Annotated in this window: 87 protein-coding genes, 1 other RNA gene and 1 other annotated feature; of the genes, 11 read left to right on the top strand and 77 right to left on the bottom strand. The window is 45.9% G+C overall.

Annotated elements, in window-relative coordinates:
- Positions 1 to 179: 179 nt before the first annotated feature.
- From gntK to glgB, 6 genes are all read right to left on the bottom strand, one after another.
- Positions 180 to 1,718 (bottom strand): gluconokinase, encoded by a 1,539-nt coding sequence (gene gntK, locus AC1DPK_RS19610; RefSeq protein ID WP_477511386.1) that lies wholly within the window; start codon positions 1,716 to 1,718, stop codon positions 180 to 182.
- A gap of 257 nt (positions 1,719 to 1,975) precedes the next feature.
- Positions 1,976 to 3,961, bottom strand: coding sequence for a glycoside hydrolase family 15 protein (locus tag AC1DPK_RS19605; RefSeq protein ID WP_339203406.1), 1,986 nt, complete (start codon positions 3,959 to 3,961; stop codon positions 1,976 to 1,978).
- Positions 3,943 to 5,409 (bottom strand): glycogen synthase GlgA, encoded by a 1,467-nt coding sequence (gene glgA / locus AC1DPK_RS19600; protein ID WP_477511385.1) that lies wholly within the window; start codon positions 5,407 to 5,409, stop codon positions 3,943 to 3,945. Before glgA ends, AC1DPK_RS19605 begins: the two co-directional genes overlap by 19 nt.
- A 140-nt stretch (positions 5,410 to 5,549) precedes the next feature.
- The gene (gene glgD / locus AC1DPK_RS19595; protein WP_076266918.1) at positions 5,550 to 6,662 is read right to left on the bottom strand and encodes a glucose-1-phosphate adenylyltransferase subunit GlgD; all 1,113 of its coding nucleotides are present in this window, start codon (positions 6,660 to 6,662) and stop codon (positions 5,550 to 5,552) included.
- On the bottom strand, positions 6,659 to 7,825 hold the full coding sequence (locus AC1DPK_RS19590) for a glucose-1-phosphate adenylyltransferase (RefSeq protein WP_477511384.1): 1,167 nt from the start codon (positions 7,823 to 7,825) through the stop codon (positions 6,659 to 6,661). Before AC1DPK_RS19590 ends, glgD begins: the two co-directional genes overlap by 4 nt.
- Positions 7,826 to 7,841: 16 nt before the next feature.
- A complete protein-coding gene (glgB, locus tag AC1DPK_RS19585; protein ID WP_477511383.1) occupies positions 7,842 to 9,749 on the bottom strand; it encodes a 1,4-alpha-glucan branching protein GlgB in 1,908 nt (635 codons plus the stop codon).
- A gap of 698 nt (positions 9,750 to 10,447) precedes the next feature.
- Here glgB and AC1DPK_RS19580 point away from each other — a divergent pair.
- A complete protein-coding gene (locus tag AC1DPK_RS19580) occupies positions 10,448 to 11,341 on the top strand; it encodes a PAS domain-containing protein (protein ID WP_441886082.1) in 894 nt (297 codons plus the stop codon).
- 2 nt (positions 11,342 to 11,343) lie between these two features.
- Here AC1DPK_RS19580 and helD read toward each other — a convergent pair whose 3' ends face one another.
- On the bottom strand, positions 11,344 to 13,671 hold the full coding sequence (gene helD / locus AC1DPK_RS19575; RefSeq protein ID WP_477511382.1) for an RNA polymerase recycling motor HelD: 2,328 nt from the start codon (positions 13,669 to 13,671) through the stop codon (positions 11,344 to 11,346).
- 240 nt (positions 13,672 to 13,911) lie between these two features.
- On the opposite strand from helD, the gene AC1DPK_RS19570 reads away from it, so the two are divergent.
- A complete protein-coding gene (locus AC1DPK_RS19570; RefSeq protein WP_339203415.1) occupies positions 13,912 to 14,637 on the top strand; it encodes a queuosine precursor transporter in 726 nt (241 codons plus the stop codon).
- Positions 14,638 to 14,728: 91 nt separating this feature from the next.
- On the opposite strand, the gene AC1DPK_RS19565 is transcribed toward AC1DPK_RS19570, so the two are convergent.
- Both AC1DPK_RS19565 and AC1DPK_RS19560 read right to left on the bottom strand, forming a co-directional pair.
- A complete protein-coding gene (locus AC1DPK_RS19565; protein ID WP_477511381.1) occupies positions 14,729 to 17,053 on the bottom strand; it encodes an alpha/beta hydrolase in 2,325 nt (774 codons plus the stop codon).
- Positions 17,044 to 17,832 carry an ABC transporter ATP-binding protein gene (locus AC1DPK_RS19560; protein WP_477511380.1) on the bottom strand — a complete coding sequence of 263 codons (789 nt, stop codon included), beginning with the start codon at positions 17,830 to 17,832 and terminating at the stop codon, positions 17,044 to 17,046. Before AC1DPK_RS19560 ends, AC1DPK_RS19565 begins: the two co-directional genes overlap by 10 nt.
- A gap of 157 nt (positions 17,833 to 17,989) precedes the next feature.
- On the opposite strand from AC1DPK_RS19560, the gene AC1DPK_RS19555 reads away from it, so the two are divergent.
- Positions 17,990 to 18,619 (top strand): GTP pyrophosphokinase, encoded by a 630-nt coding sequence (locus AC1DPK_RS19555; protein ID WP_076266910.1) that lies wholly within the window; start codon positions 17,990 to 17,992, stop codon positions 18,617 to 18,619.
- A 47-nt stretch (positions 18,620 to 18,666) separates the two neighbouring features.
- Here the strand turns inward: AC1DPK_RS19555 and AC1DPK_RS19550 are convergent, their stop codons facing one another.
- The 3 genes from AC1DPK_RS19550 to AC1DPK_RS19540 are packed head-to-tail and all read right to left on the bottom strand — an operon-like array spanning position 18,667 to position 19,857.
- Complete coding sequence (locus AC1DPK_RS19550) at positions 18,667 to 19,083, bottom strand: DUF4190 domain-containing protein (protein ID WP_477511379.1); 417 nt, start codon at positions 19,081 to 19,083, stop codon at positions 18,667 to 18,669.
- 6 nt (positions 19,084 to 19,089) lie between these two features.
- Positions 19,090 to 19,302, bottom strand: coding sequence for a DUF1540 domain-containing protein (locus AC1DPK_RS19545; RefSeq protein ID WP_076266909.1), 213 nt, complete (start codon positions 19,300 to 19,302; stop codon positions 19,090 to 19,092).
- 54 nt (positions 19,303 to 19,356) lie between these two features.
- A complete protein-coding gene (locus AC1DPK_RS19540) occupies positions 19,357 to 19,857 on the bottom strand; it encodes a YpuI family protein (RefSeq protein WP_076266908.1) in 501 nt (166 codons plus the stop codon).
- A 184-nt stretch (positions 19,858 to 20,041) separates the two neighbouring features.
- Here AC1DPK_RS19540 and AC1DPK_RS19535 point away from each other — a divergent pair, with 184 nt between their 5' ends.
- Positions 20,042 to 21,889 carry a S8 family peptidase gene (locus tag AC1DPK_RS19535; protein WP_477511378.1) on the top strand — a complete coding sequence of 616 codons (1,848 nt, stop codon included), beginning with the start codon at positions 20,042 to 20,044 and terminating at the stop codon, positions 21,887 to 21,889.
- Positions 21,890 to 21,956: 67 nt separating this feature from the next.
- On the opposite strand, the gene rnpB is transcribed toward AC1DPK_RS19535, so the two are convergent.
- From rnpB to AC1DPK_RS19380, 31 genes are all read right to left on the bottom strand, one after another.
- An RNA gene (gene rnpB, locus AC1DPK_RS19530) (RNase P RNA component class A) lies at positions 21,957 to 22,363 on the bottom strand.
- Between the two features lie 77 nt (positions 22,364 to 22,440).
- The gene (locus AC1DPK_RS19525; protein WP_477511377.1) at positions 22,441 to 23,562 is read right to left on the bottom strand and encodes a Nif3-like dinuclear metal center hexameric protein; all 1,122 of its coding nucleotides are present in this window, start codon (positions 23,560 to 23,562) and stop codon (positions 22,441 to 22,443) included.
- Positions 23,538 to 24,311, bottom strand: a complete 774-nt coding sequence (locus AC1DPK_RS19520; protein ID WP_477511376.1) for a tRNA (adenine(22)-N(1))-methyltransferase — start codon at positions 24,309 to 24,311, stop codon at positions 23,538 to 23,540. Before AC1DPK_RS19520 ends, AC1DPK_RS19525 begins: the two co-directional genes overlap by 25 nt.
- Entirely contained in the window at positions 24,311 to 25,147 is an 837-nt protein-coding gene (locus AC1DPK_RS19515; RefSeq protein ID WP_339203430.1) for a hypothetical protein, read from the bottom strand. Before AC1DPK_RS19515 ends, AC1DPK_RS19520 begins: the two co-directional genes overlap by 1 nt.
- Before the next feature lie 126 nt (positions 25,148 to 25,273).
- Positions 25,274 to 26,404 (bottom strand): RNA polymerase sigma factor RpoD, encoded by a 1,131-nt coding sequence (gene rpoD / locus AC1DPK_RS19510; protein WP_053376806.1) that lies wholly within the window; start codon positions 26,402 to 26,404, stop codon positions 25,274 to 25,276.
- Positions 26,405 to 26,422: 18 nt separating this feature from the next.
- Complete coding sequence (gene dnaG / locus AC1DPK_RS19505) at positions 26,423 to 28,276, bottom strand: DNA primase (RefSeq protein WP_477511375.1); 1,854 nt, start codon at positions 28,274 to 28,276, stop codon at positions 26,423 to 26,425.
- Between the two features lie 41 nt (positions 28,277 to 28,317).
- Positions 28,318 to 28,767: a YaiI/YqxD family protein gene (locus AC1DPK_RS19500; protein WP_339209682.1), complete on the bottom strand. Its 450-nt coding sequence runs from the start codon at positions 28,765 to 28,767 to the stop codon at positions 28,318 to 28,320.
- 101 nt (positions 28,768 to 28,868) lie between these two features.
- Positions 28,869 to 29,684, bottom strand: coding sequence for a pyruvate, water dikinase regulatory protein (locus AC1DPK_RS19495; RefSeq protein ID WP_076266901.1), 816 nt, complete (start codon positions 29,682 to 29,684; stop codon positions 28,869 to 28,871).
- 27 nt (positions 29,685 to 29,711) lie between these two features.
- Positions 29,712 to 31,793 (bottom strand): glycine--tRNA ligase subunit beta, encoded by a 2,082-nt coding sequence (glyS, locus tag AC1DPK_RS19490; RefSeq protein WP_477511374.1) that lies wholly within the window; start codon positions 31,791 to 31,793, stop codon positions 29,712 to 29,714.
- The gene (gene glyQ / locus AC1DPK_RS19485; protein ID WP_076266899.1) at positions 31,786 to 32,673 is read right to left on the bottom strand and encodes a glycine--tRNA ligase subunit alpha; all 888 of its coding nucleotides are present in this window, start codon (positions 32,671 to 32,673) and stop codon (positions 31,786 to 31,788) included. The genes glyS and glyQ overlap by 8 nt, the downstream gene beginning before the upstream one ends.
- Before the next feature lie 358 nt (positions 32,674 to 33,031).
- Positions 33,032 to 34,573: an MDR family MFS transporter gene (locus tag AC1DPK_RS19480; RefSeq protein ID WP_477511373.1), complete on the bottom strand. Its 1,542-nt coding sequence runs from the start codon at positions 34,571 to 34,573 to the stop codon at positions 33,032 to 33,034.
- Between the two features lie 153 nt (positions 34,574 to 34,726).
- Positions 34,727 to 35,470: a DNA repair protein RecO gene (gene recO / locus AC1DPK_RS19475; protein WP_477511372.1), complete on the bottom strand. Its 744-nt coding sequence runs from the start codon at positions 35,468 to 35,470 to the stop codon at positions 34,727 to 34,729.
- A 127-nt stretch (positions 35,471 to 35,597) separates the two neighbouring features.
- Positions 35,598 to 35,759: a YqzL family protein gene (locus tag AC1DPK_RS19470; protein WP_076266896.1), complete on the bottom strand. Its 162-nt coding sequence runs from the start codon at positions 35,757 to 35,759 to the stop codon at positions 35,598 to 35,600.
- Positions 35,760 to 35,859: 100 nt separating this feature from the next.
- Complete coding sequence (era, locus tag AC1DPK_RS19465) at positions 35,860 to 36,783, bottom strand: GTPase Era (protein ID WP_477511371.1); 924 nt, start codon at positions 36,781 to 36,783, stop codon at positions 35,860 to 35,862.
- An 8-nt stretch (positions 36,784 to 36,791) separates the two neighbouring features.
- Positions 36,792 to 37,229: a cytidine deaminase gene (gene cdd / locus AC1DPK_RS19460; protein WP_477511370.1), complete on the bottom strand. Its 438-nt coding sequence runs from the start codon at positions 37,227 to 37,229 to the stop codon at positions 36,792 to 36,794.
- 24 nt (positions 37,230 to 37,253) lie between these two features.
- Positions 37,254 to 37,616: a diacylglycerol kinase family protein gene (locus tag AC1DPK_RS19455; protein ID WP_477511369.1), complete on the bottom strand. Its 363-nt coding sequence runs from the start codon at positions 37,614 to 37,616 to the stop codon at positions 37,254 to 37,256.
- Positions 37,616 to 38,113 (bottom strand): rRNA maturation RNase YbeY, encoded by a 498-nt coding sequence (gene ybeY, locus AC1DPK_RS19450; RefSeq protein ID WP_477511368.1) that lies wholly within the window; start codon positions 38,111 to 38,113, stop codon positions 37,616 to 37,618. The genes AC1DPK_RS19455 and ybeY overlap by 1 nt, the downstream gene beginning before the upstream one ends.
- Entirely contained in the window at positions 38,110 to 40,356 is a 2,247-nt protein-coding gene (locus AC1DPK_RS19445) for an HD family phosphohydrolase (RefSeq protein ID WP_477511367.1), read from the bottom strand. The genes ybeY and AC1DPK_RS19445 overlap by 4 nt, the downstream gene beginning before the upstream one ends.
- A 17-nt stretch (positions 40,357 to 40,373) precedes the next feature.
- Positions 40,374 to 41,345 (bottom strand): PhoH family protein, encoded by a 972-nt coding sequence (locus AC1DPK_RS19440; RefSeq protein ID WP_054026960.1) that lies wholly within the window; start codon positions 41,343 to 41,345, stop codon positions 40,374 to 40,376.
- Positions 41,346 to 41,351: 6 nt separating this feature from the next.
- Positions 41,352 to 42,551: a sporulation protein YqfD gene (gene yqfD / locus AC1DPK_RS19435; RefSeq protein WP_076266891.1), complete on the bottom strand. Its 1,200-nt coding sequence runs from the start codon at positions 42,549 to 42,551 to the stop codon at positions 41,352 to 41,354.
- A gap of 48 nt (positions 42,552 to 42,599) precedes the next feature.
- Positions 42,600 to 42,878, bottom strand: a complete 279-nt coding sequence (yqfC, locus tag AC1DPK_RS19430; RefSeq protein WP_076266890.1) for a sporulation protein YqfC — start codon at positions 42,876 to 42,878, stop codon at positions 42,600 to 42,602.
- A 149-nt stretch (positions 42,879 to 43,027) separates the two neighbouring features.
- Entirely contained in the window at positions 43,028 to 43,522 is a 495-nt protein-coding gene (locus AC1DPK_RS19425; protein ID WP_477511366.1) for a hypothetical protein, read from the bottom strand.
- Between the two features lie 70 nt (positions 43,523 to 43,592).
- Positions 43,593 to 44,582, bottom strand: a complete 990-nt coding sequence (gene floA / locus AC1DPK_RS19420) for a flotillin-like protein FloA (protein ID WP_477511365.1) — start codon at positions 44,580 to 44,582, stop codon at positions 43,593 to 43,595.
- Positions 44,583 to 44,615: 33 nt separating this feature from the next.
- Positions 44,616 to 45,989: an NfeD family protein gene (locus AC1DPK_RS19415; RefSeq protein WP_477511390.1), complete on the bottom strand. Its 1,374-nt coding sequence runs from the start codon at positions 45,987 to 45,989 to the stop codon at positions 44,616 to 44,618.
- Positions 45,990 to 46,145: 156 nt separating this feature from the next.
- A complete protein-coding gene (locus tag AC1DPK_RS19410) occupies positions 46,146 to 46,589 on the bottom strand; it encodes a GatB/YqeY domain-containing protein (RefSeq protein WP_076266886.1) in 444 nt (147 codons plus the stop codon).
- A gap of 15 nt (positions 46,590 to 46,604) precedes the next feature.
- Positions 46,605 to 46,778 carry a 30S ribosomal protein S21 gene (gene rpsU, locus AC1DPK_RS19405; RefSeq protein ID WP_005547957.1) on the bottom strand — a complete coding sequence of 58 codons (174 nt, stop codon included), beginning with the start codon at positions 46,776 to 46,778 and terminating at the stop codon, positions 46,605 to 46,607.
- A 91-nt stretch (positions 46,779 to 46,869) separates the two neighbouring features.
- Positions 46,870 to 47,217, bottom strand: a complete 348-nt coding sequence (locus AC1DPK_RS19400) for a histidine triad nucleotide-binding protein (RefSeq protein ID WP_477511364.1) — start codon at positions 47,215 to 47,217, stop codon at positions 46,870 to 46,872.
- 127 nt (positions 47,218 to 47,344) lie between these two features.
- Positions 47,345 to 47,959: a hypothetical protein gene (locus AC1DPK_RS19395; protein ID WP_477511363.1), complete on the bottom strand. Its 615-nt coding sequence runs from the start codon at positions 47,957 to 47,959 to the stop codon at positions 47,345 to 47,347.
- 15 nt (positions 47,960 to 47,974) lie between these two features.
- On the bottom strand, positions 47,975 to 51,829 hold the full coding sequence (gene addA / locus AC1DPK_RS19390; RefSeq protein ID WP_477511362.1) for a helicase-exonuclease AddAB subunit AddA: 3,855 nt from the start codon (positions 51,827 to 51,829) through the stop codon (positions 47,975 to 47,977).
- A gap of 3 nt (positions 51,830 to 51,832) precedes the next feature.
- Positions 51,833 to 55,348 carry a helicase-exonuclease AddAB subunit AddB gene (gene addB, locus AC1DPK_RS19385; protein WP_477511361.1) on the bottom strand — a complete coding sequence of 1,172 codons (3,516 nt, stop codon included), beginning with the start codon at positions 55,346 to 55,348 and terminating at the stop codon, positions 51,833 to 51,835.
- 32 nt (positions 55,349 to 55,380) lie between these two features.
- On the bottom strand, positions 55,381 to 56,790 hold the full coding sequence (locus tag AC1DPK_RS19380; protein WP_477511360.1) for a class I SAM-dependent rRNA methyltransferase: 1,410 nt from the start codon (positions 56,788 to 56,790) through the stop codon (positions 55,381 to 55,383).
- Positions 56,791 to 56,897: 107 nt separating this feature from the next.
- On the opposite strand from AC1DPK_RS19380, the gene AC1DPK_RS19375 reads away from it, so the two are divergent.
- Complete coding sequence (locus tag AC1DPK_RS19375; RefSeq protein WP_477511359.1) at positions 56,898 to 57,872, top strand: Na/Pi cotransporter family protein; 975 nt, start codon at positions 56,898 to 56,900, stop codon at positions 57,870 to 57,872.
- 2 nt (positions 57,873 to 57,874) lie between these two features.
- On the opposite strand, the gene AC1DPK_RS19370 is transcribed toward AC1DPK_RS19375, so the two are convergent.
- From AC1DPK_RS19370 to prmA, 5 genes are all read right to left on the bottom strand, one after another.
- Positions 57,875 to 58,306, bottom strand: coding sequence for an NUDIX hydrolase (locus AC1DPK_RS19370; protein WP_076266880.1), 432 nt, complete (start codon positions 58,304 to 58,306; stop codon positions 57,875 to 57,877).
- 115 nt (positions 58,307 to 58,421) lie between these two features.
- Positions 58,422 to 59,813 carry a tRNA (N(6)-L-threonylcarbamoyladenosine(37)-C(2))-methylthiotransferase MtaB gene (mtaB, locus tag AC1DPK_RS19365; RefSeq protein WP_477511358.1) on the bottom strand — a complete coding sequence of 464 codons (1,392 nt, stop codon included), beginning with the start codon at positions 59,811 to 59,813 and terminating at the stop codon, positions 58,422 to 58,424.
- A gap of 5 nt (positions 59,814 to 59,818) precedes the next feature.
- Entirely contained in the window at positions 59,819 to 60,595 is a 777-nt protein-coding gene (locus AC1DPK_RS19360) for an RsmE family RNA methyltransferase (protein ID WP_339203463.1), read from the bottom strand.
- Between the two features lie 111 nt (positions 60,596 to 60,706).
- Positions 60,707 to 61,381, bottom strand: coding sequence for a site-2 protease family protein (locus tag AC1DPK_RS19355; RefSeq protein WP_076266879.1), 675 nt, complete (start codon positions 61,379 to 61,381; stop codon positions 60,707 to 60,709).
- The gene (gene prmA, locus AC1DPK_RS19350) at positions 61,381 to 62,379 is read right to left on the bottom strand and encodes a 50S ribosomal protein L11 methyltransferase (protein WP_477511357.1); all 999 of its coding nucleotides are present in this window, start codon (positions 62,377 to 62,379) and stop codon (positions 61,381 to 61,383) included. The genes AC1DPK_RS19355 and prmA overlap by 1 nt, the downstream gene beginning before the upstream one ends.
- 230 nt (positions 62,380 to 62,609) lie before the next feature.
- Between prmA and AC1DPK_RS19345 the strand changes: the two genes are divergently transcribed.
- A complete protein-coding gene (locus tag AC1DPK_RS19345) occupies positions 62,610 to 62,891 on the top strand; it encodes a TetR/AcrR family transcriptional regulator (protein WP_477511356.1) in 282 nt (93 codons plus the stop codon).
- A 140-nt stretch (positions 62,892 to 63,031) separates the two neighbouring features.
- On the opposite strand, the gene AC1DPK_RS19340 is transcribed toward AC1DPK_RS19345, so the two are convergent.
- The 13 genes from AC1DPK_RS19340 to gpr form a co-directional block, all read right to left on the bottom strand.
- Positions 63,032 to 63,238 carry a hypothetical protein gene (locus tag AC1DPK_RS19340; RefSeq protein WP_076266876.1) on the bottom strand — a complete coding sequence of 69 codons (207 nt, stop codon included), beginning with the start codon at positions 63,236 to 63,238 and terminating at the stop codon, positions 63,032 to 63,034.
- Positions 63,238 to 63,405 (bottom strand): YfhD family protein, encoded by a 168-nt coding sequence (locus AC1DPK_RS19335; RefSeq protein WP_076266875.1) that lies wholly within the window; start codon positions 63,403 to 63,405, stop codon positions 63,238 to 63,240. The genes AC1DPK_RS19340 and AC1DPK_RS19335 overlap by 1 nt, the downstream gene beginning before the upstream one ends.
- A 110-nt stretch (positions 63,406 to 63,515) precedes the next feature.
- Positions 63,516 to 64,646 (bottom strand): molecular chaperone DnaJ, encoded by a 1,131-nt coding sequence (dnaJ, locus tag AC1DPK_RS19330; RefSeq protein WP_076266874.1) that lies wholly within the window; start codon positions 64,644 to 64,646, stop codon positions 63,516 to 63,518.
- 99 nt (positions 64,647 to 64,745) lie between these two features.
- Positions 64,746 to 66,578 (bottom strand): molecular chaperone DnaK, encoded by a 1,833-nt coding sequence (gene dnaK / locus AC1DPK_RS19325; protein ID WP_339203473.1) that lies wholly within the window; start codon positions 66,576 to 66,578, stop codon positions 64,746 to 64,748.
- Between the two features lie 83 nt (positions 66,579 to 66,661).
- The gene (gene grpE, locus AC1DPK_RS19320) at positions 66,662 to 67,222 is read right to left on the bottom strand and encodes a nucleotide exchange factor GrpE (RefSeq protein ID WP_477511355.1); all 561 of its coding nucleotides are present in this window, start codon (positions 67,220 to 67,222) and stop codon (positions 66,662 to 66,664) included.
- 52 nt (positions 67,223 to 67,274) lie between these two features.
- Positions 67,275 to 68,300, bottom strand: a complete 1,026-nt coding sequence (hrcA, locus tag AC1DPK_RS19315) for a heat-inducible transcriptional repressor HrcA (protein ID WP_076266871.1) — start codon at positions 68,298 to 68,300, stop codon at positions 67,275 to 67,277.
- 261 nt (positions 68,301 to 68,561) lie between these two features.
- Positions 68,562 to 68,837, bottom strand: coding sequence for a hypothetical protein (locus tag AC1DPK_RS19310; protein WP_076266870.1), 276 nt, complete (start codon positions 68,835 to 68,837; stop codon positions 68,562 to 68,564).
- 199 nt (positions 68,838 to 69,036) lie between these two features.
- Positions 69,037 to 69,507 carry an N-acetyltransferase gene (locus AC1DPK_RS19305; RefSeq protein ID WP_076266869.1) on the bottom strand — a complete coding sequence of 157 codons (471 nt, stop codon included), beginning with the start codon at positions 69,505 to 69,507 and terminating at the stop codon, positions 69,037 to 69,039.
- 83 nt (positions 69,508 to 69,590) lie between these two features.
- Positions 69,591 to 70,760, bottom strand: a complete 1,170-nt coding sequence (hemW, locus tag AC1DPK_RS19300) for a radical SAM family heme chaperone HemW (RefSeq protein ID WP_477511354.1) — start codon at positions 70,758 to 70,760, stop codon at positions 69,591 to 69,593.
- A gap of 145 nt (positions 70,761 to 70,905) precedes the next feature.
- Complete coding sequence (gene lepA, locus AC1DPK_RS19295; RefSeq protein WP_441881053.1) at positions 70,906 to 72,723, bottom strand: translation elongation factor 4; 1,818 nt, start codon at positions 72,721 to 72,723, stop codon at positions 70,906 to 70,908.
- Positions 72,724 to 72,803: 80 nt separating this feature from the next.
- A complete protein-coding gene (locus AC1DPK_RS19290; protein ID WP_441881052.1) occupies positions 72,804 to 73,241 on the bottom strand; it encodes a hypothetical protein in 438 nt (145 codons plus the stop codon).
- 17 nt (positions 73,242 to 73,258) lie between these two features.
- Positions 73,259 to 74,512 (bottom strand): stage II sporulation protein P, encoded by a 1,254-nt coding sequence (gene spoIIP, locus AC1DPK_RS19285; RefSeq protein WP_441881051.1) that lies wholly within the window; start codon positions 74,510 to 74,512, stop codon positions 73,259 to 73,261.
- Positions 74,513 to 74,715: 203 nt separating this feature from the next.
- A complete protein-coding gene (gpr, locus tag AC1DPK_RS19280; protein ID WP_339203486.1) occupies positions 74,716 to 75,723 on the bottom strand; it encodes a GPR endopeptidase in 1,008 nt (335 codons plus the stop codon).
- Between the two features lie 217 nt (positions 75,724 to 75,940).
- On the opposite strand from gpr, the gene rpsT reads away from it, so the two are divergent.
- Positions 75,941 to 76,213, top strand: a complete 273-nt coding sequence (rpsT, locus tag AC1DPK_RS19275) for a 30S ribosomal protein S20 (RefSeq protein WP_053376847.1) — start codon at positions 75,941 to 75,943, stop codon at positions 76,211 to 76,213.
- A gap of 162 nt (positions 76,214 to 76,375) precedes the next feature.
- Here the strand turns inward: rpsT and holA are convergent, their stop codons facing one another.
- The 7 genes from holA to AC1DPK_RS19240 all read right to left on the bottom strand — a co-directional run bounded on the left by holA (position 76,376) and on the right by AC1DPK_RS19240 (position 84,867).
- The gene (holA, locus tag AC1DPK_RS19270; RefSeq protein WP_076266863.1) at positions 76,376 to 77,410 is read right to left on the bottom strand and encodes a DNA polymerase III subunit delta; all 1,035 of its coding nucleotides are present in this window, start codon (positions 77,408 to 77,410) and stop codon (positions 76,376 to 76,378) included.
- 259 nt (positions 77,411 to 77,669) lie between these two features.
- The gene (locus AC1DPK_RS19265; protein WP_477511389.1) at positions 77,670 to 78,617 is read right to left on the bottom strand and encodes an anti-sigma factor; all 948 of its coding nucleotides are present in this window, start codon (positions 78,615 to 78,617) and stop codon (positions 77,670 to 77,672) included.
- A 14-nt stretch (positions 78,618 to 78,631) separates the two neighbouring features.
- Positions 78,632 to 79,180 carry an RNA polymerase sigma factor gene (locus AC1DPK_RS19260; protein WP_053376850.1) on the bottom strand — a complete coding sequence of 183 codons (549 nt, stop codon included), beginning with the start codon at positions 79,178 to 79,180 and terminating at the stop codon, positions 78,632 to 78,634.
- 380 nt (positions 79,181 to 79,560) lie between these two features.
- Positions 79,561 to 82,146 carry a DNA internalization-related competence protein ComEC/Rec2 gene (locus tag AC1DPK_RS19255; protein ID WP_477511353.1) on the bottom strand — a complete coding sequence of 862 codons (2,586 nt, stop codon included), beginning with the start codon at positions 82,144 to 82,146 and terminating at the stop codon, positions 79,561 to 79,563.
- Between the two features lie 110 nt (positions 82,147 to 82,256).
- Positions 82,257 to 82,787: a deoxycytidylate deaminase gene (locus tag AC1DPK_RS19250; RefSeq protein ID WP_076266860.1), complete on the bottom strand. Its 531-nt coding sequence runs from the start codon at positions 82,785 to 82,787 to the stop codon at positions 82,257 to 82,259.
- A 146-nt stretch (positions 82,788 to 82,933) separates the two neighbouring features.
- Entirely contained in the window at positions 82,934 to 84,226 is a 1,293-nt protein-coding gene (locus tag AC1DPK_RS19245; protein WP_076266859.1) for a homocysteine synthase, read from the bottom strand.
- A gap of 80 nt (positions 84,227 to 84,306) precedes the next feature.
- Entirely contained in the window at positions 84,307 to 84,867 is a 561-nt protein-coding gene (locus tag AC1DPK_RS19240) for a ComEA family DNA-binding protein (protein WP_477511352.1), read from the bottom strand.
- Between the two features lie 195 nt (positions 84,868 to 85,062).
- Between AC1DPK_RS19240 and comER the strand changes: the two genes are divergently transcribed.
- Positions 85,063 to 85,902, top strand: a complete 840-nt coding sequence (gene comER, locus AC1DPK_RS19235) for a late competence protein ComER (protein WP_477511388.1) — start codon at positions 85,063 to 85,065, stop codon at positions 85,900 to 85,902.
- Positions 85,903 to 85,942: 40 nt separating this feature from the next.
- Here the strand turns inward: comER and leuS are convergent, their stop codons facing one another.
- The 5 genes from leuS to AC1DPK_RS19210 form a co-directional block, all read right to left on the bottom strand.
- Complete coding sequence (gene leuS / locus AC1DPK_RS19230) at positions 85,943 to 88,381, bottom strand: leucine--tRNA ligase (protein WP_430058016.1); 2,439 nt, start codon at positions 88,379 to 88,381, stop codon at positions 85,943 to 85,945.
- 82 nt (positions 88,382 to 88,463) lie between these two features.
- Positions 88,464 to 88,717: a binding site (T-box leader), on the bottom strand.
- Between the two features lie 100 nt (positions 88,718 to 88,817).
- Entirely contained in the window at positions 88,818 to 90,008 is a 1,191-nt protein-coding gene (locus tag AC1DPK_RS19225) for a CynX/NimT family MFS transporter (protein WP_477511387.1), read from the bottom strand.
- Between the two features lie 167 nt (positions 90,009 to 90,175).
- Complete coding sequence (locus tag AC1DPK_RS19220; protein ID WP_477511351.1) at positions 90,176 to 91,369, bottom strand: GNAT family N-acetyltransferase; 1,194 nt, start codon at positions 91,367 to 91,369, stop codon at positions 90,176 to 90,178.
- A gap of 143 nt (positions 91,370 to 91,512) precedes the next feature.
- Entirely contained in the window at positions 91,513 to 91,815 is a 303-nt protein-coding gene (locus AC1DPK_RS19215) for a hypothetical protein (RefSeq protein WP_477511350.1), read from the bottom strand.
- Positions 91,816 to 91,868: 53 nt separating this feature from the next.
- Complete coding sequence (locus AC1DPK_RS19210) at positions 91,869 to 92,063, bottom strand: YwbE family protein (RefSeq protein WP_076266853.1); 195 nt, start codon at positions 92,061 to 92,063, stop codon at positions 91,869 to 91,871.
- Between the two features lie 127 nt (positions 92,064 to 92,190).
- On the opposite strand from AC1DPK_RS19210, the gene AC1DPK_RS19205 reads away from it, so the two are divergent.
- Complete coding sequence (locus AC1DPK_RS19205; RefSeq protein ID WP_477511349.1) at positions 92,191 to 94,023, top strand: DEAD/DEAH box helicase; 1,833 nt, start codon at positions 92,191 to 92,193, stop codon at positions 94,021 to 94,023.
- Positions 94,024 to 94,102: 79 nt separating this feature from the next.
- On the opposite strand, the gene AC1DPK_RS19200 is transcribed toward AC1DPK_RS19205, so the two are convergent.
- The 4 genes from AC1DPK_RS19200 to AC1DPK_RS19185 form a co-directional block, all read right to left on the bottom strand.
- Positions 94,103 to 94,480 (bottom strand): hypothetical protein, encoded by a 378-nt coding sequence (locus AC1DPK_RS19200; RefSeq protein WP_477511348.1) that lies wholly within the window; start codon positions 94,478 to 94,480, stop codon positions 94,103 to 94,105.
- Complete coding sequence (locus AC1DPK_RS19195) at positions 94,471 to 95,268, bottom strand: Cof-type HAD-IIB family hydrolase (protein WP_441881042.1); 798 nt, start codon at positions 95,266 to 95,268, stop codon at positions 94,471 to 94,473. Before AC1DPK_RS19195 ends, AC1DPK_RS19200 begins: the two co-directional genes overlap by 10 nt.
- A 73-nt stretch (positions 95,269 to 95,341) precedes the next feature.
- Positions 95,342 to 96,094, bottom strand: coding sequence for a 16S rRNA pseudouridine(516) synthase (locus AC1DPK_RS19190; protein ID WP_477511347.1), 753 nt, complete (start codon positions 96,092 to 96,094; stop codon positions 95,342 to 95,344).
- Between the two features lies 1 nt (position 96,095).
- A complete protein-coding gene (locus AC1DPK_RS19185) occupies positions 96,096 to 97,751 on the bottom strand; it encodes an RsmB/NOP family class I SAM-dependent RNA methyltransferase (RefSeq protein ID WP_477511346.1) in 1,656 nt (551 codons plus the stop codon).
- Between the two features lie 308 nt (positions 97,752 to 98,059).
- Between AC1DPK_RS19185 and AC1DPK_RS19180 the strand changes: the two genes are divergently transcribed.
- Positions 98,060 to 98,794: a Gmad2 immunoglobulin-like domain-containing protein gene (locus AC1DPK_RS19180; protein WP_477511345.1), complete on the top strand. Its 735-nt coding sequence runs from the start codon at positions 98,060 to 98,062 to the stop codon at positions 98,792 to 98,794.
- A partial coding sequence (locus tag AC1DPK_RS19175; protein WP_477511344.1) for a sigma-70 family RNA polymerase sigma factor occupies positions 98,718 to 99,296 on the top strand: 579 nt, incomplete at its 3' end. The genes AC1DPK_RS19180 and AC1DPK_RS19175, both read left to right, overlap by 77 nt.

Raw genomic sequence — 99,296 nt, 5'->3', positions numbered from 1 at the left:
ACGGACTAAGTGCAAATGAGAGTTGAGGCTGGAACATGATATTCACCCTTCCGACGTGATACTGAAAGTATACAAGAAAAAAGGCACAGCGCCCTCAAAATATTGAGGGTCTGTGCCTTTATATCTAACGGACTTTTTCAGTGGCCTCCATAGCTGCTCGGCTGTTTTTGCGATATGAATTAAACATATTTTTGTTGAAAAGCTGCAATATTTGCGTATTCCTCTGTTAATAAACGAGAAACTCGGATGTAGATCCGCATGAGCTCGGCATAAATTTCGGCATTTTGTTTATTGGGCAAATGAAAATGCGAACCTCCTACCATATCCGCAACGACGTCCAGTGAATCCACCTCGCCCAAGCTGTATAACCCCAGAATAACCGCGCCAAGACAAGAGCTTTCAATACTCTCAGGCACATGCAATTCTTGATCAAATATGTCAGCCATCATCTGGCGCCAAAGCTCTGACCTCGCAAACCCTCCTGTTGCTTGAATTTGAGTAGGTTTGCCTGTCAATTCTTCAAGTGCCATGAGTACGCTATATAAATTATAAATGACTCCTTCTAACGCTGCGCGAACTAAATGCTCTTTCTTATGATGAAGTCCCAGCCCAAAATATGAACCACGCGCATTCGCATCCCAAAGCGGAGCACGTTCGCCTGACAAATAAGGATGGAAAATAAGACCCTCAGAACCCGGTTTCGCCTTCGCAGCGAGCTCCGTTAGCAGCTCATAGGGATCGATACCTCTTTCTTTAGCCGTAATAACTTCTTCCGTACCGATCTGATCGCGAACCCAGCGAAAAATCATTCCTCCGTTATTCACTGGTCCCCCGATAACCCAGTGCTTCTCAGTTAAAGCATAGCAAAAAATACGGCCCTTCGGATCAGTTACAGGCTTGTCCGTTACCGCTCGTATAGCACCGCTCGTACCGATTGTAACGGCAACTACGCCAGGCTTAATCGCATTGACACCCAAATTGGAGAGTACGCCATCACTAGCGCCTACTATAAATGGTGTGTTTGGCTGCAAATTCATCAGCTTCGCAAACTGCTCTTCCAACCCCTCCAGCTTATACGTTGTCGGCACAAGCTCCGAAAGCCGATCTGCCGTAACGCCAGCAACACGAAGCGCTTCCTCATCCCATTGCAAATTGTTCAAATGGAACAGGCCTGTTGCTGATGCAATCGAATAATCGATGACATAACGTCCGAACAGCTTGAAGAAAACGTACTCTTTTATCGAAATAAATTTGTATGTACGATCGAATAACTCCTTATGATCATGACGCAGCCAGGTAAGCTTGGATAACGGAGACATCGGATGAATGGGAGTGCCTGTACGCAAATAGATTTCATGGCCATTCCATTCATTTTTAATTTTATTCGTCCATTCGATACTCCGATTGTCTGCCCAAGTTATGCACCTTGATATTGGCGTCCCTTGTTGATCCACAGCGATCACGCTATGCATTGCCGAACTGAATGAAACACATAAAATATCTTCTTGCTGCACGTTGCTTTTCGCAACAGCTTGACCAATAGTGCCTAACACAGCATTAAAAATTTCATCCGGGTCCTGCTCCGCAATAGCTGGCGAAGGAGAATGCAGCGGATATTCAATACCATGGCTTGCGACTATGACACCTTTGGCCGTAAAGAGTACTGCCTTCGTGCTTGTCGTTCCTATATCAACACCGATAACATATTTTGTACTCATCCTTGTACCTCCGCATACAATTGCCAAAACAACATCTGGCTTTATAATCGTTTACCCTGTAATTGCTACAATATCGTTATTACAGCAATTATTCAACCCGTTTCTATACGAATGAACTGCATGTGATCGATAGATTGAGAAGTAATAATTGTTTTATTCAGCGATTCTCTCTCGTAAAAATAGAACAAAAAAGAACCTGAATGCGAGATTACTGCACTCAGGTTCTTCTTTTCATTTCGCTTCCAGTTATGAAAACTTTAAAGTAAACCGTTAGCCTCCGCTTCCAGACGAAGACGTTTATATTTCTCTGCATATTTGCTCACGCTGTGTACGACGGTTGCATGCGACCAAGTTAGCGGCGCTACTGATAGCGGCGTTCCGTCGTAAGGATTAAGCTGCTCCGGCAGCAATCCGCTTTGCAGTGCATGATCAGATACCCATTGCAGCGTACTGCGCGGGCTTTCCAGCTCTTGAAGCGTTTTGGCGGAATCAATCTCAAAGTTAGCTACCCATAGCGTACAAATAATCCAAGGGTTTCCTGGAACCTTGTCAATTTCACCTGTTTGCTGGAAATAATAATCGTTCGTGTAACGGGCGATGCCTCCGATATGGGTTTTGACCTGCAGCCCTTCCTTAATCGCATGCATCGTCTGCACGACACGATAATCATCAACAGGAAGCACGCCAAATTCCAGAACGCCGAACAAGCTGCTCTCGAGCGTCATATCCTTCACCCAGCGATTATCCTTCTGAATAAGTCCTCTGGCGAATCGACCGGTTTCTTCATCCCACAAATTAGTTACAATGCCATGTTTAATTGTTTCTGCTGTGCTTTTGTAAAGATCGCTGCGCTCATAATCGCCAAATAGATCTGTGAAAAACGATGCAGCCATTAAACCGCCATATACAGATGCGGCGGTATACGTCCAGATGCCGTAGCGCTCCTCCCACAAGTCATAGCTCGGTTTCGGCAGTGACAAGGAAGGCTCCATGTACGAGGTCAAAAAAGTAGCAGCCTTGCGAATCAGGTTGCTATATAAGGACTGCGGCAGCTCAATCACTTGATTCCGCGAGTAATCCTTCCACAATGCGAATAACACGAGTGCGGTTTCATCCTCTTGTATAGGCAATCTTCTGCTGCCCTGTACGATATACGGATGCCAGCTTGAGCCTACTGTTCCATCTGGATTGTATTTGTGATACAAATACCCTTCAGGGGACAAAGCCTGTGCACAAAAATGGAAAAAAGGAGCTATTACACTCTGATACCCTGCCATAGACATCGCATCTGCAATAAGAGCGCCGTCACGCGGCCACATATAGCTGTAATGGTCTCGATTGTATTGCAGGATATCCGTATCGTTGGCAGCTAATATAGCGCCTCTTTCATCCACCTGTGTTCTTACGAGAAGCAAGCTTTGTTTGAACATCTTCACCACATCATGCGGCAGATCACCAAGATCTGATTCTGCTCGGCGAAGCCAGTGCTTCCAGTAAATAACCATCCGGCTAAGCAGCTTCTCCGGATGATTCTCCTGAACATACTGGTTTAGCTCTTTGACTTCCTCAAGATTTTGGCCGATTGACATCCAATAATAAATGGTTTTTTCGCTGTTTGGAGCAACGACTGTTCGGAAGCTGATCGTGCTGTCAACGGAACCCTGGGCAATCGAATTGCCCATAAGCACGCCGTCCTCCGCGTCACGCCATGTTCCTTCAGCGGACTGGAACCTCTTGATTCCTGTAGAATACTGCGTCATGCCGCCTTCATCTGAGAAACCGTTGAACATAAAGTAATTATTGCGTTTGTAGTGATACAGCGTGTGATTTTCAGGATAATAAACAGCGGTATCTCCAACCTCTGTCCCGTCGATCATCAAGTCCTGATGGAAAAACAAGCGTACTTCTTTTGTATCATTCGTTTTATTACGAATGACTACCCGTTTGATATAAATGCATTCCCGCTGATGAATCCCGTCGTTCATATAAAGCTCGATGCCTAAACCATCGTGCTTAGCCGTAATATTCGTAACCAAAGAATCCTCAATATAATCTAGATCAAACTTCCATCCCGGCTCATCCAGCCAGCTAAAGGCACCTTCTACCCATACGCCTAAGCGGCAATATTGTCCGCCTACGTGATTTAACTGCCCAACGAATGGATAATAAATATCCCGAATAAAACAATGTTGATCCAAATTAAGGAGCATCTTACCGTTGCCGATTACAAGATGACGGGCCATGATTCTTCGTTCTCCTTTCGATGCGCTAAAAGTTGTGAGTAAACGGATATATAGGCTTTGGCAGACCGATTCCAGCTGTAATCCTCGTTGCTGCCATTACTCACGATTTGCTTCCAGACTTCCTGATTACGATAAAGAGCCAGCGCTCTGCGCACGGTATTCATATAGTCGTGCGCATTGTAATTCGTAAAGCTGAAGCCGTTACCTTCGCCAGTATATTCGTTATAGGCTTGTACCGTGTCCTTTAGTCCTCCTGTCTCGCGGACAATCGGGACGGAACGATAGCGCAGCGCAAGAAGTTGACTCAAGCCGCATGGCTCGAATTGCGAAGGCATGGCGAACATGTCCGAGCCTGCATAAATTCGGCGCGCTAGTCTATCATCATAACCGATCCATACAGCAACCTTACCCGGATGACGAGAAGCGGCATCATTGAAAAATTGCTCATATTGCCAATCACCCGCACCTAATATTACAAATTGCACGTCTTCTTGGAGCAGTTCTTCAAATGTTGCCGTGATTAAATCAAAGCCCTTTTGCTCCACCAATCTTGAAACGATTCCGATAAGCGGTATATCTTCGGACTGATGGAGCCCTAGCTCACGCTGGAGCTCCACTTTATTTTTTCTTTTGCGATTCAAGGCATTTCGGAAAGGAATGGCAATAGCTTCGTCATTCATCGGATCAAACAGCTCATCATCAATGCCATTCACAATCCCGATTAAATCGCCTGAACGATACCGGAGCAGAGAATCCAGCCTCTCGCCGAAATAATCGGTTTGAATTTCTTGAGCATACGTACCGCTCACAGTCGTCAGCTTGTCGGCATACACGAGGCCGCCTTTCATACAGCTGCCTGCTCCATGAAATTCCAAGCTGTCCTCCAGAAACATATCATCACCGGCTCCAAGCAAATCCTTCAGGAGATCAATTCCAAATAAACCTTGATATTTTAAATTGTGAATCGTAAATACGGATTTGGTATACGCCCAAGCCGGATCATAATAATATCTTGTCTTTAGGAGAAACGGAATGAGTCCCGTTTGCCAATCGTGGCAATGAACGATATCTGGATGGAATTCCATATACCGTACCGCTTCCATCACAGCAAAGCAGAAGAATACAAACCTTTCCGCATCATCCCCGTAACCATAAAGCCCATCTCTTTTAAAATAAAACTCGTTATCGATTAAATAATAAGTAATGCCGTCAAACTCCGCTCTAAGCAAACCGCAATATTGATTGCGCCAGCCAAACGACACGTTAAAATGAGTAACAAGCTCAAACTGCCCGATAAGTGCAGCAGGAATTTGTGCATATTTCGGCAATACGACTCTGGTATCAACGCCCCGCTTATTCAGCGCCTTGGGGAGCGCCCCTGCAACGTCGGCGAGACCGCCAGTCTTCGCAAGCGGTACAGCTTCTGAGGTTGCGAACAAAATGTTCATAGGATTCTCCTTTCTCATGGACGCCGCATCAGCAATGCATGAACCCAACTGGAATCTGATTTTATTTTCCGATCGTGGTAAATTGCATTTTTTCGCGGCAAATAAAAGCTTGAATTGGATGACCGTAATGATTGCTTATATTAAATAATTTTCCGTTTTCCTGCTAAGAATGGCGAGCTTGCCGCTCCCCTAATATCACGATCCGCTTCAACGCGAACGTCTTTGTCCAAAATACTGTGCTGTAAAAAGCTATTTTCTCCGATAACGCCATTTTGCATAACGATGCTATTGCTTACGATAGCGCCCTTCTGTACATGTACGCCGCGGAAAATTATGCTGTTCACTACGGTACCCTCAATACGGCAGCCGTTTGCAATTAACGAATTCGTAACTTTGGAATTACCCAAATACCGGGCAGGAGGCTCATCCTTAACCTTCGTAAATATGGAACCCGGCTGATAAAATAGTTCCTTCCAAACATCCGGATCTAATAAATTCATATTATTGCGATAATAGCTGCTAAGCGTATTAACTACACCCAAATATCCCTCATACATATACCCATATACATTAAGCTGATTCAGCCTAGAGAATATCGCGTGGCGAACCAGATGATCCTGGCCTTGAGCAAGCGAGGTCTCTACTAGTTCCATCAGCAGCTCTTTGCGCATAACGTACATTTCCATAGAATTGATGTCACTAGACATCCGGCCATAGTGATCCTGAATGGCGGTGATTCTGCCTTCGTCATTCAACTTCACTTTACGAGCTTTGCCCATTAATATATCAGCCTGCTGCTTACACACAACGGTGATGTCAGCTTCCCGCTCCAAATGAAAATCGATAACCTTCTCGAAATCGATATTGCAAACCATGTGGCTGCGTGTAATGACAACATAGTCGAGTGATGACCGATTAAAATAATCACGCTGTTGATAGAAATGGTACAAATCTCCACGGCTAATTTCTTGAATGTCGTCAGTTGCTGGCGGGAGCACAAATAATCCGCTTTGACGATGCTGCAAATCCCAATGTTTTCCTGAACCCAAATGATCCATAAGTGAGCGGTATTTCGTATGCGCAAAAACGGCAACCTTGGAGATTCCGGAGTTAACCATGCTCGACAGTACAAAATCAATCAATCGATATCTCGCGCCAAAGGGGACAGTTGCAAGGCAGCGGCTTTGTGTTAAATGTTCCAGCTCGTCAGTTTCATGAATTAAATTGATGACGCCCATGACTTTATGCTTCATGAGTGCTCCACCTCCTGCAGCAAATGTTCGTTCGTCACATATTGATCCACTGCTATAACGGTAATGGCATCATCATCTGGGCTTCCAATCGTTACACCCGCTTGAATGACGGCTCCTTCGCCAATAATCGCTCTATAAATGCGTGCGCCTTCACCTATTCTTACATTAGGCATGACGACTGATTCCGTAATGACTGTGTTTTGGGCTGCTTTAACGCCGTAGAACAATACCGAGCGATCAACAACCCCTTCAATCATGCACCCTTCTGTTATTAAAGAAGAAGAAACCTGTGCACTTGCGCCAATATGTTGTGCTGGCTGATTTGGATTTACCGAATAAATGCGCCAATCGGCATCGGCAAGCTCAAGCGGTGGCTCATCAGCAAGTAAATCCATATTCGCTTCCCATAAACTCTCGATTGTACCAACATCTTTCCAATAGCCCTTAAACGGATATGAATGCAGCCGTTTCCCGTCTCTCATCATGGCTGGAATAAGATCCTTGCCAAAATCGTGACTGGAGCTGCGGCTTGCTTCATCATAAATCAAATACTTTTGGAGCTCAGACCATGTGAAAATATATACGCCCATGGAAGCGATGTTGCTAGTCGGGTTTTTCGGTTTTTCCTCAAAAGCCGTAATTCGATCCTCATCATCGATGTGCATAACACCAAAACGGCTTGCTTCTTTCCAATCTACCTCTATCCCGGCAATCGTCACGTCTGCTCCTGAACGCTTATGATGCTGGAGCATTAAATCATAATCCATTTTGTAAATGTGGTCTCCTGAAATGATAAGTACATACTCAGGATTGTAAGGTTCAATAAAGGACATATTTTGATAAATTGCATTTGCCGTGCCTTTATACCATACGCCGCCTTTTTGTTTCATAAATGGCGGCAAAATGGTCATGCCGCCATCACGGCGGTCAAGTCCCCATGGACTGCCAATGCCAAGATAACGATTGAGCTCCAGCGGTTGATATTGCGTTAGTACGCCCACAGTGTCAATTCCCGAGTGTGCGCAATTGCTTAACGTAAAATCAATTATTCTGTATTTACCGCCAAAATAGACTGCAGGCTTAGCTAAATCCTTTGTTAGCACGCCCAGCCTTTTCCCTTCGCCTCCTGCAAGCAGCATAGCGATCATTTCTTTTCGGCCCATGGACACCAACTCCCTCTCAAATTGTGTTCCCCGGATCTAAGCTGAAGATCTGGAATGTCAGGGGGGGTAAGTGAAGCGTAATGCTTTGATTGTGACCGTGCCAAGCGACGTTTTCACTGGTGTAGCCTTGTTGTGCCTGTGTTACCGTTCCGCCATATGGCTTCTCATTGCTATTTATTAAAGAGCTGTAGAAACCTGGCTCTGGAACACCAATACGGAACTGTTTATAATCGTTCCTAGAAAAATTAGCAATAACAACGGAGAAATCAGTATTTCCACGGCGGATAAAGGATATGACAGATTGTGCTGCATTATGAACATCAATCCATTCGAAGCAATCCGCCTGGCTGTCTCTCTCCCATAATGAAGGCTGATCAGTATAGATATGATTAAGAGCTTTCACATAATGGTGCATGCTGCGATGCAGATCATATTCGAGCAGCATCCAATCCAGCATATCGGCGTCCTTCCATTCATCGAACTGCCCCCATTCACTGCCCATAAACAACAGCTTTTTACCAGGATGCGTAATCCAATAGCCGTAGAACAAACGTAATTGTGCGAATTTCTCTTCGTAGCTTCCAGGCATTTTGTTTAGCAGAGAACGTTTGCCGTGAACAACTTCGTCGTGCGATAGAGGCAATACATAGTTTTCCGAAAAAGCATAAAGGAGTGAAAATGTAATGAGATGGTGATGATGCGAACGTTCAGCCGGATCCAGTGCCATATAACGCAGCATATCGTTCATCCAGCCCATATTCCATTTAAAATTAAATCCGAGGCCGCCTTTGTAGGTTGGTGATGTAACAGCTGGCCATGCGGAAGAATCTTCTGCGAGCATCAAAGTATCGGGGTAATAATGAAACACAGTTTCATTAAGCTTCTTAAGGAAGCGGAGAGCATCTAGGTTGTCTGGGCCGCCTAGGTAGTTGTATGTATGCATTTCCGGCGGTTTGTCCATGTGTAAATTGATCATGCTAGCGACAGCATCAACACGCAACCCATCAATGTGAAATAAGTCCATCCAGTAAATGGCATTTGAAATAAGAAAGCTGACAACTTCTTTTTTCTCGAAATCGAAGGCAAGCGTCCCCCAGAGCGGCTTCTCCGCTCGATTGGGATCTGCTCCTTCAAAAATAGGTGTACCGTCAAAAAGTCGCAACCCATGATCATCTTTGCAGAAATGACCGGGAACCCAATCCAAAATAACACCGAGTCCATGTTGATGGCATTTATCTACAAATCGCATCAGCTGCTTCGGAGATCCGTATCGACTCGTCGCTGCATAAAAGCCCGTAATCTGATAGCCCCAAGATTGATCTAGAGGATGCTCAGACAGCGGCATAAGCTCGATATGCGTATAACCCATTTCAGCTGTATACGGGATCAAGTCATCTGCTAATTCCTCGTACGTGTAATAATCCTCTTTGCCTTTAATTTTCCACGAACCTGCATGCACCTCATAAATGAGCAGCGGATTCGTGTATGGAGGAAGCTCGCGCTTCTTCTCCTGCCACTTTGCATCATCCCATTTGTAGCCGTCTAAATCCGATACAATGGATGCCGTTCCTGGCCGCCGCTCTGCAAAAAAAGCGTACGGATCAGCTTTTCTAATGATTTTGCCTTCTATGGTTACAATCTCATACTTGTATAATTCGCCTTCACCAATGCCAGGGACAAACAAGCTGTAAACGCCAGTCGTTCCGATTCTTACCATTGCATGACGATTGCCAATCCATTTATTGAATTTGCCAATAACCCGAACCTCAGCTGCGTTTGGTGCCCAAACCGTAAATCGAACACCTTTTTTACCATCCAATTGAACACGGTGCGCACCCATAAAACGGTAGCTGTGATAAGAACTTCCTTCGTTGAATAAATAGAGATCCTTCATGGATAATCCGATAGGCGCCGTTTGAACCATTCTTGGTTTCACCCCCTGTTGGATGATTAATTACAAGTACTTTAATCATCTAAACACGAATCACTTTATCCACATTATACATGGTTTTGAAAAAAAACACAGTCGTTTTCATAGATTTCGACAATAATAATTAATCTGTGTTAGATTACGTAACATCAATCTTTTTCAGGACTCAGCGTTCGCTGTATGTAATAATGTTTAGCACAAAAACCTTTCGTTTTTGAGAGTTGAGTACATTTAATCCATTTGCAATTTGTAACTTGTTTCACTCTGCGCGGTCTTACAATGGAAGGATCACCGTGACGCAGCAAACGTTGATGGTGCATTGCACATAAATCTTTGGCTTTGATCGGCTTTGTACAGTTTTCTATGATGCAATGGTTCATATTCTGTCTCCCCTGTGTGTTAGCCTGCTGCTCTTTTTTTCCACTTGAGGCTGTCTGCTTTCATATTATCGGGAAACCGAATGAGAATAAAGCCTGCTGGCGGAGTGTTACAGGTGATTTTGATTCAACTTATGACTATTTGCACCATAAAGGTATCGTTTCAGCGATCAAGTTTAATTAATTAAACTTATGAAACACTTTTGAAACATAATACGAAATGCCAAATTCATTGACTTGTTTGTTTAGAACGACTATTTTATACTTTTATTTGATTATAGGGTCGTGGAATGGGTTTAAGAGGAGTGTTTCGTATTGTCGGTTTACAATCATATTTTTCAAATCATGAATCAGCCTATGCTGCTAATGAGTCAAAATGAAATAGAGGTGCGCATAGAGGACGCGAACCAAGCTTTCCTTAGGTTATGCGGTTATACGCTAAAAGAGCTGCAATCCAAAAAAAGCAGCTATTTGCTTCATAAATACAAGATCAACATTTCAAGGCAAGTGATGAGAAGCGAAGTTAATATTTACACCAAATCGAAACGAAAAATCTCTGTACGCATTGACCTGCAGCCTTTGCCAAGGAGCATTGATAATAAACTTCTTTATGCCTTCATTATATTCGAAGATCTATCACCATACAATTGGATTGAACAGCAAGCAGAAAGAAATAAAGTGTTGATCAGCGGAATTATTGATAGACATCATCATGTGCGTTTTCTAAGAGACAGGCTTGCTCCCTTTCAAATTGAGCCTAACCAGCAAATGCAGGACGAAACCCTGCTGCAATTTATTGCGGAAACGGATCATGGTAAAATTTTAAAAATAATACAAGAGGCTCACCTGCAAAAAAAAGAGCGGAGTATTACGATTAAGACAAGCAAGCTAAGCGGGATCGAGTTTGAGTTGTCCGTTTCGTTTACACCTATTATTGACGGATTTGGCGACGTGCTTGAGTTTGCATTCGTCATCTGGGATCTGCGTCCTGTCGATGATTGTATCGAAGCTTCGATGAAACTGCGCATATGGATGGCCAAAAGAGATATAACCGTCGGTTATCTATCCTCATCAACCGGTATTTCCATTCAAACCATTTCCAAGCTCCGCAACGGGAAAATATTGAAGCCCCAAAGACTTACAGCAGAGCTGATAGCTTCGGAGCTTCAAGTGGATGTTCATGATATTTGGTCAGAGATTAGAAAATAAGGTTATCTGATGAACGGCGTGAGCTCTCCCGTATGGAAAATATGGAGCTCATGCATCGCTCTCGTACACGCCGTGTAAAACAGCTTTCTTTCGCTTTCGCGTGAATAGATCTCATTGCTAGCATTGCTAATGACAACTGCATCAAACTCGACGCCCTTGGCTAAATAAGTAGGAATCACAATAATTCCTTTTTCAAACGTAACGGTTTCCTTTTCTACAAGGCGGAGCTTAGGAAAGTATGGCTGCAAAGACGCATGCATGCGTTTGCTTTCTTCCGCCGTTTTACATATGACCGCAATCGATTGATAACCGCCCAGCAGCAGCTGATTCATTCGTTCCTGCATTCCCTCTATGAGCTGCATTTCGCTATCTGCTTTAGTGATTGTTGGTTCAGCGCCATCTCGGTTGAAGGCCTCAATTTGATCACCGCCTTCAATCATCCGACTCGTGAATGACACAATCGGCTTCGTCGAGCGATAGCTTCTTGTTAAAATGATCTTCTCTGTCTCCTCCTCGCTATACAGCTCTGATAACGGCTCGAAGCCATTACCTGTTACAGCGTGAGCAAATATGGACTGATTGAGATCACCCAGCACGGTCATTTTGCAGTTGGGAAAAATACGTTTTAAATAGTGATATTGAAAAGGTGAATAGTCCTGCGCTTCATCAATAAATAAATGTTTAACCAATGTATTCGTTTGAAATCCTTCAAGCTTTTCTTTTAAATATAAATACGGAGTAGCATCCTCATAATAAATCTCTTTCTGATTGAGCTTTGCAATCGTTTGCTCACTAATTTCATTCCATTTTTCAGGCAATTGATGATCGCTGTTTTTAAATCGCTCCAACATATTCGCATTATCCTCGAATAGTCTCTTATAAATCGCCGGCACATCCAAAAACAATAATTGCTTCACTCGTCTGCGCAGCTTCTTGAATTTTTTCTGCACAACCATCGCGGCTAAATAATCACGTTCAGCGTCAAAATCGTCAAATGTGTTTCCTGCAAAATGTTTTTTCCGTTCCAGATCTTCAAACGCCTTCGCATACGCCTCTTGATCCAGAAGCTCGATCTGTTCCTGAACCCAGTCCTGATCCCGTTCCTCGCGGCTTAACCGCGTCAGCTCTTTCAGTATCCATTCCGCCGTAAGGCGTATCCGGTTTCCAATGGAAGACGAACGCTCCAAACTGTAAAATTGCTCCGAAATTGCTGCTGCAGAAATCAATTTTCGTCCCATAAACGTAATTGCTTTAAAAGCTAGCCCCTCTTGACCAAGCTCGGCTGCATAGTGATCAATCAAATGCATGAACGAATTGCTTGATTTATAAGTAATTCCAGCTATTCTCGCATCATAGCCTTGTTCATTAACCGCTGCGAGCGTATATTCCATTTGTGAGAATGGGTCCTCTAGGRCAAACGTTTGTCCTAGCCTGTGCTCGAGATATTGCTGATAGGTCGTTTGCTGCATATTTTGCTCGCCAAGCTCGGGCAATACGGTCGCCACATAACTGTTGAACATTGGGTTTGGTGAGAATAAAACGATTTGGTTCGCATTTAACCAGCCGCGATACCGATAAAGCAAATAGGCCACTCGTTGAAGCGCGGCTGACGTTTTTCCGCTGCCCGCAGCTCCTTGAACGATAAGAAGCCTTGCGCGCTCGTTGCGAATGATGCGATTTTGCTCGCGTTGAATCGTTGCTACAATGCTTTTCATTTGGGCATCTGACTGCTTGCCTAACACTTCCTGAAGCAGCTCATCCCCGATTGTGACACCTGTGTCGAACATACTGCGAATTTCAGCATCACGTATAATAAATTGACGCTTAAGCGACATTTCGCCCTCAATCGAGCCGCTTGGCGTTTCGTACTGCACAGGACCCGGGCCATAATCGTAATAAAGACTCGACACGGGAGCACGCCAGTCATAGATAAGGTATTCATATCCGCTTTCATCCAGCAAGGAGCCTACACCTAAATAAATCGGCTCTGATTTGGACTGCCCCTCCTCCTGAAGATCAATTCGACCGAAGTATGGAGAATGCTCAAGCTTATAAAGTGTTTTAAGCTGTTCCTCAGCATGGCGATGGCTTCTTTCACGCTCTGAGAGTACCTCTGCTTGCTGCTTCATGCTGGCATGCGACTCTGCTGATTCCGCCGCATCTTCAAAATTTAGTGTTACATCATCCCAAAAATTACGTCGAAAATCAACGATATCCTCGCGTATGCCGCCAAGCTGATTGTTGAATTGTTCTATCCGAGTGCGGATGAGATCCGTCACGTCAATGACACGCTGCTGCTCTTGTTCCAATTGTTCGTTAGAATTAGTCACTTTACCACTCCTTAACTATTAGTAAGGTTAACCAAGTCTTTGGCATACCATGTTTTAAAACGTAACATCCATTTTACCATCTTCTGCCGCCTAAATGAAACAACAATCAAAAGTTATTGCTCCGCTCCTAAGAAGCGTTTATAATGACAAAGGCAGAAAAACAACTCAGAAGTCTTATCAGTCAAGCAATTCGCGGTTCGAAAACTCCCGCGTTATCAAAACTAGGAGGTAACAAGCAACATGTTTAATTTATGGTTTGGCGCGATCTTCATGCTCGTGCATTTTTCGTTATTTCTTCTTTCGTATCGTTTTTTTGGCCGGGTAGGCATTTACGCTTGGATAGGAATGGCTACCGTGTTAGCCAACATTCAAGTCGTCAAAACAATCGATATCCATGCCTTCGGCATGATTATTGCTATAACGCTTGGCAATACGATGTACGGAACTATCTACTTGGCGTCAGATCTTCTTAATGAAAAGTATGGCGAAAAAGCGGCCAAAAGAGCCGTTTGGTTCGGATTCTTCACGCTTATTACTTCGACCATTATTATGCAGATGGCGCTTCTTTTTAATCCGTTAAATGAAGAATTTCCTCTGCAGGTTCAAGGTGCTATGGAAACGTTATTCGGACTAATGCCAAGAATTGCACTAGCAAGCTTATGCGCATATTTTGTGAGCCAATTTTTGGACGTCAAAATTTACTCCACTTTAAAACGTTTATGTCCGGCTCCAAATCAGCTCTGGATTCGTAATAATGGGAGTACTATGGTAAGTCAGCTAGTCGATACGTTCATATTTTGCACCATTGCTTTTGCAGGCGCACCAGGCTATAGCAGCAAGCTTTGGCTCTCTATTTTCTTATCGACTTATGTCATCAAATTTATCGTATCCCTTTGTTCGACACCATTCTTATATGCTGCAAGAAACTTTACCTTTAAAGAAGAAAAGGAAAGTCTTCCGGGCTGATGCCATCTGGACAAGCTCGTAACTTATGATTCATATAAGGTTGTAAAAGCGGGATGCCAACTGCCAGGCATCCCGCTTTCCTATTTGCTCACTATGATGTAAACCCAATATCGTCAATCATTACTTTTCCTGGTCCACTTACAAAACGAAACGTAATTCGGCTAATCTCATCCGCTTTTATCGCTAATTCGTCTGAGCTGAACAGCTCAAGCGGCAGCGTGTAGGTTTGAAATATGGGCTCCGAAGATTCTTTATATTTCTCATCCTTAATTCGCTCCTCCAGCCAAGGAAAAGCCATAAAGGCAGTATACGTTGGCGGCGCCACAGGCATCACTTTATCTAAGCCTAGCTCTATACTCTCGCCTTCAGTCGTCGTAAGCTCAATCTCTATGACCGGCAGCGGCGGCGGTTCAGAGAGTTCTAATTCGTTATGAGCAGCATCCGCTTTGTCTTTATCCTCTACAGCGATCAAATCACGTTCAAGATTTGCCATCGAAAATACAAGATTGCCCTCCGTTATTTCTGCGGCTTGATCAATCGTTTTTGGCGATAATTCCAAAGCATATTCCGCCCCAGGCTCCGACCATTCCAGCTCGATTCCTTTTGTACCTTTGTTTTTGCCATCGCGGTCTTCAGCTGATGCGATGCTCCAATCGATCATTCCAGCAACACTCGCCTTGCCGCCATTCTTCAGCGCTGTTTTTTGCTTGCCATCATCATACCTAGCAATCTCTGTAAAATCGGACGATTCAAACCGATTGGTATACGCTGTATTTGGGAGCCAATCAAGTCCAGACCGATAATCTTCAAAAAGCTGCTTATAGCTGTTTTCTCCTAGCAAAGTAGCTTGCAAAAATGCGGATACATACACTTTGGAAACTTGACGCTGGTCCTCAGCCGCAAGCAGCTCCTTACGACTCAAAAACAGGCCTCCCGGCGGACGCTCATCCATTCTCCCCCAGTCAGAATTAAATTGACTGTGATTAGCATCCGCGATATAAAGAGCTGCCTTAAACTTATCTGTTGACTCTTGGAACTTCGTTCTGCTGTACTGTCGATCACCGTAAAAATTGTTTACATCCGCATCTCGCGCCCCTTGAAGCGTCAAGTAATTTACATCGGTCAGCTGAGCCGATTTATTATCGACTTGCTTATCTGTTGGTGCAATTGCCACAACAGACTCGATTACAACATCATTTAAGCTCTCTAATGTTTTGTCGTCTTTAAACCAGCGATCCGCATCAGAAGCCATAGCTACTGCTTGGCCCCCGCGGGAATGACCAATTAATGCAACCCTGCTTATGTCAACTTTTCCGGTAAAAGGATTGCCGACTTCTTCGTTCAACTGTTTAATTTGCTGCAAATGCTTAAGAAGTACCCAAGCGCGTACTTTCATATCATTATTAGGTATACCAGACCAAACGGAATAGTTTAAAAAATTCTCATCTACTGAAATGGCTATTATGCCTTGGCTAGCAAGCAGCTCCCCCAAATAGCCATAACCCCCATCAGAGAAATCCTCCATCAAATGATTGCCATGTACGATAAGTGCAATTGGATATGGTCCTTCACCCTCCGGCATCCAGACACGCCCATTTAAAGGCAGAGCATGCTCGTCAAATCCCCAAAATTTTGTTTTCAGTTTTGACCATTCTGTAATATAAGCTGAAGCATCAACTGCCGTAGATCGAACATCAACCTCTTTGCCAAAAATGACTCTATGCTTATCCAGCCCGCTTCCATAAGTGAAAGCCTGAAATACAAACTTCCCATTCTCAGCTGGATCAGGCGCATTTATTGTATTGCGAATGGAATCGCTGTCCAGCGCGACGTCAGCCGTTTGAGACATAGCTGCAGTTCCTGGCCAATAAACAAACAGATAGCTGATCGCTGCAACAGAAGCTGCTCCCACCATAATCAAAAATTTGCTCCGTCGCTTTATTTTTAACTTTAAGAGGATACCGAGCAAACAGCCCGCAGCAGCCCCTAGTATGGTAAAAGCTAACGCAATGATAATCGACATGAGTATGCCAAGCTCTGCATAATACAAAATCAGATAAGCCTCTATCGAAGCGTATGTCCATACAGCCGCAAGTCTGCGTGGTATTGGTAAATACAACATTGAATATATAAATGATAGCAAGTTCGCTGCTAGACTCATAGCAACGATATTCAAAATTAAAAAAAGTAAAATATCAATAGCCGTACCAAGTCCAGTCGGCATGCCAAGCGCGGCTGCCGTCATCGCTAGTGACGCAAATAGAGCTGAGCTTCCTGTAGCAATTCTCGCTATATAATGATCTCGTTCATTTCTAAGCTCGAATCGATTTTTTAACCAAGCCATTATTTTTTTCCATCTTTTTGGCTCAGGAGGCTGCTGCAGCTGAAACTGCGGCTCTTGCAATACTAATTCCATAAATCCCCCTCAACAGTAATCCAGTTTCGGCTATTACGCTTCTCGATATGGACAGGCACTCCAAAAAAATCACTCATAAGTGCGGATGTCAGCACCTCAGAAGTGTCATTTGCTGCAAACACCTTCCCCTTCTTAATTAAAAGCGTTTTTGCAAAGCAAGGCAATATCTCTTCCACGTGATGGGTCACGTAAATAATGGTAGGAGCATTCTGCTCGCCTGCCACAGCAGCTATCATTTGGAGCAGCTGCTCGCGTGCAAATACATCAAGGCCTGTACACGGCTCATCCAGTATTAACAGCTTCGGAGAAGCCATCAGCGCTCTTGCGATCAACACTCGCTGCTTCTCTCCTTGTGACAGCGTGTTGTATGTTCGCTCCATTAAAGCTGTACAGCCAAGTGTTCTCATTAATTCTTCTGCTTGGATCATGTCAGCAGAATCGGTTTGATCATATAGTCCAATGGTTGCAAATTTGCCGCTAAGAACAATTTTCAGAGCAGTCTCAGAGCCATATAGCTTTTGCTGCAATGAAGTACTAACCCAACCAATGCTTTTTCTCAGCTCGCGTAAATCAAATTCACCGAATTTTTTCCCAAGTACAGCCATACTGCCCTCAGATGGCCAAATGTAGCCGTTAATCATATTCAGCAATGTTGTTTTGCCAGAACCGTTCAGTCCAAGCAAACACCAATGCTCACCTTCGTTTACTTTCCAGCTTATTTGTTCCAAAATTTTATTGTTATCTTGTTCCCACGAAACGTTATGAATGTCTATGATCATGATTAACTCTCCCATCTGTTGACTTTTAAGTATGCTATAAATTTGACTTGGCATATAATATCGACCATTATAATAATACAACGATTCTCGCTTATGTCGAAACCGTTCCAGCTAATAATCACATATATATAATTGTTATATCAGGAGTGATCTGCGTATGAAAACGAATCAACTAAAGCAATGGGCTCATTTTTTTCTGACTTATAAATTTGCGCTCGATGCTGTAGAAACAAAACTTAACATTCTAAATGAAGAATTTCAATTTATTCATGATTACAATCCGATCGAGCATATGAAGACCAGAATCAAAGCGCCAGAGAGCGTCATGCAGAAGCTTCAGCGCAAAGGGCTCCCTATCACTCTTGAGGATGCCAAAGAGCATATTCGGGATATTGCTGGTGTGCGCGTAATCTGTTCCTTCTCTACCGATATTTATCAAATCGTCGACATGATTAGCAAGCAAAGCGACGTGCGCGTCGTTGAGCTCAAGGATTATGTCATCAACCCGAAGCCAAATGGTTATCAGAGCATTCATTTGCTTATTGAGATACCGGTCTTCCTTACCGATCGAACTGAAAATGTGCTTGTAGAAATTCAAATTCGAACGATTGCCATGGATTTCTGGGCAAGTCTCGAGCATAAGATCTATTATAAATTCAATGAGCAAATTCCGCTACATATACAACAGCAGCTCAAAGGCTCTGCCGATATGATTCATCTCCTGGATCGGGAGATGCTTGCTTTGAATGTGGAAGTACAAAAGCACCGTGAGCAAGCTCTAAAATAAAAAAAGCTCCATCCCGATTTACCGGGAAGGAGCTTTTTTTTATTCGGTTAGGTGATCGCGTAATAAAAAGGCATGATAATTAAATTTAACATTAATGCAATTGCTCCGATCGCCATAGACCAACCGCCTAGTCCGCGTGCGCCTTGTCGGTATGCTATAAAGCCAAGTACGACTGATGTTGCACCAATGAGTACAGGCCATAGAAACCAAGACGCAATTGCAAACACAAGTGATACCCATCCAAGAGCATTACCTCCGGACTCGGCATCTGCCCGCTCTTCTCTCTCCACATAACGGTCTTCTCTGCGCTCTGTATGAACCGCTGGATTGGTGATTGCAAAATCAGCAGCCATTTCTTCATTTACATCAATCAAGCGATCCGTCCCCACAACTGGATGGCTTGTTCGTTCCGATCGATCTCGATCATCCAACAATTGTTTATAATCGTCTTCATATTTACCCATCGACCTTCACTCCTTTGGTTTAAAGGTAAGGCAGCATGTTGACTTTGATTGTTCAGCTTGATCTTGATGAAATAGTCCGAGGTCATCCGCAGCAAATTCTTCTTTAAAATTGGCGCCTGCATGTTGATCGATTTCGATGTTGATTTCACTAGCTCCACAATTATTGCCTTCTTTCCAGAAGTTGCAGTTAGCGACACTACAAGACACGCCTTTTGGCATAAAAAAATCACCTCCACTATCAAGTTTCCCTGACCGGAGGTGATTCATTCTGCCTTATTTTTGTCCTTGCATACGACGCTGAGTCATGTAATCATTTTCGTAATACGCTAATTCATCACGCAGTTCTTCAAAAACCTTGGAAACACTAAGTACGATACCACGAGAATCACGATTCGGTTTAAAGCGGAAACGAATCGCATCTTGGCCAGTATAAGCATAACGGCCATCTTCAGAATAACATTCGTTCTTCGGATAGAAAAACGCGCTTACGCATTGATGGTAAACCTCATACAGCACGCGTTCCGCATAATCTGTATCAAAATTGGGCCGTCTGAGCAATACTCCCAGCTTTTCAACCGAGACTTCAGAAAAGACCAATAAATGTCTCAAATCGGATAAAAGGCCTTTGTAAAAAGTATGTGCTTCTTCTCCATCATCTTCGCCGGTTAATTGGGGCAAGGAATTGTTATTCAGAAACGGTTCCAGTTGGCTTAACGCATCCTTTAGCTTTGTGCGAGTTGATTCCGTTAGTGCTTTGACGTTGGCAGTTGGCATATAGGTAGTTCCCCTTTCATAATCCAAACACACGTAAAAACTACAATCATCACTATCGTACCACAAATTACATTTAAGTGGTACTGGCGATTCACGCTTTCGTTCGCATATTTTAAGCCTTGGAATCCGAACCTATAGATTAGACTTAGCTCTAATTTAGAACGATCAATGGAGGGTTTCAGGCATGCATAGAAAATGGATTGGTGGCCTTACAATTTTAGCCTTAGCTGCTCTGCTTATACCAATGACGCCGATATTTGCCCCTAAAGACGTCAAAAAACCGCCGCAAACGTCTAGTTTTTCTGCAAAACGCGAGCATACGCTCAAAATTGCTGCGTTGCAATCCGATATGAAAGCGACAGCGATGCTTTGCTCCACGGAGTGCTCCAAAGATTTTCAGAAGCTGATGAGCTCCAGTATGGGATCAAAAAACGAAGCTGATCAACAAATCAAGCATATGATGCATGAGCATGCGCACATGGCTTATATTAGCTGGATTTCGGGCAATCGCAGCGTTGATCGAGGAGCCCTCCCACAAACAGAAGATCAGAAAGTCAAATCTTATGTTTCTGAAGCAAAATCACAAGTTAGCAAAGGGGCCAAGTTTGAATCCCCTTCTTTCACAGCCAAAAATGGCAGCCGTTATATGGTGCTGGGTGTGCCAGACTCCAAGCATAGTGGAATCGGTGTGGTCGGTGTCATCAAACAAGATATTTTGAAATCCGTAGAACATCATCAAATGCGCAACCTTAGACTTGTACCTTACCCGGCTGAAGGAAATTACAAAATCGAATCCGTGAAACCAAACTCAACGATCGATACGACTGTTCGTACTGGCGAGGATAACGGTAATGCCAGTCATTATCATGTTCGTGACGTCGTTGTACATTTCGTTAAGCCTCTTTCGGGCAGCGAGCTTGAACAGGTAAAACGTGATATAAATGCGGAGTGGGTTAAACAAGTCGGAGATACTTTTATTTTCCGCTCAAGAAATATTGAAACGGATCAGCTAGTCCGTTATTTCAAGCAAACGTGGAATACCGAATATACAGAACCACATTATTTGTATATGACAAATGAGAGCTCAGCCGCAATCGTTCCAAACGACGCTTTGTACTCAGAGTACCAATGGAATTTGCCATCAATTGAGACGGAAAAGGGCTGGAGTTTATCTAAAGGCAGTGACAAGGTTATTATTGCTGTGCTTGATACCGGCGTGCAAAGCAATCACCCGGATTTGAAGGGAAAGCTTGCTGAAGGCAAAAATATTGTAGACGAAAATGCGGCTCCCGATGATGATGTTGGCCACGGAACCCATGTATCTGGCATCATTGGCGCTACCGTTAACAATAATGAAGGTGTTGCCGGTTTATCATGGTATAACAAAATTATGCCTGTTAAAGTATTGGACAGCAGCGGTGCAGGCTCCACTTATTCCGTTGCTCAAGGTATTATTTGGGCCGTCGATCATGGAGCCAAGGTCATTAATATGAGCTTAGGCAACTATGCGCAGGCAGATTTTCTTCATGACGCGATTAAATACGCTTATGACCATGACGTCATCATGATTGCAGCCAGCGGTAACGATAATACGGATCGACCGGGTTATCCTGCCGCATATCCGGAAGTATTCGCTGTTGCGGCTACCAACAGTAGCAAAGAAAAAGCTTCATTTTCCAACTATGGCGATTATATAGACGTTGCAGCACCTGGCGACAGCATTGCGAGCACCTATCCTGGCAGTCAATATGCAGCATTGTCCGGCACATCTATGGCAAGTCCCCATGTCGCGGCATTGGCAGGATTGATTCGGTCCATTAATCCTGAGCTATCCAACGTTGAGGTTATGGAAATTATGAGAAAATCAGCTATAGATTTAGGCGCCAAAGGAAAAGACGATTATTTTGGCTATGGAGAAATCGATGTTGATAAAGCACTGCAAGCTGCTTCAAAATACGGTGGAGCGCTGCAAACTTATCCCGATCAGGTAAAAAGAAGGCTTGATCGGATTATGAATAAGTACGGGAAGTAATTCAGCAAACACAATAAAGCACCCATCGCATGCGATGGGTGCTCTTTGTTTGTAAGTGTAAGGTCGTGCGGAAAGTTTGTCGTAAGCCGGGTTCTGTACTTCTGGTGGTCCAAACGGGAACGACCCTCCCACGATGAAGCGACAATCATCTATCTAGGCCGTACATTGCTATACGGCTCCAGCAACCAACCCGGACGCGCCTCAGGCTAAGGCTGCAGCTTAGGGGCTGCGGCGTCCTCTCGGTCTTGCTCCAGATGGGGTTTACCAGGAACGTAGTCACCTATGCTCCTCGTGGTCTCTTACACCACGGTTCCACCCTTACCTGTTCCGGCTAAAAGCCGGCCATCGGCGGTCCATTTCTGTGGCACTATCCTTCAGCTCGCGCTGACTGGACGTTATCCAGCATCCTGCCCTGCGGAGCCCGGACTTTCCTCTCGCGGCAACAAGGCCGCCAGCGATTGTCTGTCAAACTTTCCGTGGCATCGTTAAGTATACAAGGTATTTCACAAAAGCTCAACCCTCAATGCCATTCCAATCTAACAATAATTTAACTATATAAAAGTAAACGGTTCTGTGTTCAAGGAARAAGCAACCGCTTTCGTTTCATATTTACTGCTCACAAGCTGTTCATTCAACCAATTTGCAACTTTCTGCTTCATCACTTTTTCAATGTTATGACCTGGGTCGATGATCGTCATTCCTGCAGCTAGCGCATCATGTGCCGTGTGATAATCAATATCTCCAGTGACAAGCACATCAGCGCCGGAAAATACAGCATGGCGTACATATTTCCCGCCTGCTCCTCCGAGTACAGCGGCTTTGCGAATGACTCGGTCGAGTGCTCCAACGACTCTCACCGCTGGAACATCAAATAATTGCTTCGCTTGCTCTGCAAGCTCACCCAGTGTCTTCGGCTCGGTTAGCTTGCCAACTCTGCCCAGTCCAAACGATCTGCCCTTTAAATCGACTGAATATAAATCATAAGCAACCTCTTCATACGGATGTGCTTTAAGCATAGCTTGGACCGTTTTGCGGTGGACACTGTGAGGCACGATCGTTTCAATCCGAATCTCATCGGCACGCTCCAGCTTTCCTTCCTCACCAATGAACGGGTTCGTTCCTGGTCCAGGAATAAATGTTCCTGTCCCTTTTATATTGAAGCTGCAGTTGCTGTAGCTGCCAATTTTACCTGCTCCTGCACGCCACATAGCCTCAAGTACTTGCTCGTGATGGCTCTCTGGTACAAATACAACAAGCTTGTACAGCTTATCCGTATGCACTTCCTCCAAACACTGGCGGTTATCCGGCACGATACCGATTAAATCAGCGAGCCAATCATTTATTCCGCCATCTGCCACATCAAGATTGGTATGTGAAATATAAACGGCAATGTCGTTTTTGATTAGCTTCTCGTATAGGCGCCCTGCCGCAGTTGATGTATCCAGCTTGGCAAGCGGCCGATATATGATCGCATGATGAGCGATAATAAGCTCAGCACCTTGCTCGATCGCTTCATCAACAACAGCATCCGTCACATCCAATGCAACGAGGATCTTCTTAATCGGTTTATTTAATGTGCCAAGCTGCAGGCCGATTTTGTCATTCTCTACCGCATAATGCTTAGGCGCAAGCTGCTCCATTAACTGGATCACGGTTTGTCCATTGGCAAGCATTGTAAAACCTCCTCAATCACGTTCATCTCCGCCTGAAACTGCTCGCGTTTACTCGCTGATTCAGCAAGATCTGATCCACCCAGCTGATCACAAATACGCTCAAGCTTATTCAGCTCATGACGCCATTTTTTAAGCAATACAGGTTGCGGCTCACGGAGCAAATACGGACCCATTTGCTTCAAAACACCAAATAGCTTGTCAGCCGCAAGCTTAACCTTCAAGAAGCTGCCATCATAAAGCTCGCTATTGCGCGCTTTAGCATCCAATACACGTATGGCGTGCATCACTTCATAAATTTTTCCGTCTTCTTCGAGAATGCTTTCTGCAGCCAAATACCAATTATGCTTCAATAGCCATTCGCGTACGACTTCTTCACCTACATTAGGCTGCAGCACAAGCTCTACAACCCCTTCTAGCTTGCCCGCCGCATGGCCTGCCTCCAATATATCGCTCATAAGGCTGCCGCCCATACCGGCGATTGTGACCGTGTCAGCCTCACCAGGCTGAAGCACGTTCAGGCCATCGCCTTGCCGCACTGTCAAACGAGCAGTCATTCCAGCAGCAGCACCTTGCTTCTTCGCTGCCTCATAGGGACCGAGGTTCAGCTCTCCTGCGATCGCTGTAGGGCACTTATCGATTTGCAGCAAATATACGGGGAGCATCGCATGATCCGAGCCTATATCAGCTACACGCGAGCCCGTGGTTACGTAATCTGCAATCTTCTGCAGACGCCTTGATAGTTTTAACATTATACAACCCACACCATCCATTGTTTTCGCATTGAAAATAATATTATGCCGCCTATCGCTATTTTGACAATAAGCTGCAGCTGCAACAGAATCGCGTCATTTACGAACATGACCGAGTATAGCTCAGGCATAAACCACACGAGCGCGCAGGTTGCAAACAAAACAGCAGATACCGGCTTCGACCAGCGATGTACAAACCAACTGCTCCAGCCAAATAAACAAGCGATAGGCAGCCAGTACAGCTGCACCTCATACCATTTCGAATCCAGCATAAATTGTGACAGCAGCCACGCATAAACAAGTATAGCCGCCAACCATCCACTTAAATGAAGGGCAGGAATGCGAGCCTTTATTCCGTAAACAACCCAAAAGATCGAACAAAAGGCTAATAAGCCTGTTTTCCAGCCCCAATGATCAAAAGCATGCAGATTCAACATATACAATCCCCCGCCTAGAAGGAGGAGCATTCCCGTACTTGTTATTGCCAATCCAGCCGACTCGTTGCGGCTGCGAAGTCGCTGTCCCGTAAGTAAAAAAACAGCCACCGCGCCGACCACAACAGCCATTTGCAATAACGGATGAAATTCGTTAAAATAAAGCACAACAAAGGAAATTAAGGTAAAAGTTCCAAATGTAAGTAGCCATTGCATACCTGTAGCTCGTTGTACTGCGGCGATTGCTTTTCCAACTGTATGATGCTGTTCTTTAGTTGTTTGGATCGTATCTTGATCAGCATACAAATTCAGCAGAAAGTCACAATATTGATCTGGCAGCAGCTTGCTTCGGCGCCAATGATCAATTTCTTTCACGATAATTTGCCGACGATCCTGATTCATAAAATCCCGCTATCCTTTCGGTCGACTTGTCTTGCCTGCACAAGTCCGTATGTATGAGGTTGGCATTTTAGAAAAAAGACCTCGCTGYACGAGCAGAAAGGTCAATATACTAAACATCAAGTTTTTTTATTCGAGGAAATCTTTCAAACGTTTGCTGCGGCTTGGATGACGCAGTTTGCGAAGTGCTTTGGCTTCAATTTGACGAATACGCTCACGCGTAACACCAAATACTTTGCCAACTTCCTCAAGCGTTCTCGTGCGTCCATCATCAAGTCCGAAGCGAAGACGAAGTACATTTTCTTCTCTTTCAGTCAATGTATCGAGCACATCTTCCAGTTGCTCTTTAAGCAGCTCATACGCAGCAGCATCTGCTGGAGCAAGAGCTTCTTGGTCTTCAATGAAATCACCTAGGTGAGAATCATCTTCTTCCCCGATTGGAGTTTCGAGCGATACCGGTTCTTGTGCGATCTTCATAATCTCACGAACCTTCTCGGTGCTTAGCTCCATCTCCGCAGCAATTTCCTCCGGTGTCGGTTCGCGTCCAAGTTCTTGGAGCAATTGACGTGATACTCTAATGAGCTTGTTAATCGTTTCCACCATATGAACAGGGATACGAATAGTTCGTGCTTGGTCAGCAATGGCGCGAGTGATCGCTTGACGAATCCACCATGTTGCATACGTACTGAATTTGAAGCCCTTCTGATGGTCAAACTTCTCAACTGCTTTAATAAGTCCCATATTGCCCTCTTGAATCAAATCAAGGAACAACATACCTCTACCTACATAACGTTTCGCAATACTGACAACAAGCCGCAGGTTCGCTTCCGCAAGTCTACGTTTTGCTTCCTCGTCACCATTCTCGATACGTTGTGCAAGTTCAACCTCATCATCTGCAGAAAGAAGTGGAACCCGACCGATTTCTTTCAAATACATACGTACCGGGTCATTAATTTTTATACCCGGCGGCAAAGCTAGATCATCATCAAAGTTAAAGTCGTCCTGTTCGCGCTCTTGCTCTTCCCCTTGGGCAGCGAGTGGATTTTCTTCGTCATTTTCGTTCAGTACCTCAATCCCAAAATCATCGAGCTGTTCGAAAAATTCATCAATTTGTTCAGGGTCTTGATCGAACGGAGCCAACTTATCCATAATTTCTTTATACGTCAAAGATGACCTCTTTTTGCCTTGCTCAATCAATTGATCCTTCACATGATCCAGTTTTTGTTCGGTATCTAGTTCAGTATGTTGATCATTCGCCATATTCCGACTCCCTCCCCCCTAGAAACGATCTTCCTGTCGTCCTTTGAGCTGTCTCTCTAGGGTTATAATCTCACTTGCTATTTGTGCTGCTGCCAAAAAATCTCCGGTACGCTCAGCACGCACCATTTCTTCTTTCTTGCGTTCAATATCACGATACTGCGGTACTTTAATAATGTCTTGGATATATGCGTCCATCGTCGTATCATCGAACGGAAAGTCACCGTCCATCATCAAAATCGATGCAGCTGTACGTTCTAATCGGTCATCATGCAGCGTTGCAATAAAGCGGCTGACATCCGGATCATAGCCTTGAGCAAAATAAGCGTATAAATAAGCAGCAAGAGCTGCGTGATCCTCTACATTAAACGCATCGCCGAGTCGTTCATGAACCGATTGCGCTACCTCTCGATCCCGCATCATAACGTGCAGCAACCTTCGTTCTGCATGTGTGTAAGCAGGCAAAAGAGTAGGTGGTCCAGACTTTCGGGGCTTTTCATTCCTACCATTATTCCACGAATTGTCGTTATTATCCCCTTGCGGTTTCTTTTTTTGCAGCTCCTGTCTAATTTGATGACAGTCCTGTTTCAAAGCATCCAGTGAGATTTCGAACTCTCGTGAAATTTCCTTCAGGTAGACTTCGCGTTCCGTTGAAGAATCAAGCTCTGCAACAATTTGTACCGCCTCAAGCAGATAGTTCTTTCTACCTTCTTCTTTTAGCAGTATATGGTTTTTCCTTGAATATATAAGCTTAAATTTTGTCACCGATACCGGCTGATCCATTATCTCTCGCAAGAAATACTCCGGACCATATTCGCTTATATAATCATCGGGATCCTTTCCTTTCGGAAGCATCGCCACCGATACTTTGAGGCCTGCGCTTTCAAGCATCGGAATTGATTTGAATGCTGCTGCTTGTCCTGCATCATCACCGTCATAACATACAATGACTTCTTCGGCTTGTCGTTTTAGAATAGCGCAATGTTCTTCGGTCAAAGCCGTTCCCATCGTGGCAATTCCATTTTTTACGCCAGCGCTCCATGATTTAATGACATCCATGTAACCTTCAAACAATACAACTTGCTTACTCTTTCGAATAGATGGCCGCGCATAGTGCAGATTGTAAAGTGTTCTGCTTTTCGTAAACAGCATCGTTTCCGAGGTATTCAAGTATTTCGGCTGTCCTTCGCCTATAATGCGACCCGCAAACGCGGTAGCTTTGCCGTCTCGATCCCATATCGGAAACATAATGCGATTTCGAAACCGATCCACATATCCACTCCCGTCAGATTTAGCCGAAAGCAATCCGCCTTTTTCCATCAATGCAAGATCAAATCCACGATTCGTTAAAAACCGGGCCAGCAAGTCCCATTCCTCAGGAGCGTAACCAATCATAAAATGATCAATCAGCTTATCACTAAGTCCGCGATCCCGCAAATATTGCTTTGCCGCTTGTCCTTGCTTCGTGTTATTCAGCACATGATGATATAACTTAATTGTCAGCTCATGCGCCTCAATGATCTTGGCTCGGTCTGCATCATGCGGCGTGGATTTCACTCCATCTGGTGATGCCCAGGTTACAGGCATTCCCGCATCCATCGCCAGCACTCGAACAGCTTCAGGAAACGAATAACCTTCCATTTCCTCAAAAAAACGAATAACGTTGCCGCCCTTACCGCAGCCGTAGCAATGGTAAATTTGGAGCTCCGGCGTCACTGTAAATGAGGGAGTCTTCTCCGAATGGAACGGACATAACCCCTTCATATATTTGCCGTGCTTCGTGAGATGAACATATTTCCCGACCGTCTCTACGATGTCATAATGCTTGCGAACCGCATCAATGACCTCTTCCGGTATTTTATTACCGTATGTCATCGTTCATCACCTTCATCCTAGTAACACGTAAATAATATTCGCTATACGTCATGGTTCTCCTGCTCATTTCGTAAAACTTTTGTCAACTTTTGTTGAAACCGTGCACGATCGTCGTTGTTCATCGCTTTTGGCCCTCTTGTTTTGCCTCCGGTACGGCGACGTTTCGCAAGTTCGTGTCTACGTTCCATCAAATAATCAATGTTCTCATCGGTATATTGTTCTCCGCGAGGAGACAATACGACAGCGCCTTTGCCGATTGCTATGCATGCCAGTCCAAAATCTTGTGTAACGACAATATCTCCACGCACAATATGGTTCACAATGTATAGATCGACAGATTGATTGCTTCGGTCCACCTGTACAATATCTACTCCTGGCTGAGGCTCCAGCCGATGGTCGTGAGAAGCAACCATAAGTACTGCTACAGAAAAGAGTCTTGCCGTTTCACCTATTTCCGTTTTTACCGGACATGCATCCGCATCGACCACAATGGTAGGTTTTTGTTGACGAATAGAAAATCACCGCTCGGTTTCAAATTCTTTTCCTATACTATTATATACGGCATAACTCTAAAAAATCCTTCCGCTTGACATTATGGCAAACGTACATATTCCATAATCAAACTTGCTGTCTCTTCAACGGCTCGATGTGATACGTCAATCACAACGCAGCCTAGCTGCTTCATAATAGTATCGGCATAAAGCAGTTCCTTTTCAATACGATCAGGAGTCGCATAAGATGCATTATTCGGTAAGCCAAGTGCTTTAAGGCGTTCTTTGCGTATTGTATTTAAGTAAGGAACACCTATTGTAAGCCCGATTATTTTGCGTTTTGGCAGCTTAAACAATTCGTCCGGCGGCTTTAGCTCAGGGACTAGCGGCACATTAGCAACTTTGAACTTCTGATGCGCGAGGTACATCGATAAAGGCGTTTTTGACGTTCGTGATACGCCAACGAGTACAATATCTGCTTTTAGTACGCCGGATGTATCTCTCGCGTCATCATATTTTACCGCAAATTCTACAGCATCTACCTTTTTGAAATAATTGGCATCAAGCACATGATTAAGACCAGGCTCTTGTCGTGATTTCCGCCCAGTCCGCTTCTCCAGCGTCTCGATAAAAGATCCCAAAAGATCGATCGCGGTAACGCTGTATGCCTCTGCAAACTTTTTCATGCTGTCGCGAAGATGCGGAATAACAAGTGTATAGATCACTATTGCATCAACTTGCTGCGCCTGCTCAATAATTCGCAGCAAGCCTGCCTCTTCCGTTACAAAAGGGGCTCTGCGGATATCGGTATGAAGTGGATGAAATTGCGCGATTGCTGCGCGTACAACAAGCTCCCCTGTATCACCAGCTGCATCGGAGACGACATATACGATTACTTCGGGATTAGAACGAGACATGATCTATCATCCTCCTTACGGACTCAATTACCAAACGAGCTTCGAGAAATCTGCGATAATCGCAATATCTTCTGCGATACCAGCAAGCGTTKACAATCGATTCGCACGAACAGCCTCATCAGGTGCCATGACCATAACATTCTCAAAATAGTTATGAATAAACGGCTTCAACGATGATAAAGATTGTACCGCTCTTGAAATATCTCCCTCATCAATCGCTTGTTTAAACGTTGGACGCTGCGCTAGCCATGTTTGATACAGCTCTGTTTCCACCTGTTCTGCGAACAAAGCTGGATCAACCGCTGCACCAGCAGCTTTGGAACCCAGATTGCTGACACGGTTAAACTGCTCGACAGTTAGCTTAAATTCAGTACGATCGCTGCTTGCAGCAAGCGCTTGAACGACGCTCGCACGCTCGATGGTCGATTTCAGATCTGCAAAACCAGAAGCCATAACGGCATCTACAACATCATAACGAACACCTTGCTCAGACAATACGTTCTTAACGCGAAGCGCAAAGAAATCAGAAAGATCTTTGCGGATTTCAGCACCGTCGCGTTTAAGGCTGCGGTTCTCATGTACGGATAGCGCCGCATCATACAAATCGTTTAGCTCCAGCTTCAAGCCGTGCGCCAAAATAATTTGAACGATACCTGCTGCTTGCCTGCGAAGGGCATAAGGATCTTGAGAGCCTGTCGGAATGATGCCGATCGAGAAACAACCAACGATTGTATCGATTTTGTCCGCTAAGCTTACGATGGCTCCTGTTAATTCAGATGGAGCTAGATCTCCGGCAAAACGCGGCTGATAATGTTCATTAATGGCTTTCGCCACTGAAGCTCGCTCTCCTGCTTTAAGAGCATAATCTTCCCCCATAATGCCTTGCAGTTCAGGAAATTCATAAACCATTTGGGATACGAGATCGAATTTGCAAATATCAGCGGAGCGGCTAATGTCGCTGGACGTTTGCTCATCGATCAGCAAATGCTTACTCAGAAGATCAGCTGTTGCACGAATGCGTCTTACTTTGTCAGCTACTGAGCCTAGCTCTTCGTGATATACGATATTCTCAAGCTTCGAAAGAGCATGCTCTATCGTCAGCTTATGATCTTCTTCATAAAAGAATTTGGCATCCGAAAGTCTTGCGCGCAGTACTTTCTCATTGCCTTTCGATACTAGCTCGATCGACTTAAGATCGCCGTTGCGAACCGTAACGAAAAACGGAAGAAGCTCACCTTCGCTGTTGAATACCGGGAAATACCGTTGATGCTCACGCATCGATGTAATAAGCACTTCCTGCGGAATGTGTAGAAAAGCTGGGTCGAAGCCGCCAAACAATACGTTTGGATATTCAACTAGAAAAACAACCTCTTCAAGCAAATCTTCCTTGATTGCAATCTCCCAGCCTTTTTCTTTGGCTAGACGATCGATCTGAGCTACAATCAGCTCTTCACGTTCACTGACATCAGCAAGAACATGCTGTTCACGCAGGCGCTCAACGTATTGCGCAGGTTCTTGCACAGTAGTATCATTGCCGAGGAAACGATGTCCGCGTGTTGTATTTCCAGTTTGTACCCCAGTAATTTCAAAAGGAATCACATCTTGACCAAATAGTGCAACCAACCAGCGGATCGGTCTAACAAACTTTAGCTCGTGATTGCCCCAACGCATATTTTTCGGGAAAGACATCGAAGTAATCAAGCTGAGCAAGCCATCTGGCAGTACCGCTGCTGTGTCTGTACCGATGCTGCTTTTGGTAGCATAAACATATTCAACGCCAGCTAGTTCTTGGAAATACAGCTGTTCAGGCTCAACGCCTTGGCTTCTAGCAAATCCAAGAGCAGCTTTGCTCCAATTGCCTTGGTCGTCTTGAGCAATTTTACGAGAAGGGCCTTTAGCTTCTTCATTCATATCCGTTTGCTTCTCAGCTACGTCGTTGATTAGAACAGCAATTCGCCGTGGTGTAGCATACACATTTACTGCGCCGTGTTCAATTCTTGAGTCCGAAAGCCACTTCACCATTTTATCTTTTAGCTGGTTCATCGCACCACGCACGAAACGAGCAGGCACTTCCTCAAGTCCGATTTCAAGCAACAAATCTCTAGTCATGCTGCTCCACTCCTTTCTTCAGCAAAGGGAATCCAAGACGTTCTCTTTCCTCGTAGTATGTCGATGCGCAAGCACGCGCTAAATTTCTTACCCGTGTAATATAGCCCGTTCTCTCCGTTACGCTGATTGCGCCGCGCGCATCGAGCAGGTTAAAGGTGTGCGAGCATTTTAATACGTAATCGTACGCTGGAAACACAAGATGATGCTCCATCGTTTTTTGAGCTTCCTGCTCATACATGTTAAATAAAGAGAACAGCATTGCTGTATCCGATGTCTCGAATGTATATTTGGAATGCTCATACTCTGGTTGTTTGAAGACGTCACCGTATGTTACTCCTTCAACCCATTCCAAATCAAAAACATTCTCTTTTTGTTGAATATAAGAAGCCAAACGCTCCATACCATATGTGATCTCTACAGCGACAGGATTAGCATCAATGCCGCCAACCTGTTGGAAATAAGTGAATTGCGTAATTTCCATGCCATCCAGCCATACTTCCCAGCCTAAACCCCAAGCGCCTAGAGTAGGTGATTCCCAGTTATCCTCAACGAAACGGATATCATGCTCAAGTGCATCAATGCCTAGCTGCTTCAAGCTTTCCAAATAAAGCTCCTGAATATTGTCAGGCGATGGCTTCAAAATAACTTGGAATTGATGATGCTGGTATAAACGGTTTGGGTTCTCACCGTATCGACCGTCCGCTGGACGTCTTGATGGTTCCACATAGGCAACATTCCAAGGCTCAGGACCAATCGAGCGTAGAAACGTCATAGGGTTCATCGTTCCTGCACCCTTCTCAACGTCATAAGGCTGTACGAGAATACAATTTTGTTCAGCCCAGAACTGCTGCAAAGTCAAAATCATTTTTTGAAAATTCATATCTGACCCTCTCCTTCTTCCTCTGTTTTGTGTCCGTAAAAGCGAAGCAGGCAAAGGTGTTTATACGCAAAAAACTCCCGTCTCTACGCCTGCTCCCAGACGTAGGGACGAGAGTTGTAATCCCGCGGTTCCACCCTACTTGGTCAGCTCCTTAAGAGCAAACCCTCTTTGCTTGTATACGACTCCGGAGTGCCTTTTCATCGTTTTGACCGTCTGGGCTTTCACTTTCCCCAGCTCGCTAACCTAGTCGGCTTAAAACGATTACTTTCTCCATCAATGCCCAATATTCATATTGCATTATTTTATGCTTCTTTATGCCAATTGTCAAACATCGTTCCTAGGTATCATAATAAAGCCGCTAATGTGCACGAATCTCATCTGTATTAGCCGTTTTTCCATCACGTTTGCCGATAATATCTTTCATACCCGTATTCCCCATCATCAAAACACAAACTAATGCTAAGCCTGCGGGAACAATAGACCAAACAAACGTGGTAGATACTGAATCTGACAAAGCGGCAACAATCTTCTCCATGACTGGAGCCGGTATTTCTGCGCGCTTCTCCGGTGATAACAGCTCACGTGCATTTTCCGTCATCGGAGCCGCTCCTTCTCCACCTGCGAAAGCATCTGTCATACCCTTTGTAAAGTGGTTGCGCTGAATAATGCCGAATACCGTAATCCCTACTGTCATGCCTAATGAACGAATGAAGGACATCGTAGATGTGGCGCTTCCTCTTTGCCGCATATCGAATCCATGAATGGAGGACATTCCAAGCACAGAGAATGAGAAGCCGATACCAAACCCAGTTAAGAACATATACACGGACAACATAAACCTTGTTGTTTCCGGCGTAATGGTGGATAGCAAGAAAATACCTGTAATAAATATAACAGCTGAAATCATCATGACGCTGCGATAGGACATTTTGTTGACTAATAAACCACCGAGCTGCGCCGCAATAACTGATCCCAAGGTCATAGGCAGTAAAGTTAAACCTGCACTAACCGCTGTTCCGCCGAATACGCCTTGGACAAACATCGGGATATATAAAGCTGCTGTAATAAACGCCGCTCCGTAGAATAAGCCCGCTCCCGTACTTGCTGCAAACAGTCTTTGTTTGAACATATTAAACGAAATAATTGGTTCTGCTGCCTTGGTTTCCACGAAAAGAAAGATGCCGAGTAAAACCGCAAAGCCAGCAAATAAACCAATAATTTGCACTGAATCCCAAGCAAACTCAGTTCCACCGAGCTCGAGTGCAAACATGAGACAGACGATAGAGCCCACAAGTGTCGTTGCTCCCCACCAGTCGATCTTTTGCTTGGAATGAGAAAGCGACTCTTTGTAATAAATAACGATAAAAGCAAGTGCCACAAGACCAATGGGTACATTGATGTAAAAGATCCAGCGCCAATTGATATATTCCGTTAAGTATGCGCCTGCAAGCGGTCCAAACAAGCTTGAGGTACCAAATACAGCACCGAACAATCCACCCATTTTACCGCGTTTCTCTGCTGGAAAAATGTCAAATACGATTGCAAAGGCAATTGGCATCATCGCACCGCCGCCAATACCTTGAATAGCACGGTAAATGGTCAGCTGCGTAATCGATTCAGCCGTTCCGCAAAGAACAGAGCCGATTAGAAATAAAGAAATACCTAAAACGAAAAAACGTTTTCTCCCATACATGTCAGACAATTTCCCAAAAATCGGCATGCCTGCCATCTCTGTTACCAAATATGCAGATGTAACCCACACATATTTGTCCAAGCCGCCAAGATCGGATACAATCGTTGCCATTGCTGTCGATACAATCGTATTATCGATTGATGCGACCAGTATACCAAGCAAAAGTCCGGCCACGACAAAGCCCAGTCTATTTTGTCCTGTAGACATCAGGTCAACCCCTCCAATTACTATGAATCTCAAACAACCTCATCTATCATAAATCAATTTCTTAGATGATGAAATCATGCAGAGGAATGAGCCTTCCCTCCGTCTTGAGACCGATAACAAACCAAAAGCACCCATTTCAAGAAATGAATTTCTTTACATCAATTTATCGAGCTGATCAAGAAAATTACGCGATTTCAACTGCATTCCTAAATGAGTATCTAACAGCTTACGCATAGCAATTTTCAGCTCTGCTTTTGTCTCAGGCTTCACTTGAATTGAACCAAGTCTTCTCATATCCATCCTGCGGAACAAACGAAGCAGCTTATAAGCACCCTCCCCTAGCGAAATCGCATGAGGATCTTTACCAGTACATCTTGAGCATAATATTCCACCCGCATAGGGAGAAAGTTTAAAAGGACCAACAACGTTTCCACAGCTTACACACTCATCAAGTGCAGGAGCATAACCAGACAAATCCAAAATGCGCATTTCATAAAGATGAGAAACGATTTGCGGGTCTTTGCCTTCTTGAAGTGCAGAAAGACATGCTTTTAGCTGCTCAAAATGAAAACCCGTTGCCTCGTCGTCCTGTATTGAACGATCCGTCAATTCTGCTACGTAAGAGGAATAAGCAGCCAAATCAAGCTTCTCACGCAAAACATGGTGAGATTCAATAATCTCACCATGATTAAGCGTGCCAAGCCCGCTGCTTCGGAAATAAACAAACTCTCCATATGTAAACGGCTGCGCGAGCGAAGAATGTTTGCTTTTCACCTTTTTCGCTCCGCGTATAAGTACACCCGCTTTTCCATTTGTCTTCGTCAGCAGAGTAACAATTTTATTGCCTTCCCCGTAATCCATGCTTCGCAGCACAATTCCCTCGACACGATACAACATAATGCAAACTCTCCCCTGAAAGCAGAAACGTATGTTTACCGTCCCATGGCGGCAAACATACGTTTAGCTGTTAAAAACACAAAAGCTCTATACTTGATCAACCGATTCAAATAATGCCATTGATACGTTAGACAGATGTGTCCTCGAGGTCCAGCTCGGCAAGCTCATCCTGATTTCCTACTAACGCATCGGAGCTGCCTTCTGCTCCGTATTGGTGTATTTCCTTGTATAACATGAAAGACTCGACATCCCCGGTCAACGTAAAATACTTCCACGAAAAATTCCGCATACGTATTCATCCCTTTCCGTCCCCTGAAATGCTGCTTCAGACGTTAATAGGATGCGATAAACCGCTCATGTCTATCCTTAACAAAATACGTCAATTATGCTTATTCGTTCCGGTAACCAAGATCCTTCAGCACACGCTCCTGATTGCGCCAATCCTTCTTCACTTTTACCCACAGCTCAAGAAAGATGCGTGAGCCAAGGAGCGCTTCGATATCTTTTCGCGCTTGTTTGCCAACTTCCTTCAGCAAATCACCTTTTTTGCCAATGATGATACCCTTCTGAGAATCACGCTCTACAAAAATAACAGCGCCGATATAGACGACTCCATTTTCCTTTACGCGCATATCCTCAATGGTCACTGCGATTGAATGTGGAATCTCTTCACGCGTCATATGCAATATTTTCTCGCGAATAAGCTCCGAACAAACAAATTGCTCAGGGTGATCAGTAATTTGATCTGCTGGATAATACTGTGGTCCTTCTGGCAAATAACGTGTCAGCTGTTCAAGCAAGGTTTCCACATTATTACCCTTAAGCGCTGAAATTGGGATAATTTCCGCAAATTCATGCAATGCATTATATTGTGTAATCATCGGCAGAAGCTGTTCAGGCTCTACTTTATCGATTTTGTTCATTACTAGGAAAACAGGTGTTTTCACTTTTTTCAGCTGTTCAATAATAAAACGGTCACCGCCGCCTAGTCCCTCTGACGCATCGATTAGAAAGAGCGCTGCTTCCACTTCACGAAGCGCGCTTTCCGCGGTTTRCATCATATAATTCCCAAGCTTGGATTGTGGTTTATGAATACCAGGTGTATCAAGAAACACGATTTGTGTGTCATTTGTCGTATAAACACCATGAATTTTATTCCGTGTCGTTTGCGGTTTATCTGACATAATCGCAATTTTTTGACCGATAAGATGGTTCATCAACGTTGATTTACCAACATTTGGCCTGCCGATTATAGCTACGAAACCGGACCGAAATTTTTTGTTGCTGCGTTCATTTGATGTTTTTTGATTCATATTCTTGTTTAACGCTCCCTATTATCTAATGAAGCCGGCGTGAAGGCACCCGGCAATATGCCTGAAACGGTTGAGATCGTCCATTGACCTTTTAAATTCCCCATAATGACAGGCATTTCTGGCGGACATAGCTCAACTAGAACCTGGCGGCAAACGCCGCATGGCGCGATTGGAGTATCCGTATCGCCAATAACAGCTATTGCTTGGAATTGTCCTGGTCGCTTTCCATCCGCTACTGCGCGATATAATGCGGTACGCTCCGCACAGTTTGTTGGACTGTAAGCTGCGTTCTCTATGTTGCAACCATAATGGACTTGGCCCTCATCGTCAAGCAGTGCTGCTCCAACCTGGAAATTTGAATAAGGAACGTATGCTCTTGACATCGCTTCCTTAGCCGAAATCATTAGCGAAGTGTAAGACTCCGACAATCCTTCAAAAACCACCATAAATATCCCGCCATTCCCCGTTTTTTAATCCATTATTAAATGCCATAAGGGCGGCCCAAGTATGAGCAGCCCTATAATTGCAGAAATTGCAGCAGCAACTAACACCGCCCCAGCAGCAACATCCTTAGCAGCTTTAGCTACTGGATGAATATTGGGGCTTGCTAGATCAACCGCCTGTTCAATTGCCGTATTTACCATTTCAGCACTTATCACGAGGGCGATCGCCATTAAAATAATCGCCCATTCAAGCGGCTTAAGTGATAGCATAAAACCTAAACAGCACACCACTGCGGCGGCAATTGCGTGAAACCGCATATGACTTTGAGTCCGAAGAGCAAAGCCTATGCCGGATATTGCAACTGCGAAACTAGATATAACTTTTCGCATTAACGAGTTAAGCCAGCCTGCTGCAAAATCGCTTCTTGCTTAGCGGTCATTTCGGCTTCGGTTTCATCATCCTGATGATCGTAACCGATCAAATGCAAAAAACCATGTACAAACAAAAAGCCGATTTCGCGTTCCAAGGAATGACCGTACTCCTCGCTTTGAGCAAGAGCCGTATCCACGCTTATTATAATATCGCCAAGCATGCCTGAGATCGGGTCCTTCTCATCCTCGCTGTCCACTTCAAAAATAATATCAAGCTCATCCACGCCATCTTCTTGCATAGCGAATGACAATACATCGGTTGGACGATCAATTCCGCGATATTCACGATTCAGCTGATGAATTTCCTCATCGTTTGTGAATGTTAAAGACACCTCACCATCGGAAATGCCTTCCGCTTCACCAGCCAATTGCAGCAATTGCTCTATTTTTGTAATCCAATCCTCGAGTATTTCCAGCTTTTCCTGCTCATTGCTCCAACCGAGTTGCAAGCTCATGACAAACGCTCCTTTGTTTTCACATCATCCGGATATTCAATACGTGAATGGAAGATGCCAATTACGCTTTCCTTTAGTGAATGCGCAATTTTGTCCAGCTCCTTCAACGTTAAATCACATTCATTGTATTGATTGTCATCCAGCCTGCTTTTAATAATTTTGTTAATCATTGCTTCTACCTGCTCTACTGTCGGGTTGCGAAGGCTGCGAACCGCTGCTTCCACGCAATCAGCAATGCCAACAACAGCCGCTTCCTTTGACTGTGCCTTCGGACCAGGATACCTAAAATCATCTTCCGTAAACGCAGGTTCGACACCTTGTTCTTCCGCTTGTTTTATCGCTTTGTAATAAAAGAATTTCAGCGATGTTGTCCCATGGTGCTGCTCTGCAATATCGCGGATCGGCTTAGGGATATTATGCCCTTTAAGCATATCGACTCCGTCTCTCGCATGAGCAACAATGATTGATTTGCTTAACTTAGGATCAATCGTATCGTGCGGATTTTCAATATTGGATTGGTTTTCGATAAAATAATTCGGCCGCTTCGTCTTCCCAATATCGTGGTAAAACGAGCCAACCCGGCATAATAAGCCGTCTGCCCCAATTGATTCTGCTGCCGCCTCTGACAAATTGCCCACCATTACGCTATGGTGATAGGTTCCCGGCGTTTCAGTCAACAGCTTGCGAAGCAGCGGGTGATTGGGATTCGAAAGCTCTACAAGCTTAAGCGCAGATAAAATGCCGAATGTAACTTCAAAGAACGGCATCAAGCCAATGACGAGCACCGCAGTAATCAAACCGCTAGCAAACGCAAAAGCAACGGAGTAGATAAAATGAGCACGTTCCAGCTGTTCAGACAGCAGTAAAATGGATAAAACGGACAAGGAGCCAAATAAACTCACCATTATTCCGGCCTTCAATATTGTTGATCGCTGACTCGCTCTATGAATCGAGAAGATGGCAGCAAACGAAACGACAATAATGACAAAGCCATACTGGAAATCAAAAATTTGATGCTGGCTCGTGTTCAATATAATACTGCCCATTATTGCAAATATTRTGGAGCTGATCATGGCTAGATGCATATCTAGCAGCAAGGTAATCAGCATCGTTCCGAGAGCAGCAGGAGCCAAATAACCCGCATAAGGGGCAGCATCCGTCTGCGTCAACGAAGTAATCTCCATCGTAATAATATTGATCAGAAAGATGAGCCACAACATCAAAAGAGAAGAGTTGTTATATTTGGGCTTAATCCCATTGATACTTCCAGACTGATGCAAATACGCGTAAATGACGACGATAAACATCACAGACATGATTAGCAATCCGAACTGCGGCCAATAAGTCTTACGATCCTGCAGCAGGGAAGAATCTACGAGCAGCTTGTACAATTCAGGCGTAATCGTCTGACCGCGCTTCACGATCAGCTCACCTTCTTTAATTAAGACAGGCGGCGTGTTTTGCTTAGCCTGCACTTTAGCCTCATCCGTTGCTTCCTTATCCAGAAACTTGTTGGGCATGATGGCAAATCTCGCAAGCTCCTGCACAATTTCTCTGCTTGTCCGACTGGATAGCGAGCTTGCATTAACAAGTTCCGCAACCTGTGTTCGAGCGGTTTCCGCATCACGAAGCTGCTCTACCGTCAGTTTACGCACAATATCCCGAGCTACATCGCGCATCTCGGTTAGCGTTTCTGCTGTTAGATTAGGCATCTTGTAAAAGGTTTCTTCCGGAATGGTGTATTGCTGCTCCTTCGCTATAAGCGCCATTTCCTCAAGCAGCGTGTTGTTATAAGTTCCACGGCCCTTATTCAGCTTAACAAAGGTATCAATATACTCCGAATAACGGCCTGGAATTTCATTGCGATAAATATCAATCTTATTTTGCAAGGTTACTTGATCGTCCTGATTCAGCTGCTCTATTCGAACAAAGATTTGGTCGACAAGCACCTCGTTGCGTAGCGGTACTATCGAATAGATGACATCGACTTTCTCGGCTGCATCCTCTTCCGCTTGTCTAGTCGCCTTCTCGTCTTTAATTTGGAAGGGCGCTTTGATATCCTTCTCGCTTACAGCGCCCTCCTGAATATCATAGGTTTCAGGAACGAGATGCGGAGCTAAGCTGAAATAGAATAGCAGCACAAACATCAACATCAGCACCCAGCGAACGGCTGCACTCTGCTTCCAACCCGCCGTTTTGGACGGCCGCAAGTTCCCTTGTTTTCCGGTCTGGTTTTGGTTCATGCAGCAGACATCCCTTTCTAGGCTTTGTTTTCAGCATCCCAGTTGTAGGCAACAATAATCTTTTGAACGAGCGAATGACGAACGACGTCTTGCTCTGAGAAAAGGATGATGCCAATTTCCTCTATGTCTCTCAGAATCCGCTGAGCTTCAATTAAGCCTGAGTTTTTGCCCCTCGGCAAATCGATTTGCGTAACGTCTCCCGTTATAACCATTTTAGAACTAAATCCTAGTCTTGTTAGAAACATTTTCATTTGCTCAGGCGTCGTATTTTGTGCTTCATCCAAAATAATAAACGCATCGTCAAGCGTTCTGCCCCGCATATAAGCAAGCGGAGCAATTTCAATCATACCGCGCTCAAGCGCTTTGACCGTCTGATCAGGTCCAAGCACATCATGCAGTGCATCATACAAAGGACGAAGATAAGGATCGACCTTCTCCTGCAAATCGCCTGGCAAAAAGCCGAGATTTTCTCCCGCTTCTACGGCAGGTCTCGTAAGAACAATTCTTTTTACCGAGCCTTCCTTCAAAGCAGCGACAGCGAGCACAACGGCCAAATATGTCTTACCTGTTCCGGCTGGACCTATTCCAAACACGATATCCTTCTTGCGGATCGTCTTCACATAATGGCGTTGACCGATCGTCTTTACCCGAATCGGCTTACCACGGAAGGTAGTTGTAATTTCTTTCTTAAACAAGTCCAACAGCTCTTCTGCCTGCATCGATCTGGCGAGCTCAAGTGCATATGCAACATCACGCTCTGATGGCTTATAGCCCCCGCGAACGAGCTGTAAGAGCACATTGTATAGTTGTTCTAACGAATCAACCTCTTCTACAGGACCTGATATGACAATTTCCGCTTCACGCGATGTAATCGAAGACTCTACTTGCGCTTGAATGAGACGTAAAAAATTATCCTGTGGTCCGAATACTCCAAGTCCTTCCGCTGCGTTGCCGAGCGGTATCTTTACTACTTTCGTTTCAATTTGCAACAATCCTCATTCTCCCTGCATATGGACTAGTGGCATTTCCTTAACGATAGATTGCTCGACTTCAAAAAGAACTTTCATATAAACTTTACCATTGTCCGCCTTTTCATGCAAAACAATTTCATCGCGGATGACTGCATCGCTGCCTGTTTTAAGCAGCAATTTGGCTTTAGCCTGCAGAATGCCGACGTTCTTCGCTTCTTCTTCGGTAAGCGTGCGGTCTTCCATACGGGTTTCCATTATGGTCTCCTTCATTCTACCAATTGGAAGAGACCAATTGCGCCAGGAAACCTTCTCCTCATGCTTAATCGATTCGGATTTTCCGAAAGCAGAATCACCGTACCCGCTAAGCTGAAGCGCTCTCGAGCCGATGACTGCAAACCATTTCGTCTCTTTATCTCCAGTATACACCTTAACCTGTTGAACAAGCGGTGAAGAAATTTCAAATTCGTACCAAACAAGCCCACGAACATTGCCCTTGGCAACGACAGTGCGCGAATTCATTTCTCCCCCAATCGTTCCCGAGATCAAAATTTGGTCTTTTTTCACTTTCGTATTTTTTCGAACGACGGGCCGTCCCGCCTCTGCTATAATTTCGGTAACTACAGCATCATCAGATGCCACCAAATGTCGAGGTGTATTCAAGGAAGCCTTATCCGGTATCGTTGATTCAACCACTTGAATAATAACCTTTGTCCCCTTTTTCTCCACACCAACCCAGGTTGAGCCTGGAAGCTTGCGAACAAGCTGCTTGGACAGCACATCAGCATCGGTTAAACGGAAAGACCACTGCATAGGATATAAGCCTTCCTCTTTGGCAGCAGCCCTTATTTGATCCTCCGTCAGCTTGACATTGCCTTGCACTTCGATGCTCCATACGAGCGAGGACAGCATAAAGATAATCGCAAAAAACAACACGATGCCAGCCGCAAACAGCTTTCTGCGCTCTGCTTTGACAAGCAGAAAAGGCAATCCTTTGCGCTTCGTAACATGAACACGACAGCCTGTCTCTTTTAAATACGGACGAAGGCCAAAAAAATCACTGATTGACAGCTCACATTCAAGCAAGCCGCTGCTTGTCCATCTGATGGAAGACAGCTGCAAGCCGCCAGCCAGCGCTCGGTTGACGAGCTGCTCAGGTTGTCCCCCCCGAATATGAATGGTGACCATACCCTTTAACCAATTTGCACCTTGTCCGCTCACGTCCATTCCCCTCCATTACCTCAGCTATTAATATAGAAAATCGCCTTATCTATTTCATGGAATCAATTGAATATTCGTAATTTGTCCCTCAATAAACACTTCTTCTGTCCAAATGGTGCGGATAACTAGAGAGCTTCCCGTAACCTCCAACTGGCCTTTGCTTAGTGCGAGTCTCAATCGCTCACTAGAGAAATGAACAACACCACGATGGTTCTCGATATATAATTGGCAGTCTCCAATCATTGTTAATCGCGGCAAATCAAATACGACATCATGCGGCATATCAAGCAGCTCTGCTGTCATTTTGCGAAATCTCTTTTTTATGTGGCGCATGTACGATTCTTTGCCTCCTTCAAGGTTTGCTAAAAGTAAAGCAAAGGAATGGCGATTTTCATGTACTGTACCAAAATATGCGAACCGCTCGATAATTATGGCTCCAAAATAAAAAAACCGCCTAAGCGCAGCGCTTAGGCGGTTTAAATTTATTTTCGAAAAGGTTTTTTCGAGCGAGGCGGTCCTAATACTTCGGCCCAAATAACTGCTTTCCGCAAATCATCGGATCGAATGGATGCTGTGTTGATGCTCTGGCTTCCATAATTGCGCTGTGCTGCAACCTGTGCTGTTTCTTTGTTAGCTGCTGCTCTTTGAAGCGCGCGCTGCAGAGAAGCAGTTTGCGGCGCTTCTGCGCTCTCTCTGCTAGAACGTGTCGAATTCATATCAGAAGAACGCTCAACGTCAGTTACAGAGCGATAAACCGTTCCTCCAGCTGCCTGCGGCGGTTGCGGTTGCGGGCGCTCTACCTCTCGCTCCTGTTCTCCGGACTGCGGGAACAATGAACGCGGCAGCCCTCCGCCGCCAAAGTCAGGCATTTGACCAGGCTTCTTCTTCGCGCCGGATTTGCCGAATATCGAAGCCAGCGCACCCAATATAACGACAACGATAAATATGTTATTCATCAGAAATTCTATAATCTTCAACTTGCCTTCACCTCCAAGGCTCAGTTACGTTGATCCTACTTGATCCGACCAAATAACTGAGCCATCGACTTTATCGGCCGTCTTTAATGTCCGTAGAACTGTCCTGCTTGCCGATAGAGCTGCGCATATGGGTATCCGCTTCGATGTTTTTCAAGTTCATATAGTCCATAACGCCAATTTTCCCGCTTCTAAGCGCTTCAGCCATGGCAAGTGGAACTTGTGATTCCGACTCTACTACGCGCGCTTCCATCTCAACGACTTTTGCTTTCATTTCCTGTTCGTGAGCAACGGCCATCGCACGGCGCTCCTCGGCTTTTGCTTGAGCGATTTTTTTGTCCGCTTCCGCTTGTTCCGTTTGAAGATGTGCACCAATGTTTTTGCCTACATCAACGTCCGCGATATCGATTGACAATATTTCAAACGCTGTACCTGCGTCAAGCCCTTTGCCAAGCACAGTGCGAGAGATCATGTCCGGATTTTCCAAAACGTCTTTATGTGAGCCAGCAGAACCTACAGTCGTTACAATCCCTTCACCAACACGAGCAATGATAGTTTCTTCACCAGCACCACCGACTAGGCGTTCAATGTTGGCACGAACTGTAACACGAGCTTTTACTTTCACTTCAATACCATCCTTCGCAACCGCAGCTACGATTGGTGTTTCAATAACGCGCGGATTAACGCTCATTTGTACGGCTTGTAGTACATCACGACCAGCCAAATCGATAGCCGCCGCGCGTTCGAATATAAGTGGAATGTTCGCACGTTGCGCTGCAATCAACGCATTGACAACCCGATCGACGTTACCGCCTGCCAAGAAGTGACTCTCAAGCTGGTTTATGTTAAGTCCCAGCCCTGCTTTTGTTGCCTTAATTAACGGGTTGACGATTCTGCTTGGTACGACGCGGCGAAGACGCATGGCAACGAGCGTAATAATTCCAACTCTAACGCCCGATGCTAATGCAGATACCCACAGCATAATCGGGAAAAAGCTTAAGAATACGGACAGTACGATAATAACARCGACAGCCAAAATTAAAAAAGATACGATAGGATCCATTTGTTCCAACCTCCATTTGTATATTCGTTTTCTCTATTTTGTTACTTCTTTGACAACGACCCAAGTACCTTCCGCTTTAATGACGGTCACCGTTCGGTTCGTATCGATAAACTCACCAGAGGTAACGACATCAATTCGCTTGTCATTAATAACAATTGTTCCTGCCGGTCTCAGCGGAGTAATTGTTGTCCCTTGCAATCCGAGCAGTGAATCCTTTATATCCGCAGAAACAAAACCTTGCTCCGTTGTCAGCTTCTCGCGCAATATAAATTTGTTCCAAATACCTCTGGATTTGTTCATTCTAATAAAAATAACGATTAGAATGGTGGCTACAACTAACGCAATGACGATCGATATGAAAGCCGTCATTGGGTCTGAAGCTGCGGTAACGACTCCTGCTACCAACGCAGCACTGCCGAGCAAGCCCAAAATCCCAAAGCTTGGTACAAACACCTCGATTATGAGCAAGGCTATTCCAATTACGAACAGCACGACCGACTCCATACCGGCAAATCCAGCAACATAGTGGCCAAAGAAATAAAGGGCAAACGATAATATTCCAACAACGCCCGGTACTCCAAAGCCTGGAATGATCATTTCAATAACGATACCAGCAATGCCAAGTATGAGCAAAATCGTCATAACGATTGGATTGAGCAGCCATCTAGCTACATTTTCCGCAAGTGACGGAACAACCTCAATTTGTGTTCTGCCTTCCAAGCCCAGCCATTTGATTGCTTCATCAACGTTTGCTGCTGTATGCTCAGAGTATCCGACTTTCTCAGCTTCACTTGCTGACAGGGTAAGAATTTCTCCCTTCAGCTTATCTCTGCCAAGCTTGTCTTTCAGCTCCACCATTGCATTCGGATCCGCCATAGCGACAGCGATACTCTTGTCGCGACCCTGCAATCCTGCTGACTCACTCATTTCAGAGGTCCAATAGGAAATCGTTTTGGGATTATCCTCTAATGTCCCTGAGCCATCCACTACAGCAGCTGCACCAATCGTACTGCCCGGCTGCATGATGATATTATCAGCATTTAAAGCAATATAAGTGCCTGCTGATACGGCTTTCCCCTCAACAAAAGCCGTAGTAGGAATGGCGCTCTCCCTTATAAGATGACCAATTTCCTCTGCGTTTACGACTTTGCCGCCAAGCGTATTAATAACGAGAATCACATGCTCAGCYTTTGCTTCCTCAGCTTCTTTAAAGGCTCTCTCCAAAAAGGATTGAAGCCCCGATTCCACCGTTTGTTTAACGGGAATCACATACACTGCTGGGCCAACTTCATTTGCTGCCTTTGCTTTCTCCCCCGGTGAACCAAATAATGCTGCAAGCGTCACCATTAACACCGCTGCGATCAATGCGATTGGAGTGGCGGACATACTTCTTCGCCATCGATTCATGTGCAAGAAGGTTCCTCCTTTTTTTCGTGTTTGCTTTCTACTACGTTTGACAAATGAAAACGTTTCAGGCAGCCTTCTCCATATCATACCATTTACACTTGAAACGTACAAAAAAACACCCCCGTTAAGGGGTGTTTTGTGAGTCCGTATGTTTAGTTAGTTGAGATGTTGCTGAACGAGCTGATTTACTAGTTTACCGTCAGCGCGTCCTTTTGTTTTAGGCAAAAGGGCACTCATAACTTTTCCCATATCGGCTTTGGAAGAAGCACCGAGTTCATGGATGGTCTGCGTTACTATCTCTTGAATCTCTTCTTCAGTCAGCTGTTCGGGAAGGTATTGACTAATAATTTCAATTTCGACCACAAGACCCGCTACTAAATCATCGCGGCTGGCTTTTTTAAATTCTTGGAGGGAATCTTTACGTTGTTTGATTTCGCGACTCAATATATCAAGCACTTCGTTATCGTCCAATGGACGCTTGAGATCGATTTCCAAGTTTTTCACTGACGCGCGCATCATACGAATAACGGAAAGTTTAAACTTGTCCTGATTCTTCATGGCTTGCTTCATATCATCGGTCAATCTTTCGCTCAGGTTCATTATGGAAGGATCCTCCTAAAACTTTCTCTTGCGCGCAGCCTCAGACTTCTTCTTGCGCTTTACACTTGGCTTTTCATAATGCTTGCGTTTTTTCACCTCAGCTAGAACACCATCTTTAGCGATGGAACGTTTAAAGCGGCGAAGCGCAGCATCAATAGTTTCGTTTTTGCGAACTTTAGTTTCAGACACCAGTTTTCCCTCCCTCCGAAACAGACCGTCCAGAGCTATAACACGGTTTATCAAATTTCATTATATGTCAAACCAAAAGGCAGTGTCAACTTTAGATATCTACAACCCGAGAAGAAAGTTTCGTTCCCCCCAATACATGGATATGCAGATGATAAACAAGCTGTCCTCCGTCGGCATTAACATTGTTGACCAGTCGATAGCCTGACTCCGCAATTCCTTCTTCCTTTGCGATTTGACGAGCTACCGCGAACATCTCGGCTATGACCTCGTCATCTTCATCGGTAACATCATTCATCGTTGCGATATGCTTCTTAGGAATGATAAGAATATGTACAGGAGCAGCTGGCTGTATATCGTGGAATGCGAGAATTCTGTCATTCTCAAATACCTTCTTCGAAGGTATTGCACCCTCGATTAATTTACAGAAAATACAGTCCATAGGTTTCACCCCCTATTCGCTTTCCTTACCATATCATACCGAAATTTTAGCCGCTCGTCCAATCATTAAAGATAACCCGCAAAAACTTCGAAGGCACCCTTCCAAAAAAACGACAGAATCCATGCTGCTACTTCGAAATCTCAGCTGATTTTTCCTTCATAACAGCCTGCATCTGTTCAACAAGCTGAGCCCATTCAAGCCCGCTGGACAATCGAATAATTGCAATGCGGCTCTCCCCGATATTTGCATTAAAACCACTCATAATACCTGATATGGTTTCAAACGCACTTTTTAATCCCTGAATGTACGCTGCATCGGTTTCGTTCAGAGCACCATCATAGTGACCAATCGTTTGCAAGCCTTTAACGACATCAGTTACATAGGCTGAGGTAAGCTCTTTATTGATTTTTTCCGGCTCTGCATTCACGCTTGCTGCTTCTGCAGTAAATTCCACCAAAGCATGGCCGCTCGCAGCTGCTTGACCTGAAAGAAATGCAATGGCATACCGTTCGTCTAAAGTTTTACTTTGAAGCAAAGCATCCAGCTGCGGAAGCATTTTTTCTACATAATCTTTAGAACCAATCGCTGCTTCAAATATTTTTTGGCCTTTTACATAATTGTTTTCTTGTTTATTTTGTAAAAATTGCGAGTACAAAAAAACATTGCCGATTAAGCTGAATACAAGAATAACGAGAGTTATCGGCAGCGCGATAGAGCGTTTGCCCGTTTGCTGTGGTTCCAACTTCACAGCCTCCTTTTAGATTTGGTTTGTTCTCTTAAGGTGAACGGATTGACCCCCGTCAAAGAAAAAGACATGGCTCTCATCCACTTTTCTCCCGAGAACAGATTCGATTGCTTCGGCATACAGCTCCAGCTGGAAACGATGCCGCTCCGCTGCTTCTACCCATTGCTCCTTATAAATTCGATCCGTCTTATAATCGAGCAGTACGACGCCAGCAGCATCCTCGAACAAACAGTCTATTACCCCTTGAATCAATATCGGCTCATCTAGATCTGAATTCGGATAAACACGTTTAGCAGGGAACATGCAGCTGAACGGAACCTCTCTTCGCACCCAGTCAGCGTTTAACAACCGCTGTCCCAGCTCGCTTTGGAAAAAAGCTGCGACGTTCGGCAAATCGATTGCCTCCGATTGCTTTACTGTTAATAAACGCTGTTCAATCATATGATCAAGCGTTTGTTTAAGCATCGGTTCATCTATTTCCTCTGTGAGGGAGACAAGCTGCATAAGCAAATGATTAACAGAGCCCTTCTCAGCTGCTGTAAGCGACTTTTCCTCCATAAAGGCTGGACGTCGCAGTCGGAACGTATACGATGCTTCTGGAGCAGTTGCAGCTTCTTGAAGATGTGTATTCGCCTGATGCTGATTCAGCTCGTCCAATGGAACCGCATCCTCCTGCTCCTCCGAATACAGCCTCTTCATTTCCGTAACCGATGTTTTGGCAGCGAGTGCCGCCGCTTCTTGATGCGGATAATGCCACTCCAACCGCTCACGCAGCTCATCATCTGCTTCTACATGCTCAAGAAGCGATAGTGAAGTAACCGCTTGAAGCCGATCTTCCTTGTCCTGGTCCTGCAGCTCCGTCTCTGACGCCGCTGCGGCTTCAGTGCCGAATATAGAAGCTGAAACAACACCAGCATGCCAGTTCGGAGCATTGTAGTCAGCCAGCTGACTGTCATTGATTTGCCTAGCCGCTAGCGGACCTAGCCAATCGATAAATGAGCGTGCGGCAGCAACCCGGAAATCAGTCATTTTACCTGAAGCATCGACGGAAGAAAGCCATCGCTTAAGCTTGGTTTCGGCATCCGCTACAGTCGCGACGAGAAACATTTTTTCCTTTGGCCGGGTTAACGCAACATACAAAATACGCATTTCCTCTGCTAGCATTTCTTTACGCATGGCTCTTCGAATAGCCAAATAAGGAAGTGTAGGATAACTAATGCGAAGAGCAGGATCAACAAAACGAGGCCCGAAACCGAGCTCTTTGTGTTTCAAGAAGGCACTTCGCACATCCTGCTGATTGAACAGCTTGCCTAGACCTGCTACGAATACAACCGGAAATTCAAGCCCCTTGCTCTTATGAATGGACATGATGCGAACGACATCCTCTTGTTCGCCGAGCGCTCTTGCAGTACCCAAGTCGCCGCCGCTATCGCGCATACGTTCGATAAATCTTAGAAATCGAAACAAACCGCGGAACGAGGTCGCTTCATACTGCCGAGCCCGGTCATGCAGCGCACGCAAATTCGCTTGACGCTGCGTCCCTCCCGGCAAGCCGCCTACAAAATCGTAATACCCGGTCTCGCGGTAGATTTCCCATAGCAAATTAGCAAGCGAGCCCTGCCTTGCTTCCTCACGCCAGCGATCCAAGCTGTCCAAGAAAAGCGAAAGCTTCCTGCGCGTGTCCTCATCCATAAACAAATCGCCTGCTGCTTGAAGGACCGCATCATAATACGTTGATTTCGCAGATTGGATGCGTATTCTTGCAAGTTCCTCACCGTTTAATGCAAATAATGGCGATCGCAATGCAGCCGCAAGCGGAATATCCTGATACGGATTATCGATAACTCTTAACAAGGAAAGCATCGTCTCGACTTCCGTCGCTTCAAAATAGCCGCTGCTCAGCTCCGCATACGCAGGAATACCGCTTCCTTGCAGCTCCTCAATGATAATTGGCGCCCACTGCTGGGTCGCCCTTAACAAGATAACAACATCCCGCCATTGCATAGGTCGATTCTCACGCCGTTTGCCATCATAAACCTGGAATCCGCTGTCGATAAGAGATTGCAGCTGCTGAGCGATCCAGCGCGCCTCCAACTGCGCCGCCTTTAGCTCGGAAGCTGATTCGAGGAGCGTTCCATTTTCTCCTTGCTCGCCCTCACCCTGTCCCTCTGATGACTCTGAGTTATCGGCATCAGCTGTCTCTTCGTCATCTGCATCCGCTTTATTCAATACGGCAAACTCAACTTGACAACGATCGGCTGGCACTGGATCTGGGTAGGTAGCGCCACACACGAGTTCTGCTCGCTCATCGTAATCCATCTCGGCCACAGTCTCGCGCATGATGGCGCGGAAAACCGCATTCACGCCATCAACAACTTCCGATCGACTGCGAAAGTTGCGCGCCAAATCGATGCGCAGAGCGTCAGATTCCTCTGTTTCCGATCGCTTGTTCATCTCATGACGAGACAGATACGATTTATATTTTTGCAAAAACAGCTTCGGCTCAGCAAGGCGGAAGCCGTAAATGCTCTGCTTAACATCGCCAACCATAAACCGATTGCCAGCACCTGGCCGTTCAATTAACGAAACAATTGCTTCCTGCACCATATTCGTATCTTGATATTCATCAAGCAATATTTCATCGAATTGCTGCTGGAATTCAATCGCTGCAATCGAAGGCAGCATTTGTTCAGGTGTAGAAGACGGATCACGCAAAATTCGTAAGCAATAGTGCTCCAAATCGCCAAAATCGAGCATACCTTTCGCGCGTTTAGCCGCTTCATAGCCTTGACCAAATTCGATAACAAGCTCGGATAACGCCTTCATCAGTGGAGCAAGCTCCTGAAGCTCTTCCAAAAACTGCTCCGCAGATCTGCCAAATAACTCATCAGAAAGTGAAGTGATCAGCTTCTTTGCTTGATCGCGCAGCTCCTTCGCCTGCTCCTGAAGGGACTTGTCATATTCATCGCCGCGCATCGCCTTCAGCTTGCCGAATTCGATGGACTGAAAAGGCGCTATCCAACTTTCCCAGGGCATGGAATGTACCATCTCTGAGAGACTGCTAATGATTTGCAAATCATCATCAAAGGTAGCCGCATAAGGTGCTGGGCCAGCAGGTTGTCGCGTTAGCTCTAAGGCTTGATGCAGCAGCGAGCTCGCTCCTTCTAAAGCCATCTCAATGTCGCCTATTAAACTGACAACCCACGTACTGTTTTGCAGCGCTGCGACATCCTCGATATTAAAGGCATCTGCTGTTTGCCTAAGCCAATATTCAGGCCATGGATGGCTTTGCGCAAAGTCGAACAATTGTTGAACCAGCCGATACAAAGGCTCATCGCCGCGCTCACCGCCATAACGATCGGCAAGCCTTAGAAAAGCGCCGTTATCGCCAGCCCCTTCATACTTTTGCTCAAATAGCTGATCGAGAACGTCAAGGCGCATTAGCTCGCTTTCGGTCTCGTTTGCAATACGAAAGCCAGGATCAAGCCCGATTAACGGATAGTAACGCCTAATGACGTCCATACAAAATGAGTGTAGTGTCGTAATCGATGCTCTATTCATTAGGGCAAGTTGCCTTCGCAAATGCTCCGAATCGGGTTGCTTTTCCAATTCAAGCTCTAAAGCGTTTCGAATCCTATCCTTCATTTCCGCTGCAGCCGCCTTCGTAAAGGTTGCAACGAGCAGACGGTCAACATCGGCGTTCGCTGATATTTTACGGATGATTCGCTCAACGAGAACGGCTGTTTTACCAGAACCCGCTGCAGCAGCTACAAGGATGTTCGAGCCGCTTGTAACGATTGCATCCCATTGATCATCGGTCCATGTACTATTTTCCGGCTTGGGCGAATCCTTTGCAGTGTGCATCATCCATTACTCCCCCTCTAGCTGCTGCCATATATGTTCCTTAGAAGGTTTGCTCAGCTTTCTATACTCATTTCCGTCGAACTGAGCATCAAACTGACAAACCGCTTTATAATCGCAATACTGACAAGGTGTTTTTGTTCCGATACGATAAGGCTCAATTGAAACATCACCCGACTGTATCGAGCTGCCAATTCGGCTGATTGTATTTCTAACAGAATGGCGAAGCACATCCCATTGTTCATTCGAGACGACCGAAGAGCTGCTATAAAAGCTTCCATCCCGCTTCAAAGCAACGGGCAGCAGCTCTGAATAGCCAGTGTCCAGCTCATCGTCCATCAGTCTAACGGTTTCCGAATCAGCCGTAACCAGTCCACGCATTTTGAATCGCTTTAAGAGCTGACCGTTTGCTTCAGCAGGGCTAATGCTGTTGGTCAGCGCCAGAATTGGATTATGCACATGAAAATAAAGTACACCGGCCGGAGAAGCAGGTCGACCAAGCCATGCCGATGCATGTGTAACCAGTACATCCAAATAAGTCAGCATCTGCAGGGAAAGCCCATGGGCAACTTCTTCAAGTCTAAGATGCGTCGAACTCGATTTGTAATCAAGCACACGCAGCAGCAGACCTTCCTCCGTTTCTGCAGCATCAACACGGTCGATCCTGCCGATAATCTCTATCTCACCGCCAGCCTCAAGCGGAATGCGGAGTGCCGGCAGCTTCCCATCAGGGCCAAAATCGACCTCGGTGCCTACAGGATGGAATTGCGCCCTTCGCGCATGTTCACCCAGCATAAGCGCTGCTTGGCCAACAATTTCCTTCAGCTTGCGAGCGATATATTGAAAACGACTGCTGCTTAACAAGATTTGTGATTGCAGCTTAGGAACCAAATCATCGACCGTTTGCGAGACGACCGCCTTAAGCTCCGCTTCCGATGTTTTTCCCCAGCGTCCTCCAAAGCTCGTCGCCACCTTACTTAGAGCAGCGTGAAACAATTGACCAACATCAGGGGCATCCAGCCGGTAAAGCTTTCTTTCCCTCAGCTTTAGGCCGTGTATGGCAAAATGCTGAAATGGACACGATACGAACCGTTCCATGCGCGATACACTAACTTGCAGCCTCGCTCCATAAAGCTCTCGCGCTGTATCCTTAGAAAGGAACTGCTCTTGGTTCTCATAAGTTAAGGAGCTTGTCAGCAGCTGAAGCTTCTGCTGCCACTCCGGTCGAACCGCGTACCAATTGTATAGATCCCACCAGAAAGGCGCAATATCTGCTCCCTGCTGCCATTTCCGAATAGCTCCGATCAAATAGGACATCGTACGCTGCGGCTGCGATACGAACTTTCTTTGCTCGGACAATGGCAAGCTTGGCGATGGCTCTGCCGCGATACTTTGAACGGCTATGCCCGGGAACAACTGACGGACATGCCTTACAATCTCCGAAGGCAGCAAGCTTTTCCCTTCCTCGTCGGCTTGTGCCCAGCTAAGCCATAAATGCTTGCTTGGCGTGGTCAATGCGTTATAGATCATAAATCGCTCATCAAGCAGGCGCCTGCGCACCCCTGGCGCCATTACGATTCCATCATCAGCCAAACGTTCCCGTTCCGATTCGGTAAGAATGCCGTCTTCTTTCACACGCATCGGCATGATGCCATCATTTGCGCCCAATACATAACATACATGTATATGCCCCGACCTTGTTCGGTCCATGCTGCCGATCAATACTTGATCCAGCGCTGGAGGTACCGCAGCAAGCTTCAAGCTGTCAAGCCCCGCCTCAATCATGCCGGCGAACAATTCTGGTGTTACGGTCTGTTTTCCAGCCAGTTCAACTAATTGATCCAAAAGCTGCATGACACTGTCCCAAAGCTGCTTGTGGCTTCTTGCTCTTTGTGTTTTCCCGGCTCCAGTATCTTGAATGCTCCAGCGCTCGAGCTTATCTGCTGCTTCGGATTCATCGAGCAAACGATATAAAGCCTCGCACATCCCTTGAACATTTTCGGCCTTATTCAGTGCATCAGAGAAGCGGCGAAGAGGAGGAACAACAACCTCTCTGGCAGCAAGTACGATATTGAATTCACGCTGCGCCTTTTCGCTGATTTTGGTCTCTATATCCTCGTCATCATCAAGCGAAACAGGAACTAACGGATGCCAACGCTTATTGTCAAGCCATTTCCAACCATCAATCCCTGCAGCGAGCGCATAGTTTTCCAGCATATCGAACCAATCTCTAGGCAAACTTCCGTCAACCTTGAACAACATCTCCGTCTTAATGCAGCGGAACACCGCATCGTATCGCCAGCCAAACAAGACGGTTTCAAGCGCAGACCGAATAAACTCAACCAATGGATGATGGATGGCCTTCTCCTTCTGATCGACAAAATAAGGAATGCCGTAATCAGCAAAGACTAGTCCGATATAGTCGGTATAATCCTCTGCATTACGTACCATAACCGCAATATCCCGCCAGCGCAGCCCTTCTTTACGTGCTCTGCGAACGATATCGCGTGCAACGGCCTCAACCTCGGCACGTCGATTCGCAGCGGCATGCAACGATAAGCCGCAGCGAGCATCTTCTGCGTCCAATATCGTTTTGTCAGCGATAAGCATCGGTATTCTCTCGCTATAATGCTTCTCAAGATGAGCAAGCATTGGACTGCTTTTAAACCGAACAGGAGGAATTTCGTCTAGCAATATGGGAGAATCGACCTCAACCTCATATTGTGCAGCCAGCTCCATCAGCTTATTGTAGGTTTCTGCTGTTGGATGAAACAGATCTAGTTCATGCGGCAGCTCGCCTATTCCATAAGTTCTGTTTAGTGTAAGTGTGACCGTCACCTGAGCGGATGAACCGATCAACGTTCCTAGCGCTTCGTATTCCGTTGGCGTAAATCCATAAAATCCATCCACCCATATATGCGCGCCGTTCATAGCAGAGGCATTAGCAAAACCATTTTGCAAATAACGCAAATAATCCTCGGCGTCAATATACATGCCCGCGAGTTCCTGCTCCATCTGACTATAAATGAGCTGCAAATCATGCAGCTTGCGCTTTAGCAATGTTGATTGGCCTGCTTCTGCCTTAGAAGCGTCCTGCTTGTCCTGTAAGAGCTCGGAATCTATTCCGTACCTTTTCCACTCTGTTAGAAGCTCAGCAAGCCTATCGATGAATCCAGGCTGTTCCGCACCGTTTTGAAACAGCTCAAGCTGCTTTCCTAGCCGATGTACGATCTTGTAGAGAAGCATATGCTTCCCCGTATCGTTAATCGGAACGAGCGCCGTTCCGCCCGTCTCCTGCATGACCCGAAAGGCAAGGCGCCGAAAGCTAAGCGCCTGTGCCCTGATCGTCCCGTTTAATTCACCGCTCTGCAGCAGCGCATATTCGGTTTGAAAAGTAGCCTGTTCCGGCACAAGCATGACGAGCGGCGGTCCGTCCGGTTGATCGCGCAGCTGCTTTCTTATTTCATTCAAGCAATAGGATGTTTTTCCGGCTCCCGAACGCCCGATGACAAAGCGAAGCGACATGTGCAACTCTCCCGTCTATTCGTTTAAATCAATTATTTGCTTCGTACTTCAAATATTGCGAATTTCAAGTAATGTCCTTCATTCACGCCGAGCAGCTGAGGATGATCCTTGCCTGCCGCGCGCCATTCAACCAAACGAAGAAGCTTGCCTGCATCTACAGCCGCTTCTTGGATCGTTTCCAGAAACAGCTCAGGACGCATATGATACGAGCAGCTTGCCGTAACTAAATATCCGCCCTCATTCACAAGCTTTAAGCCTTGTAAATTGATATCTTTGTAGCCGCGGCATGCGCCTGCTACTGCGCTCTTCGTTTTTGCAAATGCCGGCGGATCAAGAATAACAACATCCCAGGTCCGCCCCGCTCCGCCTTCCATCTTCTTAGACGTATCTACGCCGCCAAGAGCGCGCTGTTTTCTCTCGTCGAGCCCTTTCACTTGAACGCGCAAATAATCGAAAGCGTCTGCGACAACAAACTCGACCCGATCGGAGTACCCGTTGCGCTCAACGTTGCGCTTTGCGGTTTCGATGGCGTGCTCCGAAACATCCAAGCATGTTACTTTCTTGGCGCCATATTTGCAAGCATGCAGTGTGAAGCTTCCTGTATGGGCAAAACATTCAAGCACCGATGCGCCATCCCAGAAAGGAAAAGTGACCACTTTGCCATTCGCGTTCACCGGCACTAAATCGGATGTACCAGATGATTTACTTACAACGCTTGCCTCGGTTGGAATAGAGCCTGATTCCAGTGCTTCACGCTCTACGAGATGAATACCGCTCCGGCCTCCCCAGCCTTTCATAAGCGGAGCAATGGCAGCACGGTTTTCACGTTGATCGAAGAAATAGCCTGTTTTCTGGCCTTCAACAATATCAACCTCAAGCTTCAAGCCATTTTCCTCAATTTCAATAATGGATGGGCAATCGCCGTAAAGCACGCCCGTCCGCTCTTCCAATCCTTCAAGCACTCGAACACCTACATCACTGCGCTCATAGATGCCGACAGGCTGAAATACGTCAATCAACGCCTCAATCAGCGCTTCTCTTCTTACATCCATCCCAAGAGTCAAAAGCTGAAGCACCAGCACATGGTTGAAACGGTCAACAACAAGCCCAGGAAGAAAATCCGCTTCCCCGTAAACTAAGCGGCAATCGGCATCCGCAACGAAGCGACGGCGATGCTCTTGACACTGACGAAGGCGATCACGGAAAAAGCTTGCATCCATCGCAGCGATTGGCGTATGTGCAACGATTCTTACTGTAATTTGTGATTTTGGATTCCAATAGCCTGTTGCTAAATAACGTCCTTGATGGTTAACAACATCAACCAAATCACCCGGCTCTGCATTGCCTTCCAAACGATCAATTTCTGTCGCATAGACCCATGGATGTCCTTGCTCCAGCCTCTTTTTCCTTGCTTTTAGAAGAAATATTTTTGGATTGCTCACGTTTATCTCGCTTCCCCTCATTGGACTTGCTAGTCATGCTTGTCTTGCTTGCAGCATATGTATATTTACGAATCAAAACTTGAAATAAATAATAAGGAGTCCAAACCATGGTTCAGACTATACTCATTCCAATGCTGCTTGGGTTTTCTGTTTTCATGTGCGGCATGAAGCTGATGGAGCTGGCGCTGCATCGATTAGCCGGTCCGTATTTGACCGGAATCCTAAAACGATCAACCGCAACCCCGATTCACGGACTAGCAATCGGAACGGTCACAACTGCTTTTCTTCAAAGCAGCACAGCCGTAACGGTTATTGCCATTGGAATGGTCAATGCCGGCTTGCTTACATTCCCGCGTACACTAGGCATAATACTCGGTACGAATATTGGCACCTGCATAACGACAGAGCTAATTGGTCTAAATTTAAATAAACTTGCCGTCCCCTTGCTCATCCTCTCCATCGGAATGTGGCTGGCAACGGCTTTACTAGGAGAATTACGTCTGTTTCCTGCTGTTCGGAACGCGCGCTGGCTTCCAGCAGTTCGTTCGACCTCTGTCGTTCTGTGCGGCTTCGCTCTGCTCCTTACTGGGATGACGATGATGCAAGGCGTAGGCTCTGCCGTCCAAGACAGCCCCATGTTCAGCTGGTTTCTTGGAAAAGCAAATGAGAGCTTATGGTGGGGGCTCGCAGCGGGTGCGCTTCTTACAGCTGCTGTTCATAGCAGCGCAGCCGTTATTGGTATCATTATGGGTTTCGTATCTATAGGCGCGATGCCTATTGAACTTGGTATCGCCGTCGTTCTCGGCGCAAACATCGGGACTTGTGCGACAGCATTGTTAGCCTCTATAGGTGGGACTAAGGCAGGGCAGTATGTGGCATGGTCGCATGTCATCTTAAACGCTGGAGGCGCATTGCTGTTTATGCCGTTCATCGGCGAGCTTGCGACGATATCGGAATGGATATCCTCGTCTGCAGCAGGGCAAATCGCTCATACGCAAACGATTTTCAATATTCTAAGCTCATTGATCGCTCTGCCATTTTGTTATCTGCCCGCATTTAGGCGCCTTGATCCCGTTACTTAACACTAATCCGTTTGCAAACCGAGCAGCTGGAATGCTCCTGCAACGATGCGATGATTGTTATCGTATCCGGATTGCTTTTGACGTCTCCAAGCTTCTCCAGGCTCAAACCAATCGACGCCGCGGATCTCTTCTACTTGTGCATGCAGAGATCCTCCAACAGCCTCAACTAAATAATAATGAACCTCTTTATCGACCATCCCGAAGGCTTCATGCTCATATTTATATTTAATTTGATCAATCGGAGCGATGATCACCCCTTCAAGACCCGTTTCTTCGACGATTTCACGCAAAGCGGTTTGTTCAATCGTTTCGCCGGGCTCCATTTTTCCTTTTGGCAGCGAAACTTTTCCGTAACGATCCTGAATGAGCTGGATTTGCAGTTTTCCTTCCTCGGTGCGGCGATAAACGACACCGCCTGCTGAAATTTCCTTCATGTCCGTTTCCCCCTTGCAGCATTAAACAGATTGTATATGCAGCAAAGGATTCCTCCATCTTTTCCACAAAAGGAATCGATAAGCAAAGGAATCCCCGCATTTTGTCAAGCTATAGCTAGGCTCTTATCGCTTCCGGACGCTCCAGCACGAAGGTGTGCTGCTCCATGCTGCTCGCTGCGGCAGGATGATCTTCCATCACACGAACAAGCTTGGCGCGGCATTCGTTGACGCCTGCTTCCGTGATTTTCACTCGGCAAAGCTTGCCGATCAGCGATTCTGTGCCGTCGAATACGACCTGGATATAGTTATCCGTATAACCCATAACAAGTCCAGTACCCGGGGCACCCTTGTAATCGCGCTCTGGGATTACATCGAGAACATGGCCAACGTATTGCTCAGCGTATGCAAGCTGCATTTTCTCAGACAAATCAATTAGCTTATGCACGCGCTCATTTTTCACTTCTTCATCCACTTGCTCGTCCATTCGAGCAGCAGGCGTACCTGTGCGTTTCGAATAAGGGAACACATGCATTTCAGCAAATTTCAAATCTTCCATGAAGCGGAAGCCCTCTTCGAACATTTCTTCCGTTTCTCCAGGGAAACCGACAATAACATCCGTTGTAATGGCAACGCCAGGCATTGCCTGATGCAATCTTTTAATTTTTGCTGCGAATTCTGCAGTCGTATATTTACGGCGCATCCGCTTTAATACGGAGTCTTCACCTGCTTGGAGTGGAATATGCAGATGGCGGCACATTTTGCTTGAACGGTTCAACACATCAATCATCGCATCGTCGATTTGACTTGCTTCGATCGAACTAATTCGAATGCGCTCTAGTCCCTCTACCTTGTCCAAGTCCCATAGCAGACTTGTTAGATTGTAATTTTCCATATCATCGCCATAGCCGCCAGTGTGAATACCCGTCAGCACAATTTCCTTGTAGCCGGATGCAACGAGCTGTCTAGCTTGCTCTAGCACGCTTTCTGAAGCACGGCTGCGAGATAAACCGCGTGACCATGGAATAATACAAAACGTACAGAAGTTATTGCAGCCCTCTTGAATTTTCAAGAAAGCACGCGTCCGCTCCGAGAAGTCCGGTACATTCAGTTCCTCAAAGTCACGAGTCTTCATAATGTTGCGGACGGCGTTAACCGGCTGGCGATCATCGTGAATTTGATTCACGAACGTCATAATTTTCTCCCGGTCCTGTGTCCCGATGACAAGATCGACGCCTTCAATAGCCATAATCTCTGCTGGAGAGGTCTGAGCGTAACAGCCCGTGACCGCAATGACAGCATCGGGGTTGCGACGAACAGCGCGTCTAATGATTTGACGGCTCTTCTTGTCTCCCGTATTGGTTACCGTACATGTATTAATTAAGTAAACATCAGCAGTCGATTCGAAATCGACCTGTTCATAACCTTCGTTTTTAAATAGCTGCCAGATCGCTTCTGTATCATAGAAGTTTACTTTGCAGCCCAGCGTATAAAATGCGACTGTTGGCATAGTTGTTACGCTCCTCCCATTTCTCCGGATTCATATAATAAGCAGGTTAATCCTACGATGCCCGCTGTTTCCGTTCGTAATATTCTTCTGCCTAGTCCAACCAGCACAGCACCAGCTGCTTCTGCCTCGTCCGCTTCACGATCCGTGAAGCCGCCCTCAGAACCAATAATGAGCAGTACTTTCGGTGAGCTCACTTCGCCTGCTTGTTCGGTCCATTCGTTAATCGCTGTGCGAACGCCTCTGCCATGGGCAAGATGACCTTCACGCTCATAACAAAATAAAACCAAATCGTAATTGGACATAGACTTTATGAGCTCACGCCAGCTATGCAGCGGCTCAATCGCCGGAACACGGTTGCGATGTGCCTGCTCTGCCGCTTCCTTCGCAATTTTACTCCATCGCTCTATGCGCTTTGCTTCCTTCTTTGCATCATATTGAACGACCATGCGCTCGGACTGAAAGGGAACAAATGCATAAGCACCAATCTCTGTTCCTTTCTGTATCACAAGCTCCATTTTGTCGCCCTTAGGCAAGCTCTGAGCGAGCGTTATTGCCCATTTCGGCTCACTATCATTGCCTAGCATCTCAACAATTTCTGCGGTTACGAGTGTTGCAGATGCTTCAAGCACAGCGACAAGCGCCGTGCGCGACTCCCCATCGCTGACAATAAACTTATCGCCTGGCTTCGTGCGCATAACCCTTGCGGCGTGATGCGCATCGTCGCCGATTAGGCGGATTTCAGAGTCGCTAAATTGCTCCGCCGCTATGAAATATCGTTGCATGATCTTTTTCCAACCACCCTTAAACAAATTCCATCCTTCATAATAACATGTTTGTGTTCACTAAATCTATCAGAAACCGTTGCCAGCAGCCTGCGAACGGCCGCCTAGCCTCTATAAGAAAATCTGGTAAACCCACGCAAACGTATTGTTCATTAAATCTGCGCCTAACCCAAGTACAGGATCAAGTGTTACTTTACGAAGCGGCGGAATAAATACGATTAATAAAAAGATAAACATTCCCCACTGCACATTTTGATCCATTTTGTAACGAAGCTTTAGCGGCAACAGATCTGCGATGATCCGGTAGCCGTCAAGCGGAGGAAGCGGAATAAGGTTAAAAATAAACAATAAATAATTATACCAAATAAAATAATCAAAAAATCGATGTACAGCTGCATCCACACCGACAGATGCTCCGCTTAAAATATCTGAAGCCAAAATCGCAACATAAATAAAAATGCTTATCGTACCCATGAGCAAATTGCTTAACGGTCCTACTGCGGTCACTACAATGCTCATCATTCTCGGACTTTTGAATTTGCTTGGATTTACCGGTACGGGCTTCGCCCATCCAAATCCGGCAATGAGAATCAACAGCGTCCCTAGTACATCCAGATGCACACGCGGGTTTAGGGTTACACGTCCAGCATTATAAGCAGTATCATCACCAAATTTATAAGCGCTGTAAGCATGAGCGAACTCATGCACGGTAAATGCAATAATTAAAGCCAATACGATAAATGGCAAATCCTCCAGCGGAAATCGCAAAAAGCTTTGCAAGTCCATTAAATCACCTGTGGCTTTCTCGCTACGATTGCGATCCAATCCTCATCGCGGCGCTTCTCAATAATTTCAAATCCATGACGAATTAATCCTTCTTCTACATCGGTTTCTTTATTTTTGTAAATGCCGGAAGCAATATAAATTCCGTTTGGTTTTAATGCCGCAAATACATCGTCCACAAACATCAGGATGATTTCTGCCAAAATATTAGCAACAACAAGATCTACGGGCACGGTAACTCTAAAAGCGCCATTCGCAGCTGCTTGTTCTCCTCCAGCAGATTCTTCCTTAATTACACCAAGCAAATCGCTAAGCCGCACTTCAACTTTCTCCGAAAGATTGTTTAGCGACACGTTCTCTTTGGCACTGGAAACAGCAACGGGATCAAGGTCAACCGCAAGTACGCTCTTCGCGCCTAGCAGACAAGCTCCAATAGCGAGTATTCCCGATCCTGTGCCGACATCAATGACTTCTTCTCCGCCGCGAATGACAGACTCGAGCGTTTGCAGACACAATGAGGTCGTAGGGTGTGTCCCTGTTCCAAAAGCCATTCCTGGATCCAGCTCGATTATGCGCTCATCCGGACCTGCTTCATACTCTTCCCAAGTTGGCTTAATCGTTAACTTATCGGAAATGCGAATCGGCTTGAAATATTGCTTCCATGCAGTCGCCCAATCCTCATCATCTACAGTTGCAACGATATATTCTACAGTTCCGGGATCAATATCAAATTCACGAAGCTCTTCGACACGAGGTCTAATCGCTGCAACTAACGCATCGGTATCGGTGTCTTCTCCAAAATAGCCCTTGATGATCGCTTGGCCTTCTGGAATATCGTTAAGCGGCGTTTCGTACCATTGTCCAAATGATGTATCACGCTGTTTGCTGAGTGTACCCGATTCTTCAATGGATACGCCTCCTGCTCCCATCTCATGCAAAAAGTTGGATATCATCTCTTGCGCCTCTTCAGTTGTTGAAATTGTAAGTTCAAACCATTTCATATGTAATATCCTCCAATGCCAATCGTAAACGGCTATCGCCGACCGCGGTCGACTAGACAAACGTTTCGCTTTAAAAACCTAACATCTATTGTACACCAGAGTAGTGCCTTTGCACAAAAAAATGACACAAGAGACCGACTGCTGTATTTATGCTACAATCGTTACGGAATCTGGAAGAGGATAATTACAATTCCAGCAAGCTTTTTATCGTCGGGAGGTTTACTGCAATTATGTCACCTAGAAATATTGAAAAAGATCAGAAGCTGCGTGATGAGCGGCAGCGCCAAATACTAGAAGCAGCGATGCATGTGATAGCACGGCGAGGATTGCCAGCAACCAAGATAGCTGATATTGCTGCAACGGCCGGCATTAGCGTTGGCAACGTTTATAAATATTTTCGCTCAAAAGAGGACATATTCCAAGCGCTGGTAGAAAGCGGCCAAAAAGAATACAGAGAGTTCGTTGAGCAGGCGCAGCAAATGCCGGTTATTCACTGCGGTTCGAAAGCATAGCAAGTACAGCGAATGGCGTGACATTCTCGTCCAATCGCTGCGCCCTGCACAGCTGGAGCTTCTAGTAGCAGCTCATATTTAATGGTTCAAACGAATAAAAGGGACTGAAGGCTATACTAGCCCACAGTCCCTTTTTATGTTTAAGTAATAATTGTATTTGCGTTGCCGCCCATTTGTTTAATAAGATGAAGCGCGCGTTCGGCGACTTCATCATCTATGGTTGCCGTCAGCAATCCACTGTCAAGCAACCCGTTCACTTCAATTGCACGCAGCGCTTGAAGCTTCCGCATCGTCTCCTGAGCAGCACCCTCACCCTCGAAGGTCGCTTGGATTTCAATATGGCTCATTATGCCTGCTCGTTGCGCTCATCAGCTGCAGCTGCACGCTGAGCAGCTTTGCGATCTGCTTCGTCAGCAAGCTCTTCAGAAAATTCCACATCTTCGTTTTCGCCTACAGGCAGGTTGCCAAAGTTTGTTTTCTCCAAGCTGTTATTGTTGTTGTTATTGTTTGTCATCGTATTAGTTCCCTCCGGTTGTGTGTTGATGTATGGTTTTCCTACCCGAATAGAGTATGTTAATCCACCCCATTCTATACAGCCGTGGGAAGAAAAAAAGACGTGCCGGGTTATTCACCGCGGAACGCCTTTTTCATTTTTTCGAATATAGATTCATGATGTTCTTGATCATTCGATACGGAATCGCCGCTTAGCCCGCCAAACTGACGAAGCAGGTCCTTCTGATCATCCGTCAAGCTCGTTGGTGTTACGATAGTAACCTTCACATGCTGATCGCCTTGACCGTATCCACGAAGCTTAGGAACACCCTTGCCTTTGAGTCTGAAGTAAGTGCCTGTTTGTGTGCCAGCTGGCACCTTGAGCTTCACTTTCTCCGTTAACGTAGGAATCTCAATTTCATCGCCAAGAGCTGCTTGCACGAATGTAAGCGGAACTTCGCAATAAATATCATCGCCTTCACGTTCGAAAAACTCATGCGGCTTCACACGGATAACAATATACAAGTCGCCCGCAGGACCGCCGCGAAGACCGCCCTCACCCTCGCCAGACATACGGATTTGAGCTCCGTCATCTACGCCGGCTGGAATACGGATGTTGATTTTGCGTTGACGCTTCACTTTACCCGCGCCATGGCAAGTTGTACATTTATCTTTTATTACGCGGCCTGTTCCGCTGCAATTCGTACAAGCACGACGGTTGACCATACGGCCAAATGGCGTATTTTGAACAACCTCCTGCTGTCCGCTGCCCTTACAAACCGAACAGCTCTCCGGCTTCGTACCCGGCTTAGCTCCATCACCATGACAGGTATCGCAAGTTTCTGTTCTAGGAATCGTAATTTCAGTTTCTTTGCCGAATACCGCTTCCTTAAACTCAACTGTCATTGTATATTGCAGGTCATTGCCGCGCTGCGGTGCGTTCGGATCACGACGACCGCCTCCGCCGCCAAAAAACATGTCGAAAATATCGCCGAAGCCTCCGCCGAAATCAGCGCCGCCTCCGCCGCCCATACCTTGGTTTGGATCAACATGGCCGAACCGGTCATACGTTGAACGTTTTCCATCGTCACTTAGTACATCGTAAGCTTCTTTAACTTCCTTGAACTTCGTTTCTGCATCTGCAGCTTTATTTACATCGGGATGATATTGACGTGCTAGCTGACGGTATGATTTTTTAATATCGTCTGCTGAAGCATCCTTGCCAACACCAAGAACCTCATAATAATCGCGTTTGCTTGCCACCTGTTCTCACCTCCGCTATATATCCTATGATTCCTCTATAAGCACGAAAGGAGGTCAAAGCCAGGTAGCGCCTGTCTTTGACCTCTCGCTCGCTACACTTTATTTATTATCGTCAACCACTTCATAGTCAGCGTCTACTACATTGTCTTTGCCTTTTGCAGCGCCGCCAGCTTCTGGGCCAGCACCTTCAGCTGCTTGTGAAGCTTGCTCATAAAGCTTAACTGAAAGCTGTTGAACGATTTCAGTCAGCTCTTCAGCTGCTGCATTGATTTGCTCAAGATCGTCTGTTGCAAGTGCTGCAACTACTTTTTCTTTTGCAGCGTTAGCTTTTTCGATTTCAGAAGCGTCAACTTTATCGCCAAGATCTTTAATTGTTTTGTCAACGGAGTAAACCAATTGGTCAGCGCTGTTTTTTGCTTCAACAAGGTCACGACGTTTGCGATCTTCTTCAGCGTTAAGCTCAGCATCTTTCATCATTTGGTTGATTTCATCATCGCTTAGACCGCTTGAAGATGTAATCGTAATTTTTTGGCTCTTGCCTGTTCCTTTATCAAGAGCAGACACGTTTACGATACCGTTCGCATCGATGTCGAAAGTAACTTCGATTTGCGGAACGCCGCGTGGTGCAAGAGGAATATCGTTCAATGTGAAACGACCAAGCGTTTTGTTGCCTGCCGCCATCGAGCGCTCACCTTGCAAGACGTGAATTTCAACGCCCGGTTGATTGTCCGCATATGTGGAGTACACTTGCGATTTGCTTGTAGGAATCGTAGTGTTGCGATCGATCATCTTAGTGAACACGCCGCCAGCTGTTTCAATACCAAGCGACAATGGAGTAACGTCAAGCAATACAACGTCTTTCACATCGCCAGTCAATACGCCCGCTTGTACAGCTGCGCCAAGAGCTACAACCTCATCTGGGTTAACACCTTTATGCGGTTCTTTGCCGATCAATTTTTTAACTGCTTCTTGTACCGCTGGAATACGAGTCGATCCGCCCACGAGTACAACTTTATCGATATCGCTTGGGGACATTCCTGCATCGCTAAGCGCTTGACGAGTAGGTCCAAGCGTACGCTCTACAAGGGAAGCTGCAAGCTCTTCAAATTTCGCGCGAGTAAGGCTAAGCTCCAAATGCTGAGGAACGCCGTCAACCATTGTAATGAACGGAAGAGAGATAGCTGAAGTCAATACGCCGGAAAGTTCTTTTTTCGCTTTCTCAGCAGCATCTTTCAAACGTTGAACAGCTGATTTATCTTTGGAAAGATCAATGCCTTGCTCTTTCTTGAATTCAGCAACAAGGTGATCGATGACAACTTGGTCAAAGTCATCTCCGCCTAGTTTGTTGTCGCCGCTTGTCGCTTTAACTTCGAAGAAGCCATCGCCAAGCTCAAGAATGGAAACGTCAAATGTACCGCCGCCAAGGTCATAAACAAGAATCGTTTGATCTTCTGTTTTCTCAAGGCCGTATGCCAGTGCTGCAGCTGTTGGCTCGTTGACAATACGAAGAACTTCAAGACCAGCAATTTTACCAGCATCTTTAGTCGCTTGACGTTGGCTGTCATTGAAATAAGCAGGAACCGTAATAACGGCTTGCGTTACCGTTTGACCCAAGTAAGCTTCAGCATCAGCTTTCAATTTTTGCAAAATGATTGCAGAAATCTCTTGTGGTGTGTAATCTTTATCGTCAATTTTTTCTTTGTGGTTCGTACCAATGTGGCGTTTAATAGAGCTGATTGTACGATCAGGGTTTGTGATCGCTTGACGTTTTGCTGTTTCACCAACAACACGCTCGCCATCTTTCTTGAAACCTACTACGGAAGGAGTTGTGCGGTTGCCTTCCGGGTTAGGAATAACAACTGCTTCTCCGCCCTCCATTACTGCTACGCAAGAGTTTGTTGTACCAAGGTCAATACCAATTACTTTACTCATAGCTATAGTTCCTCCTACAATTTTTATATTTTATCCTAATAACAGCTTGCTTTGTCTCATTTATCGAGAAAAAGTTTTACCGTTTAACTGCTTACTTTAACCATCGCTGGACGCAATACCTTGTCTTTCAAGATATAGCCCTTCTGAACTTCCTCAACAATGATACCCTCTTCATACTCATCGGAATCTACTGTCATAATCGCTTGATGGAATTCAGGGTTAAAAGGCTCGCCAACTACGTTCATAGCTTTAAGGCCTTCCTGCTCAAGTGTTGACTCGAGCTGACGGAAAATCATGTCTACACCCTTCGCAAGTGATTCAAAATCACCGTTAACGGATGCGGCTGCTACAGCGCGCTCAAAATTATCTACAACCGGAAGCAGTTGACCGATCAGCTTCATCGATGCGTACTGTCCGAGTTCTTCTTTTTCTTTCATTGTACGACGGCGGAAGTTATCGAAATCCGCTTGTGCGCGCAAGAAGCGCTGCTCTTTCTCCTCAGCCAGCTTCACAAGCTCCGCATAACGCGAATCTTCTTCCACAACCTCGTTTACAGTATCCTCGCTTGCTTGATCTGATTGCTCAGCAGATACCACTTCTTCTACAGCCTCGGCTGCCTCATTATGTTGTTCTTTCGTACTCATGCAATCACCTCCTAAAAAAGTTTACGAAGTAAACTTGGCAAAATATCATTAATTACTTGTACCAGCGGCCAAGAAGAACCGCCATATCCTTGGATATAATATCCAATAAGCTAATGACTTTGCCGTATTCCATTCGCGTTGGTCCTAGAATGCCGATCGTTCCCAGCGATTGGCCATCAATGGCATAGGTTGCTGTGATAAGACTGCAATCGCTAATTGCCTTATGGTCATTTTCTGTCCCGATACGTACTTGTATACCTGACGGAAGGCCGGAAAACATTTTCATTATGGCTGGTGTCTCATCAAGCAAATCCAAAATCGTTTTTACTTTGTCTACATCCTTGAATTCAGGCTGTGTCAGCATATTGGTTGTTCCGCCTAAGAAGATTCGGTGCTCATCCTCATTCTGCAATGCATGATCCAGTACCTGCAGCAGCTGTTCATAATGATCAACATGCCTTTCAAGCTCTTGCCCAACTTCAGTGTAAAGCTTCGACCTTAGACGAATCAGCGGAACGCCAACCAATCTTGTGTTTAAAATGTTAACGACCTTTTCCATATCGTCCATTTTCAGGCCGTCAGGAATTGAAATCGTTCGATTTTCAACATGTCCAGTGTTCGTCACAATAATAGCAACTGCTGATGTTTGATCAAGCGGCACAAGGCCAAAATGCTTAAGCGATGTGCTGAACATTTCAGGTCCAAGCAAAATAGATGTGTAATTGGTTAAATTGGAGAGAATCATCGCCGTTTGTTGAATAACCTGCTCCATTTGATTCATTTTGTCCGTTACGAACGAGCGAACCACACCAATGTCTTTCTCATCCACTTCGCTAAGCTTTATTAAATGGTCGACATAATAACGGTAACCTTTCGTTGATGGAACACGCCCTGCTGACGTGTGCGGCTGCTCTAAGAAGCCTAGCTCCTCCAAATCCGCCATTTCATTGCGAATGGTTGCCGGACTAAAGCCAACGTCGCCGCGCTTCGAAATACTGCGTGAGCCTACTGGTTCAGCCGAGCGAATATAATCATCCACAATTGCATGTAAAATCATCCGTTGTCTCTCCGTCAGCATTCGAATTCCCCCTACGTAAATGTCAAATCCGTTATTTCGATGTACCTTCGTTAGCACTCAATCCGATCGAGTGCTAATCATTACTACAAAAATACCAAACCAGCTTGTCGATTGTCAAGTCAGTTCGGCATTTTTCATGCGCCTAATTCAATTTAAACATCTAATAAACGATTTAATCACCCAAGGAAACTCCGCTATGGCTTAAAGAAAAGCCGCTGTGCCAGCAATATATGTTGGCGCAGCGGCTTATTCTACAAACAATTACACTTTATGAACTCTTCCTGCTTCATCTGTTGCAAACTTTTCTCTTCTCACGCGATTTTCACCTTGGTATAGCTCTACAATACGATAAGGTGAAACGGAGTCATCTATAATAACTTTCCAGCCATTTGTATTTAGCAAAGCGAACAGTTCATCGTAACCCATTGCTTTAAAACCATAAAACCCGCTAAATCCTGCCCATTTCTTCAAAAGCACTGTCGTTACATGCTTTAGCTTATCCTCTACTGCTACGATTTGATCTTTTTTTTGGCTCATTTTTATTTCTCCTCTATATGACAATAAACATCTACCTTGACTATATACCAAAACGCGCAGCATTACTATCAACGAGTTCGGACAAACTAACATATTAGTTGAATGAAACAAAAAAACCACTTTCCCAATAGTCCTAATGCAAGCGCTAAAGGAGAGTGGTTTATTTTCAATAAAAGAAGATGCGTTCGGAAAATGTGCTTTAATTCAACATTCTCAGTACAGCTATTTCATCGCAAGCAAGCTGCTTTGGACAGTTGATGCAATCCTTCCAAACCTTTTCCGGGAAAATTTCCTTATCAACGACCTTGAAGCCATTTTTCTCAAAAAAGGACACGGCATAAGTTAAAGCCATCACCTTCGGAATTTGCTGCTCTCTAGCCTGCTCGATCAACGCTTCTACCAGCTTGCTGCCGATCCCTACGCCCTTGTAGCCATCCGACATGCCAAGCGAGCGAATCTCAACCAATTCTTTCCCTAGCCGCAGCAGTGAACCGCAGCCAACAACTTCTTCCCCAATTTCCGCGACGACGAATGTATCTATCATATATTCGAGCGCTTCCCGAGTGCGAGGCAGCATAATGCCTTGCTCTGCATAACCTTTAATTAGTTCAAACAATGTCTCGATATCATTAGACGTTGCTTTTCGACATACGACCTGTACTGCCTGCATTTGTGCATTCGCCTCCACCCGGTGCAAGATCAAAATCAATATGAATAAATATACACCACAACGAATTTTTTCTCAAGAGTATTTTAGCCGTTATATCCGATAAAAGCACCAAAAACTTCGTTCCCGAGAAGCACACCTTTGTCAGTCAATCGATAAATGATATCGTCTTCTGTTTGCTCAGCTTCCAGCAGGCCATCCTTCATTAATTTATGAATAACATTACCGAACTTGTCCTCCAGCTTCTGGCCTTCAAATTGGTTCGAGAAGCGTGATGCCGGAACTCCGCTCAGCAGCCTGAGCCCAACCATCATTAAATCCTCCATCGCTTCAGCTTCAGTAACTTCAAACGTTTCAAGGCGCGGAAGCTTGCTTGAAGCCGCATCGATATACGGTGTAATCCCTTTTAAATTGACATGACGCATGCGATTGACATAGCCATGCGCGCCCGCTCCGAGACCGTAATACGGCTCATTGCGCCAGTAAGTGGAATTATGGCGGCTCTCATAACCTGGTTCGGCGAAATTGCTAATCTCATAGTGGCCGTATCCATTTTTTTTCAACATGTCCATTAGCAAAATAAACATATTAAACTCTTCTTCCTCTGGGGGCAATGGCAGCTCATTACGCTCATAGAGCTTATGGAACAACGTATTTTCTTCTACTTTTAGACTGTAGATGGAGTAATGGGGCAATCCCAGCTCCATCGCTTTGTTCACACTGTCTCTTAACAGCTCAACTGTTTGACCTGGCAGGCCAAACATCAAATCGATTGATAAGTTAGTAAATCCAACTTTGCGTGCATTCTCGATACTGCGATATACATCATCTACGCTATGAATGCGGCCAATACGCTCCAGCAATCCATTATCAAAGGATTGAACCCCGAAGCTGATCCGGTTCACGCCGCCTTCCTTCATAGCTGTCAGCTTGTCTATGTCCGTTGTGCCTGGATTCGCTTCCATCGTAAACTCCACATCTGGAGCAAGCGGGAAATAAGTGCGTACTGCTTTTAGAAATCTATCCATTTGCGGAGGAGTCAGTACGGTAGGCGTACCTCCACCAACAAAAACAGTATCAATTTCTACTGGCGGCCATTCAGCAACTGTACGCTGCATTTCTTGCTCAAGCGCATCGAGATACTGATCAACAGGCTGTCCCTTTAGTACATAGGAAGTGAAATCGCAATAATGACATTTATTCGTGCAAAAAGGGATGTGTATATATAAAGCGCGTGGTGATTGCGTAATGTTCATCGTTAACATTCTCCTTCAAGCGTAAACGGCTGGCACTGCATTAAAGCGGCAGGCTCACGTCCCGCGTTGAAATATAAGTCGGTAAATACAGTTCACTTAAAATAGAAAAGAGGGAGAGCTGCGCCCTCCCTCATCCTCGTACGTTTTAATCCTCGCCGATTTTGAGTACCGCCATGAACGCTTCCTGCGGCACCTCTACACTACCTACTTGCTTCATCCGCTTCTTGCCTTCCTTCTGCTTCTCAAGCAGCTTCCGCTTCCGGCTAATGTCACCGCCGTAGCATTTGGCAAGAACGTTTTTACGCATTGCTTTTACTGTCTCACGCGATATGATTTTGTTGCCGATAGATGCTTGAATCGGCACCTCGAACATTTGACGCGGAATAAGTTCCTTCAGCTTTTCACAAATAACCTTGCCGCGTTGGTAAGCACGATCGCGGTGGACAATGACAGACAAAGCATCAACCTGTTCATTGTTAAGCATGATGTCCATTTTGACCAGATTGGATCTGCGGTAGCCCGATATCTCGTAATCGAACGATGCATAACCCTTTGTGCTTGATTTCAACTGATCGAAGAAATCATACACAATTTCTGACAAAGGTAATTGATACGTAAGCGTTACACGATTCAAATCCAAATATTCCATATTCACGAATTCGCCACGCTTGTTCTGGCAAAGCTCCATAATTGCGCCGACATAGTCATTTGGTACAATGATAGCAGCCTTAACGAAAGGCTCTTCTACGAAGTCAAGCTTGCCTGCTTCAGGATAGTTCGATGGATTATCAATCTCCATCGTTTCGCCATTTGTCAGTGTAATTTTGTAAACTACGCTTGGTGCTGTCGTAATAAGCGGGATGTTGAATTCCCGTTCAATCCGTTCTTGAATAATTTCCATATGAAGCAAGCCAAGAAATCCACAGCGGTAACCAAAGCCCAAAGCAGTTGATGATTCCGGCTCATATTTGAGTGATGCATCGTTAAGCTCCAGCTTCTCAAGCGCATCACGCAAGTCATTATAGTCCTGTGTCTCGATTGGATAGAGTCCGCAGAATACCATCGGGTTAATCTGACGATAGCCTGGCAGACGTTCTGGTGCAGGTTTCTTCGCATCCGTAATTGTATCACCGACACGCGTGTCCTTCACGTTCTTGATGCCCGCAACGACAAAACCAACATCACCAACCGCAAGCTCCTTCACGATCGCCATGTTCGGCATGAATGCCCCAACCTCGATGACCTCGAATTCTGCTCCCGTTGCCATAAACTTAATTTTATTGCCTGCTTTGATGCTTCCATCCATAACCCGTACATAAACGATAACGCCTTTGTATGGATCATAATGGGAGTCAAAAATAAGCGCTTTAAGCGGCTGATCTGGATCTCCTTCTGGTGAAGGCATCTTCGTAACAACCTGCTCCAGTATTTCCTTAATGCCGATTCCCGCTTTTGCGGAAGCAAGTACCGCGTCGCTGGCGTCTAATCCAATGACATCTTCGATTTCCTGCTTTACCCGTTCAGGCTCCGCACTTGGCAAATCGATCTTGTTAATAACAGGTACGATCTCCAAATTGTTGTCTAACGCCAAGTATACGTTAGCCAGCGTTTGCGCTTCAATGCCTTGCGCAGCGTCAACAACGAGCAAAGCACCTTCACAAGCAGCGAGACTGCGTGAAACCTCGTATGTAAAGTCGACGTGTCCAGGCGTGTCAATCAGATTGAGTATATACTCGATCCCGTCATCTGCCTTATATGCCAAGCGTACCGCTTGCAGCTTGATGGTAATTCCGCGTTCCCGCTCCAAATCCATTTTGTCAAGAACCTGCTCTTGCATCTCGCGAGATGTCAAAGCGCCGGTAAATTCTAAGATCCGGTCAGCAAGCGTAGACTTTCCGTGGTCTATATGCGCGATAATGGAAAAATTCCTAATTCTCTTTTGTCGGTCACGTACGTCAGTCATGCCTAACCCCCACAATTTCCAATAATGCTAATCATTCCTCCTATTATATCAGTTAAGGGGAAGACCAGCAATGTTCATTATCACTTCGTCAGCCCATCGAATATAGATACGACCATTCGAATGCCTTCACTTGACATATTTTGCAGCAAACCAGAGGTTGAATCTGCGATCTTATTTACTGCCGGCTGGTCACTCTTAAGCGGAAGACCAGGCATCCTTTCATTTTCGGCAGGAAAGGTTTCGGCCGTTTCTCCTGTGGTTTCGTCATCATATGCAGCAAGTCGCTTTAGTTCTTTAAGCTCCTGCTCAAGCTGGGCAATCTTTTGCTGCTGTTCCTTCTGAAAATCATTAACTGGCTGCACATTCTGCTCTGTCTGCAGAATCTCTGTGTACCCGCTTGAGCCTTCTATAGGTCCATATATACGCTCGATGCCCGAAGAGGACATATCAATGCCATACATGATGATTATCGCCAAAGCACCGCCCAGCACCGTCCATTTTAGCGCATTTCGTTTCACTTATTCTTCGCCCCCTCCTACTTTTTTGTTGATGCCTTCTCGTCTGCCCAGTAAATTTCGGAAATAACTGCTGCTAGCGCATCCGCTGTTCGATAGGACTCTTCGAGGGTGTTGTCTACGCCCCCTACTTCTATAAGGACATTATCCTCAGCTAGCGATTGATTGTATTCGGCATTGCCTGATGAGGCTGTTTTGCCCCAAATTCCGCGAGAGATGCCTGGATATTTTTTTTCGAGCGCTTCATGAATTTTTGTCGCAAAGGCTTCATTTTTTTCCCAATTGGGATTTTTATGGCCGATAATGAAATAAACCTGCGCATAGCTTTTGCCATCAATATCGATGGTCGTTTCTTTCCGCCTCTGCGAGTCCCGGTGAAGATCGAAGAAAAACTTCAAATCCTTGCTGCTGGCAATGGCTTCTTTCACCGTTTTCATCGAATATTTATAGGAATAGTTCCAATCATAACCTTTAATCGCCGTTGGATAATCGGTGTTCGAGTGCTGTGCGCCTACACCCTTCTCCTCCAGCTTCTGGGCAAGTCGTTTGCCAACCAGTGTAATATTTTTTGTACTAGAATTCGGATCTTTCTTCTTGTCTGTCAGCTCAGGGTACCAGGATTCGCGATTATGCGAGTGATAGATAAAAGCCACTTTTTTTCCGCCAGTCGTAGGTTTCGCCGGCTCCCCGTTATCACCTTCGCCAGTTCCTGAAGATGGCTTGTCTGTCTGTACCGGCAGCGGCTCCTCCTCATTTCCTTCTGTCGTCCCATTATTCGATACATCTGTTCCTGTATCCTCATGCAATTCGCCAAGCGGATCATATGTAATCGGTGCATTATCTTCCGGCCCCACCGCTGTATCCGTACCGATGCCTTTGCGTATTAAGTAAGCATCATTAACCCCCATGCCAGGCAGCTCGCCTGCAAGCAGGCTTTTGGGATCGTTAGGATTAATATCTGTTAAAGCTCTCATAAGAAACGCGCTAATTTGCTTTGATGTAAACGTATCTGTCTCTCGACTGCTTTGAAATGCAGGCATCTCCATCTCTAGCATATCCCCAAAAAAACCGCTCGATACAGCAGCAGCAAAACCTTTCATTGAATTTACAGGCGAAGCTGTCGTTTGCTGATGCGCCATACCCGCTGCTCCTAACAAAATAAAAAATACCATTGAGCAAAATGAGAGCAACGCGAATGTACGTCCCGTTACTAGCAATTGTCTCACTCGTCTACTTTCCTTCCCTATATCAAGCAGCATAATTTTTCTTTTCATTGGTTTATTACCTCCCGCTTCATAGTGCTAGCCCATTAGTCACTACTAAACTATGAGAGTGATAGAGTTCATAGAACCAAATCTATGTGGAATAATTAGCGTTGATAGAGTTATAGGGATACAAAATAGCGAATCGCGCAAAAAAAAGAAGCTGTCCAAAGGTTATGCCTTTAGAAAGCTTCCTTCTTAATTATCCTAGGAATTTAATGCGTATACGCCGCAACATTGCTTGAATCAACCGCTTCGTGCAGCGATGCATTTAGCCCGCTTGCTATAATGTTGGCGATATCCTCTATAAATTCATCAATTTCCTTTGGCGTAACCAGCAGATCATGGCCAAGCGGACTGAGCACTTCCCTGACAAGCTGCAGCCTCTCGTTTTCTTCCATCTGATTTACCAAACCTAAAATTTGATCCGAGTTTGCGCTTTGTTTCTTAAAATGACTGCTCATCATCTCAAGTGTGTTGTTGACGATGGTCGAAGCATAAACAACGGTAGGCACTCCGATCGCAATGACCGGGACACCTAAAATTTCTTTTGTAAGCCCTTTTCGTTTATTCCCGATGCCAGAGCCTGGATGAATGCCTGTATCTGCAATTTGGATCGTTGTATTCACTCTCTCTAATGCTTTAGATGCCAATGCATCAATCGCAATGACGAGTTCCGGACTCGTCTTCTCAACGATACCTTGAACGATTTCACTGGATTCTATACCCGTTATGCCAAGCACTCCAGGCGCTACCGCACTTACCGCGCGATAACCAGGCGCCACTTGATCAGGCATCAGCTCGAAAAAATGGCGAGTGACCATTACATTCTCAACAACAATTGGACCAAGCGCATCAGGCGTAACATTCCAATTGCCTAAACCTACAATTAGAACTCGCGCTGTTTTACTTATGGACAACCGTTCAAGGAAAGCTTCAAAATGTTTGGCAAACTGTGTCGCCACCCTATCCTGCAGTCCCGTATCCCCTTTTCGCAGCTCCGGAACCTCAATCGTCACATAATGCCCTTGCATTTTGCCAATGGCCTGAGCGCCTTGTTCGTTTTGAACATGCAACTGCGTAATCGTTATTCCTTCATCTTCAGAAGTTTCGGATTGTATGCCTGGTATAGGCCCGCCGCTTGGCGCCTCTGCCATCTCCTTCGCTTCAAGCGCCAAGTCTGTTCTAACATTATATTTTTGCAAATCAAGTTCGTTCTCCATTGCTCATTCTCCCTTCAAACACCAGTTCTGATGTTATTGTTTGCAGATGGATTATTTTCATACTCGTAGATGAGCCTTCATCCTTACGGAATACAGTTTTTATAAGGAGCTTCCTGCTATTGCTTTTTGAGGAGTGGCATGATAATATACTTTAAGTTGTGTTGTCTAGGTTTATGATGTAGATAAACCGTTGTAAACAGTTTAGGAGGTGAATTCCATGCCAAATATTAAATCCGCGATTAAACGCGTTAAAACAAGTGAAAAGCGTCGTGCTTTGAATGCATCCCAAAAATCCGCACTTCGTTCGGCCGTTAAATCTGCTGACCAAGCTATCGCTGGCACTGATGTAGATGCTGCTAAAGCAGCTCTTATCGCTGCAACGAAAAAGTTGGACAAAGCAGCAACTAAAGGCCTGATTCATAAAAATGCGGCTTCCCGCAAAAAATCTCGTCTTGCTAAACGTCTGAATGCCCTTTCGGCTCAAGCCTAAGCAAGATAACCGCTCATACGAATGACGTTGTCCATCTGGTCAACTGAAATTCGTTTAGCACAACAAAAAAAGCTTCACTGCTCTTATCGAGCGGTGAAGCTTTTTTGTTGTTCCATGCTGCTTATCAGCTTTTCACATAAAAAAAAGGCAATGGAAAGAACGCTATGCGCCCTTCTCCATGCCAAGTGAAAGCAAATACAGCTCTAAACCGAGCGTTTTATCAATTGCTCCGGTTTTCATTTTATAATCGAGATCTGCAAGTGAAGCCAGCAGCCTGCCAAGTCTAGCCACTTGAAATTTCCGGCTTTTCTCCGCGGCAAGCTTGACTGCGTATGGATGCAAGCCTAATTGGCCAGCCATTTGCTGAGGGGAATAGTGATGCTGCTCCAGCTCTTTGATTTGCAGCATGATTCTTAATTGCCTAGCGATAAGAGCGGCGATCTTGATTGGTTCTTCACGACGAACCAGCAATTCTCTGTATAGACGAATAGCCTTGTCAATGCGAAGCTCAGCGATCGCATCCACAAGCGCAAATACGTCCTCCTCAACTGTTGCTGCAGTTAGCATAGATGCCGTCTCTACATCAATGACACCGCCTGTTCCCGCGTGCAAGCACAGCTTGTCCACTTCCTGCGACAATTGCTGCATATTCGCTCCAGCGCGTGATAGGAGCAGCTCAGCCGCATCTGAAGACAAGGTTCTTTGCTGATCTGTTGCCCGCTTAATCATCCATTGCTTAAGCTGAGCCGCATCGAGTTCAGGGAACGGAACTAAGGAATGACGATCCTTTAACGTTTTTACAAGCTTTCGACGTTCATCCAGCTTCTCTGATTGGACAGAAATAACGATAATGGATGTCTCTGAAGGATACTCCATATACTGAATCAGCTTCTCAGGACGATGCTCAAGCTTTCCGCCTTCCTTGCCTCCAGCACACAGCACAGTCGCATCTCGTATCAAAATCAGCTTCCGCTGCACAAAAAAAGGCGATGTTTCCGCTTCAAGAACCGCTTCTTCAATCGAGGTTTCCGCTGTATCAAATTTAACAATGCCAAGCTCTCGCTCCTCAGCTGTAAACATCGCCTCGGTCAATACGTTAATAAATTGCTGCAGCCGATAACGATCCTTGCCATACAGCACATAAATGGGACGGAAGCGTCCGCCCTTTATTTCTTTTAATGCTTCCTTTGCATCCATACCTTCACCTCGTCACGAGTAAGTACAATTAGACGGCAACAAAGGGATGAGCCATATAAAGCCTCATCCCTTTGCCGAACATCTATATAAACATTCGCAGGCAGGTCCATGGTACCGCCCTGCGGATGGTCATACGACGTTAAGGATTCGTCGCAGACACTATCGCTGCTAACATTATACGCATAAATCGATATAAATGTGCGTAATAACCCTTAATTTTTGCAGACCGCAATCTGTGCTGAAGCGAGCAATTTCTAAGTTAATGCCCTGCCTTCTGCTCCGTCAGCGTAGATAAATCGATCACATACTTCTCAATTGCTCCTTGTTCAACATGAACCTCGTAGGTCAGTTTTTTGCTGTCCTCAGACCAGACCAGATTGAGCAGCTCACCGTTTTTGCGCGGTGATGTGAAGACGACAGATTGATCGGCAGCAGCAACAACTTTAATTTTAAAATTTTCAGCCTTGCCGCTATAGAGGCCATCGGGTGAAACCGTTGCCGTGCTGTTCGTATTCACACCTAAACCATTCTCGCCTTCCTTTTCAACCAATCCTTCAGAAGGATTCGAAGTTAAGCCTTTGACTGAGCCATCCTCAAATGACCCACCATCAGGCGCTTTGTCTTCATTGGTTAAAGGATTGATTGCGGTACTCTTGGACGTTGGCGATGAATCGGCTTCTTTATCTTTATTTGCCGTTTCCGTCTTCACTTCTGGGTCTTCAGCACCGTTAGCGCTCGGTCTATAAGACATTTCCACTGGCGTTTCGCTCATCATATCAGCCGCGACGTTATTCGATCGCTTGGCTGAAGATTGTGATGCATTCATATCGCCAATCGAGTCTGAATTATACGTTACGATAAACAGGCCTGCAACGATTCCGGCTGCGATCACACCACTCATAATGCGCATGGACGGCCAGCGGCGTTGACGCTTCGAAAGACGTTTTGTTGCTTCCGTTCTGCTAACCATGGATGGCGGTTCCGCTTCAGCCTGACCAAACAGTTCCATCCGCTCTAATTGAGGCATAATCGCATCGACTAAGCTATAGCTCGGCATAACTTTTGGCAAACTGGTAAGCTCGGCGGACAATAGCTGTAACCGCTCGAACATGGCTGCACAGTCCGGACACTGTCTAGTATGATTCATCAAGACTTCGATTTCGCTTTCATCGAGATCGTTGTCTAGCTGTCTTTGCATTAGTTCCATCACCTCTTGACAATTCATCCCCGGACACCACCTTTCTGATAATCATGGAGTAAAGTCTGCAGCTGTTGCCTAGCTCTGAATAAATAGGATTTCACTGTATTGAGCGGCAAATCGAGCGAATCTGCAATTTCATTGTAAGAGAAATCCTGTAAATACCGAAGGACGACGACCGCACGATGATGCTCAGGAAGCTTGTCGATAGCGGCTTGAATGTCTTTAACAGCGTAAGCAGACATTACCTCGTCCTCCACGTTTTGTTTTTCGTGGAATACCATGTCGTGCTCATCTATTGAGACGGTCGGTTTATTTCTCCGAAACTTGTCAATGCAAATGTTGGTTACAATACGTTGAATCCATGTTTTGAACTGCGCTTTTTCTTCGTACGAGCCTATTTTTGTATAGATGCGAATTAGCGCTTCTTGCGCTGCATCAAGGGCATCCTGTTCATTATTTAATATATAATAGGCTGTCCGATAAACATGCGTTTCAATCTCTCGCAATAGAGTAATTAAAGCGTCGCGATCTCCCGACTGAGCGGCTCTTATAAGCTCCGGCTCCACCACGAAGGATCCCCCTCTCTTGCAACCATTCTGACGAACTGGTTGCGGTAAAAGTTGCAGATAAATTAGAAATATTACTTTATTTTTTTTAGTAAGTTTTAACAAGCAGAGCGATTGTCCCCAAGCGGACCGTCTTGAATGCACGAAGCAGGAAAAAACCATAAAAAATTTACAGATACTCGCTATGCTGTGAAAGAATCGAAATAAACTCCACATTAAAGGATACCAAATTTCAACTAACTCGTATATAGAAAGAAGTCGAATACCTCTGAAAACGGCTCGACTTCTTTATTCCTAAGTATGAATGATTTTCATATGATATGCGAATTTAGGTACGGAAAGATGAAAGCAGGCTTTTTATTCGCATTTTTTCGATACCCGCCTTACTTAATTTTTGTATACGTAAATAAATCTTGGCTGGTTACAATAAACCGTACCTCGCCATCACGATCTGTTCGCCACAAAGCGGTTCCCGCTTGATTTAATCGAGAAATCACATCTGGACTAGGATGGCCGTAGGTATTTGTCGCTCCAACAGAAGCTACTGCTCCAAGCGTACGCCAATAATCGAGCCACTCTGAGCTTGTTGAAAAACGACTGCCATGATGTGCAACCTTCATAACTGAGACGTTTTTTTCCTTTGAATCCATTATATTTTGCTGCCGCTCATTTCGTATAATGGCGCGCTCTGTGGCTGCATTAATATCACCGGTAAACAAGAAGACCGACTGAAAAAGCTGAACACTAAGCACAACACTGGCTTCATTCTGCTCCTCAACGTGAGCCACCGCTTCCTCTTTTTGCGCCAATGGCCACAGAACGCTTATCTTGGTATTTGCATCTACCTGCTGCTTCATGCCCGCAGACGCGCTGTACATTGGAATTCCCAGCGCAAGTGCCTGCTTAATAAGCTGCTGAGCATCATCTGCTTCCTTCACCGTTCCGTTCCACCAAATGCTGCGTATTGGAATCGTCTCCAAAACTGCTTTTAAACCACGGATATGATCGCTATCCAAATGTGAAATGACGAGGATGTCAATCTCGCGCACGCCTCTTTTCATAAGTAAAGGCACAAGCACCTTTTTCCCAATTTCAAAAGGGTCGCTCCGCTCCTTCCACTCTTCTCCCGGCTTGCGGAAGCTCATCGTACCTCCGCCATCGATTAAAATATGCTTGCCGCCGGGTGTTCGAATATGTACAGCATCGCCTTGACCAACATCTATAAAACTAACCTCTGCTTGACGGTTAAATAAATCAGGTTTAAAGGCATAAAAAATCATAATCAAAACTAGCGCTAACAGCAGATATAGGCTAATCCTTAGCTTTTTACTGCTTTCTTTAACCACTATGTAAGGATGAACCGCTCCAATTGGCGCTGTCTCCTCTATGGTCGCCGCTTCTTCCTCATGTTTCGCAGCGATTTGCATCGTCCAACTGCGCAAAATCCGAAATATAACACCAAATATAATCAGCCAAGCTGCCACCCACCAAAGAGGCGGAGTTGCCCAAATCGTCCTTAGTGAATCCACTTCGGACAGCTGCTCGACGAAAGCAAACGTCCATTCATTCGCGAAATGCGAGAAATAGGCCAGCAGCTTGCCGCCGCCCTCCCAAGGAATCGCAAGCAGGAGCGATACTGCGCCAAGCGGCATAACGACAAAGCTGATGAACGGAACGAGCACAAAATTCGCGAGCATAGACAACACATGAAACTGATTAAAATAATAAATCGTCAGTGGAAAAGATACAATCTGCGCTACGAGCGTAACCGCCGCCAGATCAAGCAGCGATTTTCCTCTGCGCCACCTCGGCATCGCTTGCCGTACAGGCTGGACTCCGACAATTAGACCGATCGTTACAATGAACGACAGCTGAAAGCTGACATCCTCGATAAAATAGGGATCATAAATAAGCATAAGCACCGCAGCAGCAGCTAACAAATGCAGCCCATCCTTCAGCTTGCCCATCCGAGCTGCCAATAGCCCAAGAACGGACATTAGACCCGCGCGGACAACCGAAGGGGAAGCGCCGGCAAGCAGCACATACAAGGGAACGGATAACATGAGGATGAGCAGCATTCGTTCGCGGCTTATACGTGCGAGGCGCAGCAGACCGCTAAGCGCATAAAGGAATACAGCAACATGGAGGCCCGAAATCGCTAAAATATGCGTTAAACCAAGCCTTGAAAATTGCTGGAACTGCTCTGGATCGAGGTCCTCGCGAATGCCGAGGACCAGTCCCTTCATGTATCCGGACTGCGAGGACGGATACAGCTGTTCCATCCGCGCGCCAAGCCATGCGCGCGCGTTGTCGACGCGGCCGAGCAGCGCGGCCGCGGTCCACTTGGGGCCCGGCGCCGGCTTTACGGCGGCGGTGCCCTTCACTTTGAGCAGCCAGTGGATTCTCTGGCTGCTGAGGTAGCGGCGGTAATCAAATCCGCCGCTATTGGATGCGCCAGCCGGCCGCGTAAGCTCGCCGGCAAGGCGCACTTTGGCGCCGCGCTGCCAAGCCGCGGCGATGGCCTGCTCCGGCTGTTCCATCAGCCGGACATGCACGATCAACCGCTCGCGCAACGGCTGCGCAGCGGCTTCACCCTGAACGTGGATGCTGTGCGCCTCCACGCGAAACATCGCGCGGTCGCCGTCGACCTCCACCGCCGATACAATAACGCCCTCCGCTTCCGCCGCATACGCAGCTCGCGGTCCATCCGCCTCAGCGGCGGCAAGCAGTGCTGGCAGCGCAGTCACGTTGCGGGCATCCGCCCATAACCGCTCTCCTGCGGCAAGGCACACTGCCAAAGCACAAGCCGCCGCGAGCTGCCACGTCGCTTTCTTGCCAAGCACTGCGGCGGTTGCGAGCAATATTCCCGCTCCCGCCGCAAGCCAAACGCCGCTGCTGTTCAAACCAGCAGCAGCCGCGCCCCCAAATACCCAACAAATCGCAAACCAAATTAAAGGACGTCGATTCACCTCTAGCTCCCTCCAATTCGCAAAGCCTCATAACAAAAAAAAAGAACCTCTGTCGCATCAAAAGATGCAATCAGAGGTTCCTCCTCGTTTCTACTATTTAATGATCAACGCTATGATGTTACATCCATATGCGCCTGAGCAGGTGGCTCGTAATGATCCAAACAACGGAAAACAATACCTTTCTGGGCCATCATATTGCTCACCTTTTCACTGTCTTTCGGATAACTGCGATGATAGACGATTTCGATAACACCGCTGTTTGCAAGCATGTTAGCGCATGTCCAGCAAGGCTGGTCGGTTACATAAACGGTTGATCCTTCGCGATCGGTACGATCGGTGAACAGCAGCAAATTTTGCTCCGCATGTATCGTTCGAATACAGCGTTGTTTCTTGAATGGCTGCTCCTTGCCGTCGACCAGCTTCATCTCAACTTCCTCCGAAATCATGCAGCCTGCCTCGAGACAATCCTGCACGCCCATCGGAGCACCGTTATACGCTGTGCCAAGCAGTTTTTTTCCTTGTACAAGAACAGCTCCAACATGTCTGCGCGGACAACGCGAGCGCGTCGAAACCATATAGGCAATATCCATGAAGTAGGTGTCCCAGTCCTTGCGGTCGGCATCCTTCGTTTGGGTGCTCATAACTCAACTTCCTCTCTCATGCTGCATCTGATGATCTCTGGTTGCATTTATTTGTCGTTTAAATTCGTTGAAATATAAGAAACATAACAATTGCTCCTGTTTATCGTATATTTCTACGTTAAAGCTTCTTACTAAAACGTTTAGGCTTAGGCTTGGCTGGCAGCAATGGCTTGCTCAATATCCGCCAAAATATCATCAATACCTTCTGTACCGATCGATAGACGAATCATGCCTGGAGAAACGCCTGCATTAGCTTGCTGTTCCTCTGACAATTGCAGATGTGTTGTGCTTGCCGGATGAATAATTAGCGACTTGGAATCGCCAACATTCGCCAAATGCGAGAACAACTGAACGGAGTTGATTACTTTTTTGCCCGCTTCGACTCCGCCTTTAATGCCGAATGTCATAATAGCGCCTTTGCCCTTCGGCAAATATTTTTGTGCAAGGTCATAGGATGGGTGGCTTGGAAGTCCTGGATAGCTAACCCACTCAACCGCTTCATGGCCTTCCAAATATTCAGCTACCTTTTGCGCGTTTGAGCTATGGCGTTCCATCCGAAGATGCAGCGTCTCAAGTCCTTGAAGCAATAGGAAGGAGTTGAAAGGTGAAATAGCAGCACCCATATCTCTTAGCAATTGGACGCGCGCTTTAATGATATACGCGACAGGGCCAACTGCATCGGTATAAACAACGCCATTGTAGCTTGGATCCGGCTCAGTAAGACCAGGGAATTTGCCGCTGGCTTTCCAGTCAAACTTGCCGCCGTCTACAATGATACCGCCGATTGATGTTCCATGTCCGCCGATAAACTTGGTCGCGGAATGCACCACAATGTCTGCTCCATGTTCAATCGGTCTGCACAAGTATGGGCTCGGGAAAGTATTGTCCACGATAAATGGAATGCCATTCTCATGTGCAATTGCAGCAACCGCTTCAAGATCGATCACATCGCCCTTCGGATTTCCGATCGTCTCAGCATATACTGCTTTCGTACGCTCGTTGATTGCTCCGCGGAAGTTTTCCGGATTCGACGGATCAACAAATCTTACAGTGATGCCAAGCTTTGCAAGCGTCATTGAGAATAAGTTGTAAGTGCCTCCGTACAGGCTTGTAGCGGAAACGATCTCATCGCCAGCTCCTGCAATATTTAGAATCGCGTATGTAATAGCCGATTGACCAGAAGCAACTGCCAATGCTGCCGGAGCACCCTCTAATTCAGCTACACGTTTCTCAAAAACATCCGATGTCGGGTTCATAATTCGGGAGTAAATATTTCCAAATTCCTGCAATGCAAATAGATTCGCTGCATGATCTGTATCTTTGAATCCGTAAGATGTCGTCTGGTAGATAGGTACCGCGCGCGACAACGTAGTCGGATCGATTTGCTGACCTCCGTGGACGGATAGTGTATCAAGGGAAAGCTTGCGTTGTTCTGACATTTTCTCGACTCCTTCAAATGAGTTAATAGATAATGGCAAACGGAAGTTGTAAATGTCCGCTTCTTTCCATTCTCTCACAATTATGGACGAGCTACAATGCTGTCTTCCAATCCTTTTAATAGTTTTTCTCCAATTCCCTTGACACGGAGTAAATCATTAACGGTTGCAAATTTGCCGTTTCTTTCTCTATCTTCAATAATTGCTTTTGCTTTGGACGGTCCGATTCCTTTCAAATCATCAAGTTCTGCCTCCGTTGCGCGGTTGATATCAAGCTTTGCTGCATCATCCATGTCCGCATCAACAATCGGTGCTGCTGGCGCAGTGGATACAATCGTATCTTCCTTTAAAGCAGCTCTCCCATCCGGCTCATTCCGATGATCAACACCCGCAGCCGATGCTTCTTGCTCCTTTTCCGGGATCATCTCAGTATCCTTCTTGTTCTTTACGTCTTCTTCACCGGTATCTGCTGCATCAATTGCAGCGACTGCAGATTTCACAGCATCGTTTAAAGGTACCCAATTACCTCTTTCCGGCTGCTTAGGCTCCATAAAAGCAGCGGCCAGCAATATAGCTGCAGCAAGTATTAAAATAGAAGCAAATAAAATGGCTTTGCTAGAAATCGTTCCAGTTAAAGGCTTCACTTCTTCACTCTCCTTTGAAAGCGRCGAATTATTTGGTAATTAGTGACATATGAAACAAGTCCTGCGGAATAAGGTAAGAGAGCACACGAAATGAGTACGGCTATTGAAATTTTCACTCGGGATTTGTTCGCATATAACCTTTCTCTACAAATTAAAGCAGGTTATGTGCGCGCCAAACCTATAGGAGGGTTCAGCATGAATGTCGGATTTATCGGGACGGGCACAATGGGAAGCCTGCTCATTGAAGCTTTGATCGCATCTGGTGCATTATCACCAAAACAAATTGCCGTCAGCAACCGCACCTTTGCAAAAGCGCAAGCCTTGGCCAACCGTTATTCCGGCATGAGAGCCGAATATACGAATGCTGCGGCTGCCTGCGGCTGCGATATTGTTTTTTTGTGCGTAAAGCCTTTGGAGTTTAAAAAAGTGGTCGATGATTTGAAGGCAACTATTCGACCAAATCAGATTGTCGTATCTATAACGAGTCCTGTCCTTATCTCTCATCTAGAAGGGGAACTCGATTGCAAGGTAGCTAAGGTTATTCCGAGCATTACAAATTATGTATGGAGCGGAGCATCGCTTTGTATTTATGGGGAAACGATTGATGAGAATGATATGGCTCATCTGGAGGACTTATTATCCCATATTAGTCAGCCGCTGCGAATAGATGAGAATTACACACGCATCGTATCCGACATTTCAAGCTGMGGACCAGCTTTTATGTCTTTCCTGCTTGAGCAATTTGTGGATGCTGCGGTTGCAGAAACGGGTATAAGCCGTGATGAAGCGCTGCGTGTTGCAAGCGCCATGCTGCTCGGAACCGGCTTGCTGCTGACCGAAGGCGGCCTTACACCAGCAGAGGTGCAAGAGAGAGTTGCCGTCCCTGGCGGCATTACAGCCAAAGCGCTAAACCTGCTGCGCCGCGAGACAGAAGGAGTATTCAATCAACTCATCCGTACGACACATGCAAAGTTCGATGAAGATGTGGTCAAGGTTTCGACCGCCTTTATAGGCGAAGAGGTGAACGGTCAATAGCTGTTCTTCAGCTAATGCCCGCTCACCTCTTCTGTTTGTCTTAATTAGCAACGATATTAACTAGCTTGCCTTTTACCGCAATGACTTTACGGATTGTTTTGCCGGCAATCAGCTCTTGCACCTTCTCAAGTTCTTTCGCTATGCTTTCCATCTCAGCAACGTCCATATCAGCTGCAATGGAGATGCGATCTGCGATTTTACCATTTACTTGTACGACGATCTCAACCTCTTGATCGACCGTCCAAGCTTCTTCGAACGTCGGGAACGCTGCATACGTAAGCGAATCCGTGCGTCCCAGCTTCTCCCATAGCTCTTCCGCGATATGCGGCGCAATTGGAGAAATCAATTGAACGAATTGCTCCATTGCTGCTTGCGGAAGCACATCTGTTTTGTAGGCTTCGTTTACAAAAATCATGAGCTGGCTGATTACGGTGTTGAAGCGAAGTCCCTCATAATCATCCGTAATTTTTTTGATTGAACGATGCCATGTGCGCTTGAATGCATCACTTGTTTCGCCATTGCCGATTTTGGCATTCAAGCTGCCATCCTCGTTCACGAACAAACGCCATACACGGTTAAGGAAACGATATGTTCCTTCCACACCATTGGTATTCCAAGGTTTCGTTGCTTCAAGCGGACCCATAAACATTTCGTACATACGTAGCGTATCTGCGCCAAACTCGTTTACGATATCATCTGGATTGATAACATTTCCACGCGATTTGGACATTTTTTCGTTGTTGTTTCCAAGAATCATGCCTTGGTTGACAAGCTTATGGAACGGCTCCTTTGTATCTACAACGCCGATATCATAAAGCACCTTGTGCCAGAAACGAGCGTAAAGCAGATGCAGTACAGCATGCTCAGCGCCACCGATGTAAAGGTCAACCGGCAGCCATTGCTTTTGCTTCTCTGGCGAACAAAGCTGTTTGTCGTTTTTAGGATCGATGAAGCGCAGGTAGTACCAGCAGCTGCCAGCCCATTGCGGCATCGTGTTCGTTTCACGGCGAGCCTTCATGCCCGTTTCAGGATCGATCGTGTTCACCCATTCCGTAACGCTGGCAAGCGGTGATTCCCCAGTTCCTGAAGGAGTGATAGCATCAACATCAGGCAGCAGAAGCGGAAGCTGATCCTCAGGAACAGTCTTCATCGTACCATCCTCCAAGTGAAGGATCGGAATCGGCTCACCCCAGTAGCGCTGGCGGCTGAACAACCAATCGCGCAGGCGGTAAGTGATTTTCCCTTTTCCTTTGCCCGACGCATCCAGATGCTCTATCATTTTCGCAATCGCTTCTTCATTCGTCAAACCGTTCAAGAAATCGGAATTGACATGAATGCCGTCGCCTGCATAAGCTTCCTTCGTAACATCTCCGCCTTGCACAACCTCAACGATTGGCAAATCAAATTGCTTAGCAAATTCCCAGTCGCGAGCGTCATGACCTGGAACAGCCATAATAGCACCCGTTCCATAACCAGCAAGAACATAATCTGCGATCCAGATTTGTGTTTTCACGCCATTAACGGGATTAATGGCATAAGCTCCTGTGAACACGCCTGATTTGTCTTTCGCCAAATCAGTACGCTCCAAATCACTCTTGCGCGATGCTGCCAGTTGATAAGCTTCAACTGCTTCTTTTTGCTCTGCCGTTACGATTTTTGCAACAAGCTCATGCTCAGGAGCGAGTACGCAATAAGTCGCGCCAAACAATGTATCTGGACGAGTCGTAAATACGACCAATGCGGAATCATGACCGTCAATCTCAAAGGTAACCTCAGCTCCTTTGGATTTTCCAATCCAGTTGCGCTGCATATCCTTAATGCTTTCTGTCCAGTCCAGTTCTTCCAAATCATCCAACAAACGATCTGCGTATTCTGTAATTTTCAAAATCCACTGACGCATAGGCTTGCGAACAACGGGATGATTGCCCCGCTCGCTTAGGCCGTTAATAACCTCTTCATTGGCAAGCACCGTTCCAAGAGCTTCACACCAGTTAACTGATACTTCAGCAACATAAGCGAGTCCTCTGTTGTACAATTGGATAAAAATCCATTGCGTCCATTTATAATATTCAGGATCGGTTGTACTAATCTCGCGATCCCAATCGTATGAGAAGCCAAGTGATTTTATTTGTCTGCGGAAATTATCGATGTTTACAAACGTAATATCACGCGGATGCTTTCCTGTATCAAGCGCATGCTGCTCAGCAGGCAATCCGAACGCATCCCAGCCCATCGGATGAAGGACATTATAACCTTTCATTCTTTTGTAGCGAGACACGATATCCGTCGCTGTATAACCTTCTGGATGTCCTACATGCAGGCCAGCTCCAGATGGATATGGAAACATATCTAATGCGTAAAACTTTGGTTTTTCAGCATCCTCTGTCGTTTGAAACGTTTTGTTTTTATCCCAAAATTGCTGCCATTTCGGCTCCACAACAAGCGGGTTATAGCCGTGAAATTGCTGTTCTTGACTCATGTGCTCATATCCTCTCTCAAATAAATGCTGAATGCATAATTGTACAAAAAAACATAAAACCTCTCGCCCCTAGCGAATTATCGCTAGGGACGAGAGGTTGTTCTCCCGTGGTACCACCCTAGTTAGCGAAAGACATGCTTTGCCGATCGCTCACTTGTCGCCCTTATCGCGGGCCAAACGGTGATTTTCGCGTAAACGATGTTTCGTAAACATCGCTTTCGTTAATCGCACAGCTCCAAGGCGAGCTTCATTTCGCTGCAGGTCCGGCTTCCACCATAAATCACCGGCTCTCTAGGCCTGACAAACGAAATTACTGTTCCTCTTCAACGCTCCATATGCATAAAATCGTTAGTTTCGATTATAAAGATCACACGGTTCGGTGTCAAGAGAACGAACTTGAACTTCAAGCGTACACTAATCAATTTGCACAACACATTTATTTTTCTTGTGCTCCTGATATGGTTTTATTCGCTCCAGCTCCGAAGCCTATATATCCAAAAATAACGGCAACGGCTACTAGCATCACTAATGAGACAGTCCAATTATTCGTCAAATCATGAATGAGTCCAAACAACAGCGGTCCGGCAGCGGCAAGCAGATAACCAAGTGACTGTGCCATCCCCGACAACTGAGCCGACTGCCTTGTGCTGCTTGTCCGCAATACAAAAAACATAACTGCGAGACTAAAGCCGGAACCGCCGGCAATTCCGAGTAAAATCATACAAATCGGAATAAGATCCACATTCCCGCTAAGGAGCCCTAAGTATCCTAGGAGCAGCAAGATCGTTGTAAGAATAACAAGCAGCCTTTGGCTTGCCTGCTTTCCCGCAATGACAGGGATAATAAAAGTCGCGGGCAAGCTGACAAATTGCAGCAGTGACAGCATCCATCCCGCATCAACGTGACTCATGCCGCGGTCAGACAAAATTTCAGGCAGCCATGATATGTTGACATAGAAACAAAATGATTGAAGCCCCATAAATAATGCGACTTTCCAAGCTAAGCCAGAGCGCAGCAGACCTCCGTTCTTCTCGCCATTCGTCGCTGCTTTGTTGTTGTCCTTCTTCGCAAACGAACGAAGCTGCGGTACCCATGCAATCGTAGCAATTAGAGCGAGCAGTGCCCAGCAGGCCAGCATACCTTGCCAGCCCAAGGATATCTTCTCTGTAATGGGAATGCTGAAACCTGAAGCTAAAGCAGCGCCTAAATTCATCACGACCGAATATAAACCAGTCATTAAACCGACGGTGGCCGGAAAATCTCTTTTTATCATGCTCGGAAGCAGTACGTTTGCAACTGCAATCGCCATGCCCAGCAAGATCGTTCCAACAAATAAAGCGGCTATCGCCGGAAGGGATCGAATTACAATCGCGCCAGTCAGCACGACCATTGCAATAAATAATGTGTTTTCCATACTTATGCGCTGAGCCATTCGTGGCGCAAGCGGAGAAATAAGTGCAAATGCTAGCAGCGGCAAGGTCGTCAGCAGCCCAGTGAGCGCACTGGAAATGCCGAACGAACGCTGAATTTCAGATACGATTGGTCCAACCGCTGTTAGTGGCGCTCGCAAATTAGCGGCTATTAGCAAAATGCCAAGCAGCAGCAGCCATGAGCTTGTTATTGCAATTGGCGCAGAAGATGTAGATGCTGATGATAAATTTGAATGGCTGATTTTCACGAAATAATCCTTCTTTCTCATGCTGATCAATCTAAGTTGTTTAGTTTCCCATATAAGCGCCTTAAACATTCAACAAGGCGCCTTATACGATTATTACAAATAACAAATAGCAGCTTTTATTTTTTTACTCGATACCAATATTCGTATTGCGGGACATACCCGATTTTATCGTACAGCCGATTAGCTGCTGCGTTATCTTTTACGACGAGCAGATAACCTTCAGTCGCTCCATATCCCTTGCCCCATTGTAGAAGATGCAGCACTAGCTGCTCGCCAAAACCTTTATTTCGATAGTTAGGATCGGTCACAATATCATAAATACCAATCCAACCATCCTCAATCACCGCATAGCCGCATGCTACCGGTATTCCATTATCGTGCAAGATTGCGCAGCATTTATCCAGCGGTGACTGTTCTAACATTTTACGTGTAGTTGACCGCTGTTCATCCGTTAAACGACTAAAAACCGCAACCGCATCCAGCCAGTTCTCCGAAACTTCCTGTTCGAGCCAAATTTCAGCAGCCTTCGGGGATAGAGCGTCAGAAAGATGTATCGTCTTTACAATCGTCCGGTCGATAAGCTCATAACCGCGAGTCGCCAGTTCCTCATCAAGCGAGGTTGGCTGGACGAAGGGTGTTATTTTAAAAACAGAGCGAATGCCCTTGTGTTCATACAGTTCCTCGCAGGAGCTGATTTTTGCATCAAGCTGAAGCGTGCTGCCGTACACAGGATTAATCGAATTGGAACGTTTCGTATAACCTTCTGCAAAACGAAGCAGCCAGCCGTCGTAGACAACCGTTTGCAAAGCTGGCCAGCCATTCAAGCTCATTTCCTCTATGCGAAAATGCAACAGTCTCTTAATCTGCTCCATATGATGCTGATCATGCCATATAAAATCTTTTATATACTGACTTACTTCAAAGGCATGACCGTCCGCATCTACATAGTCAGCTTTGTACTGCTCATCTGCTAACTGTGCTATCGTGTCAATAATCCGCTCACGTATGCTTGCAGCTTCATGAACGAGCTCAGCGATCGAAGTTGACTTGCTGTATATTTTAGCTTGTTCGTTAAACTCATTATAATCCAAATGTTTAACCGTAAGCGGCAGGCCAGCTCGCACCTTTAAGATTGCTTCTTCATAAAAATAAATATCCCAACGTAAAATATGGGCTGTGACGTCTCGAACCGACCACTTTCCTGCGGCAATGCTCTGATTCCAAATACGTTCGTCGTAACGCGCCAAATCGGTTACAAACGTTATCCATTCTTTGAAGGTGTCCAGCAGCTGCAATTTCTCGGTAACCATATGCAAATTCCACTCCCCTTAAACTGGCATAATCATCCAAGCTTCCATTTATCATAAAGGATGATTCATTAAGGAGAAAGATTTTTTTCCATTTTTGAAATAAAAAAAGCCGCCTCATGAGCAGCTAATTGCGATTCTGATCCTCATAACATATCAAATCGTTCAAGCTGTTCCAGCTGATTTTCTCGCTTCAATATTTCACGCTGCAGCGGTCCAAGCAAATCAAAATGCGGATACTCTGACCGCGCATGAATATAGCGAGGATTAAGGCCGTTATCGAGGCACCAGCGCGAGAGCTTCTCCATATCGGAGCAGCCTACCTTCGTTACTGTTTTCATGTCTGGAAACCTCGAATCCAGCCAGTAGTGCGTCAGAAATGCAATTTCTCCGCGGGCAACGGCTTCCTTCCATCGCTGCAACTCTTTTCTTTTTATGCCAAAGGCCACAGCACATCGCTCCTTTAACGTTGAACATTCCTTCCTGACTAGATATGGACTCTTTAAGTCAGGATGTTCTTGACTCTCCCTACTTGCCCATCAGCCAGTCTCACTTTAATGCCATGAGGGTGCTTAGGCGAATTCGTCAAAATATCTTTCACGACACCTCGTGTCAGCTTGCCAGTCCGTTGATCCTGCTTCAAAACAATGTCTACCGAAAGGCCCGCTTTGATCGCGGAACGCTCTGTTCCATTCATATTTACCATTCCTCTGCTGCTCTAATGTCGGCTTTTAGCATAGCATAAGCAAAGTAAAGATGCACATTATAAGGACAGCTGTTATACTTAACATCAAAAGATGTAAACGAAATGAGGAAATGTATTAATGTCTAACGCATTTAACGCTTTGGGTATAATTCCCAAGCTAAGCGAATTGCTTCACCATGATGGAATTATCGAGCCGACTCCGGTTCAAAAGCAAGCGATTCCACTTCTGCTCAACGGGCAGGATGTTATTGCACAAGCTCAGACGGGCACAGGCAAAACGATTGCGTTTGCTTTGCCTATTTTGCAACGTATTAATATAGAGAAAGAACAAGTCCAAGCTCTCATATTAACTCCAACGAGGGAACTTGCGATTCAAATTACGAGCGAGCTCAAAAAACTTGTTCCCGCTGTTGGCGTAAGCGTGCTTGCTGCCTATGGCGGCCAAGACGTTGATGCTCAGATTCGCAAACTGCAGCGCTCGCCCCATATCGTGGTTGCAACACCTGGTCGTCTAATCGATCATATGAAACGTGAAACCGTCAGCCTAGGCAAGCTGCAAATGCTTGTTCTCGATGAAGCGGATCAAATGCTTCACATGGGCTTCCTGCCAGATGTAGAAAGCATTATTTCACAAACGCCGAAAGCTCGTCAAACGATGTTGTTCTCAGCTACAATGCCTGATGCTATTCGCAAGCTGGCTGCTGATTATATGAAGACGCCTGTCGATATTCGGGTACGCAGTACTAACGTCACACTCGACAGCATTACACAAATCGTCTATGAAACAACGGATAGAAGCAAACAGCAAACTCTCGTGCATTTGCTAGAGCGTCATCAGCCCTATTTGGCCGTTATTTTTTGCCGGACTAAAGTTCGCGCGAAAAAATTAAACAAGGAACTCCAAGAGATCGGCATCGAATCGGATGAGCTGCACGGCGATCTTACGCAAGCGAAGCGTGAGCAAGTAATGAAGCGCTTCAGAGATGCAAGACTGCAAGTGCTCGTAGCGACTGACGTTGCTGCTCGCGGACTCGATGTTGAAGGGGTTACCCATGTTTACAACTACGACGTTCCACAAGACGGCGAGCTGTATATTCACCGTATTGGCAGAACAGGTCGCGCTGGGCAAGATGGCGCAGCCATCACACTCGCAACTCCTTATGACAAAAACCATTTGATTCTTATTGAACAAAGCATAAATGCTAAGCTTGCACGCCGTGCGATTGACAGCGAAGGCAACGAAACATCTGTACGCGCACAAACCGGCGATCGTCCAGAGAGAACACGCAGTGCAGCTGGCAAAAGCAGTACACGCGGCGGAAGCAGCAAGCCAACCGAGGGTGGACGCCGCGGCGGTCGTGACCGTTCTGCTCAAGGTGATCGCAATGCGAAGCCAGGCGGACGCAGAGGCCAACGCGAGACCGTTCGTCCTAATGCTGGCAAACGTACAGGCAGAACAGCTGAGATTCGCGGTCAAGCTTCCGAAACAGCTGGCGAGAGCACAGGCTGGTCAGCCAACCGTGGGGACCGATTCGAATCCGCAAGCCCTGCTCGCGGTAATGACCGTTCCCAAAGCCGCAGCAGTTCAACTCGCGGCGGTGATCGTTCCGAAAGTCGCGGAAGTTCAGCTCGCGGTGGCGAACGCTCCGAGAGTCGTGGCGGCTCAGCTCGCGGTGGTGCAAGTCGCACCGGCGGCTTCGGCAGTCCTCGCGGCGCAGAGCATGTAGCTGGCCGTGCCTCGTCCAAGGTGGATAGCCCTTGGGAAGCAGCGCGCAGTGATTTCAAAGCGAAAACACTAAACGAGCACGAAAACGGCCGTGGAACAGGCAAGCGCGGCAAATCATCGTCAGGCGGACGCAGCGGCTCACCTGCCGGCGGTCGCGGCAACAGCCCGCGTGGTGGCGGAAGCTCTTCGAGCAAACCGCGCGGCGGCGGCGGACGCAATCGGTAAACAACATTAAAAGAAAGAGCGGTCAACACAGGAACTAATTCCTAGTGCTGACCGCTCTTTCTTTTTCTATATCATTCCATCAGGATCTTACTTCGTTAACCGATAGATCATATTGATTATTATTGATAGTCAATGCCGCCTCATAATATCCTCTGCCGCAGCTAGTAGAATTGCATTGGCATTTATACGCGCCGTTGCATCCGCAAACGTAAAAATGTGTAGGATCTACTGTAATTCCGCTTACCTTCAGCGGCCAATGGCAATCAATAATATAATAATAGCTAGGGTCCAAATTTTTAAGCAGGCTTATGCTTGCAAAGCTGAATTTTCCAGGTGCATTATCCAGCCATACATATTTCACCTTACCGTTCGTACCAGGAAAATTCATCTGTCCAAAAACATTTCCTAAATACTTTACGAATATCCGAAAGAAAAAGAGCTGTTTAATTAGCTCCACGCGTGCTCATAAAGCGCTCTAGCCACGCCATCCTCGCTATTCGAAAGTGCAACTGCATTAGCTGCCAGCTTCACTTCCTCAGGAGAATTGCCCATTGCTATGCCCATGCCCGCAAATTGAAGCATCGTTATATCATTATGATAATTGCCGATTGCTAGAATTCGGCTGCGATCAATGCCTTTAATTGCTGCAAGCTGCTGCAACGCTTTTCCTTTATTGGCTTCACTATGATGCACATCGATAAAAAAGTCGCCGCTCCGAATCGAATGAAGCTGCTTAGGCCATCCCGACCATTCCGTTTGTACGACATCCATCTGATCCTTCGTTCCGAAAACTGTAAATTTCACAAGGCCGCTAGGCAAGCCCAGGCGGAAATCATGAATCGATGGTTTAGCTTGAAAATGACCATACATTGCTTCTACTTCCGGCGTCATGCTCTCGACCATCATTTCAAAAGCAGTATTCAAATCAAAATGAATGCCATTCTCGCGGCAATATTGAATAAAACGCAATAAATGCTCAGGTACCATATCGAATTGGTGAACAACGGAATGGTCATCCGCATTAATCGTAGCTGCTCCGTTATGAGTAATCACCGTCCCGCTAAGTCCAAGCTCTTTTAGCACAGGAAGTGCGCCTGATGGTCCTCTCCCAGTACATAATACGATTTGAGCTCCGCGATTGGCAGCCTCATGTACCGACTCACGAATAGCTTTCGTCAGCACATGATCATCTGTAAGCAGCGTCCCATCCACATCTAAAGCAATTAAATCATAATTAAGGCTCATGTCTCCACTCCTATTCCAAACTCTGTAAGTGCTCTCTCTATCTCTTAATTACAGCAAACACTAGATACAATGTCTAATCCGTCTTCCGTTTATGTGAGCGCAGAAGCTCTAATTCTTCTTCCGTCAGCTCCCGATAGGAGCCCTCTTCAAGAGTTTCATCAAGCTTAAGCGGACCCATCGATACTCTTTTCAAGTATACGACCTTTTTGCCGACAGCTTCAAACATTCTTTTCACTTGGTGGAACTTACCTTCCATAATGGTAAGGGAGATACTCGAAAATATTTCATCATCCCGTTGTTCACGACTCTTGATGTGTAACTCAGCCGGCATCGTAACATACCCGTCGTCTAATGCAACGCCAGCCAAAAAAAGCTGCTGGTCTTCTTCGCCAACATCGCCAAGAACCAATGCTTCATAGGTCTTCGCAACATGCTTGCGCGGAGACAACAGTTCATGAGCAAGCTGCCCATCGTTCGTCAGCAGCAGCAAGCCAACCGTGTCTTTATCCAGTCGTCCGACTGGAAATGGATCTCGCTGCCGATCGGAGAGCTCAAGTAAATCGATTACCGTGCGTTCACGACTATCCTCTGTTGCAGAAATAACGCCCTGCGGCTTATTCAACATGAAATAAACGACATCACGATACACGACAGGTGCGCCGTCAAAATAAACCTTTGCTGTATCAGGGTCAACGATTAGTCCGCTGTCTTTCACTACTTTATCATCTACAACAACCATGCCGAGCTTCACAGCTCGTTTAATTTCGCTGCGCGTACCCAGTCCCATATGGGCGATCAGCTTGTCAATTCGAATACGTTTACTCATTCTACATCCATCTCCATCCTGCAGGCAGTTCATTTTTGATCATTCCAGCGGCATATTTCCCCCAACCTATCGGGAAACCGTCTGTGCAAACTAATATATATCCTTTTGAGGCGGCGCCAGCATGCACCGTTAATTCCGATTCATCAACAAACAAGGTTTCCCCTTTGAGATATCGAATCGTCTGCTCATCAGACGAGCTCCAATTAACAGAGCGCACGGCTTCATCATTCTTTAACCCCATGGCTAGCGGGTGTGACGGTTCAAATCGACCTCGAATAGCTTCACCTACATACCAGCCGGCTCTAACCACGCGCAAGCCATCGAGCGATGGCAGTTCGGCAGGCTGAATATATACGCGAGAACCAAAGGCTACAACACGCCCTGGCCAGCTTCGTGCATTTATCGCAAATTGTTCTGCATACTGGTGCCACAGCTCAATTGGACTTGCTTCTTCAGTGAGGTTCATCGCGGCTCCATCACGACCACTCCCTGCCCCTTTCTTGTTTGCAGGGCGCTCCAATCCAGCGTTGGCCCAATCATTTCTCGTTTGCCGTTTAGCTGCGCGGCGCTCATCCCTATGATCTTGTTTCTTTTCTTGTCTTTTCCCGCTGCTTGGCACGACTTCGCGTTTTAAGCTTCCGCCAGCAGACTGGACGCTCTGGCGCTTTACAGAAGCAGCAACCGCCGGCTCTTCTTCCATGATGCTTGTCCGCTCCCCGCTGCGTCTAAGGACAGCCGCATAATGACCTTCTCCCTCAATTAAATGCGGCCATAGCCTTACCGTTCCTTGAATGGATTGCAGACGCTCTTCATCAAGCTGCGCCATGCCTTCTGCTAAATCCGCTCTGCCTGCCCTCCAGCCATGCTGAGGAGAAATAGCTTCAACAAAAAAATCTTCATGCTCGGCTAAAAACTGAGCCATTTGCTGCTCGTTCTCCTCCGGCGAGAACGTGCATGTCGAATAGACCATTCTCCCCCCAGGTGCCAGCATCGCTGCGGCATGCTGCATAATATCGCGCTGCATTAAGGAGCATTTTTCAATCGAGTGCTTCTCCCATTCTGCGATCATCGAATCATCCTTGCGAAACATGCCCTCGCCGGAGCATGGTGCATCAATGAGAATACGATCGAACCATTGTGGAAAAACAGCGGCAATTGCTGCGGGCTCATCGTTAAGCACGACAGCATTGCGTACGCCGGCAAGCTCTATATTTTTGGCCAAAGCCTTTGTTCTTTCTCTGGCGTTATCATTCGTGACGAGCACTCCGCTTCCTTGCAGCTTCCCTGCAATTTGCGTCGATTTACCTCCTGGGGCCGCGCATAGATCAAGTACGCGTTGACCAGGCTGAACGTCCAGCAGTTCTACCGGAGCCATCGCACTCGGTTCTTGAATATAATAAAGCCCCGCATGATAGTGCGGATGTTTGCCTGGCCGTTCACCCTCTTTGTAATACAAACCATCCGGTGCCCAAGGTATTTCACGCACCTCCTCGCCCATGTCAGATAGCTTTTTCCATTGCTCGACACCTAGCTTTAATCGATTGATTCGAAGACCGTATACTCTCGGTGCATCATACGAAGACATAAAGCTATCAAACTCATCACCAAGCAGCTTTTCCATTTTTTCTGTGAAATTACGCGGCAAATTGCCGTTCATGCTATTTCCTCCTGCCAAATAAATAGCCTCTCAGCATTCGCCGAGGCATTCGTACACAAAGCTTAAGAATTCATTATACAACGCACGGAATAATGAAGCGCCATTAAAATTGTTGAAAAGGTAGACAAGCTCCGAAACGCTATTCGTTATACAAAAGTTGGTCGCATTCCATAGCCGATTAATGGAATATACTTCCTTGCGTCTTTATGACCATCTCGCCCATCTAACCTATGTAGCCTTCATGAAGCAAACAGCAACTATCGTTTAACAATAATACACGGCGAAAAAGCCATAAGGAGATTATTCATATGAAAAAAATAGTAATAGGTACAGTCGTAACTTCAGTCATTGCCGGTGTAACCCTTATCGGGTTGCTGACGAATTCGGTCAGCGACCGCAGCATTGTTCAAGCCAAGGAAAACGTAAACCAAATAACGCAGCAGCATGTGAAACAGCCCAATGCAAGCATTAGCAACGACTCGTTCCGCAACATTGAAGCAGCGAAGCAAAGTTTAGTATTTGAAATTAATGGCGAAGCAAGCTTATTCGAAGGCACCTACCATTTCACAATCAAGCAAGGCGATAAAATCATCATGACTGATTTTGGAACTGCTTCTGTAGGCGGACCGGAATGGGGCAAAGTGAATCAGACCATTATCGTTCCGGTAAATAAGTTGTCACTCGACATCCCGCTCCATATCGAGCTATATGAAATTGATCAAGAGAGCGGCGAACAAGTTCGCAAAATCAACATGCCGCTAACGATGTACGCTTGCAGCAAAAAAGTCGATAACGAATCATTTCGCAACCTGATGATCACTCCTGTATCCGTCGATTATTCCTTAAAGGGCGAGGCGAGACTTTCAGAGGGCACCTATAATTATACCCTAAAACATGGCGAAAAAGTGCTTGCCTCAGGTTTTGGAACAGCCTCTATCGGCGCACCTGACTGGGGCAAGGTTCAGTATGATTGGAACCGTGTGGGAGAGCATAACCAGAGCACGACTATTACTCATAAGGAGGCCGACCGCCATTTCAAATGAAATTGAACTTGTAAAAAAAGCGATAGCCGGCGATGACGAAAGCTTCTCCAAATTGATCGCGAGTCGACAGGATCGGCTCTACCGAATCGCCTATACTTATGTTCGCAACAAGGACGATGCTCTCGAAATTGTACAAGAAACCATATATCGCGCCTTTATTTCTGTCAAAAAAGTGCGTGAGCCGCAATACTTTCATACGTGGCTAACAAAGATCGCCGTCAATTATGCGCTTGAATATATTCGAAAAGCGAAAAAAACAGTCTATATCGACAGTGATTATGAGGCTGGTTACGCTCCTGAACGAACCGAAGAACAAATCGATCTGCATCAGGCACTCAACAGTCTTGACGAGAAGTCCAAAACGGTGATCATCCTTAGGTATTTTGAAGATTTGCCCTTAAAAGATGTTGCTGAAATTGTCGATATGCCGTTAAGCTCGGTGAAATCGAGCGTCTACCGGGCTTTAGCAAAGCTGAATATTCATCTAAACGAGGGGGAAGAC

This window comes from Paenibacillus sp. 01T424, assembly GCF_056398745.1.
This window is presented reverse-complemented; position numbering and strand designations above follow the sequence as displayed.

Excerpts from the sequence above, each read along its gene's own strand:
- gntK (WP_477511386.1), bottom strand. The coding sequence starts at position 1,718 with ATGAGTACAAAATATGTTATCGGTGTTGATATAGGAACGACAAGCACG.
- AC1DPK_RS19605 (WP_339203406.1), bottom strand. The coding sequence starts at position 3,961 with ATGGCCCGTCATCTTGTAATCGGCAACGGTAAGATGCTCCTTAATTTG.
- glgA (WP_477511385.1), bottom strand. The coding sequence starts at position 5,409 with ATGAACATTTTGTTCGCAACCTCAGAAGCTGTACCGCTTGCGAAGACT.
- glgD (WP_076266918.1), bottom strand. The coding sequence starts at position 6,662 with ATGAAGCATAAAGTCATGGGCGTCATCAATTTAATTCATGAAACTGAC.
- AC1DPK_RS19590 (WP_477511384.1), bottom strand. The coding sequence starts at position 7,825 with ATGGGCCGAAAAGAAATGATCGCTATGCTGCTTGCAGGAGGCGAAGGG.
- glgB (WP_477511383.1), bottom strand. The coding sequence starts at position 9,749 with ATGGTTCAAACGGCGCCTATCGGATTATCCATGAAGGATCTCTATTTA.
- AC1DPK_RS19570 (WP_339203415.1), top strand. The coding sequence starts at position 13,912 with ATGTTTAATTTATGGTTTGGCGCGATCTTCATGCTCGTGCATTTTTCG.
- AC1DPK_RS19565 (WP_477511381.1), bottom strand. The coding sequence starts at position 17,053 with ATGGAATTAGTATTGCAAGAGCCGCAGTTTCAGCTGCAGCAGCCTCCT.
- AC1DPK_RS19560 (WP_477511380.1), bottom strand. The coding sequence starts at position 17,832 with ATGATCATAGACATTCATAACGTTTCGTGGGAACAAGATAACAATAAA.
- AC1DPK_RS19555 (WP_076266910.1), top strand. The coding sequence starts at position 17,990 with ATGAAAACGAATCAACTAAAGCAATGGGCTCATTTTTTTCTGACTTAT.
- AC1DPK_RS19550 (WP_477511379.1), bottom strand. The coding sequence starts at position 19,083 with ATGGGTAAATATGAAGACGATTATAAACAATTGTTGGATGATCGAGAT.
- AC1DPK_RS19545 (WP_076266909.1), bottom strand. The coding sequence starts at position 19,302 with ATGCCAAAAGGCGTGTCTTGTAGTGTCGCTAACTGCAACTTCTGGAAA.
- AC1DPK_RS19540 (WP_076266908.1), bottom strand. The coding sequence starts at position 19,857 with ATGCCAACTGCCAACGTCAAAGCACTAACGGAATCAACTCGCACAAAG.
- AC1DPK_RS19535 (WP_477511378.1), top strand. The coding sequence starts at position 20,042 with ATGCATAGAAAATGGATTGGTGGCCTTACAATTTTAGCCTTAGCTGCT.
- AC1DPK_RS19520 (WP_477511376.1), bottom strand. The coding sequence starts at position 24,311 with ATGTTAAAACTATCAAGGCGTCTGCAGAAGATTGCAGATTACGTAACC.
- AC1DPK_RS19515 (WP_339203430.1), bottom strand. The coding sequence starts at position 25,147 with ATGAATCAGGATCGTCGGCAAATTATCGTGAAAGAAATTGATCATTGG.
- rpoD (WP_053376806.1), bottom strand. The coding sequence starts at position 26,404 with ATGGCGAATGATCAACATACTGAACTAGATACCGAACAAAAACTGGAT.
- dnaG (WP_477511375.1), bottom strand. The coding sequence starts at position 28,276 with ATGACATACGGTAATAAAATACCGGAAGAGGTCATTGATGCGGTTCGC.
- AC1DPK_RS19495 (WP_076266901.1), bottom strand. The coding sequence starts at position 29,684 with ATGTCTCGTTCTAATCCCGAAGTAATCGTATATGTCGTCTCCGATGCA.
- glyQ (WP_076266899.1), bottom strand. The coding sequence starts at position 32,673 with ATGAATTTTCAAAAAATGATTTTGACTTTGCAGCAGTTCTGGGCTGAA.
- AC1DPK_RS19480 (WP_477511373.1), bottom strand. The coding sequence starts at position 34,573 with ATGTCTACAGGACAAAATAGACTGGGCTTTGTCGTGGCCGGACTTTTG.
- recO (WP_477511372.1), bottom strand. The coding sequence starts at position 35,470 with ATGTTGTATCGTGTCGAGGGAATTGTGCTGCGAAGCATGGATTACGGG.
- AC1DPK_RS19470 (WP_076266896.1), bottom strand. The coding sequence starts at position 35,759 with ATGCGGAATTTTTCGTGGAAGTATTTTACGTTGACCGGGGATGTCGAG.
- cdd (WP_477511370.1), bottom strand. The coding sequence starts at position 37,229 with ATGGTGGTTTTTGAAGGATTGTCGGAGTCTTACACTTCGCTAATGATT.
- AC1DPK_RS19455 (WP_477511369.1), bottom strand. The coding sequence starts at position 37,616 with ATGCGAAAAGTTATATCTAGTTTCGCAGTTGCAATATCCGGCATAGGC.
- ybeY (WP_477511368.1), bottom strand. The coding sequence starts at position 38,113 with ATGAGCTTGCAACTCGGTTGGAGCAATGAGCAGGAAAAGCTGGAAATA.
- yqfD (WP_076266891.1), bottom strand. The coding sequence starts at position 42,551 with ATGGACGTGAGCGGACAAGGTGCAAATTGGTTAAAGGGTATGGTCACC.
- yqfC (WP_076266890.1), bottom strand. The coding sequence starts at position 42,878 with ATGCGCCACATAAAAAAGAGATTTCGCAAAATGACAGCAGAGCTGCTT.
- AC1DPK_RS19410 (WP_076266886.1), bottom strand. The coding sequence starts at position 46,589 with ATGAACCTGAGCGAAAGATTGACCGATGATATGAAGCAAGCCATGAAG.
- AC1DPK_RS19400 (WP_477511364.1), bottom strand. The coding sequence starts at position 47,217 with ATGGACTGTATTTTCTGTAAATTAATCGAGGGTGCAATACCTTCGAAG.
- addA (WP_477511362.1), bottom strand. The coding sequence starts at position 51,829 with ATGATGCACACTGCAAAGGATTCGCCCAAGCCGGAAAATAGTACATGG.
- addB (WP_477511361.1), bottom strand. The coding sequence starts at position 55,348 with ATGTCGCTTCGCTTTGTCATCGGGCGTTCGGGAGCCGGAAAAACATCC.
- AC1DPK_RS19375 (WP_477511359.1), top strand. The coding sequence starts at position 56,898 with ATGGTTCAGACTATACTCATTCCAATGCTGCTTGGGTTTTCTGTTTTC.
- AC1DPK_RS19370 (WP_076266880.1), bottom strand. The coding sequence starts at position 58,306 with ATGAAGGAAATTTCAGCAGGCGGTGTCGTTTATCGCCGCACCGAGGAA.
- mtaB (WP_477511358.1), bottom strand. The coding sequence starts at position 59,813 with ATGCCAACAGTCGCATTTTATACGCTGGGCTGCAAAGTAAACTTCTAT.
- AC1DPK_RS19360 (WP_339203463.1), bottom strand. The coding sequence starts at position 60,595 with ATGCAACGATATTTCATAGCGGCGGAGCAATTTAGCGACTCTGAAATC.
- AC1DPK_RS19355 (WP_076266879.1), bottom strand. The coding sequence starts at position 61,381 with ATGGACTTGCAAAGCTTTTTGCGATTTCCGCTGGAGGATTTGCCATTT.
- prmA (WP_477511357.1), bottom strand. The coding sequence starts at position 62,379 with ATGAAATGGTTTGAACTTACAATTTCAACAACTGAAGAGGCGCAAGAG.
- AC1DPK_RS19345 (WP_477511356.1), top strand. The coding sequence starts at position 62,610 with ATGTCACCTAGAAATATTGAAAAAGATCAGAAGCTGCGTGATGAGCGG.
- AC1DPK_RS19340 (WP_076266876.1), bottom strand. The coding sequence starts at position 63,238 with ATGAGCCATATTGAAATCCAAGCGACCTTCGAGGGTGAGGGTGCTGCT.
- AC1DPK_RS19335 (WP_076266875.1), bottom strand. The coding sequence starts at position 63,405 with ATGACAAACAATAACAACAACAATAACAGCTTGGAGAAAACAAACTTT.
- dnaK (WP_339203473.1), bottom strand. The coding sequence starts at position 66,578 with ATGAGTAAAGTAATTGGTATTGACCTTGGTACAACAAACTCTTGCGTA.
- grpE (WP_477511355.1), bottom strand. The coding sequence starts at position 67,222 with ATGAGTACGAAAGAACAACATAATGAGGCAGCCGAGGCTGTAGAAGAA.
- hrcA (WP_076266871.1), bottom strand. The coding sequence starts at position 68,300 with ATGCTGACGGAGAGACAACGGATGATTTTACATGCAATTGTGGATGAT.
- AC1DPK_RS19310 (WP_076266870.1), bottom strand. The coding sequence starts at position 68,837 with ATGAGCCAAAAAAAAGATCAAATCGTAGCAGTAGAGGATAAGCTAAAG.
- AC1DPK_RS19305 (WP_076266869.1), bottom strand. The coding sequence starts at position 69,507 with ATGCAGGCAGTACAGGTCGTATGTCGAAAAGCAACGTCTAATGATATC.
- hemW (WP_477511354.1), bottom strand. The coding sequence starts at position 70,760 with ATGAACATTACGCAATCACCACGCGCTTTATATATACACATCCCTTTT.
- lepA (WP_441881053.1), bottom strand. The coding sequence starts at position 72,723 with ATGACTGACGTACGTGACCGACAAAAGAGAATTAGGAATTTTTCCATT.
- spoIIP (WP_441881051.1), bottom strand. The coding sequence starts at position 74,512 with ATGAAAAGAAAAATTATGCTGCTTGATATAGGGAAGGAAAGTAGACGA.
- gpr (WP_339203486.1), bottom strand. The coding sequence starts at position 75,723 with ATGGAGAACGAACTTGATTTGCAAAAATATAATGTTAGAACAGACTTG.
- rpsT (WP_053376847.1), top strand. The coding sequence starts at position 75,941 with ATGCCAAATATTAAATCCGCGATTAAACGCGTTAAAACAAGTGAAAAG.
- holA (WP_076266863.1), bottom strand. The coding sequence starts at position 77,410 with ATGGATGCAAAGGAAGCATTAAAAGAAATAAAGGGCGGACGCTTCCGT.
- AC1DPK_RS19265 (WP_477511389.1), bottom strand. The coding sequence starts at position 78,617 with ATGGAACTAATGCAAAGACAGCTAGACAACGATCTCGATGAAAGCGAA.
- AC1DPK_RS19250 (WP_076266860.1), bottom strand. The coding sequence starts at position 82,787 with ATGAGCACCCAAACGAAGGATGCCGACCGCAAGGACTGGGACACCTAC.
- AC1DPK_RS19245 (WP_076266859.1), bottom strand. The coding sequence starts at position 84,226 with ATGTCAGAACAACGCAAGCTTTCCCTTGATACACTATCCGTCCACGGA.
- leuS (WP_430058016.1), bottom strand. The coding sequence starts at position 88,381 with ATGAGTCAAGAACAGCAATTTCACGGCTATAACCCGCTTGTTGTGGAG.
- AC1DPK_RS19220 (WP_477511351.1), bottom strand. The coding sequence starts at position 91,369 with ATGGTTACCGAGAAATTGCAGCTGCTGGACACCTTCAAAGAATGGATA.
- AC1DPK_RS19210 (WP_076266853.1), bottom strand. The coding sequence starts at position 92,063 with ATGAATGGAACAGAGCGTTCCGCGATCAAAGCGGGCCTTTCGGTAGAC.
- AC1DPK_RS19205 (WP_477511349.1), top strand. The coding sequence starts at position 92,191 with ATGTCTAACGCATTTAACGCTTTGGGTATAATTCCCAAGCTAAGCGAA.
- AC1DPK_RS19195 (WP_441881042.1), bottom strand. The coding sequence starts at position 95,268 with ATGAGCCTTAATTATGATTTAATTGCTTTAGATGTGGATGGGACGCTG.
- AC1DPK_RS19190 (WP_477511347.1), bottom strand. The coding sequence starts at position 96,094 with ATGAGTAAACGTATTCGAATTGACAAGCTGATCGCCCATATGGGACTG.
- AC1DPK_RS19185 (WP_477511346.1), bottom strand. The coding sequence starts at position 97,751 with ATGAACGGCAATTTGCCGCGTAATTTCACAGAAAAAATGGAAAAGCTG.
- AC1DPK_RS19180 (WP_477511345.1), top strand. The coding sequence starts at position 98,060 with ATGAAAAAAATAGTAATAGGTACAGTCGTAACTTCAGTCATTGCCGGT.